The sequence below is a fragment of the uncultured Altibacter sp. genome, assembly GCF_963972995.1.
Lineage (GTDB): Bacteria > Bacteroidota > Bacteroidia > Flavobacteriales > Flavobacteriaceae > Altibacter.
On the sequence record NZ_CAXAXI010000010.1, the window covers coordinates 1 to 108,780 of the forward strand.

Here is a 108,780-nt window from a genome sequence, read left to right on the forward strand (position 1 = left end):
CGGAAGCTACCTCAATTCCGCCACCGGCTCTCATGGAAGTGTTTCCACTCAATTCAGTGTCGGTTACCGTTAAGGTTCCCATGTCATTGAGTATACCACCACCGGAACCTGCAGCTCCGTTAGCTATGTTATTGGTGATCGTAGCGTTCGTCACCGTGAGTGTTCCTCCGGCGTTAAAGATTCCTCCACCACCTTCATTGGCAGCAGCGCCACTGGCGGTGTTTCCATCAATAGTTGTATTGTTAACGGTCATTGATCCGCTACCGTTCCACAGTCCGCCACCTTCAAGTGCCGCACTGTTCCCATTAACGGTACCGTTGGTTATTGTAGATGTACCAGGTCCCGTCATATGCAATCCTCCACCGTTACCCGGTGCAGAAGCTGTTGCGTTATTGTCTAAATTTACATTGAACAACGTGATACTTCCGACCGCAACAGAAGAATTGTCTTCAATTCCACCACCGGCTCTCTTGGCCGAGTTGTTTTCGATTGTTGTATTATTGACAACTACAGTTCCTCCATCTACATTTAGGATTCCTCCTCCGGAACCTGCAAGACCGGTAGCAACGTTGTTGGAAATGGTTGTGAAATTTTGGACCATGAGCACTCCTCCATTGTTGAAGATGCCTCCTCCTCCATTAGTTGGGTCATCTCCTCCGGCAGTGTTGCCATCTAAGATAGAGCTGTCAACTGTCATTGTACTTCCAGACTGATTCCATAATCCGCCACCTTCACTCGCAGCATCATTACCTGAAATAGTAGCTCCCGCAATATTAATCGTTGCTGTACCTGTAACGTGCATTCCTCCTCCGTTCCCCGGAGCGGGTGTTCCCGCAGAACCATCTACGCTGTTGGTAATAAGGGATGTATTGAACATATCTAATGTACCATCTACAATCTCAATTCCTCCTCCTGCACGGTTTGCAGCATTGTTATCGATCATTCCGCCAATGATAGCTACTGTTCCAGCTGTGGAGAAAAGACCTCCTCCAGATCCTGAAGTTCCGTTCGCTATGTTATTCTGAACTGTTCCGTTGACGATTCCAAGATTTCCACCGTTATTGAAGATACCGCCACCGCCATCGTCAGCAGCCGATCCGCTTGCACTGTTGATGTTGACCATGGTATCAAAAACATTCATGGTGCTTCCGGCTTGGTTCCAAAGCCCACCACCTTCACGAGCAGCTTGATTTGCAGAAATAACGGCGTTGTTAATGTTTGTGGTCGTTATTCCTGAAATATGGATTCCACCTCCATTACCGGGAGCAGGTGTTCCCGCTGTTCCGTTTACATCATTAAATGCGACCACGGTTCCGTTAAGATTTAACGCTCCATCGATCACTTCAATCGCCCCTCCGGCACGATTCGCATAATTTGAGAAAATAGTTATATCAGCAATTGTTACCGTTCCATTGGTGGAGAAAATACCACCTCCCGAACCTGCGGTTCCATTTGCGAAATTATTATTAATTGTTGTGCCACTAAGAACATCGAGTGTTCCTCCGTTGTTGAAAATTCCTCCACCACCATTATCAGCGGCAGCACCACTGGCAATGTTGTTGGTCACCGGCACGGCATCCACTGTCATTGTTCCAGTACCGTTCCATAGTCCACCACCTTCAGAAGCAGCGACATTGCTGTCTACTGTTCCGCCGGTAATGGTTGCATTGGCAGTACCAGTAATGTGTAAGCCACCACCGTTTCCAGGAGCAGCAGTCGCAGGAGCAACTCCGGCGTTGTTTGTATCTAAGGTTGTTCCTGACATAATCAGAGAACCTTCTATCAATTCAATACCCCCACCTGCTCTATTGGCAGTGTTGTTGGTTATGGTTGCGTCCGTAACGGTAACGGCTCCATTAGTAGAGAAGATTCCTCCACCCGATCCGGCCGCACCATCGGCAACGTTATCGGTAATCGACGTTCCTGCAAGGACATCCAAAGTTCCTCCATTGTTAAAGATCCCACCACCGCCATTATCGGCAGCAGCACCACTGGCAGTGTTGTTAGTCACCGGCACGGCATCCACTGTCATTGTTCCGGTACCGTTCCATAGTCCACCACCTTCAGAAGCAGCGACATTGCTGTCTACTGTTCCGCCGGTAATGGTTGCATTGGCAGTACCAGTAATGTGTAAGCCACCACCGTTTCCAGGAGCAGCAGTCGCAGGAGCAACTCCGGCGTTATTGTTATCAAGGGTTACATCGGTTAGATCAAGGTCACCATTAATAATTTCGATACCTCCTCCGGCTCTGTTGGCACGGTTTCCAGTAATAACCGTTGACGCACCAATAGTTACTGCACCATCCGTTGAAAATAAACCTCCACCAGATCCTGCAGTACCGGTAGCTCTGTTATTTATTAATGTACTTGGACCAGCACCCGTTGATATGTTCAACGTTCCTCCATTGTTAAAGATACCTCCTCCACCATTATCGGCAGCAGCACCTAATGCCTCGTTATTTACAATTTGCGTTGCGATGACATTCATAGTAGTACCAGCTTGGTTCCAAAGACCCCCTCCTTCAGAGGCAGCATCATTACCCGATACTATAGAATTGTTAAATGTAATTGTAGCAACACCCGTTACATGGAAACCACCACCATTACCCGGATTAGGTATTCCCGCGCCACCATTTACATCATTATTGCGTAATCGTGTTCCTGTTCCATTTAGGGTTCCATTTATTAGTTCAATACCACCTCCGGCTCTGTTTGCCGAATTGTCTTCAATAATCGCTTGCCCCATAGTAACCGTTCCGTCTGTACTAAAAATTCCACCACCACTTCCGGAAGTACCCGAAGCAGTATTATTGGATATCAATACAGAATTTCCAACAAGTGTTAAGGTTCCACCATTATTAAAGATACCTCCACCACCATCATCCGCAGCATCACCTTGGGCTGTGTTTCCAGAAACTGTGGTTGAAGAAACAACCATTGTCCCAGCGTTGTTCCAAAGACCACCGCCTTCAAGTGCAGCTTGGTTGTTTGATATTGTACTTCCTGTGATGTTTGCATTTGTGGTTCCCGATAGGTGAAGAGCTCCTCCATTACCCGGATTGGCCATCGTTCCTAAGCCGATATCCACTCCTGCAGTGTTGCCGCTCATTGTGATACCATTCAAGGTCAAAATTCCATTGGAAGCATCCTCAATCGCTCCACCGGCTCTACTGGCATAATTTCCAGTAATGGAAAGTCCCGAAGCCAATGCAAGAACACCGTTGGTGTTATTGAAGATTGCTCCTCCACGTCCGCCCGGAGTTGCCCCCATAGCGATATTCGTTGATAAGGTTGTAGCCGCATCGACATCTACCGTTCCGTTTCCATTGTTAAAGATTCCACCACCTCCGGTGTTTGAACCTAAGGCACTGTTGTCCGTAATCGTTGTTCCATTAATATCCATCAGTCCACTTCCGTTCCAAAGTCCCCCGCCTTCATTGGCGATATTATTGGTAACCGATCCTCCGTTCAATGTGACGTTTCCTGGACCTGTGATGTGAAGTCCACCTCCATTACCAGGACTTGTTCCTGCATTGTTTCCGTCCAATGTAATGTTCGTAAAGGTTGAAGTAGTTGTTGCAGCCACATTAATTTCAATTCCTCCACCGGCACGGTTCGATGTATTGCCCGTGACGGAAATTCCATCAAGGTTAAGCGTTCCGTTCAGGTTCAATATTCCTCCTCCAGAGCCCAATGTGGATCCTGAAGCTGTATTGTTCGTGATGGTACTTCCACCATCTACGGTAACGGTTCCGCCATTATTGAAGATTCCTCCCCCACCATCGTCGGCAGCGGCACCACCTTGGGCATCGTTCGCATCAATTTGAGTTCCAGTTACGGTCATTAAACCCGTATTGTTCCACAATCCACCTCCTTCTCTTCCGGCAATATTATTTTGTATAAGTCCACCGATAAAGGTTGAATTGGCCGTTCCTGAAATATGAACTGCACCTCCGTTACCTGGATTTGCGCCGGCATTGTTCTGACTTAAATTATAATTTCCGTCTACTGTCAGGGTACCGTCAATAAGCTCGATAGCACCTCCGGCACGATTTGAGGTATTGAAAGCCATTACCACATCAGTAATGGTAACAGCTCCATCAACACTCATAATGGCCCCACCAGAACCTGAGATTCCGTCGGCTACATTATTGGAATAAGCACCCCCATTTACATCTAGCGTACCTCCATTATTGAAGATTGCGCCACCACCGTTAGTAGCATCGTCGCCACTTGCTATGTTACCATCCATAATAGGAAGGTTTACGGTAAGCGTACCTAAATTGTTCCATAAACCACCTCCTTCAGAAGCAGCTAAATTATTTGAGATGTTACTGAAAAGATCTACGGTAGCACTAGTGGTTCCAGAAAGGTGTAAAGCCCCTCCATTTCCTGGATTAGCCGTTATGGTATTTCCTAGACCAATATCTACTCCGGCAGCGTTTCCTTGCATTGTCACTCCGTTAAGAAGCAATAATCCCCCTGAAGTATCTTCAATAGCTCCACCGGCTCTACTGGCATAGTTTCCATTGATTGTTAGTCCTGAAGCCAGTACAAGGCTACCGTTTGTGTTGTTGAAGATGGCACCACCTCGGCCTCCTGGAGTTGCCCCAGAAGCTATATTTCCTGTTAAAGTCGTAGCGGCATCGATATCTACGGTACCTCCACCAAGGTTAAAGATCCCTCCACCGCCGGTATTGGGCCCTAACGCACTATTTCCTGTTATGATCGTTCCGTTAATATCCATCAATCCACTACCGTTCCATAATCCGCCTCCTTCATTCGCACTATTGTTAATGATTGAACCACCGTTAAAGGTTGTATTAGCTGGCCCGGTAATGTGCAATCCACCTCCGTTACCCGGATTTGGAGTTGTTATTGAGTTTGTATTCAGTACTAGATTATTAAATGTATAGCTTGTTCCACCATTAATCTCTATACCCCCACCGGCACGATTGGCCGAATTGCCCGAAATAGAAATATTATCGACTGTTAAGCTTCCACCAAGTGTGAAGATTCCACCACCAGAACCAGCTGCTCCTGAGGCTATGTTTCCAACAATGGTACTTGTACCGTCAACAATGAGTGTTCCTCCATTATTGAAGATACCACCACCACCATCATCGGCACCGGCTCCTTGAGCGTCGTTCCCATTAATGCTCACATCTGTAACCGTCATGGTTCCTGTACCGTTCCATAAACCTCCACCTTCACGTGCAGCTAAATTTCCATTAACGGTACCACCGGTAATGCTTGCATCTCCAGCTCCGGTTATGTGAAGACCTCCACCATTGCCAGGGTTGGCTACGGCAGGTGCAACACCGGTATTGTTGTTATTAAGGGTTACATTAATTAAAGTAAGGTTTAACCCTGCTCCTGAATTGTCTTCTATTCCACCTCCCGCACGATTGGCTCTATTTCCATTAATTATAGTTCCGGTAGCACTTAAGGATGCACCAGTACTCATAAAAATACCTCCACCACTTCCAGAAGTACCGTTAGCTATATTGTTCGTTATGTTTACTGAATTATCCAAGGTTAACGTTCGACCTGAGTTTAGGTAGATACCACCACCCCCTTCTGTAGCTCCAGATCCACTGGCCGTATTACCATCAATCGATGTATTAGTAAGAGAGAGTGTACCTAGATCAAAAAAGATTCCCCCTCCATTTGACCCCGCTGAGTTACCAGAAATTGTGGCATCACTAATGGTCAAGCTTCCACCTCCGAAATTCACAGCCCCTCCATTTACTGAAGCTAAGTTACCTGTAAATGAGGTATTATTAGAAACAGTTACTGTCGCACCAGCTTCAATCTGTAGACCGCCCCCTACGAAACCAGCTTGGTTTCCAGATAGGGTAGCACCATCAATAGTTAGGGTTCCTCCTTGTGAAAGAACGCCCCCTCCTGAACCGGTAGCGATATTACCGCTAATTGTTCCGAAGACATTTAATGTTCCCCCGAAATTTTCAATGCCACCACTCCTAAAAGAAGCCGCATTAGATATAATTGAGGTAGATGCTCCAATATTCATAATACCTCCATTATTTAAGATCCCACCTCCTCTTGAAGCCGTATTGTTGGATATTATTGTACCAGAAATTGTGGTCGTTGTAGCTATACCACTGGTGCTATTATCGACTAGAATTCCACCGCCTATTGTAGCCGTGTTATTCGTTATTGTTCCCCCGGATATATTTAGCGTTTCTGTTTCGGTTACATATAGACCACGTCCTGTATTTCCTGAATCGATGTCTACGTCCGTCAGTTGTACACTATCAGTCGTTGCTAATCCTCCGTTAATAATTAGAGAAGCTGCATATGCTGCATCCAAGGTATTTACGTTTAGGATATCACCCGAGTCTCCCAAGTTTATCGTTAAGGTGCTTGTAGGGTTAGGGATAACTGTATCCTCAAAAGTAGCACCATTATCAACAATTTCAATTTCACCAGCATTTGCACTGTTTTGCAAAGTGGCATTATTCGCAACTGCAGAAGGCAGGTTTAATATTGTGTTAGCTGCATCTCCAGCATTAATAGGTTCTAATCCCGTATAGGTAATTGTCGAACCATCCAAATCTATATTTCCATTATTTCCATCCGCTCCTGGAACGTCGTAATTAAGTGTTTGAGTTGTAAAAGTAGCTCCCGTTACGGTCAATACATCACCAGGAGCACCGCTTTGAGAACCTCCATTGAAAATAATCGGGAAACCGAAAGTACCTCCGGAATAATCTGTAGTTGCCGAATCATTTCCACCAGCTCCATTCAGTGTTAGTGATGAAGTACTCGCAGATGGTTGTCTAAGTAGCTCCATCCCCCCATTAATAACTACAACATCGGCTCCGTCTAAAACTATCGTAAAAGTATCATCAGCCCCCGTACCCGGCACCATAGGATTTGAGTCGAACTGAACGGAAATGGTCACAATACAACTTGTTATTTGACCATTCCCATCGTCTACCGACCAAGTAATTACTGTATCTCCAACAGGGAATGATTCCCCGGCTAAAGTTGTGGTTCCATTCACATTGTTGGTAATAGTTATCGGAGGGCAATTATCTGAAGACGCCGTAGGGTCAAATTCATTTCCAACAACTGTATACATGTTTGATCCCGAATCCACATTTCGCGTACCGTTTGAAGCACACGTAATGGAGGGGGCTATATTATCCTGTACGGTTACCGTTGCAGTACACGTATCCATATTGCCTGCAGCATCCATCACGGTAAGAGTTACTGTATTACCTCCAATGTTTGAACAGGTAAATGACGAGGGTGAAACAGAACGACTTGTAATTCCTGTATCGTCAGTTGAGCCCCCATCTACCTGAGCTGCAGTAACTGAAGCATTCCCAGATGCATTCAATTGTACAGTCACATTTTGGCACACTGCGTTTGGAGGTGTTGTGTCCCCAACTACACCTGCACCAGAAATTTCTACCGGCCAATCTTCAGTTTCACCATCAAATCCGGTTTCGCATGGGCCCGCAACGGGTGTAGTACCGTTTTTTACAATAAACCGCATTCTGGTAATACCGTTTGTAGCCGACATAGGAATCATTGGAGTAGCATTCAAAGAGCCACCTCCTCCAGTTGGAAAATTAATATTACCCGAACCGGAATTCACCAATTCATTGGGATCATTAAAATCACCATCTATATTTAAATCAATGTAAAACGCATATGTGTAATTTTGGAGTCCCCCGGCATTGGTATTATATCCGACCGATAACTGATCGTTTGTTGTACTGTTTGGGGTAAAAATTGTAATAGGTGCTCGTCCGGTTTCATCTGTATAAGAACCAGGAATCGCACAACAGTTTTCACAATTTGGAAAATTTGATTGCAAGCAAGTTTGGCCTATGTAGAATGTGCTTCCTGCGCTTCCACTAGAAGCACAATATGTTTGTGCATGTCCATTGAAAGTCAAGGCAACCAGTGCTATCAACATAATTAAAATTCGAGTAGTTTTGTTTTTCATGATTGGTTTATTGAAGATTAATATTTTCCTTGGAAACAGAAATAAAAAAAGTATCACAAAGCGTCAATAGCCTATAATACTTCTTTACAATAACATTCTATTTTTGATTCCATAGTTTGCAGGGTATTTTTTTTATATAGTTATTTTTAATTTTAAGATGACCGTGTAAAAATTGTCCTTACCGCTGAAGCACTTCCACGTACTAATACGCATCTTTTCATATAGTAAGTCACATTAATTGTTATTATTTCAGTTTTAAATACCTACTTATTTTTTTACCTATTCTTTACATGTACGCAAAAAAAGATGTTTCGGTTTTATAAAATTTCAATTTTATTGCAATAGTTGTTGCTATATGATAATTAAAAGTAAATTTTATTGAAATATGCTTAGAAAATAGCAACACTTATTGAAAAAAAAACTACGTGGAAACACGTAGTTAAGGTCAAGCAAGAATATAGTTTATTGTTTTTCAGTTATTTATACCGGGACGTAAATACTGAAAATCCATAATATTAACAATAGATTGTGAGAAATGAAAGAAAGCGACTACAGCGTTAAAAGTAGGAATTATCGCTGTTCCAAATAATTCAAGACATTGGTTTTAATGCGATTATGCAGGTCTGAAAGATCCCCCTTTACAAACGGTTCGCCGGTAATATTCTCATACAATTCAATATAGCGCTCGGAAACACTGTTGATATAAGCATCGCTCATTTCCGGAACGCGTTGCCCTTCCAAGCCCTGAAAGCCGTTCTGAATAAGCCATTGACGTACGAATTCTTTTGACAGTTGCTTCTGCGGTTCTCCTTTTTGTTGTCTTTCTGAATAGCCTTCCGCATAAAAATAACGCGAAGAATCGGGTGTGTGGATCTCATCGATTAAAACGATCTTCCCCGCTTTCGTTTTTCCGAATTCATATTTGGTATCAACAAGGATCAATCCGCGTTTGGCTGCGATCTCGGTTCCACGCTGAAACAATTTTCTCGTGTAGTCTTCCAACTGAAGGTATTCCGTTTCAGAAACGATCCCTCGTGCCAAAATGTCTTCCCGAGAAATGTCTTCATCGTGATCCCCTGCATCGGCTTTGGTAGCCGGGGTAATGATAGGTTCCGGAAATTTATCATTCTCCTGCATCCCTTCGCGCATTGCTACACCACAGAGCATGCGTTTTCCTGCTTTGTATTCACGGGCTGCATGACCGCTCAAGTACCCGCGGATTACCATTTCTACTTTATACGGTTCACAGGCTGCCCCAACCGCAACATTCGGGTCGGGCGTGGCGATCAACCAATTGGGTACCAGATCTTCGGTATCCCGCATCATCTTCGTAGCGATCTGGTTTAGGATCTGCCCCTTATAAGGTATTCCCTTTGGCATGACGACGTCGAAAGCACTAAGCCTATCGGTCGCAACCATGACCAAGAGGTCGTCTTCTAAGGTATACACTTCGCGTACTTTTCCGCGATATACTGCTTTTTGTCCCGGAAACTGAAAATCTGTTACTGTTAGCGTTTGCGCCATTTCTTAATCTATGTTTTCGATATTCTTGTATGCGGCGATCACTTCTTTCACCAAACGGTGACGGATCACGTCCTTGTCGTCCAAATAGATCATCCCTACGCCATTAACATCCTTTAGCACCAATAAGGCCTCTTTTAGCCCGGAAATCACACGTCTGGGCAGATCAATTTGCCCCGGGTCTCCGGTGATCATGAATTTGGCATTCTTACCCATACGGGTTAAGAACATCTTCATTTGTGCATGGGTGGTGTTCTGTGCCTCGTCAAGGATAACAAAGGCGTTGTCCAAAGTACGACCGCGCATGAAGGCTAAAGGTGCGATCTGAATGGTTCCATTCTCAATGAACATCTCCAATTTCTCATGCGGAATCATATCGCGAAGGGCATCATACAAGGGTTGCATATACGGATCCAGTTTCTCTTTGAGATCTCCGGGAAGGAAACCCAGATTTTCACCCGCTTCCACCGCCGGACGGGTAAGAATAATACGCTTCACTTGTTTTTCTTTCAAAGCTTTAACTGCCAGCGCCACTCCCGTATACGTTTTTCCTGTTCCCGCAGGACCCACGGCAAAGACCATGTCGTTCTTTTGCATTTTCTCCACCAACTTACGCTGATTGGCCGTTTGAGCCTTGACCAGTTTTCCGTTCACGCCATGCACCAATACTTCATTACTGCTTGGCGAGGTCTCGTATTCTTCGGGACCGGCACTCTGAAGGATTCGCTCGATGCTGTTCTCGTCGATCTTATTGTATTTGGCAAAATGATCCAACAACATAGAGATACGCGAGTCGAACTCTTCGAGAACCTCTTCGTCCCCGTAGACCTTGATCTTGCTACCGCGAGCAACTATTTTTAATTTAGGAAAGTATTTTTTAAGCAGATCGATATTAGCGTTTTGGAGGCCGAAGAAATCACGTGGGCTAATCTCTGTCAATTCGATAATAAGTTCGTTCAAAAGCGGTGTGATTAAATTTATGAATACAATATGCAAAATAGTTTTGCTACTCACAAAAGTAACCTATTTTTGTGGTACTTGTGTAAACAAAATATCAACAATTAGCCCATGCCCATCATTACGTTAACGACCGATTTTGGAGAGAAGGATCACTTTGCAGGTGCGGTTAAAGGGGCTATCTACAGCGAACTGGATACGGTTCGTATTGTTGATATCTCGCACTCGGTTTCACCCTTTCACATCACCGAGGCTGCCTACATCATTCAAAATGCGTATCGCAGTTTTCCGGAAGGTAGTATCCATATCATAGGCATCGACAGTGAACTGAATCCGGAGAATACACATATAGCCGTATATCTGGACGGGCACTATTTTCTATGTGCCAACAATGGTATCATTTCGATGTTAGCTTCGGAAATAAAGCCGGAGAAGATCGTAGAGATCAACATTCACGATCGCATTACCAGTAACTTTCCTGTGTTGGACGTATTTGTGAAGGTTGCATGCCATCTTGCTCGTGGCGGTACCTTAGAAGTAATCGGTAAAACCATTTCAGAAATAAAAGAGCTCACGGGAATCCGGCCGGTGGTGAATTCAGATTCCAACCAGATCATTGGAAACGTGATCTACATTGATAACTACGGAAATGTGATCTGCAATATTACTAAGAACCTATTTGACGATGTAGGGAAAGGGCGTGATTTTAGTATTGCGGCACGCGGCGCCACCTTTACGAAAATTCATACGCATTACAGCGATGCCATTAATTTTGACGTTCCCCCGGAACGCCGAGAAGAGGATGGTAAGAAACTTGCTTTGTGGAACTCGTCCAATTATTTAGAATTGGCCATTTATAAAAGTAATCCATCGACCGTGGGGAGTGCGTCGACCTTATTCGGATTGGGTTTTCGAGACACCATTACCGTAAATTTTAGCTAGCATGTTCACAAGAATTGTAAAAATGGAATTTCAAGAGGCGAAGGTGCCGGCCTTTTTAGATAATTTTGAATCTGTAAAGGATAAGATCCGAAACTTTCCGGGATGTGAATTTTTGGAATTGTACCGTGATAAGGATGATGATACTATCTTCTTTACCTATAGTAAATGGAAAGCCACAGCGGATCTGGATGCTTATCGCAACAGTTCACTTTTTAAGAAAGTATGGGCAACAACCAAACCGATGTTCCGTTCTAAACCAGTTGCCTGGAGTGTGGATACGGTATGGGTGAGTTAGGAATTGGGAGTTAGGAGTTGGAAGTTGGGAGTTGGGAGTTGGGAGTTGGGAGTTTGGAGTTGGAAGTTGGAAGTTGGGAGTTTGGAATTTGGAGTTAGGGGTTGGGAGTTGGAAGTTGGGAGTTAGGAGTTAGGAGTTAGGAGTTAGGAGTTAGGAGTTAGGAGATAAAAATAAGAATGACAGCTATTATTAAAAGAGAGATCAATGCATTTTTTGCCGGCCCGGTCGGGTATTTGGTGATCGCAACCTTTTTGTTAATCAATGGGTTGTTCCTTTGGGTCTTTGCCGGAACCTTCAATATACTAGACGCCGGGTTTGCCGATCTTTCTGCATTTTTTGAACTGGCTCCCTGGGTGCTGTTGTTCCTTATTCCAGCTGTCACCATGCGTGCCTTCAGTGAAGAAATGAAGATGGGTACACTGGAGCTGTTACTAACCAAGCCTATTTCCTTACGCAACATTGTTCTTGGCAAATACTTTGGCGCTGTAATCCTTATCGTGATCGCAATCCTACCTACTTTGTTGTATATCCTAACCATTTCCAATCTTGGGAATCCGCCGGGAAATTGGGACGTTGGGAGTACCTTGGGATCTTATATCGGATTGCTGTTCTTGGTGCTTGCCTATACCGCCATTGGCGTGTTTGCCTCCACCCTTTCCCAAAACCAAATCGTAGCCTTCCTTATCGCTATGTTTCTCTGTTTTGGCTTGTATTACGGTTTTGAAGCTATGGCCGAACTAACAAATGCTGCCGTGGTTCAAGGATTTGGTATGAAAGCACACTTTAACAGTGTGGCACGGGGTGTCCTTGATACGCGAGATATTATCTATTTTTTAAGTGTCGCGGGGCTGTTTCTTGCGGCAACCGTTTTAAAAATAAGTAAAGAGTAGTGATACATACCAACAAAAAACATATCACCTCCTTTGCGGTCCTTGTTCTGGGACTTATCCTTTTGAACGTGCTCTCGCAGCATGTGTACCATCGTTTCGACCTTACCCAAGATCAACGGTACACGCTTTCGCAAGCTGCCAAAGAAACCATTGCGACGGTCGACTCCCCCATGATCGTGGATGTCTTTCTCACAGGAACATTTCCTCCTGAATTTCGGCGATTACAGCTAGAAACACGCCAATTATTAGAAGAGTTTGCCGCCTATAATCCAAATATTACCTACGAATTCATCGATCCGTTGGAAGGGGAAGAAGATCCGGCTGCCATTAGACAGCAATTAGCCAACTTCGGACTCAAGGCGGCACAGATCGAAGTGCGGGAGGATGGTAAAATAAGCACAGAACTCATCTATCCCTGGGCGCTGGCGTATTACAAGGACAAGACCGTCAAGATCCCCTTGCTCAAGAATCAGTTAGGGGCCACTTCGGAAGAGCGGGTGAACAGTTCCATTCAAAATCTGGAATACGCCTTTGCCGATGGGTTCAACAAGCTGGTATTTCCGAAGAAACGAAAAGTAGCCGTACTCAAAGGAAACGGTCAGCTCGATGAACGATACATTGCCGATTTTTTTACCACCTTACGTGAGTATTACTTCATCGCGCCCTTTACACTAGATTCTGCTGCGGTGAATCCTAAAAGGACCTTAGAACAGCTCAACGGATTCGATCTAATTGTATCTGCCAAACCACAGCAAGCCTTTACAGATTCAGAAAAGTACATCCTCGATCAATACACCATGAACGGCGGTGCCTCCCTTTGGCTCATCGATGCGACCGAACTCCAAACCGATACCATTTCCGGAAAGACCATAGTCTTTGGGACCGATCTCAACCTCACCGATCTCTTCTTCAAATACGGGTTGCGGATTAACCCCAACTTGGTGAAAGATGTCTATTCGGCTCCCATTGTCTTGGCTACGGGTTCCGAAAACGAGGCACAGTACAACCGGTATCCCTGGTTCTACAATCCGTTGAGCGCCAGTGGCAGCGACCACCCCATCACCAGCAATATCGAAGCCGTAAAGTTCTCGTATGCCAGTGCCATCGATACGTTACCAAGCCGTTTGGAAAAGACCGTACTACTCTCCTCGTCCCCTATCACCAAGATCGTAGGATTGCCTGCGGAAATCGATTATGACAAGGAGATCCCGAAGAACCTTCAGGTAGTGAACGAAGGCCCGGACCCTTCAGAATATACCGCAGGTGAAACCCCGCTGGCGGTACTACTTGAAGGCAGCTTTCCTTCGGCATTTACGAACAGAATAAAACCTTTTCAACTTTCCGAAGATAAGACGCAAAGCGTCCCTGCCAAGATGGTGGTGATAAGTGACGGTGACGTGATTGTGAATCAGCTGGACCGCAATCGGCCGCTGGAACTAGGCTTCGACAAAATGACGAATGCCTTCTACGGAAATAAAGAATTCTTGCTCAATACGGTGAATTATTTGCTGGATGACAGCGGACTTATAAACATTCGAACCAAGGAAATTGCGGTACCCTTCCTCGATCCGCAACGCACCGCCGAGCAGCGCGGCCAATGGCAACTCGTTAATGTCTTGCTACCATTGGTTTTGCTGGCACTATTCGGTGTGGTATTCTCCTATCTTCGGAAGCGAAAATACGCCCGTTAGTTGTTAATAAGTTAGTTTTCTTATACGTCCCAATTGAAATATATTTGTAGGGATGCATCACGGCCAGTGCGCTAAGAACAGCGGCGCAAGATGACACACGGAAACTAACAGATAGAAATTTAACGTAGATGAAATTTATTGTATCGAGTTCGTATTTATTAAAGCAATTACAAGTATTAGGGGGCATTATCAACAATAACAACACGCTGCCTATTTTAGATAACTTCCTGTTCGATCTGGACGGAAGCACCTTAGTGGTATCGGCATCGGATCTGGAGACGACCATTTCCTCCAAACTGGATGTAGAAAGCAACGAGAAAGGCAAGGTATGTATCCCTGCCCGGCTCTTATTGGATACGCTAAAAACCTTTCCGGAGCAACCACTCACCTTTACCATAGAAGACAACAGCACCGTGGAAATAAGTTCCAACCACGGGAAATACGCATTGGCCTATGCCAATGGCGAAGAATTCCCGAATGCGGTGGCCTTAAAGGACCCCTCTAGCACTGTGGTACAAGGCGATATACTGGCCACGGCCATCAGCAAGACCATCTTTGCCAGCGGAAACGACGATCTGCGTCCGGTGATGAGCGGGGTGTTCTTTCAGTTCTCTACGGAAGGGCTCACCTTTGTTGCAACCGACGCACACAAATTGGTAAAATATACACGCGAAGATGTTTCGGCCTCACAAACTGCCGAATTCATCATGCCGAAGAAGCCACTTAACCTTTTAAAAGGCATCTTAGCCGGAAGCGAGGACGAAGTGGTGATCGAATACAACGAGAGCAACGCCAAGTTCTCTTTTGACGGCACCCAGATGATCTGCCGCCTTATAGACGGGAAATATCCTAACTACGAAGCGGTGATCCCTAAGGAGAACCCGAACAGACTCACCATAGACCGCAACCAATTCCTTAACTCGGTACGGCGGGTGTCCATCTTCTCGAACAAGACCACGCACCAAATACGTTTAAAGATCGCAGGCGCCGAACTGAACATCTCTGCCGAAGATATCGATTACAGCAACAAGGCCGAAGAGCGCCTCACCTGTGACTATCAAGGAGACGATATGCAAATAGGGTTCAACTCCCGTTTCCTTACCGAAATGCTCAACAACCTTACCAGTGACGAAGTCTCACTGGCCATGTCGCTGCCCAACCGGGCGGGGATCCTCACCCCTGTGGACGGCCTGGACGAAGGCGAGCAGGTGACCATGCTGGTGATGCCGGTGATGTTAAACAATTAAACAGAAAAGGTTGCGAAAGCAGCCTTTTTTGGTTTAGGAAAAAAATTAATGATAGCCGGTGTTGCCAGTAATACCGACCTTGAATGCGAAGAAATTTAAAAAAGGAATTAGAATACTTTAAAATGCGAAGTCCATCTCGGATTTACGTAAGCAAATCATTTCCTTATTTGAAATTTAGAAGCATTTTTACCAATGAAAAACGATTCGTAAAGAAAGTTTTCAAAAAGGAAACCATCAATGAGTTTGCTGAAGTAAAAGGAGAAATTGTACTACGAGAAACTGGAATTTTTGAAGACAAATATCAAGTCAGTGCAATTGTTTACTCAATAAAAGACACCAACCTATTAGAATTTACTTTACAAAAGTTTACGGAAAATCAAGAAACAGGAATAACAACACCTATTCAAGAAACAGCTTTTTCATTTAGTCAAGAAGAATTTACTGCTTTATTAAAATTTTTAAGCGACTTAAAGTTTTTAGATTTTTCAAACAAAGAACGTTTTGTAATTGAAGAAGGAACATTACCAAACAGAAAAATACTTCTAAACTTAACAAAACCAGATCCAAGTAAAGTTCTTGTTGATAAAGAATTGGCTGATATAGTTGACAAATTATCAGATTTAGAAAAAGAAAAAAGAGAATCTGTTTTAGAGACTTTACGTAATAATGTTTTGACAAAAGAAGACTTGAATATTCTATCTGGACGAAAAGAAGGTTTGGAGTTATTTAGTGAACTTCTTGAAAAGGACGTTACTGAACCAGAATGGCAATTATTCTTCAAACAAAATTCTTGGATTTTCGGATATGGACTTGACTACAGATTTTTGAGCATCCTTCAAAGAGAAGCTTCGGTTTCATCAACTGACCTCGATGGAAAAAATGAAGTGAAATCGGACTATCTACTTGCCGATAAAAATTTCACTGTTTTGGTTGAGTTAAAAAGGCCAGATACAGCTCTATTCGAAAAAGACAAAAATCGTTCTGAATCTTGGAGATTGTCAAAGGATTTGACCTATGCTGTTTCACAAATCCTTGCTCAAAAAGCAGAATGGAAAATAAAATCACAAACAGAACAGTTTGACGGAGAAGGAAATAAAATTGAACAAAAGACATTTGACCCAAAAACAATTTTAATAATTGGTAATTCTAATCAATTTTCAGGTTCTACAAAAACTGACTTAATAAAGAAAAAGACATTTGAACTTTACAGACGAAATTCAAGGAATATTGAAATCCTGACTTATGATGAGCTTTTTGCAAGAGCAACGTTTATTGTCAATGACGGAAAAAATAATGAAGAATCTGAACTGAATAATGTATCGGATGAAGAATATGATGATTTACCATTTTAAAAAAGTACTACTGGCAACAAAGAACTGAGGTAAAAACCAACTCTTTTCTGCATTAAATTTGAAACATATTGTGCCTGGGCCAATACGCTATAATTTAGATTTTGGCCATTAAATTTATCCTTGTTTTGTCTCATCCCCTTGCCAAAACAGACACATAATTTTCATCGTACGGCAATCCTGATGTAGCTATAGCAAAAGCTTGTTTTAAAAGTTTATTGGCCACAGCGATCAATGCTAATTTCTTGCTCTTTCCCTTTGCTACAATGCGCTCATAAAGCATTCTACATCCCCGGTTGTGCTTGCAGGCATTGAATGCACATAGGAATAAAAGGTTTCGTAGCTTTTTATTACCTACTTTGCTGATCCTGCTTCTGCCCCTTACACTACTGCCAGATTCCCGTATCGTTGGTGTGATCCCTACATAGCTGCACAGTTGTGAAGCTTTCTCGAATTTAGAGAACCCATCAGTTATAACAACCAAGAACAATGCAGTCTTGATACCTATGCCTGGTATGCCGGTCAATAAGGTTAATTGTTGTTGTTGCTCCTGTTTTACAAGCTCCAGCAGGCGATCTTCAATACCTTTCACTTCCATATTCAAATGTTTAAGGTCGCGCTTTAGGGATCTGTAAGCGTACCTGGAGGGGATCCCCAAGGCTTCTTCGCCGTGAAGCTTGTTCTTGGTGGCCGTACGCTTCTTTAGATAACTATCCATTAATCTAAAGAGCTGTAAGCACTCTGCCTGTACATCGGTAAGGGCATTGTAGAGTGGAGGTTGGTTTGACAGAGCATAATCACAGATAGCTTGGGCATCACTCTTATCTGTCTTTACCTTGGCCAGTTTCATCTGAACAAAACGCTTGACAGATAATGGGTTTACTACCGATACGCTAATACCGTTCTTGTAAAGGAACTGTGCAAGTCGATAGTGGTAATAGCCCGTAGCTTCCATAACAACAAGACTGTTTTGCGACAGTGACTTTAGAAATTGCTTAAACCCCGAAGCTTCATTCTTGAATTGGGAATGACCGCAAACGCTGCCATAGACATCAAAGACATCCTTGCTGATATCAACTCCAAAAGTTTCTTTATATTTATTCATAAGAACTGATTTATGAAAGAACATACTACCTTAAGCACAACAACTTGAAAACGAGGTCCGGCCTCATAGAACTGAACGTGGTTGAAGTAGTAAAAGAGAGGGGATTATCATTGTTGACGAAGTACAGAGCTTCTACGTATATCTTAATCCTCTCTTTTGTTCTTTCTGATTACAATATTAATTTAGTGAGATTCAAACTTAAGACGTATATAGCTCATAGCTGTGCAGTTTATTAATCGTAGTTAAGGCATATTTGCAAGTCCGCCAAATTTTTTAATTTGGCTTATTGAGAAAAAAAAGGTAATAAGAAAATTAAAAAATTCGGCTCGTGCTTAACCGAAAAATAATCGCTAATTAACACGCTACGAGCCATATACAAGACCGTTAACTCCTATATTTACAATGGAACTTATCTGTCTTTCTCACCACCATCACTACAGATTCCACTTTCAATTCCCTTTTCCCTGTCCTAAGAAATTCGTATTTTGAAATCCGAAAAAGAAAAACGCTTCCTAATTTATAAAACACACACCTTCATGACGCAAAACGCATACCCTACTCTCTTAAAAAGAATCTTTCTATTTCCTGTACTTTGCCTCTTATGTTATACGCAAACCCATGCCCAAGGTCCCGATGAGGATCAGTTGGGTGCTTGGTATATGTATTTTTTCAATACTTCTTTCGGGGAATCTGATTGGGGGCTTCAGGGCGACTTTCAATACCGGGACTGGCGCGGATTGGGTGACAGAGAGCAGTTATTATTGCGTTCCGGTGTTACCTATACTCCTAAGGATCTGGGCGTCAAATTTACACTGGGCTATGGGAACATCAGTTCCGGTGCCTATGGCACAGACAGCGATGCGCTCGTGATCGAACATCGTGTGTATCAAGAAGCGCTCCTTTCCAATACCATTTTGAAACGATTGCTCGTGACCCACCGCTTTCGTTATGAACAGCGCTGGGTGGAGGATCAGGATTTCAGAACCCGCTATCGGTACAATTTGTTTGTGAACATACCATTCAACGCCAACGAACTGGTGAAAAACACCTACTATTTTGCCTTTTACAATGAGCTTTTTATCAACGGAGAGCGCCAAATTGGGGACGGGCGCAGTGTGGGTTATTTTGACCGAAACCGAACCTACTTGGGATTAGGGTATGTACTCAAACCCAACCTCCGATTTCAGTTGGGCTGGATGCAACAGACCACCACCAACTGGCAAAAAGGTCAGTTGCAAATTAGCGCACACCACAGCTTCTAACCCGATATTAAAATTGCACTGACCTTACCAACGCACAAGGGAAATCCGTATCTTGTTATATCCTTATCTTGAGCGTCATGGTGAAGCACAGACTCTTTACAACTCCCTTTTCCAGCGTGTATCCGCATTACATCTATAAGGCCGAAAGCAAGGGCTACACCAAAGAAGAGGTCGATACCATTATCAAGTGGTTGACAGGTTATAGCCAAAAAGGGTTGCAACACCAATTGGATGCCCGTACCGACTTTGAGACGTTCTTCGAGGAAGCACCGGAGATCAACCCTAATGTTGTAAAGATCACCGGAGTGATCTGCGGACAGCGCGTAGAAGACATTGAAGACGAACTCATGCAAAAGATCCGTTATCTGGATAAACTAGTGGATGAACTGGCACGCGGTAAGCCCATCGAGAAAATCCTGCGTAGGTAGCCGTTACTGCAGTCTCTAACTGTTATTAAGTTTATTATGTATCTTAGCCCCTACCAAGGACAGACGATCCCATGCTAAAATTCTTCCGAAACATTCGCAGGAATCTCCTTACCGAACACCGCTTCGGAAAGTATATGTTGTATGCCGTTGGTGAGATCGTCCTAGTGGTGATTGGTATTCTTATTGCATTAAGCATCAACAATGCCAATGAACGACGCAGTATTCGTGAAAAAGAACAAACCTATCTCAAGGGTTTGGAAAGCGAATTTGAAGCCAGTAAGCTGAAGCTTCAGACTCTTATCGAGGTTAACAGACGCAGTTATGAAAGTGCCAAGACACTGCTGGTGTTGCTTGAGGATACCACACAAACCCCCCAAGAAGCCCGAATATCAAAACTTCTCTATGATGCTTTTGCCTTTGAGATCGCTTACAATCCGAACAATTCCCTGCTTGATGAGATCATCAATTCGGGGAGTTTGAATGTCATCTCCAATGACGAACTCCGGTTACATCTTACCTCGTGGGAATCGGTGCTGGAAACCCTGCGTATTCAGGAAGCAGACCTTCGGCAACAACGTGAAAGCGTACGGCAGTTGCTTGGCAGCGAGCAAGGGAGTATCCGAACCATTTTCGATCAGACTGATGTAACTGCGACCTATTTAAAAATGCCTTCAGAAAAAGAACCCTTCAGCAATTTGCCGCTACTACAAAGTCGGCTGTTTGAGAATAAAGCCTATTCTTTTATACTTACCGGGATCAGTGCCGAGTCCTCACATTACCTGCCGCTACTTACAGAATTGGACATTCTACTGGCGCTGATCGCTTCGGAACGGACTGACTAGCAGTTTACCCTTGGTGAATATGGCTGCACCGAAGGGCGTTCGTTGAATATGTGTTTGGAAGCTTATGATGAGGCAGGAGTCTTCGACAGGCTCAGACCAGATTATTCAACGAGCTCCCATTACTGAACTTAGTAACGAATGTGTACCTTTACTGCTTACGAATCTATAAAAGAAACCATATGACCTTAGGTGCTTTTTCCATTAGTTTGAGTGTGAAGGACCTCAAGATATCCAAAGAATTTTATGAAGGTCTGGGCTTTGCCGTCTTTGCAGGCGGTCTTGAGCAAAATTACCTTATCATGAAACAAGGCACTTCCCTTATCGGGTTGTTTGAGGGAATGTTTGAAGGCAACCTTCTTACCTTTAATCCGGGTTGGGACACCAACGCACAGCCATTGCCGGAGTTCGATGATGTTCGTGACATTCAAAAACACATGCAAGCGCAAGGAATTTCGCTGGAGCGTGAAGTAGACACCTCTACATCAGGGCCGGGGAGTATTGTTTTTAAAGATCCCGACGGTAACATCATACTAGTAGACCAACATCGTTAGGAGACTGATTTTGTAGCGAATTTTCACTTTTTTAACATTATATCATTGGTTTGTTGTATTTTTAATAGACCTAACAACAAACCTCATGACGTACCAACCAACAACTGATCTCATTCGGCGATTCAACATTCATACCGGTGGCAAGGGTTCACAGCCCATGCTTTTCGCACACGGATATGGCTGTGATCAGAATATGTGGCGTTTTGTTTCTCCACATTTTGAAAAAGGTTATAAGACCGTACTTTTTGATTATATAGGTGCGGGAAAATCGGATGTTTCGGTTTACGATCCTAACAAGTACAGTTCTCTTGAGGCCTATGCGGATGATGTGATCGCCATCTGTGAAGGATTAAAATTGACTGAAGTGGTCTTTGTAGGGCATTCTGTAAGCAGTATGATAGGCGTACTGGCTGCCAATAAGCGCCCGGACCTCTTTGCCCGTTTGGTATTGGTGGGGCCTTCTCCCCGCTACATTAATGATGACAACTATGTAGGAGGCTTTGATGAAGACGCCATAGAGGAGCTGTTGGATACCTTAGATACTAATTATTTAGGGTGGTCAACCACCATGGCGCCTGTGATCATGGGAAATCCGGAGCGACCCGAGCTTGGAAAAGAATTAAGCAATAGCTTCTGTCAAACCGATCCTGAGATCGCCAAGAACTTTGCTCGTGCTACTTTCTTATCCGATAACCGAAAGGACCTAAAAAGACTGCAAATTCCTACGCTTGTACTACAATGCTCACAGGATGTGATCGCTCCCGTGGAAGTGGGTACATACGTGGCAGAAGCCATCCCTAACAGTTCTTTAAAAATTCTTAGTGCCACGGGACACTGTCCCAATCTTAGCGCCCCGGAAGAAACCGTGGACGCAATAAAGGAGTTTTTGGAAAACTGAGCCTATGGAAGAAGATGAGCCACAAAATGCAACCTTTTCCGAAGCACACATTATCGCTTTGGAGCTCTATGATAATGCGCCCTGTGGTTCGATTACGTTCTTTAAAGATGGTACCATCTATGCCATCAATCAAACCATGCTTACTTGGTTGGGATATAAGCGAGAAGAGCTCTTACAGAAGCAAACTTTAACAAGTCTTTTTAGAATAGGAGGGCAAATCTTCTTTGAAACCCACTTCTTTCCCCTTATCAAAATGCAGGGGTTTATCAACGAAGTGTACTTCGATGTGGTTCGGAAGGACAAGAGTATCTTTCACGCTTTAATCAATGCCCGAGAGCTCCCATCTAAGGAAGGTGAGCCTGCCAAGTATCAGGCGACTGTTCTGGACATTTCCGATCGTTGGAGGTATGAGCAGGAGCTACTTCACGCCAAACGCGCGGCTGAAGCCGATATAAAAGCAAAAGCCGAGTTCCTGGCTACCATAAGTCATGAGATCCGCACGCCGCTTAATACCATATTGGGAATAGGTCATCTTTTGCATGAAACACCGTTAAATGAGAACCAAAAAGAATATGCCCGATTACTGCTGCATTCATCAGAAAACTTATTAAGTCTGGTTAATAATCTTCTCGATCTAAGTAAAATTGAAGCAAAGAAAGTACAGCTGGAACAGATACCTTTCAATTTGGAAGAACGATTGGCGATCTTACATGAAACTTTTTCAGTTAAAGCACGCGCCAAAGGCATTCAGCTGGAGGTCACCATTGCCAAAGGGGTGCCAAAATATTTGTTGGGTGATCCTGTAAAACTGAATCAGATACTCACCAACCTAATAGGAAATGCCATAAAGTTTACTAAAACAGGTAAGATAACCTTGGAAGTAACGACCGTGAAACGACGAGGAGAAGAGCGACAGCTGCATTTTTCGGTCACCGATACCGGTATGGGAATCCCTCCCGAAAAGTTGGAAGCTATTTTTCAAGAATTCTCCCAAGCGAGTTATGATGTAAGTGTAGAATTTGGAGGTACGGGATTGGGTCTCACCATAAGTCAGAAATTATTAGAACTCCACGGCAGTACGATGGAAGTAAAAAGCACCTTAGGTGAAGGTTCCTGTTTTCATTTTTCTATCTGGTATACCGAGAGTAAGAAAACCTCCTTACCTCAGAAGAAGGATATCACCAAGATCGATAAACGCGCATTGAAAGGCATACATGTTTTGGTTGTGGATGATAACCCCGACAATATCTTTATCGCTTCCCAATACCTCTCACAATGGAATGTACCGTTTAAAAAAGCACACAGTGGAACGAAAGCGTTGGAGTTGCTAAGCGAGGATTCCTTTGATCTTGTATTGCTGGATCTTCAAATGCCGAAAATGGACGGGTATCAAGTGGCTACCACCCTTCGCTCCGATCCCTCAAAAAAGCAGCCCGTGATCATTGCATTCTCGGCATCGTCCGTGGGTGAGGTTTCCGATCGATTGGCAGAAGCAGGTATTGATGATTATCTTCCTAAACCTTTTGAACCAAATGAACTCTTGGAGAAATTGTTACAATATAGTGTGCAACGAACACCACATTCTAAGAAGAAGAAATCAAAAGCTGTACTTTCCAAGCGTCCTACACAGCCAAAAAAGAAATCCGATGCTCCCCGAATCGCTGACCACCCTTCGGATACCCCTAGTTTTACCATAGACAAGTATGTAAAGATGGCAAATAACCGACCCGAATATATCAAGAAGTTCGTGTTAAGCACGTTGGATGCATTCGAGACGTATCACCAAGATTTCGAGAAAAGCGTTGCCGCCAAGGATGCGGAAGGTCTTTCGGGGCTTATTCACAAAAGCACCATGTCTTTTTTCTATATTGAAGCCAACCGTTTAGGAACCTTGCTAAACGCCTGTAAAGAATCCTTATCCAATCTCCCGGAATCGGAAGCAGATTTCAATGGCCTTGTTGCGCAGTGCCGGGAGGAGTTCACGATCATACAACACGGACTCACGGAAATTGGCACTAAACAACAGTAAAAAGCTATACCTAAGTTACTTACAACAATATTAATTTGATGCAAAGCGTTACACTGTAACGGTACTTATCCACATATTATGAAATACTACTCCTTCCTGCTCCTCCTATGTTGTTGTTTTGGCTGTGCAGAAAGCGGCAGCAAAGCCCAAACGGATTCGACCCCAACCGTGTCACAATCCCGGTCTGCCCTACCCGATTGTGAATGGTGTGGTGCCATGGATGCTCCCAAGGACCTAAGTTGGTCTACCCGGATCGCCGATGCATCGGAGCCCGGGGAACCGCTGGTGCTGAGCGGGACCGTGTACTTGCCGGACGGGAAGACGCCTGCTTCTAACGTATTAGTCTATGCCTATCATACCAATGCCGAGGGTATCTATCCGAAACGCGGAGATGAGACCGGAAATGGACAACGACACGGGTATTTGCGCGCTTGGGTACGCACTAATGCAGAAGGAGCGTATCGGTTTGAAACCATTCGTCCGGAGGCTTATCCTTCCCGTTCGGAGCCGGCACATATGCATCTTACCGTCGCCCATGATAGCATCCCGGAATATTGGTTGAATGCTACACAATTTCAGGGCGATCCCTTACTGCCAAAAACGCTACCCCCTCTTACCGAACGTGACGGAGGTTACCCTTCAACTATCAAGCTCATTAAGGATGCGCAAGGGGTTTGGCAGGGCACCCGTGATATCATCTTACGATCCGCTACCGATTGATTATGCGTTGTCTTAAAAGGGGTCTGTTCGCATTTCAAGCGCTTTCTCCCATAGTACACGCACCGGAATGATAGGTTCACTGCATACATAGACCGTGGTACCAAATTCACGCGCATTCACATTGGTAATTCTTCCGGCCACTTCGATCTTGTCGAATGCAGCTTCCACGTCGGTTCCCAGCTCGTCATTTATATATATGAAGTATTCAACGTCCTTAGAAAGGACATCCGGTTTCCAATAAAAAAAACTTTCGTGAAAGCTAATAGGTTCGGGTAACCCATATCGCTTACCAATGACAGCGATGGCTCCGGCCTGACCGTAATTTTCAGCATAGATCACCACCTTATCTTTGTCCGGCAATGCATGATACGCCTTAGAAGTAATCGCTGTAAGTTCCTCCCACCCAAGCTGGTCTGCATAATCTTGTGGTAAGGCGTGCACAGTGCCATCTTCAAAACGCCGACCGATCTCCAGTCCATATTCGGTCTCGAGTCGTTTAAAATATGCGATTAGACCATCCTCTTTGTAAACAGGTACCCCGATAGGTAAAGCAGGCAGTGTCAGTCCGACGACGACCAACGGTATCATCACCCGGAATAGTACGTTGTAAACGGTGCGGGCTACCGCTACACTGCCGGCGGCTACAAGGAAAGGATACACACCTATCGTATAATAGCTTTTGCCTTGAAGTGCCAAAAGTACCAAGAAGACCAAGGTTGCAGTGATGGCAAGAAAGCGATATTGCCGTTGCTTTGCTAGAAATACCCACCCTGCCACTACTAGAAAACACACCGAAAATGTGAGCAACAACTGCTCCATTACGAAACCTATGCGATCTACATATACCAGTTGATTTTCCTGTAAGGCAGCCATATGTCCCAACACCGGAAAATCATGATCCCATTGCCACAACATATTGGGCAGTATGAGCAAGAACGTAATCCCAGCACTTAGATACAACGCTTTTCTTTTAAACACGATTCGGTGAGGCGAACACAGTAGTCCGATACTGAGCGCCAGAAGTAGTAGGAGGATTAAGTATTTGTTTAGCAATGCAATGCCTGTAACCAAACCGGCGAGATACAAATAGCGGTCTTTCGTTGTTTCTACATATCGAATGACCATGTAGCATAGAAGTGTCCATAGGAACAGATCGATGGGTACAGGCTGAAATAGATGAAAGGCCCGTAATCCAACAGGTAGGCACAAAATGGCAACTGCCGTAAGTACCCGCGCGTATCCTTTGCCCCCAAACGAGATCGTTATACGGTCGGTCACCAGAATTAGTGCCCCGCTCAGCAGTGCCGGAAATAATTTTACGGCAAAGAGGCCATGGCCAAAGAAACTTTGCATAACCCATGCGATCCAGCCAATTAAAGGAGGTACAGTAGCATAACCGAAGGCCGGGTGATTTCCCAAAGCGAAATAAAGCAACTCATCCCTGTGGTATTCCAGATTCGCATGCACGGCAAGATGAATGAGAACGTTCATGAGGGCGACCCCCCACACGATATATCTGACAGAATTGAAACGAGATGACCCCATACAATGGTAGTTCCGATCTTAACGACCCTAGTGTTCAATACCGAATGTACGAATAATTAATCATACGAATTACGCGCAGGATACCTATATCGTTAAGTCTGAACCTATGACAGTACCCTCAATTAAGAAATAAACCGAATGGTCATAAAGTAGCTGGGTGCTTGGCCGTTACTGGCTTTGATTGCGTTCACAATAGGCAGTACAAACCCTATGATAGCGATACCAATAAGCATTAAGATACCAAGTCCCAATAAGAGAATAGCCGGAATGCTGATGATGATATACAATAATATACTTAGTTGGAAGTTCACGACGGATTTTCCGTGCAGGTCCATGCCTTCCACCTTGTCTTTAGAAGAGAGCCAGATAATAAGCGGGACGATCAAGCTTCCGAAACCGATAAGGTAGCCCAAAAGCTGAGAAAGGTGGGTGATGACCAGAAGGTTGGTATCGGTTCGTTTGTGGGTGTGGTTGATGACTTCCATTTTGATTGGTATTTAAGGTGATTAAAATAAACTAATGACCCATGTCGTGAGGAAAAATGCAGCAACGGCCACCCCTACAAATATCAGTAAGGGGATCCAAAGATGTTTCATTCCGTTATCGGGTTTTTGCTCTTCCATGGTCTTGTTTATTGTATTGGTAGCAGAAATTTACAAATTGTTACAGAATCCGGCAAGGTGCCGCTTTTAGAAAAAGGTAGCACCAACTAAAAGATACTTTGTACTTTTGCCAAAAACAATCCCTTTGCGGGACATGCCCATGACGTACTCAGATACCATTGTTGCCTTAGCCACGCCTTCGGGTGCGGGTGCCATCGCCGTGATTCGGTTATCGGGAGCACAAGCCATTGCTATTGCTTCCGAGGTATTCCATTCGGTTTCAGACAAAGTGCTGTCCAAGCAGAAAACCCATACCGTGCATCTCGGACACATTAAAGACGGGGAACGTATGATCGACGAGGTGCTGGCCACCCTCTTTAAAAACCCCAATAGTTACACCGGTGAAGATGTGGTAGAATTCTCCTGTCACGGAAGTCATTACATTCAGCAAGAGATCCTGCAATTATGTCTTCGGAAGGGTTGTCGGATGGCTACAGCGGGCGAATTCACCTTACGAGCCTTTTTACACGGAAAGATGGACCTGAGTCAGGCGGAAGCCGTTGCCGATCTTATCGCCAGTGATTCTGAAGCCTCCCACCAACTCGCCATTTCCCAAATGCGAGGCGGTTTTTCGAACGAGATACTAAAGCTTCGGGAAGAACTGCTCAATTTTGCGTCGCTCATCGAGCTGGAGTTGGATTTTGCCGAAGAAGACGTAGAATTTGCCAACCGAGAAGCCTTTCAGCAACTCATAAGCAAGATCACTCACGTCCTTAAGCGCCTTATTGATTCGTTTGCGACAGGGAATGTATTAAAGAACGGGATCCCTGTAGCTATTGTAGGCGAACCCAATGTGGGCAAATCGACCCTACTCAATGCCCTACTGAACGAAGAGCGCGCCATCGTAAGTGACATTGCCGGTACCACTCGAGACACCATAGAAGATGAGATAAACATTGGCGGTATCGGGTTTCGGTTCATTGATACGGCCGGAATACGCGAGACCCAAGATGTCATTGAAGGGTTGGGGATCCAAAAGACCTTTCAGAAAATGGAACAAGCCCATGTCGTCGTGTACTTGTTTGATGCGTCTCACCTGCAACTTGGTTTGTCAGCTTCGGATGCTACCCGACAAGCCGCACATCCGGAAGCACTGCGTGACCTTGGTGCCATTCAGCAAGAACTGGAAAAAGTAAAAAACCGGTTTCCGCAGAAGCCCTTAGTGGTGATAGCGAACAAAACAGATACCCTCACCGAAACTGAAAAAGCACACCTACAGGACCGTTTGAGCGCTGTGGAAGGGACGCACCCCCTCCTCCTTTCTGCAAAAACAGGTGAAGGCGTAGAGGAATTGAAGCATCGCTTACTTGCGTTTGTGAATTCAGGCGTCTTGCGGAACAATGAGACCATAGTCACCAATACCCGCCACTACGATGCCCTGCTGAAAGCCTTGGAAGAGATCCTGAAAGTACAAGAAGGACTGAACAGTAATCTAAGCGGGGACCTGCTTGCCATCGACATCAGGCAGGCGTTGTATCACTTTGGGGAGATCACGGGCGAGATCACCAATGACGATCTGTTGGGGAATATCTTTGCAAATTTCTGTATCGGGAAGTAATACCCACGAGGATCCTGCCATCATACTGCCGGTATACTGCCCGTATACAAGAGTTGTAGTGCGCTCCTCGTTAGGATATCCATGAAGTAACTACGCTATGACTACGCTATAAGAACGCTATAGGTACGCTATAGGTATGCTATAACGTAGCCGTATTCCTACTTTATACTAAACCTAACTTACTAGCGTTTATATACATACCTCGAAGTTGATCGGTTGCCCCTCTAAAAACGAGATCATGGCACGACAAAAAGGAATTATCACATTGGTAGGTACCCTAGGGGGTATTAATTTTTATGTTGACAAGATCAACACGAAAAAAGGGAACGAGGCGCCGGCACGAATAAAAGGGGGCGGCTTCACCAGCGAACGCATCAAGAATGACCCCAAGATGAAGCGGGTGCTTGAAAACTCCAGTGAATTTGGACACTGTTCTGCGTTGCTGAAGGCCTTCCGTCGCGGATTGGAGGGATTCTTTCCCGAACATCATTTCAAATACTTGCACCGACGGCTTATGACGCTCTTCAGTGCGTTAAAAAAACTCGACACCGTACACAGACGCGGCGAACGGCGTGTGGGTGAAGGATTGCAGGATCCCTACGGAAAACATCTCTTACATACGCATACCTTTACACCCCAATGCGATGTCTATACCGTACTTCCCTTCGACATTCAATACGATCCCGAGAGCTTTTGTACACAGATCACGCAGATGGATGTTGGGGTCATCCCCTTTCCGTCCGGCGCGACCCATGTACAGCTGCGTTACGGAATTTTGGAATTTGATTTTGACAGCACGGCATGGGTGCGGCATATCGCAGCCCCCATACAGCTATCGCGTGAGGATACTGTAAGCAGTCTGCAACTCACCCCTACTACCCTTCCGCAAGGGATCGGTGAGCCATTGGCTGTGTTGGGCGTTGATTTTTTACAGGAAATAAACGGTACCTTTTACACCCTGCGATCGGAACAAAGTGCCGGATTCTGTTTGCTTCCCTGTCAATAGGGTGCCCTGCGGAAGCGTTGGAAGATGCACCTATTGTAATTAGCTTGTATTTAGTTGTTTACGATGTCTAAAATATTTTTTCACAAAATGTTTTTCGTGTCAAAAAATAATCTACATTCGCGCTCAATTTAACATCTAATTTTTTCAACAAATGAAAAACGTAATTTTAAGTGCTTTCGCATTAATGGTATTAGTAGCATTTTCTTCATGTCGTGAGACTACTGAAGAGAAAGCAGAAGACGCAGTAGAAGAAGTAACTACTACTGAGGTTATGGAAACTCCTGCAGCAGAAACTGCAGAAGCTACCGAAACTGCTGTTGAGACTACTACTGAAGTAACTGATTCAGTTGCTACCGAGAAAGTAGAGATCAAGTAAGAAGCACTTTAGACATAGTATGCTGTTGAGCATACCGTACGAAAGCCTCCGCCATTGCGGGGGCTTTTTTGTTTTCAAATCAGGAACTTAGTCTGTGGTGTATTTCTTGGCGATCGCATCCACACAGTTAATACCGTCGATAGCGGCGGAAATGATCCCGCCTGCATATCCTGCTCCCTCCCCGCAGGGATAGAATCCACGTACGGCAATATGCTCCAAGGTCTCGGGGTCTCGCGGAATGCTTACAGGAGACGAGGTGCGGCTTTCCGGGGCATGCAGCACTGCTTCGTTGGTGTAATACCCTTTCATCTTCTTACCGAAAGCTCTAAAAGCCTTCTTTAATCGTTTGGTCAAAAGCGCGGGAAGTACCTCATTAAGGTCTACCGACGTAATCCCGGGCTGATAGGAAGTCTTCGGAAAATCCTTAGATACACGTCCTTCTATAAAGTCGATCATGCGTTGGGCAGGCACATGTTGCGTACGCCCTGCCGCCTCCCAGCAGCTACGCTCTACGAATTTCTGGAAATCTAGGCATACAAAAGGATCTTCGGGCGTGTAGTTTGGAAGGTCTTTGGGTTCCACACTCACCACGATACCCGAATTGGCATAGGGGTTGTTGCGTTTGCTGGGGCTCCATCCATTGGTCACTACTTCCTCCTGCCGGGTCGCACAAGGCGCAATGATACCGCCGGGGCACATACAGAAGGAGTATACGCCCAGACCGTCTACCTGTTCCACCAAGGCATACGAAGCCGGTGGCAGATACGGGTTATCGGATTCTCCGTGGTATTGGATTGTATCAATAAGTTCCTGACTGTGCTCCACGCGTACCCCAATCGCAAAGGGTTTGGCTTCCAATGTGATCTTCTTATCGTGAAGCAGGTAAAAGATATCCCGGGCCGAATGGCCTGTCGCCAATATGAGATCGGTGCAAGGTATGTGTTGCGCATCGTTGATCTGAATCGCCGTAACGGCTCCGTCTTTGATCTCAAGATCGGTGAGTTTGCTTTCGAAGTGTACCTCTCCCCCTGCTGCGATGATGGCTTCCCGCATGTTGGTAATGATCTTGGGCAATTTGTTGGTTCCAATATGCGGATGCGCATCCACCAGTATATCAGGGTCGGCACCAAAGTGCACGAACCATTCCATTGCTTTAAGCACATTCCCCCTTTTCTTAGACCGCGTGTACAGCTTTCCATCGGAATAGGTTCCCGCGCCCCCTTCGCCAAAACAATAATTGGATTCGGGGTTTACGATCTCGTCCTTATTGATGGCAGCCAGGTCACGTCTACGGGCACGCACATCCTTTCCGCGTTCGAAGACAACAGGTTTCAAACCAGCCTCGATCGCTCGTAGCGCAGCATAGAGCCCGGCAGGTCCTGCACCAATAATGTGAATGCTTCGAGCGTTGTGTACCTGCTTCGGAAGAAAGGCAGGCATGACATCACGAGTTTCGTTCTGCAACCAGAATTCGAGTTGGAGATTGACCTTAATAGGTTTTCGGCGGGCGTCGATAGAACGTTTCCGAATGCGCCAATCGGAGATATCTCCTTTCCGAAGCTGTGCCTTTTCAAGGCCTACTTCCAAAACGTAGGCCGTATCGGCTGCCTGTTGCGGCGTCACTAAGAGCTGAACCAGTTTGCTCATGGCTTTTGGGAGCTAAAACGATACCGGTATGTGAGTCCGCCTCCTACTACCGTGGGAAGTGTATTGCTTCTATCTAAACCGCCTTGAAGGATGAAAGACCCAAACCTTTGTGTATTATACGTAAGTGTAATACTGTTGTACCAATTCTTTACCGGCGGATCGATAGGTGCCCGATAGTTTCCCAGAAGCGTAGCGTATGATGACTTGATCATCCAATCAAAGTTTTTATAAGCTCCCGCCACCCCCAAGTGATGTACTTTTACCCTGTTGTTGCGCAAAGGCGACGTTGTTTCGGTAACAGGGATGGTGGGGTCATAGATAATAAAAGGGAAACCGATCGTGGTTTGATCATAGCTCCAGCCACTTCGGTATAAATTATTCGTAAAATAATTGTCAACCGCACTATCGCCGGTATCCCCACTTTGATCGGATGTATCCACATATTCATAGAGTATCGAAGAAATCCATCCCTGTGCTTTGGTAGTATACATCACTCCCCAAATACCGTCCGGAAAATTGGCCCATCGTGTTCCCGAACCATCTTCAAAGGGATGCTCATGGTACACCGTAAACGTACCCCTATCTAAACTACGTTCGAATTCTAAGTAATAGGTTCCTAAATGATTGCCCACTGCGTTGTTAAGTTGGGTACCGTTGACCGTAATGGTTCTTTTTTTGGCTATGAACACATCGAAAAAAGTATCTAATCCATCTGGAAAGTCTCCATAGACGGGGGAAGTGCCACCCCACTGAGCGACATGCTGGATACGTGCCGTGATCGTGTTGCGTTCGGTAATCGAGGTGATCAATCCCAGCCGTTTGTAATGAACTCGTGTATCCTGTACGTAGCGATCGTCGTTCAATTGATAGTGTGCAATGCCCCAATCCAAAGCAAAGGTATTCGACAAACGTATAGGGTCGTTAGCCTCCAGACGTATTCCCGGCAGCGGACGTGCATTCTGAGACCAAAGAAAGTTCTCATGAGTTGTTGACAATCCGTTGCGAGCGGCCTCTCTCTTTTTCGCACCCAGCGTGGCTTTTAAAAAGGAGTTTTCAAAAGAAACATACATGTCACGTCGCTGAAACGCGTCTGAAACGCCATCCCGGTAGAATGCGGCTACGCCTGCTCCTATGGATGAATTCTCGAAGGAATACACCGCTTGAAAGCTCGCTGTCCCTGAAATATTGGTTTCAGCGTTTAGTGCTGTATTCGTATTGGTGTAAAACCAGAATGGAAGTTCCTCTTCGTTCGAAAAAGCGCCGGTCGCTTCGATGCTTCCGTTGTAATCAAGTTCCTGAGCAATTCCTATACCACCCAAAAGTAGAAAAAGCACGATAAGGTGAGACTTCATGAGTGGGGTTGTTTTAGATCCATAGTGTTTATACTACCTTCGCAACATACGATCGCGCAGGGATCTTTTTTCGTTGGAATACGTATACCCGTATTTGTTTCCGTAGCCAAAATTGCTCATGGTCACATTGTTAAGGACCACGGCCATGTTGGACAGGCGACCATCGTTCATGGCATCCTTAGGGAACTCCAGCAGTCGTTTGTCTGTATAGCCCGCCCGCACCACATATAGCATGATATCGGCCATCTTATTGATAAGAATGGTATCCGTTACCAACATGGAAGGTGCCGTATCGACAATAATATAGTCGAAATCGGCACTCAGTTCATCAAATATCTTTGTGGTACGTTCCTGCATAAGCAATTCGGCAGGATTGGGAGGGATCACCCCCGATAGCACGATACTGAGGTTTGGATTGTATTCACTTTGCGACGCCAATTCTTTGGCCGTAAGTGATGGGTCTATAATGTATTCGGTAAGTCCTTTGTTCTTTCGAAATGCTTCAGGAAGGTATCGGTGTAGCTGCGGATTTCTGATATCGGCCCCTAACAATACTACTTTCTTCCCGGTAAGGGCAAGCGTAAGCGCCAAGTTAAAAGCAACAAAGGTCTTTCCCTCTCCTTTAATGGTTGACGTAACAAAAACGGTCTTGGTCTCCGCAGTACCCTTCTCCTTACTCACAAACAAATATTGCAGGTTGGTACGCAGAATGCGGAAAGATTCGGCCAGAATACTACGGTCGTTGTGCTGAATGAGTTCGTCATCGCTCTTTTTCAGCTTAGGGATCTCCCCGATCAAAGGCGTATCTTTAAGTGCCCGTTCCACATCGCGACGGTTCGCCACCTTTGTGTTCAGCAAGAAGCTTCCGTAGACTCCTATAAAAGGAACCAACAAGCCTGCCAATAAGGCGCCCATATAAATAAGCGGTCGGTTAGGAGCGACCGGGGCCTTACTGCTGTATGCCAGGTCCACGATCTTGGCCTTGGGAGCCGTGACTGCCAAGGATATAGAAGCCTCTTCCCGTTGCTGCAGTAAAAAGAGGTATAATTGTTCTTTAATGGTTTGCTGACGCTCGATGCCTCTGTACAGTTTTTCCTTTGTAGGCACTTGTGCAATCTTAGAATTGAGCGCAGCTTCCTGATAATTGAGGTCGCGCATGGACACCTTTAGCGCATTGCTGGTATTCTTCAAACTGCTAAGTATGCTCTCGCGTATCTGCTCGATCTGGTTGTTCACATTCACCACAATAGGGTTCTTGGCGGTGGAAGTCTTTAACAATTTGTTTCGTTGCAGGATCAACTGATTGTAGTTGTTGACTGCCTCCCCTACTTCTTGTCCGTCCAACCCAATATTGGAAGGCAAAAGATCGTTGGTGGAAGAGCTTTCCATATAGTCGATCATGGTGTTCGCCAGTTCGAGTTGGGTAGCGATCCCCGACTGGCGGTTGTTGTATTCGCTGGCATTTTGCAGAATGATCTGTGCTTCGGTCTCGATATCGGTCAAGCGATTGCTACTCTTAAATTGTTCTTTGTTTCGTTCTACGGAATCCAGTTCGCGGGTGATGATCTCGAGACGGGAATCGATAAAATTGGAAGTCTTTTGTGCTACCTGATTCTGGTCGTTGATCGCGTCCTTGTTGTACTGAAAAATAAGCTCGTTGATAAAATCCTCGGCCTTTTCAGGAACCGGTGATTGCAAGCGCACATTCACCACATTGCTGTTCTTGATATCGTTGGCGACCGTGATACGCTGCTGGTACGCCAAAGCCACTGCTTCAACGGGGCGATAGGTTACAGATATCTGCTTATCGATAAAGCTTTCAAAAATAGAAACATTCTCTAAATTAGGAAGTACGGTAATGTCTCCGAAGGGTAACGAGACCCGCTCCCCAAACGTATGGGTTCCCTGCATAGCCCCAGATTGCGTTTCGACAGCATATTGGGTACTGGACTTAATTTCGAAAATAAGTGTAGGCACCGGATTTGTACGGGTACTGTCTGAGAAAGATAAATACTGCACCGTAAAGGGTTTGTATTTGTAGAGTTCGGAAGCCTTCACGGTTCCCAAAGACTGATAGGTAATATTGAGGTCCAGTTCCCGAACCACATCGGATATGATGCGTTTTGAATTGAAGATCGCCAATTCATTCTCGATCTTACTGTTATTGAACTTTGAGAAGAATCCGCCAAGATCGGCAAAGGCCGCCAATTCCGAAGGACCGCCACCGCTGCGTTCGTCTTTGATAATCACCGTCGCATGCGTTGCATACGAAGGCGTTGTGTATCGCAAGTAGATAAACGCCAACGCCAAGGCTATGATCACTCCTAATACAAACCAATACCAGTGTCGCAGGTACTTTTCGACCAGCTCTCTAAGGGATGTTTCTTTTGCTTCGGAATTGTTCATGGGTGTGTTCATATAGCTTCCTTATCGAGTTAAGATGATCACGGTGCTCAACACCACAGTTACCAGCGACAACAAGGCCGGAATGTCCGGCAGAAATCCGGATTTCTTTACTCCTTTTAAAGAGGGCTCCACATAGACCACATCATTCTGTTTTAGAAAATAGAAGCGGCTGTTAAAAAAGTCGGTTTGGGTAAAGTCCACGCGTCCTACAATGCGTTTTCCGTCGTTCTCACGAATGATCACCACTTCATTTCTATTGCCGTCCAAGGTAAAATCACCCGCCAATCCAATCGCTTCCGGCAAGGTGATTCGTTCATCCTTTACCGCATAGACCCCCGGATTGTTCACTTGGCCCAGTACGGTGATCTTAAAATTCATGATACGAACATCCACAACCACGTCCTTTATATATTCTGAAAGCTTTTCCTTTAAAATTGTTTGCACTTCTCCCCGAGTCTTCCCTGCCACCGAAACATCTCCCAAGACCGGAAACCGGATCATCCCTTCGGCATCCACCAAATACCCCTGTAATCCCGGATTGCTGTTCCCTACATTGTTCTCAAGACCCGTAACACGCTCGAACGGTTTTACTACCTCATTGTCGATAGAAGAGATGGAAATATGTAAAATATCGTTGGGTTCAATAATCGGTTCAAATGTCTCTTGGATCGCTGCCTGATCCATGGTTTCGGCATCCTGAAAATAAAGAATTTGCTTCTTGGTAGCGCAAGACATGAGACTTGCCAAGGAAAGAATGAGTAAAACTACTTTTTTCATGCGGTATCTTAATGATGCAAATATAAGGTAATAAATAGAACGTACTTTAGAAACCTTCACCCTGTTACGGTACTTTATGCAATTGAACATCTTTAGGACCATCCAAGGATTCAAATTGGGAATTTTCACTCTTAAATTCCGGTACCATTTCCTTTAAGAGTTTTACCACCTTTTCATCTTTACGTTTAGTAGCGGTTTTGACAATTTGTTTTACCTGGGCCTTAAATTCTTCGAAGCGAACCACGGGTACCTTTGTGATCATGATCTTTGGGTGGTGTGTAGGCATGGAGGTAGATGTATCGTTCAACAATTCTTCGAACAATTTTTCACCCGGTCGCAATCCCGTGATCTTGATATCGATATCCACATACGGCTCAAGACCCGATAAACGAATCATACGTTCTGCCAGGTCCAGGATCTTCACCGGTTTCCCCATATCGAACACATAGATCTCCCCGCCGTTGCCCATGGTACCCGCCTGCAATACCAACTGACAGGCTTCGGGGATGGTCATAAAATAACGAATAATATCGCGATGGGTTACGGTAACCGGCCCTCCTTGTGAAATCTGTTTTCTGAAATGCGGAATGACCGATCCGCTTGAGCCCAGCACATTGCCGAAACGGGTCGTGATAAAACGTGTACGGACCCCTTTCTCATTCTGGAGGGATTGTACATACATCTCTGCCGCTCTTTTGGAAGCCCCCATCACATTGGTTGGGTTGACCGCTTTATCTGTAGAGACCATCACAAACTTATCGATATCGTGGTTTAACGCCAAAATGGAAAGGTTTACAGTCCCTAGGATATTTACATAGATCGCCTCATGCGGGTTTCGTTCTATAAGCGGCACATGTTTGTAGGCTGCTGCATGATAGATGATGTTAAAACTGTATTTAGAGAACAGCAGTCCCATGCGATACATATTGCTAATGTCTGCCAATTCGGTAATAAAATTAAGCTTCGGATAATTGAGTTGCAGGTAGATCTCCAATTCATGCAATGCCGATTCGGCCTGATCCAATATGATGATCTGTTCCGGTTCGAATTCGGCTACTTGCTTTACGATCTCGCTTCCAATAGAACCTGCTCCGCCTGTGACCAGGATCGTCTTTCCGAAGAGATCGTTCCTAATGAGCTCATTATCGATCTCGATGGGTGTACGTTCCAAGAGATCTTCGATCTCAATGGGGCGAATTTGATTTTGAATATCCTCTTTCTTATTCCACGTTTCCATATTAGGCACGTTAAATACCTGTTTGTTATGAGCAATACACACTTCAATGATCTCATTCTTTATTTTACCCGGAAGGGCACCACTGATAATAATCACACCATCCAGATCAAGTTGTGTAAGCGTTTCGGCAAAACTATTCTTAATAGGAATGATTGGTTTCCCCAGAATTTTAAGACGTTTTGAATCTCGCTTCTCGGTAATGAACCCCATTAATTGAAACGGCAGATGCGATTCGGTGGTGATGGCTTTCCCCAGCGAGATGGTATGATCGTCTAATCCGATAATCGCCACCCGCTTTTTAAGGCTTCCGCTGGCAGAGCTTCGCAGGAACTGATAGCTTTCCTTTACAGCGACCCGAAAGAGCAGCATTAATGTAAAAGAAAGCAATCCGTATAACAAGACAGAAGTTGTCAAGAATACCTTACCTTCTTCTGAAACCAAGGCATGCATGCCGTTAAAAATAAGCACTGACAGCATGGTAGAGAAAGATGAGAACGCCAATTTCAAAATGTCGGTAAAGGTCGAGTGCCGAATGATCCCCGAATAGGTCTTATAGACAAAAAAGAATAACACATTGACTGCCAGGATGGCCCCGGCTTGCCATGGTACGGGGATCACTTCCAAAAATTGTATGGGTGTTCCCAGAAGAATAAAGAAGGTTAAAAACAATGAAAGTATCCCAATACAAGTATCGATCGCTATAACGATCCAGCGGGGTAAATACCGTTGATCGAGGAGTTTTATTTTATTGTCCCCAATATAAAATTGTTTGAAAATTTGTTTCATAGGTTTTAATAAGACTGGGAGTCAGACAAATATAACTATAATCTACTTACATTTTTCTAAAACAGCACATATCCTTTCACGGTCCGTATCTGTAAGATTCGAGCCCGAAGGAAGACATAGTCCCTGTTGGAAAAGAGTTTCAGAAATCTTTGCACCATAATAGGGTGCGTCCCAATATACAGGTTGCAGGTGCATAGGTTTCCAAAGCGTGCGGGATTCGATATTATCTTGAGCCAAGGCTTCCCGGATCGCTTCGGAAGAAATCCCGGCACGAGTAGCGTCTACTGTGATGCAACTAAGCCAATGATTAGAAAACAGCATATCTGAAGGTTCAGAAAAAACTGAAATACCCTCCCGGTCCTCGAATACTAATTTATAGAAGTCATGCATCTTTCGGCGTAACTGCACATGCTCGTCCAACACTTCCATTTGTCCGCGACCGATCCCCGCCGAAATATTACTAAGTCGGTAATTATAGCCTATCTCGCTGTGTTGGTAGTGCGGTGCTTCATCCCTCGCCTGTGTGGCCAAAAAGATCGCTTTTTCCTTTATTTTTTCGTTCTTTGAGACCAATGCCCCACCCCCGGAGGTCGTGATGATCTTATTACCATTGAAGGAAAGGATTCCAATAGCACCGAATGTCCCGCATTTTTGTCCGTTATAGCTACTTCCCAACGCTTCGGCACTATCCTCGATCACGGGGATCTCATACCTTTCGGCCACTGCCATCACTTCATTCACTTTAAAAGGCATACCGTAGAGATGTACTGCTATGATCGCTTTGGGTTTCTTGCCTTTTGCGATTCGATCCTTGATTGCCGTTTCCAGATGACTTGGGCAGATGTTCCAGGTATCCGGTTCACTATCTATAAAAACGGGCGTTGCACCCTGATAGACGATCGGGTTCGCTGAAGCCGAGAAGGTCAAGCTTTGACACAGCACTTCGTCGCCCCGCTCCACACCTAAAAGAATAAGCGCCAAGTGGATCGCGGCTGTACCGGAACTCAGGGCTGCAATATGACTGCCTTGGCCGAGATACGCTTCAAGGGATGCTTCAAATCCGTTCACATTGGGACCCAAGGGAGCCACCCAGTTGGATGCAAACGCTTCTTGCACATATTCGAATTCCTTGCCCCCCATATGCGGAGACGAAAGCCATATTTTTTCAGGTTTCATTCTTCTGTTTCTTGAATAACTATTTGCACTTTGTATTTTTTGCCGTCCTTTTTAAAATAAGCTGCTTCTTCCCAAGTATTGGTAGTAAGAGCCCGTAGTCTATCAATAAGGTCTCCTGCGGTGGTAGGTTCGTCCAGCTCCAGTTCCTGTTTTGCTTTCAGGTCCTTTTTTGTATGCGCCGAACCCTTTTCGGTTTGACCTTCACGATTCGGGCGCAAAGATTCCAGCTCCGGTAATGCCTTTTGGAATACTTTTTCTTCTAGTAAAAGAACCTTTTCATACAGTGAGTTGGCCGTATCATTAGGCAGCACTTCCAACTTTTCTTGATAAATAATATCCCCTTTGTCCAATGCAACGGACATGAAATGCAGTGTTGCACCATAGGGTGTGCCGTCCAAAATGGCCCAGGAAGGCGTATGCCATCCTTTGTTGTACGGCAGATATGCAGGATGTAGGTTTAAAAACCCAATACGCGGTATTGTTAGTACTTCAGAAGGAATAATATATGGAAAATGAATTCCGAAAATATAGTCAAGCGCAAGCGCTTTGAGCTTCTCAATATTCTCTGAATTGGTAAAATCCTTTCCTTCAAAAACCATTTCTTTATCAAGCCCGGCAAGGGAACACAGCTCCTGTTTATGTGTGGCGTGTATTCCGTTGGTCACTAAAAGAGCCTTGGGTCTATGTCCTTTTGCAAGTAACAAGTTTAAAATGTTCACGGCGATCTGTCGATCCCCTGCAAATGCATATCTCATGCGTTTCTTTTTAAATTTGAAACAAAGTCTTTTGGGTAGGCTATTGCCCCTTCGATCCTTTCGAACACAAAGTGGTCTTCAGGAGCCGGATTCCTTGATGACACCTCGAAATCAAATCTGCCAAACCAGTCATCTAAATGAAAAAGGTATTGAAAGATATGCTCCTTTTCATGAGGCGCCTCGAACATATAGGATTCCAACAAGCCATAGACCATCAGGTTGGCGCTGTATATACGCTGTGCTTTAAAGAAACTCCGATCCACAAGGTAATATCCGTAAGCAGTCTCGGACCTGTCTACAGCCATAATAAGTCTATTCTTTATTGTCATTTCCTGTAAAATAAGTTACTGTTTGCGTTCTTCCATCGCTAATACCTTCAGAAGCCATGACTTTAAATAGAGTTTGAAAAAGGATCTTTAAGTCTAAGGCAAAACTTTGATTTTGCACATAGTACACGTCCAACTTAAATTTATCGTGCCAACCTATCGCATTCCTGCCATTGACTTGAGCGTACCCAGTAATTCCCGGTTTTACGTTGTGACGTAATCGTTGAAAATCGTTGTACAATGGAATGTATTGAGGCAACAAGGGTCTAGGTCCTACCAGACTCATATCACCTTTTATAACGTTGATTAATTGCGGGATCTCGTCGAGAGAGGTCTTTCTTACTATTTTCCCAATAGCGGTTATTCGCTTCTCATCGGGTAATAATTGGCCATTTGAGTCCATTTTATCATTCATGGTCTTGAATTTCACAATTGTAAAAAGACGTTCATGCAATCCGGGTCGTTTTTGCAGAAAGAATGGACTCCCTGCATTTACGAATGCCAAAAGCACCGTAAGCAAAAGAAACACAGGAGTTAACACTAAAAATAGTGCCAATGCCACTACCCAATCCAATATTACTTTAACAAGGTTCTTATACACGTTGCAAAGGTATTAAAGCTTTGCTTGAAGAGCACGATATTCTGTTAATAAAGCGTTACGAATTTCATTTCGGTCGTATTTCTCAACAATCTCGTTACGAGCGTGTAAGGTTAGTTGATCGTACAGTACTTTATCGTTTTTAAGCTTTTTCATGGCATGATACACACTGTCTGTATCTTTCACCGGAATTATGATTCCGTTATACCCGTGTGTAATGATCTCATTACAACCGTTGATATTAGTCACAATAGCCGGCAATCTCATTGCATTAGCCTGCAGTACTACATTAGGAAACCCTTCACGGTAGCTAGGGAATACCAAGAGATCACTAATAGCAAAATAAGGACGCACATCCTGCTGATAGCCCACCGATACAATATTGGGGTGGTTCTCTATATACCGGGATGTTTGCATCGGCAATGGGTCTAACTCTGCTTCGAGCGGTCCTACAAGCAATAATGTACAACTGTTATGCTCTTTATGTAACCGTATGAACGCATCTATCAATTCGGTAATACCTTTGTCTTTAACGACTCGCCCCACGAAAAGGAAAACGGTGTTCGTTTCCGGGATGCCCAACTGTTCCTTACATAGTAGGTTCGATTGCTTCGGAAAGAGGTTCGGATCGAAATACGAAAGGTCAATACCATTGGAGCTACCGTTTCCAAGTACCTTCAGCTTGTATGGCCTTGTAAACCTTTCAGAAAGAATAAAATCATACAGTCCATGCGAATTAGGGTACACATGTGTCGCCCAAGCATAGGTCCATTTTTCTACGGTGTTGAGCACAAAACGTTTAAAACCCGAAGCTTCCATTAGAGGTAGACCGGCTACCGTATGAAGTCGCAGCGGAACTTTGGCCAACCATGCAGCCAACATACCCACGGTACCAGCTTTGGGCGTGTGTGTATGCACAATGAGCGGTTTCTCTTTTTTTAAAAACCTATAAAGTTTATACACCGCACGCAGATCCTTGAAAGGTGTGATCTTTCGTGTAAGCTCCAAGTGGAACACCGCCACGCCTTCTTTTTTACCATACCGTTCCAATCGTTCCTTATCGGATGAAACAGCGATCACCTGGAAATGTTCGCTCATGAAAGCAAGTTGGCCTTCTAATAGTTTCTCCAGCGACAATGGCACTGTGGTGATACGAATTAGCTTTTGCTTTGGCATAATTGATTGTACACGTTTCTATGTTTTTCGATCATTTTTTCTTGTGAGTAATGCTTTGCCCTTTCAAAACCAAGATTCGCAATTCTGTCATAATGCTTCGAATCTGAAAGCAACTGTTCTATTTCTCTGGCGAGTTGCACTGCGTCTCCTGTGGGAAAGAGGACGCCTGCGCCTTCCACCACCCCGCCCAGGCCCGGAGCATTTGAAGCTACAAACGGTTTTCCCGATGCCAAGGCTTCCATGCTTGAAAGAGAAAGACCTTCATAATGGGTAGACAGTACGATAATATCGGCCATTTTTAAGAGTGCCGGCACATCCATTCGCTGCCCAAGAAATTGAACCTTTTCCTGCAGCTTCAGTTTCTTGACCAAATCTTTGCATTCGGTTTGTAAAGGTCCTTGTCCGACCAAAAGTAACTTCACCGGCGTCTTGAGGAGTCGCAGTGCCTCAATAAGTGTTTTCTGGTCCTTTTGAGGGGTAAAACTGGCCACTTGTACTAAAATGCGAGTTGAAAGTGCCGCGGTAAACTCATTTCGATTGGCAGGTTCTGTTCTATGAATCTTTTCAACATCCACGCCATTAGGGATTAGATGAAATTTTGAATCAAGTCCACCAAGATATGCCTTAAGCAATCGATCTACCTCTGGAGCAATGGTAATTATTTTGGTGTATTTGCGGTATATTACTTTGTCAATATGTTTGAGTAAAAAATGGCTACGTCGTTTGTTTGTTGTATTGTGTTCTGTAAAGATAAGCGGAGTTTGAGACCGAGTTACTATTTTCGCTAAAGCCACCCAATACAATGCCGGAAATAAATGAACATGTATTACATCATAGTTCTTTAGATAGCGTTTCAGTTTCAGAATTAAACAAGGATTGTACACAGATCCCATTCCCAGCAGAATTACCTTTGCATCACAAACTTTTCTAAACTCTTGCAAGAAAGGATGGGGTGCTCCATTGAGCAAAAGCAAGTCCATGGTTATCCCCTTATTGCGATATTTAGGAATGGTTTCCAGCAATAACTTCTCTGCCCCGCCCGTATCTAAACTATTGATCACCTGTAGCACTCTCATACACTTTGAAGCTTATGTAATTTACGATAATAAAGCACCCAGATTCCGAAGAGAAGAAACCCCGGAATAAACATATTCTTTTGGCGAAGCATAATGCCCAGATTTCCAAGGATTAATGAAAAAGAGACCGATCCCATGATAAAAAAAATGATGGCCCCTTTGAGAATATAGCTCCCCTTTCTGAAGGCAATGATAGGTTTGTTTACCAAAACAGTCACAGTAAAAAGAAGCAGTATTACATTTTCGAACGAAGACAAGATGGCAAAAACTCCAATAATATCGAAGAACAATGGGCGGTATAGAAAAGTAAACACCTTCAATGGGAAGGGGTAGGCAGAGATATCTACCCCAGACTCCGTGCGTTGTTCACTAAGATTAGAAACCCGAGTACTTGCGAATTCCTCCACACTGCTTACCTCCAGGCTTTCCAGTTGGATAAATTGTACTACATAGTTAAAAATAGAGGCAAATCCAATAGCCAAAACCAAGAATACCGCTATTTTCTGGTACACTTTCAATCTTCCGTCGATCAAATACCCCAAACTAAAGGCCAATAATAGAAACAGTGTGATGTGCGGCCTTATGAGGAGTGACAACAGTATACTCACCCCCATTAGTCCCAAGCGTTTTTTAATATCCAATAATGCGTACAGAAAGATACTGATGCAGAAAAAAAGAATAGCGTCTTTTCCAATTCCCGATGACCAGAAATGTAAATTAGGAAGGAACAACAATAGGGGGAATAAAGGCACCCTGAACAAAGTCAGACCGTTTAAAATAACACCGTTGGGAAATAACGATTTAAATATCTTGAACCAATATATAAAAGCCGTGTAGCCCACCAATGCATATAACATATTTCCTGTGAACATACTAAGGTCCAGTACATTCGATGGGAAGTAATTGAAAAAGTAGATAAAACTGGAAGCACGCTGATTCACGACCAAAAACCACACGTCGTCGAACGTACCGTTCTTGGGTAGCATCCAGTATTTAATGGCATCCCCACCATTGGTCGCAATGTAAAAGTGAAATACTACAGCAATAAAAAAATGGAAGAAGAACAAGCCGGTGAGCCATCGCTTTTCGATGTTTGAAAACCCGGAAAAGAAATTCTTAAGGTTTACACCCACCAGGAATATAATGGTGCAAATACAAATATCTAAGAGGACCATTGTTGTGATTCTTTTTTAAATACTTCCACTAACCTCAATGTAGTAGTTTCTGTTAAAACCATTTCTTGCTTTTTATTCTTAGTCACCTTGCGAAACAACCATTGTCTAAAGGTAGCACTAAAAATCTTGGAGAAATAATCCTTTAATCCAAATTGCTTCAGCACATAAAAAAGTTTTTGAAACCGCAACGCCTTACTTTCATTCTTATGTTCTGTTGCAATTCTAGTAAACGGTGCAATGCCTAAGAAGTTTTCCAAGGCACTGAAGACGCTTTCAGGGTGTTTCATAAGATCCTCAAAACGGATGATATGAATATGACTGAAATACTTCTCGAACCGTTTCACAGCATGGTCGTAGCAACTCATTCCCAGATAACTATGCCAATGTAATGTGTCATTGTCATATTTCTCAAGATCATTTTGCATTGCTTTTTCGAAGGTTCTTTTTTCCTTTCCAAGACTAAGGTTCATCTTGTAATGTGAAAAAGCACGTTTAAGCGGATCTCTCAATATCATAATAATGCGTGCCTCTGCATTGTATGCATGAATTAATCGGGCAGCTTCCGGCGCATGCAGATAGGCGGTACTGGCTTCGGCTTTGTAAGTTTCTTTTTGAGCCAACGAAAACAGTCGCGCGTATTGTGCTTCGGTTTTGATCTTGGTAATGTGAAGGGGTTCGGGGAATTGATGGTCCAAATATTTGTCAAGGTCAAAAAAGCGAGAGTCTTGGTACAGTTCCCGCGGCAATTCCTTTACAAAATAGTGCGGTTCTTTTACCGGTGACACGTAGATCTCCGGATGCGTTGATAGCGTCTCGATAAAGGAGGTTGTACCCGCTTTCATAGCGCCAACAATAAATAAATTCGCCTTATTTTCCATGGCGCTTTTTAAAAAGTTTAAAGAATGGATAAGTTCTTTTGTAGGGGACTAGAAACAACATCCACAACAGTTGCTTTTGCCACCCCGTTACCAATTTCTTAGCCACTTTATACACTTCGCGATCTTGGGCTCTGGTATAGGAGCCGTAATTCTTAATATAGGTAAGCAGCACGAAACGATTACAATACTTCACAAAATACGTCTTTTCTTTTGCTGAAAGTTCTTGCTTTGTATTCAGTAAGGTCTTTAAGAACAATTTGAAATCGGAAGGATGATAATACGCCTTTGATGCTCCGCCACTTCCGGAATTTCTATAGAAAGACAGATTTCTATTACTGAAGACCACATCTTCTCCTTTGCTAAGACGAATCCAAAGATCGTGATCCTCATGCTTCTTTTGTTGCTCTTTGAAGCATCCGCAGGCGAGCAAGTGCGTTTTTGAAATCACCGCATTAGAAGAGTTGATAAGCGGCAGGTACTTACTAATCACCTTAAAGTAATTAAGGATCGCTACCTCACCGTCTTCAGGAAGATACGGATTGTCATAGCGCATAACGTGATCGCTAAAAACGTGGCTTCTGCCTGATGCGAACAGTTTGTGCTGCGGATATGCTTCAATGCACTTCACTATTTCTTTCAGAAAATCGGGTGCCCACCAATCATCTGCATCGAGAAAGGCAATCCATTCAAAAGATGCTGCTCCGATACCTTTGTTTCTTGCTACAGAAACGCCTTGATTCGGTATGGAGATCAATGTAAGTCGGTTGTCTAAAAAACCCGAAGCGACCTCCAACGATCTATCTGTGCTTCCGTCATCGATGACAATAAGTTGGAAGTCCCTGTACGATTGCTGCAATACCGACGTGATCGCTTCTGCGATATAGGCCTCTTTATTGTATAATGGAATGACTACCGATATCATTTCGTACGCTTATGATCCAATGAATGTAATAGAAAGTCTTTGGACGCTTCCCGCCATGTTGCAAGCTTCGTATCCACTGTCGCATAATCGATAGCTCTAGCACATATCCCCGAATCAATGTCTGCGGGACTTTTGACCAGTCGTTCCTCGAGACCCAGTTCCTTTAGTAAGGAAATGAAGCGTTCAGCTCCTCGTTTCTTATTTGCAATGGCAATAAACTGCTTCTTAAATATAATGGAAAATAACATGCCGTGATAGGAATCGGTAATAACGAAGTTGGCGTTATACAAATGCTTCAGCCATTCGCCCGGGGTGGGTTTAAGTACACCGGCATCTTTTTCTCTGTTAGCGGTATATCCCCGCATCCTATACACACTTTCCTTACGTTCCTTTTCTACCTTAGAAAGTAAGGTAACCCAATCATTTTCATCGTCCAACACATACGTGAAGATCCCTTTGTTGGGTGTTACTTCAGTATCCCTATCAAAGAATTGGAAATAGTATGTTTCATCCACGAGCATGGTTGGATCTAAAACGTGGGTTGCAGTGCTACATTTAAAATTTTCGGAACACATACGAATACCGCTCGATTCCCGAACCGAGACCGCCGAAAAGGAACCTAACAATTTTGTGATCTCTTTTGAATGTTGAGGATGCTCCCATTGTGCCGTACCGAAGGAAGCTGCGTAAGCAATCTTCCTAACCGAAGGATCATCAATGAAATTTAAAAACGCATTCCTCCATATCGTCTGCATGTATTCCATGCGCCACACTTGATCACTGCCAACGATAACCGCATGTAAAAGCACCTTATCGACAACTCTTTGCAATTGGGCTTCAGTATAGATTGGTCGCGTTCTTTGAGGGATGAATTCTTTCAGGAATCGCTCGATGGCAAGTGCCGCTTTTTTGCGGGCTCCCACACCTTTATAATCAAAAAAGGCTGTCCGTTCCAACGCAGTTTTCAGAAGGCGAAGCCCTATAGAACTTGGATACCTCCTATCCAGGAGTAACGGATCGTATCCCTGCGCCTTTAAGAACTCCATAAGCGCCATTGCCTGAAGAATTCCGCCATAGTTGGTCCCTAATGGCATCGTAAATATCCCTATTTTTCTTGTTTGCGGCACTATATCGATCTTGGTTTTGCGATTATATCATGGATCAATTTTCTGTATGCCTTTTCACTGCGTTCCATACTGAAATGCTTAGCCCGTTCTTTTCCGTTCTCTGAAAGACGCTGCCATACCTCTTCTTTCGAAAAAAGCATATCCAATTGTCTTGGCAAGGTATCGCTCGTCCATTCGTTAGGTTTAGGTATAAGGACTCCGTTTTCATTTTGAAAGGGAAGTATCACTTCTTGTTTCCTATTCGGCAAGAGTATTTCTCTAGGTCCGCCACAGTCGGTTGCAATCACAGGAACACCTAATGCCATCGATTCAACCACCACTAAGCTGAATGATTCGGAAGAAGAGACCATCAGGGAGGCTTTAGCGTTAGCGATCACAGGATACGGATTCGTTAGATTGCCCATTAACACTACGTGGGAAGTGAGTCCCCTACTTCTAATCAGCGTCTCGATCTCGGGGCGTAGCGGACCATCACCCACAAGGACCAGATGTTTATGGTTAGATTTCAGGTATTCTTCCAGGTGTGTAATGAGTTGGAGGTGATTCTTTACCGGGCGGAATCCTGCCACATATACCACATAGGTTTCAGGAAGTCCAAGAGGTTTTGGCTCCAAGGTCTTTTGTATCACCGAGCCAATGTCGATACCGGCATAAATGACATGATGCCGATTGGGTAGCTTGTATTGCGCATCGAACATCTCTTTTATATAATGCGAAACAGAAACAATACAATCTGCTTTCCTATACGATCTCCCTACCAACAGATCGAGCCATCTTGATCTCCCCGTTCTCACACTCCACTCACCGTGAAGTACACAAAGGGTTACTTCCTTGTTTTGGCTCCATACATTGAGCATGTTGGGCATAAGTAAATGACTTATAGATACGTCGGGTCGTGTTTGACGCTTTAGTTTTTTAAACGCCTGTAATAGTTGCCACTGTCTGCGTAGCTTTCCAAAAATATCTTGTCGTTCGGGAATATTAAGATCGATAACGCAACCCGCATGATCATATTCGTGTTCGCTGGAATTGTAACAGGCAAAACTATGATCGAATTCTTTGGAGAGTCCGAAGCTAAGGTCGGCCGCAAACTTTTGAGCACCGCCTTCATACAGTGTAGGAATAATGGATACTATTGCCGGTTTTCTCATTCCAATAGTGGTTCTAGGTTTGAGACAATTCTTTTTCCATATTCTGAAACAGGTTCGGAGCGCTGTATATATGCTTCATTAAACGAACGAAGTTTTTGTGAAATTAAAAAAGGCTGTACTTCACAGTGTTCCTTTATTCCCAAAATAAGAGCATGCATGCGAGCAGAATAGACATGCGATGCGCTTTCTAAATACCGTTTTAAATCTTGTAAGGAAGCTATAGACGCTATTGAGAGTTGCACATTATATTCTTTCTTTACAAAGGTTTGAAATTCTCTACATTCGGAAGCATCAGTTAATGTAGTGTAAAAGAGTAACACTTCCAATGATTTGGCGCGATACTCTTTAGAAACCTTATACAAAGCTTCAAAGTAATCTGCTTTAGTGAAAGATGCATCATCGTTATATTTTTTGAACACTTCAGTAAAATTAGTAATCCCTATTAAGGCTAGGTCTTTTTTTACTTTATTTGGAGCTGTTACCTTTTCCGAAGTATAAAATGCAACATCCGGAATCACAATGGAATCTCGTTTAAAAATTTCTTTGCAGATCTTTTTAGAAAAAGAGTCACGCACATAGATGCTGTCCACGCGATCCATTCCTTTTTGATATAACGTTCGCTCCAATTTATTGTAATTTCCTGAGAACCCTACACCAATTAAGTGGATGGGCGCCTTGGTGTGTTTTTTGATGAGATACGACACTGCATTAATTGCGATAGCAAATCCGCTGGGGGCCCTCGTCCCTGCGCTATTTATAAGTTGTCCACCTCCAATTACAATGAGATCGAAAGAGTGCTTTGTAAGAATGGATTGAATTTGTTTTTTATGTTTTATAGACCAATATTGAACATACAACACCCCTTTAATCTGACTCCATAACGAGTTTCGTTTTCTTTTTTTAACGATAGCTTTTGAGTAAGCGTATGAAGGCAAAGATCGTACGGAAGGTTTGGATAGGTAAAGGAATTCGGTCTCGAAATCACGGTCTGATAACATGGCGATCATCGCCTCTCTAATTGCTTGATCCCCCAAATTATCACTAAAACCTTCATTGATCACTAGCGCCTTTTTCTGTTTCATCCATTATTATTTTTAAGGTTTGTCAACTGCTTCTTTGTAAGATAGAACAGATCGTGGAACAGCTTTTTGTTCAGGAATATCAATCCAAACAAAGAACTCCCGATTAAAAAGAGATCAAGATAAAAATTTGTGAGCTGCGTTAAAAAGGCAAATACGATCGCTACACAAGTTAGCGAAACGAGTTTTATGTTATTAACTTCAATTTTAAAGAAGTGATCGGTTTGTACCTTTCGTAATATATACATCACTAAAAAACTGAAAAATGTTCCCACTGCCGGCGCATAAAGACCGATATGCTTTAAGAGTAACAAACTAATTGCAATGTTTACGATCCCACCGGCCAACGATGTTGTGAAAATATGCTTGGTACGTTTGGCGCGTTGATATCCCACGCCTACGTAAGATGCAAATGCTTGAAAAGCCACACCAATGAATAGAAATGGCAAATATTTCCATGCTTCCAAGTAGACCGGGTCGATAAGATACCGAACCAAATAATACGAAATAGAGATCAAGAAAATGACCAGCGTAAGTTCTAAGGTGATGAACTTATCGAAAAGTTTCGAAAAAAAAGCGGTATTCTCTTTATCCTCCTTCACACTTATGCCGTGATCCTGCCACGCTAACAGAAAGATAGAATTCACCAGGGTTACCACGGCCGGAAATCTGGTAGATACGGCGTAGATACCGTTGGCTTGGATATTTAAGATGAGGACGATCAAATATTTATCTGCAGCGTTAATGAGCCACCAACTCACCGCATTTGGCACTAACGGTAGCGAGTAGCCTATCATTTCGCGCATTTCGGACTTATTGAAGCGATTGTTAGAAAACACCCCTTTCCACGAAAGATTATATATAACAAAGGTGATGGTCACCAATCCCGAGATAATAGATGCTAGGAGCAAACTCTCCAATCCCATTTTCAATACAGCTAGAAAAAGGATCGTACACCCTAGAAATGATACGGTATATAGAATTCCCGAAGCTGCAAACACCTTTGTTTTCCCCAACCCTCTTAAAATCTTTTGAAGGAAGGGCAAGTAGCAGCTTAGTAGGAGCATGCCTGCAAAATACCCGGTGTATCGGAAGTCGATGAAAAAGGTAAGTACATAATAGACCACAAAGAAGACTGCTGCAATCGCTGTTATTATGGTCAAACCGTGGAAAATAATCCTTGCTTGCTTACCGGTATCATCTTTAGCCTCCAACAGCCAGCGATAGATTGCTTCTGAGGTTTGCAAGGTAATGATGGGAGCAAGGAGATTTATAGAAACGATGATAAGATCGTAGGTTCCAAATTCATCTTTGGTAAGATAGAAGGAGTATAACGGAAGCAATAAAAATGTAAGAGCCTTGGAACCAAAGTTCCCTATAGCATAGATCAATGTGTTCTTTAGAATGCTCTTTCCTTGTCCCATGTACAATTTTAAACGGTCTCGATAGCTATACTATCGCTATTCTATTCTGAAACTCTTACAGTATCATTCCTGCGGCGACGGTTTCATGCGTGGCATCATCTATCAGGATAAAGCTACCTGTTATCCTGTTGTCTCTGTACTCGTCGATCATGAGAGGTCTGGTGGTACGAACCTTGATACGCGCAATGTCGTTCATGCCCAATTCCTTATTCTCTTCTTCACGCGAATAGGTATTGATATCAATCTTGTAAAGAACTTCTTTGATCATGGCTTTTTGTTCGTTCGAGGTATGTAAGATGGTGTATTTGGCGCGAGGTCTTGCCGCATCATTATGAAGCCAACACAACATGGCATCGAACTCTTGCGTAGGTGTTGGTTTGTTATTGGTCTTGACGATCATGTCACCTCTGCTTACGTCAATATCATCTTCTAAGGTTATGGCGGCAGACATAGGGGCGAAAGCTTCCTCCAGAGTGCCCTCCAGTGTATCGATGGATTTGATTTTTGAAGTGAAGCCTGAAGGTAGTACGGTGATCGCATCCCCGGGTCTAAATATACCGCTGGCTACCCTACCGGCGTATCCTCTGTAATCTATAAATTCGTCGCGTTGTGGTCTAATTACCGTTTGCACCGGAAAGCGCGCATCAATTTTGTTGATATCACTGCTTATATGCATGTGTTCCAATGTATGAAGCAGCGGTGCCCCTTGGTACCAGTCCATACGTGTAGAGCGATTTACCACATTATCGCCATCTAAAGCACTAATGGGCAGGAATTGAATATCCTTGGTATAGAGTTTTGATGAAAATTCCTCGAACTGAATAATAATATCATTGTATACTTGCTCTGAATAATCAACGAGATCCATTTTATTGATACACACAATAAGGTGAGGTATTTGAAGTAAGGAAGCAATAAATGCATGTCGCTTTGTTTGTTCGATCACTCCGTTCCTTGCATCAATCAAAATGAGGGCGGCGTTGGCAGTAGATGCACCGGTAACCATATTCCGGGTATATTGAATGTGCCCGGGTGTGTCTGCGATAATGAATTTTCGCTTTGGCGTGGTAAAATAGCGGTAGGCAACATCTATTGTAATCCCTTGTTCTCTTTCATCTCTAAGTCCGTCTGTAAAAAGTGCCAGGTCTACTCCGGCGTGTCCTTTTTTCTTGCTAGTCGTTTCTACAGCGGCCAACTGATCCTCAAAAATGGCTTTACTATCGTAAAGTAGTCGACCAATGAGTGTGCTCTTACCGTCGTCCACACTTCCGGCCGTCGTAAATCGTAGTAGCTGATTATTATCAATTTTCATATTGGGTTCTTTACTAATTATCTTAAAAATAACCTTGTCGCTTTCTGTCTTCCATGGCAGTTTCACTGCGCTTATCGTCACTTCGGTTACCTCGTTCGGTTTGCTTCATAGCAGCCACTTCTGTAACGATCTTTTCCAGTGTGTCTGCTTCACTTTCAATGCCCCCTGTTATGGTGATGTCACCCAAAGTTCTAAAACGAATCTTCTTTGTGAGAACCTTTTCTCCATCCTCTAGTTTCAAATGCTCGGATACGGGTATCCAAGAATTGCTTCGCCATACTACCTCGCGCTCATGTGCAAAGTACAACGATGGAATCTTGATGTTTTCTCTAAGAATGTAGTTCCACACGTCCATCTCGGTCCAGTTGCTTATTGGAAATGCTCTGAAGTGCTCTCCTTCAAAATGTTTTCCGTTGAGCAGGTTCCATAATTCGGGTCGTTGGTTCTTAGGATCCCATTGTCCAAAATCATCACGATGCGAAAAAAAGCGTTCTTTAGCTCTTGCTTTTTCTTCATCACGTCTTCCGCCCCCTATGGCACAATCTACCTTGTGCATCTCTATAGCATCTAACAAGGTTGTGATCTGTAAGGCATTCCTGGTAGCGTTCTTACCCCGTTCTTCCGCTACCCGTCCCTGATCGATAGATTCCTGTACGGAACCTACAATCAATTGAGCCTCAAGTTCATTGATGAGATCATCCCGAAACCGAATGGTTTCAGGAAAATTATGCCCGGTATCCACGTGCATAAGTGGGAATGGAATACGTGACGGATAAAAGGCTTTCTTAGCCAAGTGGGTAACTACAATGGAATCCTTCCCTCCGGAGAATAGAATCACCGGATTTTGAAATTGAGCCCATACTTCGCGTAATATAAAAATTGCTTCAGACTCCAATTCGTCCAAATAGTTCAAATAATACCTGCTCATTATATGTTAAGTTTACTTTCTATCGCTTTTAAAATTTGTTCTACGGCATTCGCCACCGTAACCTTCATGGTGTCTATCTGCACATGGGGTGCTACCGGAGCTTCGTATGGCGCATCTATCCCTGTAAAATTCTTTATCTCGCCGGCCCGCGCTTTGGCATATAAACCCTTTACATCCCGGCGCTCACACTCTTCTAAGGGTGTATTGACAAATACTTCAATGTAATTGGTATATCCTACGATCTTTTGGATTGCTTCTCGATCCTTTGCATAGGGCGATACAAACGCCGCCAATACTACCAATCCGGCATCGATCATCAGGTGCGAAACCTCTGCTATTCTTCGAATATTTTCGGTACGGTCTTCGGGTGTAAAGGATAGGTTGGTATTGAGTCCTTTTCGCACATTATCGCCATCCAAGGTATAGGTATGAATGCCCCGTTCTAGAAGTTGTGCTTCTACGGCATTGGCTATTGTAGATTTTCCGGAACCGGACAAGCCTGTAAACCATATCAAGAAGCTTCCGTGACCGTTAAGGCGGTTTCTTTGTTCTTTTTTTACTGAAAAATCATGCGGGACGATATGCTTCATTGCTGTTAGTATTTGCGTGCTTTTAATCCGTAATCCGTTCGATACCAAACTCTTTCGTGAAGATAATATAAAATCATCTTTGTGATCAACTCTGCGAATCCAATTTTCAGTCCGGTAAACGGATTCCCCGAAATGATCCACGATATGATCATTGTATCCAAAGTCCCCAGACCGCGCCATGTGAATGTCTTGGCTATGTGTCGTTTTCTACTTTCCAGTACCTTACCATTCTTCGATAGGTTCACTCTAAACCAAACCCGTTCATGGATAAAGTAGAGGATCATTTTGGTGATGACCTCAGCTAGACCAATTTGCAACCCCAATAAAGGATCTCCCGTGATCAACCAAGAAAGCAGAATAGTATCAACGGTTCCAACAATACGCCAAGTGATGGTCTTGGCGATGTGCCTTTTATAGGATGTGTCTTTCATTAGGCAGTTACCAAAAAGTAAGGATTCAATAAATTCTCCTTGTTATAGCGCAACGGTTTTTGAGTATCGTTATCCAGAACCTTGATCTTCACTGCTTCACAAATAGCCTGACCTGCAGCCGTATCCCATTCCATGGTAGGTGCAAACCGCGGGTACACATGGGCAGCCCCTTCAGCCACCAAACAAAATTTTAAAGAACTTCCTTTAGAAACGATTTCAACCAAATTCTCTTTCTCTATTTCTGAAATAAATGCCTTGGTATCCTCATTTAAATGAGAACGACTCCCTGCGATCCTTACCGGAGACCCCCCTTTTGTATCGGGTTGTATTTCCGAAGCATTTGCGAAGATATCATCTACGGAAACCGTTTCCGAAGCTAATTCGATCTTATATGCCTTGGTACCGTCCTGTGACGTAAAATAAAGTATTTTGCTTACCGGGACATAAATAACACCCAATAGGGGTGCATTATCCTCAATTAAGGCAATGTTCACCGTAAATTCGCCATTCCGTTTAATAAACTCTTTCGTTCCGTCCAGCGGATCCACGATCCAGCAGCGTGTCCAGTTTTTTCGTTCTGAATAAGCAATGCGTTTGTTCTCTTCACTTATAATGGGTATATCCGTTTGCCTGAGGTAGCGCATAATGGCATCGTTGGCCAATGTATCGGCGGTAGTTAGTGGTGAATTGTCGTCCTTGGTCTCGATGTCAAAACCGGTTTCATACACACTTAAGATCTTTTCACCTGCGTCCAATGCAGCCTGTATGGCCAAGGTTAAATAGGGTTTCATAGATTGGGAGCTATTTGAAGCGCCAAAGGTACAATAATTACAAGAAAGATACTTGGCGATTACCGGATAACCCTCATTAAAATGTATTCTTTACAATTTCTTAAAATGCAGAATTTCAGCGTTAAAAAAACATTAAACAGCGCTCAAAAATTGGCACTCCCTTGCTTTGCTCGTACTTTTGAAAGAACCAAAAAATTAAAATCTATGAATTACTTGAACCTGGATAAGACTAAAATCACCAAAACGGCACAAGAACTCAATATCTTATTAGCCGATTACCACGTGTACTATCAAAAATTGCGAAATTTTCATTGGAACGTTGTTGGAAAAAACTTTTTTGATCTTCATATAAAGTTTGAAGAAATGTACGACGATGCTAAACTCAAGATCGATGAGATCGCAGAACGTATTCTTACCTTACGGTTTCAGCCTGTGAGTAATTTTTCAGACTATTTAGAAAAATCCAATTTAAAAGAATCTTCTTCTACCATCGACGATGTGCAAATGGTGAAGACCCTTCTTAATGACCATGGCACCATAATTCAGCAAATGCGAAAGGTGATCGAAAAGGCAGACGCTGCGGGCGATGAGGGAACCATAGACCTCATTGGATCGTATATTGCCGATCTGGAAAAGACTAGTTGGATGCTAGATGCTTGGTCTATGAAAACAAACGATACGCATCCCACAGCATAACCTTTACTAAAACCACAAAGTCTGCCTTCGGGCAGACTTTTTATTATGAAAAAGTTTCTGCTCTTTTGTTTTATTTGTGTTTCGATAAGCTGTCAAGACTTTGGAAAGCTAAAAATCCTTGCCTCCTTACCCCTAGCGTTGGATGAAGTGAGCGGAATTGAATATCTTCCCGATAGTGAGCTAGTCTGGATGGTGGCCGATGCAGGAAATGCGCGTGCCGTTTTTGGTGTCGACCCCGCTACAGAAGCCGTTAAGAGAACCATCAAGATCGAAAATGCCAAGAATCATGACTGGGAAGATCTTGCGGCTGATGAAAAAGGAACGCTTTATATAGGTGATTTTGGCAATAACAATAATGCGCGCCAAAACCTAGCTATCTACACGGTACCAAATGTTGTTGCTATCCAAGACGACAGAACCACTGCCACAAGGACGGCATTCTCCTTGGAAGATCAAACTGAATTTCCTCCAAAGAAGAGCGAGCGCAACTTCGACATAGAGGCTTTTATCTATTTTAATGCGCATTTTTACTTGTTTACCAGAAACCGTAGTGCTAGTTTTGATGGCACGACAAAGTTGTATAAACTTCCTGCGCAGGCCGGTACTTTTGAAGCCAAATTAATCAGTTCTTTCCAAACTTGTAAGGATCCTTCAGATTGTGATGTGACTGGTGCAGCTATCGATCATAAAAACGGTACTATAGCACTTCTTACCTATAACAAAGTGTTTATCTTCAAGGACTACCCTGAAGATCGCTTCTTTGAAGGAACTGTGGAGAAGATAAAAATAGGTCATAAATCACAAAAGGAAAGCGTGAGTTTTAAGGATGCCAATACTTTGTATATAGCCGATGAACGCAATGGATATGAGGGAGGAAATCTCTACGAATTATCTCTTAAAAACTAAGCCCGAAACCATAGGCTATACGTAAACCTTCAGCCCCATGGAATGCACTTACATTACCCAAGATCGCATCGGTCCATTTCAGTAGCACTCCGCCGCCATACGACTGGTGCCATTGTTGGGAATCTTCACCTGAGACCCAAACCCTGCCTATGTCGTATCCCGCAAAAACATTGATCGCCAATGGAAAGAGAAAGGTCTTAAGTTCTTCAAAACTGTAATAGAGATCTGCACTTCCCAATAGGTCTTTATCACCCGTAAACCTTTGATTGCGATACGATCGCAATCCGCGTGCAGCCCCTAATTGAGCGGATTGATAGAACTCAGGGCGATCTCCAAAAGTGATATAGCTCTTTGCTTCGGTCTTTAACACCAACCTATTATTACTTAACAGTGAATTGTAAAACGTGATGCCGGTATCTACAAAAGCGCTTATAGTTTCTGAATCCAATGCTTCAATGGCACCCCCTTCAATTTGAAACAGCATTCCTTTAGTTGGAAAATAGAGATCGTTAAAGTTCTTATAGCGATACGTCAATGAGGGTTTCAAGAAATAAGAGCGTGCACCAAATGCTTCGGAAAAGTTCTGGTCGAAGAAATTAACCCCATTACGAATTTCATCTACCGCTTGAAGGTTCAAACCAATTTGAAAAAAACTTCCGTACTCTGAAGCAGTCTCGAGACCAATTCCTCCTTCGTACCAACTAAGGTTTACCCTGTTGAAATCAATTCCTAAAGTTTCTTCATCATTGCGGGTCTCATTTCCGAAGCCAAAGAAGTTTTGAGTATAATTTTTGGATGTTGCACGTCCTTGTAGCAGCATGTTGAATGAACCCACTGCCGCAGCATACCGCTTGGCGAATTTAATATCTAATCCTTGGGTCAAAAAGTGGTATTCGGCGCTTAGGTTGAATTTTCGACCGTACGGATTTGCAATAAATTGATTTACGGTCTTCTCGAATTGGGCTGTTACAGAGAGCCCGGTATCGGGATTGTAGCCTGTAAATAAGCCTATGCTGCCCCCTGATGATGGTTTCTTTTGGTAATCGTACAAATTCGCTTCATAAAAGTTTGTAAACCGAAATTGCGCTCCTCCTTTATTCACGATCTCATGGTCCATAGACCGGCGATCGTATACCTTGATTCTTTTTCCGTTCTGTATGTTGTAGCGATCCTTTTCCTGCCCGCCGATAATGCGAAGCAATACCGGATGATCTCCCTCTCCGGTGACCGTAAATACGTCGTCATCATCCAAACCGTAAAGCCAAATTTCTTCAGTCTCCCGACTATTAAAAGTTCTATCGAACAACAAATCTCCTTTCTCCCCATCTTTGATCCTGTATCCTACAATACGGGTCACCCCATTCGGGAGTCGGGTAATTTCAAAGTAATCGTCTTTGTCGGTTCCGGTGATCATTTGAAACCTAATGAAAGCAGAATAATAACGATCAACGATGGAGACCAAATTGTCCTTACGTGCCAGCAGATGGGATTTGATCTCGACGACGGTACTGTCTTGCACCTCTTTAGGAAGTGCGTTAAAGGCTTGATCGACAATCTGTTCGTTGATGGCGGCCTGCAGGATTTTAGCCTGCTCTAGCCATACTTCTCTGGCGCTGCGTTTTACCAAAGCTCTGTCAAGTTTGGAGCCCGCCACATTAAACCATTTCACATCGTGAATGTCCGGTCCATAAACCCCAAGCTGATTGACACCTCCCATGAGTTTGCGCAGTACATTCAAAAAACTTCCATCAAAATTGGCAAATACCTGATCTCGATCCCGAGGGATTGGAACGAAAGCGGTCTTGCCTCCTTCATTTTCAAAAACGGCCCATCGCCACTGGTCGCTATGACGGTCCCAGTCGCCTATAAGCATGTCGAAGATACGTGCCCGAATGTAGGCCTCTTCATCTAAAATATAATCTTCGTCTTCTCTAAGTTTATTTAAGAGATCATCGGTACTTTCAACATCATCCGGATAGCCAAAATTCTTCTTGTCAGTGTACTCATCAGAGGGTTTTTCAACGATCATGTATAGTTGGTCGCCGTATTCCTCATTGTATTTGCCTAGCGCTTTTTGTTGCGGTACATAAAATAATTCAGGCGTAGTGTAGTACACTCCGGCCGCCTTAGCGAGCGTTGGGATGGCAAATGCCGCATAGGGGTGTGCCGCTGTATAGAAATCCAAGATCAGTTCTTCGGTAACGGTTTCAGAAAAATACTTCTCTCCGTCTATCCCCTTAAACGTAGTACTCTTTAGAAATTGAGTGGCACTTTTCTTCAAGGCACGCATATTGTACTCTTTCCCTTCTTTGGTCAACAGTCGTAACGACTTTGTTTGGTGTCCGCCTCCGGGTCGCTCGATAGTAAGCCCTCCGTAAAGCGTATCCAATACCGCGACCTTGGCTTCAACCTTGGTTCCATACACCGCGCGATAGTGATTGCCCCAAAACGACTTAAAGAAATCGGAACGATCTACCAGATCCAGATCGTAGACCGAAGCTTTCATTGTTTTAGGAAAATTTGTGGGGAGATGATCCAGCTTTGGAGGGATAGGTGCTGTAATGACCTTCTTCTGAAAGAGTTCACTAACTTTCCCTTCGGCATTTACACCAAAGAAGGTAGCCCAAGCACTACCATCTTCAAAAATTGCCACTTCGGTGAACCCTTGTCCTCCGTGAGAAAATAATCCGTTATCACTAATCCCAACAGGTCTGGTATCATTTCCGGCACCTGAAATAATTTGGCGTATGGCTCCTTTTTCTATATACTGGAGGTTTTTCTCGTGTCCCGAAAACACTAAGATACGTTGATCGTTTTCCGTGAGCAATGGAAGCAAGGCATCAACCATCTCCCTATACCGAAGGTTAAACCGATCCTGCATAGAGGGTCCGCCTTGCGATCTAATTTGTGCTACTAAAGTACCCACACCCGGAAGCGGGATATTTCCTTGAAACGGAAACAGATGATCGCGAGCCGAAAACCGTCCCCCATAAAAACCATTAGTATACAACGGATGATGGATCGCAAACAGCACCAGTTTATTGGCATGATCCTTTAATTCTCCTTCAATCTCTAAAAGCAGCTTCTCCCGTGTTTTGATCTCACACTTATCATTCATACCCGGATGCTTGTCCCAATTTTCCAGATACCACTGACTGTCCATGACGAGAAGTTGAATGGACTCTGATATCTCGATACTTTCCAGCGGACAACCATTATTGGGTGTTAGGACCTCATCGGTTTCAAGGGCTTTTTCCAAATAATCCTCCATAACCTCCAAGCCTTTCGTTCCATCGAATTCCCATTCGTATTTACCGGGAACAAAGAAAGCTTTGGCTTTGCTGGCTTTTGATACGGCAATTTGCTTATCCAGATTCTCTTTAATTTTAGCTTCGCTATCCCCACGTATATTGTCTCCCACAAACAGGATGTAACGCTTTTCTGAAGGCGTTGCAACAATCGTTTCTTTTATGGCTGATAATACTTTATCACTATTAAAGCCGGACGCGTTTCCGGTTATAATGAATGTCGCCTTTACCGATACGGTATCCTTATCGTCTTGCCACACTTCTGAAGCATTCCTATCGATCACCGTACCTGAAGTGGTACAGGAAGCGATAAGAATCATACTAAAAAGTAAAAGGATACAACATCGCATCATAGCTATACATTATTTATTAAAAGGTAAGGCCGAAGCCAAACACGTAGCGCGTCCCTTCCACCGAATGAAAAGCACTGAAAGATCCATTGAGGCCACCCGAACCATTGATCCATAACCCGCCGCCTAAGGAATTGTGCCATTTATCGGATTCATGGCCCGGTACCCAGACCTTCCCAAGGTCGGCTCCTCCATAGACCCCCACCTGAATGGGGATGAGTTCTATTTTAAATTCGTTGAAACTATACCGCACATCGGCACTTCCAACTAAAGATGATTTTCCGGTAAACCGTTCCTCCCGGTACCCCCGTAAGCCGTTATTAGCGCCTAAGGTCACACCTTGATAAAATTCAAAATTGTTATCGAAGTTAAATCCTGCCTGAATATTCGTTTTAAGAACAACCTTCTTGTTTCTCGTTAAAGCATTATAAAAACCCAGTCGGGTTTTAAGAAATCCGAATATCCTGTCTAAATCCTTTAAATTGTCGGTAGCTCCCGCCGAAAGATCGAACATCATTCCTTTAGTTGGGTTCAACGGATTGTCGTAGCTGCGATAGTTATAAAGTCCTTCCAGCGTTCCGAAATAGGAAGTTTCGTCTTGTATCAAAGTCGCATTTGGTGAAAGTGAGGCGGGCAACGGACTGTGAAGCCGTATGGCTTCCACTTTTGTTTGAAGTTTAAAGAAACTACCAAAATTAGAGTTTCGAAGCAAACCAATGTTGGCAGCAATAGTCTGTAATTCGACCCTATTGTTCTCGATCCCTAATTCCTCTTCAGGATTAAGCGTCTCATTTCCGTAGCCGAAATAGTTTACCGTATAGTTTGGACTGGTAAAATAGAGGCCAAAACTAAGATTTCTATCGTTCTGAATATTAGCATATTCTGCATTGTATTCTACATCAAAACTTGAAGTGTCAAAATAGTAAGATGCTCGGGCCGTGTGTTTTTGGGAGAACGGATTTCGTTGATAATTATTTACCAGATATGTGAATTGTATACCCGCATTCATGCCGTCATCCGGATTGTAGCCAAAGACTGAAGCATAATCGTTGGAGCGCGTGATCTGTTTCCGGTAATCGTACACATTCAGATTGTACACATCGGTAAATCGAAGACTGCCCCCTTTTCGCACTTCCACATTACTTTCTCTGCTTTCATGATCGTACACCTTAGCATTTTCGCCTTCTATGAGTTTATAAGTGTCGATCCCTTGTCCTCCAATCAATCGGACAAAGATCAGATCTCCGTCTGTGTCGCCATGTATTTCGAACGTATCTTTACCATCCAAACCATAGATCCAAATCTCACGTGTCTCCTTGGCCCTGAACGTGCGATCGATGGCCGGTTCCTTCCGTGCATCCTTATAATTAGCATATACTTTAACATTGGTCATCCCTTCCGGCAGTCTTGTGATCTCAAAATAGTCGTTATAATTACTTCCTTCTATGGTTTGCTGCGTAGCCAAATAGGAATAGTAACGATCTGCTATGTCCACTAAGTTCTCTCTTCGAGCTTTCAAGGTTTCAATAATCTCTTTTAAGGATTCTTCACGTACCTCTTCAGGAACCCTCATAAAGGCCGCATCAATGAGCGAATCGGTTAACGTTTTCTGCATTGTTTCGGCCAAAAAGATCCATTGGGCTCTCCCCGAGCGCTTCAGAAGCGCTCTGTCCAGAATGATCCCTTCTTCATTAAAGTATTGCAAATCCCGTATGTCTTCACTATAGATATGCTTCTGGTTATTGCTTCCGAAGATAGACTTTGCCACATCGAGGATGCTCCCTTCAAAGCTGGAAAAAGCATCGTCTTGATTCTTCGGGATGGGTACAAATACATTAAGGCTGTCCCTGTTGTAGTACTCGGCCCAACGCCAGTGATCGCTTTCACGATCCCAATCGCCAATAAGCATATTGAATAATCTTGATTTTATATAATTTTGCTCATCCACTCGGAGATCGGCACGGGCGCGCATTTTAATAAGGATATCATCCGTGGTCTCGATATCGTCCGGATATTCGAAGGTGCGTTGGCCCTCGCTATCCTCATTGGGTTGTATTGAAATATAGTACAGGTCATTTCCAAAATTCTCGTTGTAATTACCTAGACGCTCCTGCTTGGGAATATAATACAACCTGGGTTTTGTATTAAAGATCTCGATCGCATCTGCCAAAACAGGAATCGCCATTTGGGCGTATGGGTGGGTAGCGGTATAGAAGTTACTATCAAAATTATCGGGAAACGATATCTCTTCCTTTGCATCGGTCTCTTGTGAGGCTTCTACGTTTTGAGGGTCTAAGGAAACATCTATTTTTGTTAGAAAATTTAGCGCATTTTTCTTTAGGGTACGCATTCGGTATTCGTTCCCATCCTTATCTTCTAATCGCAAGGCTTTAAAATTCTTATTACTGCTTTCACCAATTACGGTAACACCTCCAAAGAGGGTATCCAAGTAACCAATGGGAGCTTCAACGGGGAGAGCGTACACATCCTTATATTTTTTTCCCCACACGGTTTTAAAGAATAGCGCCTCATTGATAGAGTCTTGCTTGTAGATAGGTACGCTTATTGTTTTTAGATCTTTTGGCAATTTTGGCAAACTGCTGATGTCATAAGGTTTTGGAGGAGCGATGATCTCCTTTTGGAACAATAGCTCAGGGGTGTAATTATCTCCAACACCATAGTATTTTACCCACGACGATCCGTCCTCAAACACATCCATAACCGCAAATCCTTGTCCGCCGTAGCTAAATTCACCAAATTGTCCAAGATCTGCAAAACTCGATTTAGCACCGTTGCCTGTTTGGATCTGAATTAACCCATCTTGCTCAATGTGATGCATGCTGTGTTCGTGACCCGATGCAAAGACAAGGCGCTTGCTCTTTTTTGAAATGGTCGCCAAGCGCGTCATTAATTTGTTATACAATTCGTTATAACGGTCTTGCACCGAAACGCCTCCCTGCGACCGTATTTGCGCCACCAATGAAGCGAGAATAGGCATTGGTATCTTTTTTTGCAATGGATACAAATGTTTTTTTAAAGCGAAGTGTCCGCCATGGGCACCGTAGGTAAACATAGGATGATGCATTGCAAAAAGAATGGTCTTACCTTGATTCTTTTCCAATTCGGTCTCCACTTCTATAAAGAACTTTTCTCGCGTCTTTATCTCACAATTCTCATTGATACTAGGGTCTGTGTTCCAGTCCTCCAAATACCACTGTGTATCTATTACGATCAACTGAATGTTCTCGCCCAGATCAATGCTTTCAAGAGGGCAGCCCCCTGAGGGTCGTAATAGATTTTTACCCGACGCGAATTCTAAATAGAGTTCTTCACGGCGTAACCCTGCGAGACCATCGTTATACCAGTCGTGATTTCCCGGTATAAAAACAATCTCACCCTTAAAATCTTCGAGTGCTCTAAGTTGTGCATCCAAATGGTTCTCGGCCCACTTACGCCCTATGGGTTGATCTTGTGGAGGCATTCCGTCGGGATAGATATTATCACCTAAATATATCGCAAAATCGCCTTCGGTGTCCTTATCCTTTATGAGGTTTTGAAGTGTTTTAAGGGCGTCGCTCATACCGTCCATTGGGGAAAGTCCTGCGTCACCAATGAGATAGAAAGTTTTTTCCACCTTCTTTTCTGAAGGATAAACCACTTGCCTATCGGGTTCACGATAGAGCGCATCATAGGAGGCGCACGAACCGAATAGTACCATGACTAATAGAACGAATACACTTTTTTTGATCATAAAATAATTACATTGAAACGGCCAGTCCAAAGGTTAAACGTATCCCTTCATCTCCGGCAAATACATTGAGGGTCCCACTTAAGATATCGGCTGCATTTACCCAGAAACCACCGCCAACATCTGTGTGCCATACATCTGAATCCTCATTGGGAAGCCATACACGACCTGCATCAGCGCCTCCAAAGATACCTATTTGAACCGGTGTCAATCCGGTCTTGAACCTGTTAAAACTATACCGTAGGTCTACACTTCCCGCTGCTGCTGTTTTACCTGTAAAGCGCTCATCGCGATAGCCCCGGAGCCCCGTGTCGCTGCCTAATTGTGCTGCTTGATAGAATTCAAAATCATCTCCCAAACGTACTTGTCCTTGTGCAACGGTCTTTAGTACCAACTTTCGGTCTTGGGTGATGGCGTTATAGAACGCAACATACGGATTCACGTATCCAAACAGATCGTTGGATCCCTCGACATCTTGTGTCCCTCCTACTGTGAGGTCAAATTTCATTCCTCGGGACGGATTCACTTTATTGTCATAGCTCTCATAACCATACGTAGCTTCCAGAGTAGCAAAATATTTAGTCTCGTCCAATTCGGTTACAGGGAACATGCTTATAAAGCGGCCGGGGGTATCCTCTACTTCATAGCCATCGAAGCGTGCTGTAAACCGATACAGACTGCCGTAAGGAGAATCCTTCTGAATACCGAAGTGTCCTCCGTACCCTCCAAGACGTACCCTATTATAATCCAGATCGAACATATCTTCATCTTCATACTCGGGATTGATGGTCTCATTTCCGAAGCCGAAGAAATTCACTGCGTAGTTCGGATTCCTGTAATGAGCGCCTATCAAGAAGTTATAGCTTCCGAAGATATTTGCAAACTCACCTTCATAACTCACGTCAAAACTTTGCGTAGCGACATAATAACCGGCAGCAAAGCGGTGCTGTTGTGCAAAAGGATTCTGCTGAAAACCATTCACCGTGTATACATTGCTAATCCCCACCTTAAAACCGTCGTCCGGATTGGCGCCTATGGAAGGTAAGAATAAGTTGGTGGATTGGATCTGCTTGGTATATTCATAGGTATTAAAGTTATAATTGTCGGTAAGACGAAAACCGGCACCTCCTTTTTCTTCAATGGTATTTTTCTGACTTTTATGATCGTATACCTTTATCGCCCGCCCGTTCTTTATCTTATAGGTGTCATTATTTTGACCGCCTATAATTCGCATAAAAATAGGTTTATTACCGTTTCCGGATACTTCAAACACATCATCATCATCTAGTCCGTAGATCCATAGTTCTTTAGTGTCCTGTGCGGTATACGTCCTGTCTACGATCTTTTCTCCTTTTTCACCATCCTTTATTCTAAAAACCTTTACGTTGGTTTCTCCATTGGGTAAGCGCGTGATCTCAAAGTGATCATCTTTGTCGGTTCCCGTTACAATTTGAAGTTCTGAAAAGTAATCGTAGTACTCTCCGGCAATTTTTACAATGTTATCCCTCCGACCCTTTAATTTATTCTTTATATCCTCGGCCGTTTCATCCATCGCTTCCTTCGGAAGGTCGTTGAAGGCCTTATCGATGACAGCATCGGTAACATTCTGCTGTACGTAGGTTGCTTGGGCCAACCACTCTTCTCTTCCGTAGTTCTCCACCAAGGCTCTATCCAGTTTAATTCCGGCCGCATTAAACCATTTGGTATGCTTCAGTTCGGAACCATACACTTGAAACTGACGAGAGGTACTGAATAAGGCACGCACCACATCCAACAGTCCGCCATCGAAGTTTGCATAGACCTGATCCCGGTCCCTTGGGATAGGAACAAATACATCTTTCCCATCCTGATCTTTAAACTCTGCCCAGCGCCATTGGTCATTGTGACGATCCCAATCTCCAATTAGCATATCGAATACCCGCGCTCGAATATAGGTCTTCTCATCGACTACATTCTCTTCATCGCTTCTAATCTTGTCTAAGAGGTCGTCTGTGCTCTCTATGTCATCGGGATAATTAAAGATTGCACCATCGTAAGGTTCGTCCGGTCGTTCCACGATCATGTAAAGTTCATCCCCGTAGGCATCGTTGAATTCCCCTAAGGCTTTTTGTTTTGGAACATAGTACAACTTCGGGTTGGTATGAAACACGTTGGCAGCTGCTGCGAGCTTTGGGATCGTGAATGCCCCGTACGGATGTGCTGCTGTATAAAAATCCAGAATAAGATCTTCGGGCAGCGTATCTTTAAAATCGTCTTCCACTTCTTTATCTTTCACAATAACAGTTTGAAGGAATTGTACGGCACTCTTCTTCAAGGCTCGCATATTATAATCTCTTCCTTCCTTATCCTGAAGCCGAAGAGAACGTGTTTGGTGTCCTCCTCCTGCCCGGATCACTTTCAATCCGCCATATAAAGTGTCTATTTCTACAACCTTAGCTGTCACTTCGGTGCCGTATACTTTTCGGTAATGATCTCCCCAGACAGTCTTAAAAAACCCGGTTCGCTCTACCAGCGCATCGTCATAGACCGAAGCTTTCACAGTTGCCGGAAACGAATCCGGCAGTCCGGATGTATCGTATTTTTTAGGTGCTTTAATGATCTCCTTCTGAAAGAGAACCGTCGCGCCGCCGTCTTCTTCTGCTTTGTAAAATGTTGCCTGAGAAGAACCGTCCTTAAATACGGTCACAACCGCAAATCCTTGTCCGCCAAAACTAAACAATCCATGAGGTCCCAGCGCTGCCGCTGTTGCATCGCCCGCTGCTCCCGACACGATCTGTTTTGTGTTCTTATCTTCGGAATACTGAAGCGACTGGTCGTGTCCTGAAATAAAGACCAATTGATCGTGGTCTTTGGCCATTACATTCAGCCGACTCATAAGATCGTTGTACCTTTCATTATAACGGTCTTGTCTTGAGATTGCTCCTTGGCTTCGCACTTGGGTGATCACCGTAGCAAGACCGGGAATTGGTACTACTTGGTTTAAAGCTGTGTAGCGACCGCCATGCTTTCCGTTGGTAATGAGTGGATGGTGGGTTGCAAAAAGGATGGTCTTTCCTTTATTCTTTTTTAGTTCCCCTTCAATTTCTATGAAGAATTTTCGGCGAGTCTTGATCTCACACTTATCATTCATCTTCGGGTGATCGTCCCAGCTTTCGATATACCATTGCGAATCTATGACGATCAATTGTATATCGTCACCGATCTCGATACTCTCTAAAGGACAACCGTTATTGGGTTGCAGAATATCCTTCCCGTCATAACGCGCTTTCAGGTAATCTTCTTCATATTCAAGACCATCGACACTGGAGCGCCAGTCCAATTCTCCCGGAAGGATCATCACGTTCCCTTCGTGCCCCTCTATAGCCTTTAACTGAGCGTCAATATTAGAAGCTTTTGGAGGTGTTTCAGAAGACATCCCCGATGGATAAAAGCTATTCCCTAAAAAGATCACATGACTATTTTTTGAAGTATTTTCTTTGAGATGCTCCTGAAAGGAACGCAATGCCATAGAACCCGAAGGATCTTCGGCAAAGCCCGCATCACCCAATAAAAAAAAGGTGTGATCCACTTCTTTTTTTGCCGTGGGAAGTTCGTGATTGGTATTTGTGTTGCGATATTGAGGTGCATAGGAAGCGCATCCAAAAAAGAAGGAAACTCCTATAAAAGTTATAATGATGTTAATTTTCTTCATGTAATTTATGAGCGATTTATTTTTTAGTAATTTGGATGATTAATTCAACACTATGAGCGATATCGTCGAGGCAGCAGATCAATTTGTCCTTAACCTATTTAAGGAGAAATTACCTAACACATTTGTATATCACAACTACACCCATTCCAAACGTGTTTATAAAAGTATAAACGAAATTATTGAAGATTCACAAATTAATGTTAAAGATGCCACAGTGCTTAGATTGGCAGCATTACTGCACGATACGGGCTATACGGTGACTCGTGAAGGTCATGAAGAAGAGAGTGTAAAGATCGCTACAGAATTTTTGGAATCGCAGGGTGCAGATCCCGAAATTATAGAAGGCGTAAATAAATGCATCATGGCGACCAAATTTAAAGGAACACCGGACGGACCTTTGGAGGAAATGATACGCGATGCTGATTCTTCGCACTTTGGAAAGGATTATTTTGAGGAAGCCAGCGAGTTCCTTCGACAGGAATACAAATCTCAAGGAATTCAAAAATTCTCACCACGCGAGTGGCGCGATGAAAATATCAAGGTACTTATTGAAAAGCATCAATTTTACAGTGATTATGCCCTTCGAAATTGGCAGAAACAAAAAGAGGATAATCTCGCAAACCTTATAAAAAGCAGGAAAAAAGACAAAAAACGGCTAAAGCGTGAGGACCTCAAGGCACAACTCAAAATGAAATACAAAGATGCGAGTCCGGATCGGGGTATTCAAACCTTTTATAGGACGGCGCTTCGAAACCATATTAAACTAAGTGACATCGCAGATACGAAGGCTAACATTCTCTTGTCGGTAAACGCCATTGTAATCTCGGTGATCCTAGCAAATCTCTTCTCTAAATTCGACACCAATCCCTACTTAATATGGCCCACAGCGGTCTTTGTGGTATCCAGTGCCGTCACCATGATCCTAGCGGTAATCGCCACCCGACCTAATGTGACCAGAGGTGAATTTACCAAAGAGGACGTGGAAAACAAGAGTGTAAATCTTACCTTCTTTGGAAATTTTCACAAGATGGAGTTAAAGCAATACCAATGGGCCATCGGAGAATTACTAAATGACCGAGATTACATCTATTCGTCCCTCACAAAGGATCTTTACTTCTTAGGAAAAGTGCTGGATAGGAAATATAGAATCCTCCGTCTCACGTATACGATTTTTGTAGTGGGAACGATCATTTCCATTATTGCTTTTGGTGTCTCCTTTGGCGTGGCAGATATTCCTATTGAAGAAGTAAAAGAGATCGTCGACCCGAATGCTTAAGAACTGATCTGGGACATAAGGTCGTCGTAGGTATAATATTCCTTTTGTTGATCACTGGTCTCATTTACATAGAGGACACTAACGCGTATGGCTTTGAGCCCGGTCACACCTTGCAAGTCCTCCAATTCCAAAATCTCCACATCGGTATCTAATTTCTTTTGATCCTGGAGAAAACTGATGTATTTCAAATATTCTTCTTCATCTTCCTTTTGCGAATAAACGATAGTGATCTTACCGGCTTGCGTGATGCGCTCCTCGGTTCCTTTAATGAACGCTTTGTCGACACGCTTTTTAACCACTTCATAGCGGGCATTGTAGGTGCCGTCTACATCAAAACGTTTTTCATCCATACGGAAACGAAGCGATAACGAGCTGTTGAAAGACAATATCATGGAAGCCACATCCATCGCAACGGGTAAGCGTTCTTTGAGCTTATAGTAGTTATTTTCCATTTCACACATGACCTGTAATTGCCACAGTCTCAAATTATACAGATAAACCTTATTAAAACTCTTGGTCTTAGTAATGGCTTCACCAATATATAAGTTGTGTTCTACGCCGTCTGTTTTGAAACGTTCAAAATAATGCGGATACATTTGCTGGGCTTCAATCTGTTTTTTGTCAAGAATAGAAGCCATTCGTTTGTTGATGAGCATGACAGAATCATCATAATCCTTGCGGTGTTTATAGATCAACCCTGTTGCAGTATCGATAAGATCTTGGTATTTCTGTATAAGCTCTTTGAGCGTTTCGCTTTTCTTGCTTAAATGTGTAAATAATGGGATGATCTCTTTCCGAAGGAACGTAAGTACCTGTCGTTCACTATCTACTTGCAGTTCTTCATTTAGATCTTCCAAATATTTATTAATTCTGAAGGCGATATGTTCATAGATGGGAAGTTTCTCAATAGCATGAATCTTCTCAATGATCTTTTGGACATGATTTAGCTGAAGCACTAAATCCTTTTTGGTAGCATCGTTTCTCGCGGTGGAAGAACCCTTAACATCTATTTGTCCGTAGAGCGGATAGACGTCGTTAAAAACGATTTCTCTGAAATAAGAAGGTTCCCCTTTGGCCAAACTACTTAGATAACGCTTCGCTTCTCGTTTAAATTTCCAATGGACGCTACTGTGAATTGATGTACATTCCTCTTGGATCACCAGCTCCAGCTCGTTCTCTGCCTGCTCCTTAGAACGCACTACCGAATCGATTAAGAAGGGCATAACATCCTTAAGCTTATTCGCATTAATGGTATTCAAACCGTTTACGGTGGGAGACACCAATTCCAGCACGCCCAGCACCTTGCCTTCATCTACGATGGCGGCGAACAATGCGCTTTTGATATTTTGATCCAACAATTTTTTATAGAGCACATTGTTTGGATACAGTGTATGGTATTTTTGGGTGTTGGTTACACAGTACAATTCGTGTTTCTTGAATAGCGTATAGAAAGATGCATCGCACAAAGCGTCGGAACATACTTCGCTATCCTTATCGTCCAATATGTAACTATTCACATTCTTATAGAGAATCCGTTCGAAGGTACCGTCTTCTTCATTGAAATCTGAAAAGCCCATTTTAAGGTCTTTCAGATTAAAAATGGTTCTAAATATAGTCTCCATATCCTTGCCCAGATCACCGGCTTCCGATTCGTGTCGTAACAAATGCGATTTAAAATCGGATATGGAAACATCGGTCGTAACGTCAAACAGATTGGCGATCACAAACCCTTTGAATATCCAGCCTTCTTCGGGAAATTTTTCCTTCCAGATTTCGATATTCTCAAAGTTCTCCATGAGTTCATCCACATCTTCCTGGGTGATCTCTACAGCCTTATCGGTCTTTTCCACATCCATAAAGTCACCGTTGTATATCACACGATAGTTACGAACCGTCCCACCGGCATCGGGAATATTGTAGTAAAAGGGTCTTTTAAAATCGATCTTATAGCCGTAATACGCATTTAGGATAATGCTACATCCCATGATGTAGAAATATTTCTCATCGAAATTAACAAGCTCGGGTGTAAAGTCTTTTCCTGCTTGCTTTAGTATGTTCTTATACCTTTGGGTGGCTTTAAAGACCACTGTTTGAAATGGCGTAGTAGCCACCTTGATCTCGTTCAAGGTGAGTGCCTCGTTAAAGATATCGGCCAATAAGAAATCGATCTGCTCGGTATACCCGGCCAGATCAGCTTCTTCGTCGAAACCTTCGGACAATTCAGGATACTCTTTTTCCAGCTTTAAAACTTCACGTGCACGATCCTTTCCAAATTTGGAATCAGATTCCAAAACACTACGGTAGTGGTCGAAAAGCTTTTTAAAACTAATTTTAATATGTAGCGGAAATGCTTCCTGCTTTGCCTTCATCTTCAATTTGTTGAACGTATAAAATTACACAATTATCCCCAATCCATTATTGGATTAACAATAATTTGAGGATTCGGTTTTTTTTCAGAATAATTTGTCGCTATTTTTGTGCGAAACTTTCTTAAAATTATGAGACGACTTACTGTATTACTTGTTACACTGATTTTAATTTCTTGTGCTTCAGACTCCAACACCTTTTCTTTGGAAGGAACTGCCGAAGGATTTGCAGACGGGACCAAAATCTATGTATATGAAGTCGATCGCAACCAGCCAAAAGTGATCGATACGCTTACGATCACCGACGGAAATTTTTCGGCGAGCTATCCTAAAAGTGAAGCCATTACGGTAAACTATCTTCGTGTAGATAACACCAATGCTTCCGTTGTTTATTTTCCTGAAAATGAAGACATGAAGGCAACGATCTATAAGGACAGTATTAATTCTTCTTACATTTCGGGAGGAAAGCAAAACGAGGCGTACCGTTCATTTGCCCAACAGATTCGAAGTTTTAACAAACGAAAGCAGTCTAGTATGGAGCGTTTTAAACAGGCGCGCAATGAACAGGACAATGTTGCGATAGCATCCATTCAGCAAGAGAATGCCGCGTTACTGAATGAAGAGGGCGAGTATAAAAAACAATTCGCGCAAGAGAACAGCAATTCATTGTTTGCAGTGATGTTAATTTCTGAAATGCTTACCCGAAAAGAGATCTCTGCAGCCGAAGCAGCCGAATTTGTCGACAACCTGTCCCCGAAGATCGCTGCATTGCCTGTCACCAAGGACCTGAAGGCAGTAATTGCCAATGCCAAAAAGGCCGACATAGGTTCGAAGGCTCCCGATTTTTCGGCTCCTACACCTTCCGGTGAGACCATGGCGCTGCAAGATGCCTTAGGGAAATACACTATTATCGATTTCTGGGCCTCTTGGTGCAAACCATGCCGTATGGAAAACCCGAATGTGGTAAAAGTATACAACAAATACCACGATAAAGGGCTTAATATCATTAGTGTATCCCTCGATAAAGACAGTCAGAAAGATCGTTGGATACAAGCGATTAAAGATGACAACATGGACTGGTATCACGTATCCAATCTTATGTTTTGGAATGACCCTATCGCGCGAACCTATAATGTACGCTCAATACCCGCCACCTTCTTATTAGATGAGAACGGAGTGATCATTGATAAGAACCTTCGCGGGCCCGCATTGGAAGCAAAGATTGCTTCGCTCTTAGGCCAGGAATAGCATTATTCTAACAGAAAACTTACGTTTACCGTAGTTCTAATTTCCATCTCCCCGGGTGCCATGGTCTGTTGACCCCCAGCTTCGGCGTCCATAGCCATGGCCTTATACATGGGTGAAGGCGAGTTAACCATGCGATATTCGCTTATAGACACGGCCTTCCCAATTGTCTGATTTAGAACGCTGGCGTATTCTTCAGCTTTTTGTTTTGCGTTTGTCACGGCTTTTTTGCGCGCTTGCGATTCCAAAGAATCGCGATTAGAGGCATCAAAGGATATATTATCAATGTTATTGATTCCGCTAGAAAGCAGGGCATCCATCAACGATTCGTATTTAGAAAGATCGCGTAAAGTAACGGCAATCGATTGATTGGCCGCATAGTTATAAGTCTTCGTATTGTATTCGTAGTTCTTGTTCAATCGAATGTATTGTGTTCGAACATCCTTTTCGGGGATACCTAGCTTCTGTAAAGAGGATAGCACCTCATTGACGATCCGGTCATTCTCCCTCTTTACATCCTGTGCGACCTTTCCCGTGTTCTCTACGCGTACCGAAATGGTCACTTGATCCGGGACCACGCGCACGATACCTTCTCCTGTTACATCGACGGTTGGAGGCAAAGATGGGTTTTGTGCTGTTGTCATAATACTTGTAATTAATAGTGCTAAGGTGATGATCTTTTTCATAAAAGTAATATTTAAATTTTTCCGAGTTTATGTAACACAAAGAGCAATACTATGGGAACTGCCAGAACGATCACGATCCACAAACTGGTTTGCACTAAAGTGGGCACAAAGGCCAACGTGAGAGCGTATCCGGCAATGGCGCCGCCAAAATGAGCATCATGCCCTATGTTCCCTCTCCTGCTTTTCATGCCGTAGATTGAATATAATAAATAAAGCAATCCGAATATCCATGCAGGGATCGCTATGGGTATAAAGAACAAATACAATCCCATGTCGGGATAGAACAATATCGCGGCGTATAAGATGCCTGTAACGGCACCGCTTGCTCCTACCGCACTGTAATGGTATTCGTCCTTGTGAAAATACAGCGACAATAGGTTACCTACCAATAAGCTTGCCAAATAGATAAGCACAAACTTAGTTACGCCCAACGCCCCGATCACAACACTTGCAAAAAAATACAAGGTGATCATGTTAAATAACAGATGTGTAAAATCCACATGAAGAAAACCCGATGTAAACATTCTAATTTGTTCTCCGCGCCGAATGCCGGCAATGTTGAACTTGTATTTCTCAAAAAACGTAAAATCATTGAACCCCTTGATGGATATAGCAACATTGGCTGCAATAATGATCAAGGTAGCGATATGTATATCTTGCATAAAGTTTCAGATTGACAGGTGGTTTGTAATGCAATAAATTTAGTTAGTTTTGCGGTAACTATAGCTATGCAACGCGTACTTTATATTCTTTCGTATTCCTTACTTTGGTTGCTCTCTATCCTTCCTATGTGGATATTGTACATCCTATCAAACGGCTTGTATCTTGTTGCGTATTATCTTATAGGATACCGAAAAAAAACGGTTCGGGAAAATCTTTCTCTTGTTCTTTCTGAAAAGACCGAAGCCGAAAGAAAAACGATCGAAAAACAATTCTACAAACACCTTTGCGATCTTATTGTTGAGACAGTAAAGACTATTTCTATTTCTGAAGCTGAAATGAAAGAACGCTACACTGTGAGCAATCCTGAACTTTTGGAGCGCTATTTTAAAGCAGGACGCAGCACCCTTGTATTTTGCGGTCATTATGCAAACTGGGAGTGGAGTTCCATTATCAATAGACTCATGCCGCACAAAGGGTATGGCGTGTATAAAAGTTTGGACAATCCCTCCTTTAATACTTTGGTGAAGAACATTAGAAGTAGGTTTGGAGCGACCATCATTACAAACAAGCAAGTAGTGAAAGTCCTTTTCCGGAAGGCCAAAGAAGGGGTTAAGACCACCACGCTCATTGTGGCAGACCAAACCCCGCGGCCCGGTAACTTTAAGCATCGAGATACATTTATGGGTATCAAGGTTCCTGTATTCACGGGAACGGAAGAACTTTCCAAACGACTTGATTTTGTGGCGTTATATCTGAAGACAGAAAAGGTAAAACGAGGGTATTACAAAGCGACCTTCATTCCCTTAGCCGAAGATCCCGCGGCTCACCCCAACTTCGAGCTTACACGAATGTTTCTCAGCGAAATTGAAAAGCAGATACATGAAGCTCCCCAATTCTATCTGTGGTCACACAAACGATGGAAACATCGCGAAAAGTAGTTAGTTGGTCACCAAAGATCGTATTTCTCCAATAAAACGATCTGCCAGCGCATCGGCTTCAGCTTGTGTTTTAGCTTCGGTATAGATACGTATAATGGGTTCGGTGTTGGATTTTCTTAGATGCACCCAATTGTCCCGGAAGTCGATCTTCACACCATCTATGGTATTGATCTCTTCGGAAGCATAGGTGGACGCCATCTGCTTCAGAATAGCATCAACATCCAATTGAGGGGTCAGCTCGATCTTTTTCTTACTCATAAAATACGAAGTGTACTCTTTCCGAAGCGCACTCACGGAAAGTTGCTTTTCAGCCAAATGACTTAAGAACAAGGCAATGCCCACGAGGCTGTCTCGACCGTAATGTAATTCAGGATAAATAATACCACCATTGCCCTCTCCGCCAATCACCGCCTTGGTCTCCTTCATCTTTTCAACAACATTTACTTCGCCAACGGCACTTGCAGTATACTGACCTCCGTATTTTTGGGTAACATCCCTCAGGGCCCTCGATGAGGACATATTGGAAACGGTATTGCCCGGTGTATGACGCAACACATAATCGGCCACAGCCACCAAAGTATATTCTTCCCCAAACATCCCTCCTTGTTCATCCACAAATGCAAGTCGGTCTACATCCGGGTCCACGACGATACCAAGATCTGCTTTCTCTTCTACTACTTTTTCCATCAAGTCTGTTAAATGTTCTTTTAACGGTTCCGGATTATGTGGAAAATGTCCGGTTGGGTCGCAATACAATTTTACCGGATGCACATCCAAGGCATTGAGTAAAAGTGGAACGGCAATACCTCCGGTAGAGTTGACACCGTCAACCACCACTTTAAACTTTGCTTTCTTGATCGCATCGGTGTTGACTAAGGGTAATTCGAGGATCTCATCGATATGTAGATCGATATATGCGTCATTTCTGGTAATCTTGCCTAATGCATCTACTTCAGAAAAACGGATGGCATCCCCTTCGGCTAAGTCAAGGATCTCTTGCCCTGCGGCCGCATTCAAAAATTCGCCTTTATTGTTAAGCAACTTTAACGCATTCCATTGTTTAGGATTATGACTGGCAGTAAGGATGATTCCACCATCGGCATGCTCCATTGCTACCGCCATTTCAACTGTAGGAGTCGTTGATAAACCCAGATCGATCACATGGATACCCAGTCCTACCAAGGTTTGCATTACTAATTCTTGGATCATGGCTCCTGAGATACGCGCGTCTCGTCCTACCACGATTCGGTGATCGTTCTTGTTACGCTGCTGTTTGACCCAATGACCATAGGCCGATGCGTATTTCACAGCGTCTATGGGAGTAAGATTCTCTCCCGGAGCGCCCCCAATGGTACCACGAATTCCTGAAATAGATTTGATCAATGTCATAGTGCGTATTTTTCAGCAAAGATACTTTTTTAAAAACAGAATTCTTTACGGGGTTTTTGTAAATTGTACCGAATGAATTTTCTCGCCCATATATATCTTTCAGGGGATGACGAAGGGGTTGTCATAGGTAATTTTATTGCCGATGGCATTAAAGGAAAACGGTACATGAAATACCCGCCGCCCATTCAAAAAGGCATTCTCCTCCATAGGGCGATCGACAGTTATACCGACGCCCACCCAACCGTACGCGAGAGTACCGCTAGATTACACGAGAACTACGGCCACTACAGCGGCGTGATCGTGGATATACTGTATGACCATTTCTTAGCAAAGAACTGGGAAACCTATCACGATGTACCTTTAGCCAAGTTTGTGGAAAATTTTTATAACATGTTGCGGCACAATTTTTCGATACTTCCCGCACGCATACAACGCATGATGCCGTACATGATCGCAGATAATTGGTTAGTGAGTTATGCGACTATTCCAGGAATTGGAAAGATCCTTTCCCAGATGAACATACGTACCAAACGCGTATCCAAAATGGATCTTGCCGTAATCGAACTGGAACAGCATTACGATGCGTTTGAAGAAGAATTTACCCGGTTCTTCCATGATCTTATTTTATATTCGGAAAATAAACTGAGAGAACTATGAGGACAGTCCTTTTAGCATGTTTAACCCTTGCATTTTTTTCCTGCAAACAAGAAACGCAACAATCCCTTGTAGAAGCATCCTCCAAGCAGGCTGTTCATGCTCGGAATGCCATGGTCGTTTCGGCGCGGGAAGAAGCCTCCAAAATAGGTATTGAGATCTTACAGAAAGGTGGCAATGCTTTCGATGCAATGGTCGCAGTAGAAATGGCTTTGGCCGTCACGTATCCCTATGCAGGCAATCTGGGTGGTGGCGGTTTTATGGTCTATAGAACACAGTACGGTGAATTGGGAAGTTTCGACTACAGAGAAAAAGCCCCTTTGGCAGCAACTCAAAATATGTATCTGGATGCAGAGGGAAATTACCTTTCTGAAAAAAGCAAGACGGGTGCCCTTGCCATTGGGGTACCGGGAACGGTGGCGGGTATCTTTGCCGTTCGGGAAAAATTAGGAACCCTCCCCATGGAAGTCCTGTTGGAGCCTGTGATACGATTGGCCAAGAAAGGATATGTGATCACCGAAAAGCAAGCCATTCGATTGAACGAATACCGTCCCGCGTTCGATTCGGTCAATAAAAGCCCTTCCCTTTTTTCTAAAGTATATGTGGCGGGCGACACCTTGAAGAATACCGCGTTAGCATCTACGTTGGAACGTATTGCACAAAATGGACGCGCCGAGTTCTATTTGGGAGAAACCGCCAAGAAACTTGTGGGCTTTATTCAACAGAACGATGGCATTATTACACTTGAAGACCTTGAAGCTTACGAAGCCGAATGGCGGGAACCGCTCACCTTTAACTACAAGGATCTAAGGGTTATTTCCATGGGACCGCCGTCCAGCGGAGGTGTTTGCTTAGGGCAGATCCTCAAGATGGTCGCTCCGTATCCGCTCCAAACTTATGGCCATAATACCGTTCCTTACATTCAGGTTTTGGCAGAGGCCGAAAGAAGGGCGTACGCCGACCGAAGTTATTATTTAGGGGATCCCGATTTTGTTAAGAACCCTATTGATTCCCTTTTGAATGATTCTTATTTAAAAGCGCGCATGGATTCCTTCAGTTTTGAAACCGCCACACCTTCTAATTCGATTGCTCATGGCACTATTTCAGGATATGAAAGTACCGAAACCACACACTATTCCATTGTAGATCAGTTTGGGAATGCCGTAGCGGTTACGACTACCTTGAACTCGGCATATGGTTCTAAAATGTACGTTGACGAGCTAGGTTTCTTCCTCAATAATCAGATGGACGACTTTAGTGCAAAGCCGGGGGAGCCTAATATTTACGGACTAATTGGGGGTGCTGCCAATGCGATCGCTCCCCAAAAAAGAATGCTAAGTGCGATGACACCTACTATCGTAGAAAAAGATGGAGCCCTATGGATGGTGGTTGGAACTCCGGGTGGTGCCACTATCATTACCTCTGTCGCGCAAACTATCTTAAATGTCTACGAGTTTGACATGGACATGCAAGCTGCAGTGGATGCGGCACGTTTCCATCACCAATGGTTACCAGACGCTTTAAGATACGAATTAGGGCGATTCCCCGACTCACTCGTGAATGCGTTAGATCGAAAAGGTTATCCTAGAAATACCCAAGTGGACCCTATCATTGGAAAAGTAGATGCTATTCTTATTCTACCCGATGGCAGATTGGAAGGTGGTGCCGATTTTAGAGGAGATGATACGGCCGTGGGATTTTAATCGGTTTTTTAGCCGTTAATCGGAATTGTGATACCACATATCGAATTGTAAGTTTTTTACTACAAATTGAGCCTAAAAAGGCTAAATTTGATGATAATAACTATAAATTGTAGGAATTATCAGTAGTGAAGCTAGGGTGAATATTTGCCTTTGGGGAGCTCAACGAATCCATTCAAAAATACTATAATTAAGAACAAATGATGCTATACCAATTAAAAAAGCATCATGTTTTTTTTATGAGTTGGGGATACGCCGCTTCTTTTCATTGCTTTCATCAGGAAGGCCCATTTTATGAGAAATAAATCTTTCTTAAAGGATTTGTATGCCCTCATCCCACTCGTATTTAGTGGGCTTCTTTGTATTGCTTTAATCTTTCTACTTTGGCAAAAGAATACTGCATCACCAGAATTTGTAACTACGCTTTCCGGTCTTTCTTCTCTTTTTATTGCCATTAGCGGATTCCTGAGTGCCGTGATCATGGTGTATCTGGCGTTGGCTGCCATGAATCTTAAGAATACGCGCGCACATGTTATTGACAATTTGGGTAAGGTGACAGAAAAAATGCATCATTTTCGTACCATTGTAGATATACTCTACCGCTCAAAGATGTGGTTGCCGGGATTAAGGGAGTATATAGATGACGAATTTGCGGGACTGAACTTCTTTGAAGTTAAAGAGTTCTACAAGGGAAAATCCAAGATCGCCATTGAATTCCTTCAGGAGAACCACAATTACGCCGACACTGAAAACCTCTATCTGGAACTTAAATCGCTTTTAATGACGAGTCCGAAGGATAAAACCATCCCGGAGAATATTACCTACCCAAAGATTTACAATCAGGATATTGTGGCTAAGTGGTTGGAACACAAATGCGGCTCCGGATTGTGGTTCTATTTTGGGTATAAATATGCGGTCTACAAGGAAGCCTTAGACCTGAATGCAGTTTTTGAAAGACATCAAGAAAAGATCATGAAATTGGCGAACACCATAGACAGTGAAGCTTTTGAAGATTCTTCTTTCAATGAAGTCTTCCTTTCGAAGTTGGGTGAATATATGACTAAGGAAGTATTGCCAAAACTCTTCCAGTTTCAGTTCAACTCCACCAAGAGCATGCCTAACCTCATCAAATACCTGTACGGTATTTTCCTCTCCTTAGTATTCTTTGGTGTGTTGTTACCGCTTTGTTTTCTGCTGTTCGGCCTTTCGATCGTGGTACTATTTATAAGTTACTCTTTTGTAATCAGTCTTATCTTCTTTATTGCAACTACCTTCTATCAGTTCCTTTCCAAAGAGGCTAATTCGTAAAGGAGCTATTTATTATGAATTTCTTCTGAAAATTAACACCTTCACATGGGCATGGCTTCTAAATTTTCATATCAAATGAGTACCTTTGCAAACTATGATAAAAAATGAAGATTTTATTGAGGTTCTCGGGGCGCGAGTTCACAATTTAAAGAACATTGATGTGCGCATTCCCCGGGAAAAGTTGGTTGTAATTACAGGGCTTTCGGGCAGCGGAAAATCTTCATTGGCCTTCGATACGATCTATGCGGAAGGCCAGCGGCGGTATATCGAGACCTTCTCGGCCTATGCACGCCAATTCCTTGGTAGTTTGGAACGCCCGGATGTTGATAAAATCGACGGCTTGTCCCCCGTTATTGCCATTGAACAAAAAACCACCAGTAAAAGTCCGCGTTCTACCGTAGGCACCATTACCGAAATCTACGACTTTCTTAGATTGTTCTTTGCCCGTGCCAGTGATGCTTACAGTTATAATACAGGGGAAAAAATGGTAAGCTATAACGATGAACAGATCAAGCAGCTTATTATTGAAGAATTTAAAGGAAAGAAAGTAAGTGTTCTGGCACCTGTGGTTCGTTCTCGAAAAGGTCACTACAGAGAATTGTTCGAGCAGATCGCCAAGCAAGGATTCTTAAAGGTTCGTGTGGACGGAGAAGTACTGGATATCATAAAAGGTATGAAGATCGACCGTTACAAGACACACGACATTGAGATCGTCGTGGACCGATTAAAAATCGCTGAGGATATTGAAAACGACAAGCGTTTGTCCGAAACGATCGTTACTGCCATGTATCATGGAGATGATGTACTCATGGTACTGGATAACGACACGAATGCGGTGCGGTATTTTAGCCGATCGCTCATGTGTCCTAGCAGTGGGGTTTCCTACCCCAACCCCGAACCCAACAATTTTTCTTTTAATTCGCCCAAAGGAATGTGCCCGAATTGTAAGGGGCTTGGTAAGTTATACGAAGTGAATCTCGATAAAATCGTTCCCAACAAGCAGTTGTCCATAAAACAGGGTGCTTTGGCACCTCATGGTCCGCAAAAGAGTAATTGGGTGTTCAAACAATTGGAATTGATCGCAGAACGCTATAACTTCAAGTTGAGCGATCCTTTTGAAAGTATCCCAGAAGCAGCTCAACAAATGATCTTTTACGGGGGCAATGAAAAATTTGATATCGAGTCTAAGACGCTTGGAATCACACGAAACTATAAAATCGATTTTGAAGGTGTTGCCACCTTCCTTCAGAACACCTATGAAGCAAATGAATCCAAATCCCTGAAGCGATGGGCCAAAGAATACATGAATAAAATCGCTTGTCCGGAGTGTGAAGGTACAAGGCTTCGTAAGGAATCGCTCTATTTTAAAGTGAATGGAAAGAATATCGCCCAACTAGCCCACATGGACGTGGTGGAATTGGCCGAGTGGTTTGCATCCTTAGAATCTAAACTCTCTGAAACACAACGCAAGATCGCTTCAGAGATCATAAAGGAGGTACGCTCACGCTTGCAATTCTTGGTAGACGTGGGGCTCACCTACCTCGCATTGGACCGAAGTTCTAAATCTCTCTCGGGGGGTGAAGCACAGCGTATTCGGCTTGCCACGCAAATTGGTTCGCAATTGGTTGGCGTACTCTATATTTTAGATGAACCCAGCATTGGTCTGCATCAAAGAGATAATGAGAAATTAATCCACTCATTGCTACAGCTTCGGGACATTGGCAATTCGGTACTGGTGGTAGAGCATGATAAAGACATGATAGAACATGCCGATTATGTCATCGATATCGGTCCGGCTGCAGGTCGTCATGGCGGGGAAATTGTTTCGGAAGGAACGCCTTCAGAAATAAAAAAACAGCACACCCTTACAGCCGATTATCTCAATGGAACAAAGGAAATTGAAATTCCGAAGAAACGAAGAGTAGGCAACGGAAAGACCCTAAGCCTTACCGGAGCGACAGGAAATAATTTAAAGAATGTGAGTGTTAGCTTTCCCTTGGGAACCATGATCGGCGTTACAGGTGTTTCGGGCAGCGGGAAATCCACCCTAATCAATGAGACCCTCTACCCTATTCTCAATGCACATTTCTTTAATGGTGTAAAAAAACCGATGCCGTTTAAAAAAATTGACGGACTTAAACATATTGATAAGGTTATTGACATCAATCAATCACCCATTGGCAGAACTCCCCGTTCCAATCCGGCAACGTATACCGGAGTATTTTCAGAAATAAGGAATTTGTTCGCAAAAGTACCGGAGGCCATGATACGGGGGTACAAACCGGGTCGCTTCAGTTTTAATGTCGCCGGCGGACGATGTGAAACCTGTAAGGGCGGCGGATTGCGAGTGATCGAGATGAATTTTCTCCCCGATGTCTATGTCGAGTGCGAGACTTGCCAAGGAAAACGATTTAACAGAGAGACCCTGGAGATTCGTTATAAAGGGAAATCCATACATGATGTACTGGAAATGACTATCAATGAAGCCTGTACCTTTTTTGAACCCATCCCAAAGATCTACCGGAAATTAAAGACCATACAAGACGTTGGTTTGGGTTATATAACCTTGGGGCAACAATCCACGACCCTTTCCGGTGGAGAAGCACAGCGTATTAAATTAGCTACTGAGCTTTCAAAAAGAGATACCGGTAATACTTTCTACATCTTGGATGAACCCACTACGGGTCTGCATTTCGAGGACATTAGAGTGTTATTGTTGGTCTTGAACAAATTAGTGGACAAAGGGAATACGGTAGTGATTATTGAACACAATCTGGATGTCATCAAAACCGTTGATTATATTATAGACATCGGGCCTGAAGGAGGCAAAAAGGGCGGTGAGATCATGGCCCTTGGAACTCCGGAGGAATTGATACAAGATAAAAAAAGCTATACGGCACGTTTCCTTAAAAAAGAATTACATTAGCAACCCAGCTGTGCTTAGGGAAAACTAACGACAAACTGTTTATAAGTAGATGATCTGTCATTTTTGATCACAACGGAAGAAAGAAAACGAATTCATGAGACACGAGAACACTCCGAAAAACTGGAACGAAGTTAAGACGAACGACTCTTGGGCGATCTTTAAGATCATGGGAGAGTTTGTGAATGGTTACGAAAAAATGAGTCGCATTGGCCCTTGTGTATCGATCTTCGGGTCGGCACGTACCAAACCGGATCACAAATATTACAAGCTGGCTGAAAGTATTGCCAAAAAGATTACAGAGCATGGATACGGAGTTATTACCGGCGGTGGCCCCGGAATCATGGAAGCAGGTAATAAGGGTGCACATCTGGCGGGAGGAACGTCGGTTGGACTCAACATCACTCTTCCCTTTGAGCAACATGACAATCCGTATATAGATAGTGACAAGAGCATTGACTTTGACTATTTCTTTGTTCGTAAGGTAATGTTCGTGAAATACTCTCAAGGGTTTGTGGTCATGCCCGGCGGATTTGGTACTTTGGACGAATTCTTTGAAGCATTTACACTCATTCAAACACATAAGATCGACAAGTTTCCGCTTATACTGGTAGGTACCGAATTCTGGAGTGGCCTCATGGATTGGATTCGAAGTACTGTGCTGGAAATGAATAACAATATTAGCCCGGAAGACATGGACCTGGTCCATGTTGTGGATACTGAAGAAGAGGTGCTGGACATCCTTAACAGCTTCTACGATAAATATAATTTAAGTCCGAATTTCTAATTTACAACGCCCCACATTAATGCTTAGAAAAGTCCTCTATATTACCTTGATGTTCTTCGGATTTACGCTTTCTGCCCAGGAAGTGATCAAAACCATGTTCTACAATTTACTGGAGTTCCCTTCTGCACTTCCGGGTAGTCGTGCTGAGATCCTTCGGAATGTCTTGAATGAGTACGAACCCGACATCTTTATGGTGTGTGAACTTGAAAACGAAGTTGGCGCAGACCTGATCTTGAATATCTCCTTAAATGACGGTGACGGCCTTTACTCTCGCGCACCCTTCGTTCTTAACCAGTCGGGGTCCTCCAATTTGCAGCAATTGCTTTATTTCAGGACCGGCATGTTTACCTTGGAGTCTTCGGAAGTGATCACCACCAATATTCGTGATATCAATCGCTACAGACTAAAGCTTAGTACTGCAGATGGAACTACTAACCCGGTTTTTTTAGAAGTGTTCGTAACTCACTTAAAATCCAGTCAAGGCAGTAGTAATGAAGCACAACGCTTAGATATGGTTACAGCCTTCACAGATTTTTTAAGCACCATCGACCCAAATACCTATGTGATCTTTGCGGGCGATCTTAATTTGTACGACGCCAACGAACCCGCATATCAGGAGCTTTTGGACAGCTCGAATAACATCACCATGGCAGATCCTATCGATCGTCCCGGTGACTGGAACAACAATATCGACTTCCAAGACATCCACACCCAGAGTACCCGTATAAGCTCGGGTACATTTGGTGCAGGTGCCGGCGGCGGTTTGGACGACCGATTTGATTTTATTATGATATCACAGAACATGACCTCAGATCCTACCCTGCGCTACGTGCCGGATTCGTACAATGCTTTCGGAAATAACGGGAACTGTTACAATAACGATATTAGTGATGCCTCCTGTGATGGAGTGTACGGTCAGCTGTTGCGAAATTCATTGTTCAGTATGAGCGATCACCTTCCGGTAGTAATGGAATTGGAAACCGACAGGCAGATCGTGCTTAGTGTGGCAGATATGAATACCTCTGAAAGCGGTTTTCAACTGCAGCAGACCATGGCTTCGGAAACACTAACGCTGCTTATTGATGCGCTTTTGGAACCTATGACCCTTGACATCTATAATGTATTGGGACAACGATTGATGACTGTGGACGGCACTGCTTCCGAAGCGATCACCATACCGGTAGCACATCTTGCCAATGGCATTTACTATATAAAAAGCAGGGTTACCGGCAGTAAACCTCTCAAATTTCTTAAGACTTCTTGATTCTGAAACACCTTCTAATACTTGTTTTTTATTGCTGGACAGTAAGCCTGTTTGCGCAGCATGACATTGTTATTGATGCTACTTTGGATCCCGAGAAGAAAGAACTAAACATCAAACAAGCGGTAACTTTCAGAAATACATCCACGACCCCGCTTTCAACAATTTATTTCAATGACTGGGCAAACAGTTTTTCAAATAAAACAACACCATTAGCGAAACGATTTGCCGAAAACTACGACAGTTCCTTCCATTTTGAAAAGAAGGAGGATCGCGGAAGCACCACCCTGTATAGCATTGCCAATGCCGAAGGGCTTCCGTTGGACTGGCAACGTGGTGAAGAAGTAGACATTTTAGAGGTATCCTTATTGGAACCGCTGCTCCCGGGCCAAGAAGTTGTCGTGAAGCTTCTTTACACCATTAAACTGCCCAGTGATAAATTTACACGATACGGCGTCACTAGGAACAATGATTACAGGTTACAGCATTGGTACATTTCTCCGGCTGTGTACAATGGTGAATGGCATGCGTACAGCAATAAAAATACAGACGACCTGTTCTTACTGCCATCGCAATTTACCATCACGCTCCATACACCTCCGCGGTATCAGGTGATATCAGATCTTTCGGTTGTTTCTGAAACCATTTCAGAAAAAACAAAAACTACAATACTTGAAGGAGCAGATCGCGTCAAGGCGATCGTTCACTTGGAACAACAATCGAATTTTAAAAGTGTGGTGACAGATCGTGTTGAAGTGATCACTAATCTTGAAGATAAAAAGGTTTCACCGCCTATCAAAGCCTTATTAATCGATAGGATCACTTATTTCCTAGACAATAAATTAGGGGAATATCCATTTGAAAAGATGGTGATTAGTGAGTCTGACTACAAGAACAATCCTGTCTATGGGCTAAATCAGCTTCCCGATTTTATTAGTCCGTTCCCTGATGGCTTCGAGTACGACATGGAACAACTTAAAACCATCACCCGAAACTATATAGAGAACACCCTTCCGTTGCATCCCCGAAAAGATTATTGGCTCACGGGAGCGCTACAGATCTATTTAATGATGGAGTATGTAGAAACCTATTACCCCAAGATGAAGATCATTGGAAATCTTAGCAACTTTTGGGTGATACGCTGGTCACATGCTTCGAAGTTGGAGTTTAATGATCAATATCCGCTTCTTTACCTCAACATGGCACGTAATAATTTGAATCAGGCGCTTATAACCCCTAAGGATTCGTTGGTGAAATTCAATAAGAATATAGCCGGAGACTATTACGGCGGGGACGGTTTGGATTATGTTGCCGATTATTTAGGGCGTGATCAATTGAACCATGCGATCAAGGAATTCTATACGAAGTACCGTCTGAAACCGGTAACCTCTCAACAATTTAGAAAAACACTTGCTGCAAATACTACATTGCCAATTGATTGGTTCTTCGAGGATTATGTGGGCACAGATACGACCATTGATTTTAAAATAAAGAAAGTGCGCAAACGAGGCGATTCATTAAACGTCTTGGTGAAGAACCTACGAGATAATGCCATGCCTGTTTCATTATATGGAATCAACAAGGACAGCATCATTTTCAAACAATGGCTTTTACCTATCGACTCTACCGCAACGGTTACGGTTCCTGCCAAAGATGTTCGAAAATTGGTCCTCAACTACGAAGAGATCATCCCCGAATATAATCAGCGGAATAACTATCATAATGTCAGAGGCTTGCTCAACCGACCTATTCAATTCCGTCTCTTTCAGGATGTAGGTGACTCGAGGTACAATCAGTTGTTCTTTATGCCTGAATTCGATTACAACCTATACGACGGTTTGATCCTTGGAGCGAAACTCTACAATAAAACGGTGCTTCCCAAGGCATTTCATTATAACTTCACGCCAAAGCTGGGGCTGCGCTCCAATACGTTGTTGGGGAGTGGATCCCTTATATACACACAGCAATTTAAGAACCAACCGCTGTATGCGATGCGGTATGGTCTCGCAGGTAGCTATTTGTCGTACGACGAAGACCTCTTTTTCAGAAAGTTCACACCTTTTATGACCTTTGCTTTCAGAAATGAGGACTTACGGGATAATGAAAAACAGTTCATCAATCTTAGAAGTGTCAATATCTTTCGTGACGACAATCCTATGGACCCCGATCAAGATCCCAATTACAGTGTATTCGATCTTCAATATGTGTATTCGAACCCTAACCTTATTAATTATTTCAGGGGGGTCGTTGATTATCAGATCTCAGCCAAATTCAGTAAAATTTCTACCACTTTAGAATATCGAAAATTATTCTTGAACAATCGTCAACTAAACTTGCGCTTCTTCGCCGGTATCTTTGTTTTTAATGACACGCGTGAAGATGAAGATTTTTTCAGTTTTGCTTTGGACAGACCTACAGATTATCTCTTGGATTATAATTATTACGGAAGAAGCGAGGATTCCGGTTTATTCAGTCAGCAACTCATTATCGCCGAAGGTGGTTTTAAATCCCAGTTGGAACCTGCTTTCGCCAACAGCTGGATCACCACAGTAAATGCCAGTACCAATATTTGGAAATGGATCTATGCATATGGCGATGTAGGTTTGGTGCACAATAAAGGCCGAGGCACCAACGCGGTTTTTGATACCGGAATTAGAGCAAGTCTTGTTGCCGATTATTTTGAGCTGTATTTTCCCCTGTATTCTAATTTAGGATGGGAACCGGGATTACCCAACTACGATCAAAAAGTTCGATTTATTGTTACTCTGGATATAAAAACACTACTAAGTCTCTTCACGAGAGAATGGTATTGAGAATTGTTTCCGCAAAAATAATTTGTACACACATCTTTAATTTCCTCATTTATGAGCTTCTTTAACGACTGGCGTATCATTATTCTTTTATGTTTAACTTTGGGCTTAGCTCCATTCTTCCCCGAACCACATCTTTGGGGAAAAATCAAATGGATCGCCGGGGGTGCCAATGGCATGACACTCACAGATTGGTTTGATGTGGCCATGCATGGTCTCCCCTTTCTTCTATTGGCGAGATTGCTTATTCTGAAGCTATTACCGAAATCTAAAACCTAAGCCCGAAAAATTGCCTCATTTTCGCTACTTTTGTAATCCCTAATTTTTTGAAGATGCAAACAAATCCGGAGACGAACAGCGAACTATCTTTTGACGATTTTAAAGCCGAGGTCCTAAACGACTACAAAATTGCAGTAACCAGCAGAGAATGTAGTTTGCTGGGCCGTCGGGAAGTCCTCACCGGTAAAGCAAAGTTTGGGATCTTTGGAGATGGTAAGGAAGTCCCTCAACTCGCCTGGGCTAAGGCATTTAAGAATGGAGATTGGCGAAGCGGTTATTATCGCGACCAAACTTTTATGATGGCGATTGGTGAACTTACAATTCAGCAGTTCTTTGCCGGATTGTATGCGCATACCGATCTTGAGGCAGACCCCATGAGTGCCGGTCGGCAAATGGGTGGCCATTTTGCCACACATAGTTTGGATGCCAAGGGACAATGGAAGAACTTGACAGCGCAGAAGAACAGCAGTGCCGATATTTCACCTACCGCAGGACAAATGCCACGGCTTTTGGGGCTGGCACAAGCCTCTAAGATCTTCCGACATGTAAAGGGCATCAATAACAAAACAACTTTTTCTATCAATGGGAACGAAGTAGCTTGGGGAACGATTGGAAACGCGAGTACCAGCGAAGGGCTATTTTGGGAAACTATCAATGCAGCGGGTGTCTTACAAGTTCCTATGGTCATGAGTGTGTGGGATGACGCCTACGGAATTTCTGTACATGCAAAGCATCAGACCACCAAAGAAAATATTTCCGAGATCCTGAAAGGGTTTCAGCGTACAGACGAAGAACAGGGCTATGAGATCATGCGTGTACAAGGTTGGGATTACCCTACCCTCGTTGAAACCTATCAAAAAGCGAGCGCATTGGCACGTGAAGAACATGTGCCGGTATTGATCCATGTACTCGAACTTACACAACCGCAAGGACACTCTACCAGTGGATCCCATGAACGTTATAAAAGTGAAGAACGTCTTCAGTGGGAGCGTGAGTACGATTGTAATTTAAAGATGCGCGAGTGGATGATCACTAACAATATCGCTACGGAAGCATCCCTGGACGAGATCGAAAAATCGATTAAAAAAGAAGTTCGTGATGGAAAGAAAGCCGCCTGGGAAGCGTTCCTGGAACCGCAACGTAAAGAACAGCAGGAAGCGATTACCTTACTGACGAATCTGGCTGAAAGCTCTTCTAATAAGAACTTCATAGAAAAAATAAAGAATGAGTTGGCTTCAGAAAAAGAACCGCTTCGCAGAACCATCGCTGCTGCCACGCGAAAGGCATTGCGCTATGTGGTGAACGAAGATTCTTCGGAAAAAAGACAACTACTGGACTGGATCGAGAATTATTTTGAGACCATTCAGCCTAAGTACAGCTCGGACCTATATTCCGAAGCAGAACAGAACGCTACTACTATCGAAGAGGTGCTGCCCATCTATGCAGACGATGCCGAAGATGTGGACGGTCGCTTGATCCTTAGAGATAATTTTGATGCGATCTTCTCAAAACACCCGGAAGTACTTATTTTTGGTGAAGACGCCGGAAAGATCGGTGATGTGAATCAAGGGTTGGAAGGCATGCAGGATAAGTATGGCGAGCATCGCGTAAGCGACGCCGGGATCCGGGAAGCTACTATTTTGGGTCAAGGCATTGGAATGGCCATGCGAGGCTTGCGCCCTATTGCCGAGATCCAATATTTGGACTATATCTTGTATTGTCTTCAGATCATGAGCGACGATCTTGTCACCTTGCGTTATCGCACCAAAGGACGCCAAAAAGCACCCCTTATTGTGCGCACAAGAGGACATCGTTTGGAAGGTATATGGCACAGCGGATCACAAATGGGCGGATTGATCCACTTACTTAGAGGGATGTATATTTTGGTGCCGCGAAACATGACAAAAGCGGCCGGATTCTATAATACCTTGTTGGAAACCGATGAGCCTGCTTTGATCGTAGAATGTCTCAACGGATATCGTTTAAAAGAAAAGATGCCAAACAATCTGGGTGAATTACGTACCCCTATTGGTGTCGTGGAAACCGTTAAGGAAGGAACTGATATTACACTTGTTTCCTACGGAAGCACCCTTCGCATCGTAGAAGAGGCTGCAAAGGAATTACAACAGGTAGGGATCGATGCCGAGGTGATCGACGTACAGTCGTTGTTACCGCTTGATCTCAATCAAGATCTTGTAAAGAGTGTCCGAAAGACCAATAGGCTATTGGTGATCGACGAAGATGTCCCGGGCGGGGCTTCGGCATATATCATGAATGAAATTGTCGATGTTCAAAACGGGTATCAGTACTTGGACAGCAAACCGCAAACCTTAGCTGCAAAACCGCATCGCCCTGCCTATGGAACCGACGGTGATTATTTCTCGAAACCTTCAGCAGAGGACATTTTTGAAACTGTTTATAGCATGATGCATGAGGCAGATCCTAAGAACTTTCCAAAGTTAAGGTAGTCTTAAAGTGCTATGATTCTGAAACTTAATAGTGTATCTTAAGGAAAAATGCTAAGAAATCACTATTATGAAAAAAATTACGATACTCTTTTATACGCTGTGCGTAGCGGGTCTTCTGAACGCACAAGAAACTCCGCTAAACAATGCTCCCGTCCCGGAAGCTGAAGTGCCTCAGGTAGTGCGCACCTCACAGAAAGCCAATTTCCCCGATGGTTATGTAAGTAGTTGGTTTATCGACCGCGGACTCACCGCCGGCGATGATGCCCCCGTACGGTATATCTCACAATTTGGCGACAGTTTTAGTACGAATACGCATTTTGCTACCTATTTGCCTAATGGAATGCTGTTCTACGACGCAAAATTTCTGGAAGCAGCAATTATCCCGTCCGATATTATGTTACAAGTACGAAAAGCCTATGACGACTACGAGGTTGTACATGCTAAACTATTCACCCTCTACGAACCGAAACGGCAGATCTATCAAGTGAAGCTAAGAAATCAGGCATACATTCAAATGGCATATTATACCATAGACGGCAGACCGATCCCCAAAAAAGAACTTCCTGAAGCCCTTCTTGTTTTTAAGTATTAATGACTTTTTTTTGGAAAGCTGAAAAAATTGTCTAATATTTGATATTCAAGATAAAATGAAACAAGCGATGTTTTCGATCCTAGTAAATAATAATAATAATAACGCCCGGACGTAACAGAAACTTGTACCCTATACTTAAGACCCGTCAAGTTTCAAACCTGACGGGTTTTTTTGTGTCGTAGCGTATTATTTTTAACGTATATAGACCACGGGTAACATTGTAACTAACCAAATAAAATATAGAAATTATGTGTGGAATTGTATGTGCTTTCGACCTGAAGCAACCTTCCGAAAAATTACGGCCCCAACTATTGGAAATGGCCAAATGTATTCGTCATCGCGGACCCGACTGGAGCGGTATCTTCGATACTGACAAAGCGATCTTGGCTCACGAACGGCTGGCCATTGTAGATCCTACTTCCGGAAAACAACCTTTGTTCTCGCCGGATAAGAATCTCGTGTTGGCAGCCAATGGAGAGATCTATAATCATCAAAGTCTTCGGAAGCAGTTTGAAGGGCGTTACGACTTTCAAACAAAGAGCGACTGCGAAGTGATCTTGGCATTATATAAAGAAAAAGGCAACACCTTTCTGGACGAATTGAACGGGATCTTTGGCTTCGCGATCTATGATGTTGAACGAAACGCATATCTGGTAGCACGTGATCACATGGGGATCATTCCGCTATACATGGGCTGGGACAAAGATGGAACTTTCTATGTCGCTTCCGAATTGAAGGCATTGGAAGGGGTATGTACTAAGATCGAACTTTTCCCTCCGGGACATTATCTGGATAGCACCGAGGGCATCCTAAAACGCTGGTACCAACGCGACTGGATGGAATATGAGGCTGTTAAGGATAATGAGACTACTATTGCAACGCTCCGAAAAGCTCTGGAAGACGCTGTGCATCGTCAATTGATGAGTGACGTTCCTTATGGCGTTTTACTGTCCGGCGGACTAGACTCCTCCATCACGTCGGCTATTGCAAAAAAATATGCCGAAAAACGTATCGAAAGTGATGACCAAGACAAAGCATGGTGGCCACAGCTACATTCTTTTGCGATTGGGTTGGAAGGTTCTCCGGATCTCGCTGCCGCTCAAAAGGTGGCCGATCATCTGGAAACGGTCCATCATGAGATCAAATTCGCCATACAAGAGGGTATCGATGCCTTGAGAGATGTGATCTATCATTTGGAAACTTACGACATTACTACGATTCGTGCTTCTACTCCAATGTACCTCATGGCACGGGCTATTAAAGCAATGGGGATCAAGATGGTATTATCGGGAGAGGGAAGTGATGAGATCTTTGGTGGCTACCTTTACTTTCACAAAGCACCAAATGCCGAGGAATTCCATAAAGAAACGGTTCGGAAATTAGAGAAGCTTCACATGTACGATTGCTTGAGGGCAAACAAATCACTAGCTTCTTGGGGAATCGAAGGCCGCGTGCCCTTTTTGGACAAAGAGTTTATGGATGTTGCGATGCGAATCAACCCTCATGATAAGATGATTAACGGGGAGCGTATGGAGAAATGGATACTTCGGAAAGCATTTGAAGATATGCTACCTGCCAGTGTTGCCTGGAGACAGAAAGAGCAGTTTAGTGATGGTGTGGGCTACAGCTGGATCGACACCCTGAAGGAAATGGTCAACGAACACGTAACCGATGAGCAAATGGCGAATGCACAATACCGATTCCCTTTACAAACGCCTACAAGCAAAGAGGAGTTTTATTACCGTTCTATTTTTGAAGAACATTTTCCTAGTGATGCCGCTGCATTATGCGTGCCCTCTGTTCCATCGGTCGCCTGCAGTAGTCCAATAGCATTGGAATGGGACGAAAGTTTTAAAAATATGAACGACCCCAGCGGACGGGCAGTAGCTAAAGTACATTCGGATGCGTATCAAAAATAAGTTTGTACGAACCCGCTGTATGGGAAGCTGTTAATTTCCATTAAAAAGCTACTAAAACCACGTTAAACAGGGTGTCTGGATCATTCAATCTGGCAGATAGTTCGTATCTTAAAGGTATGGAAAAGATATTAGTAGCCGGTGCGACAGGCACCACAGGAAAAAAAATAGTAGCGCTTTTAAAGGATTCTGAACAGTTCACACCCGTGGCCATGGTACGGAAGAAGGAACAACAAAAGGAATTTGAATCACAGCAGGTAGCAACTGTACTTGCCGATCTCACTGAAGATGTTTCTCATACCACCCAAGGCATCGATCGTGTGATCTTTGCAGCCGGTTCCGGAGGGAAGGATGTAGTGAATGTGGATCAGGAAGGTGCTAAGAAGCTTATTGATGCTGCCAAAAAAGAACGGGTCAAAAAATTTGTGATGCTCAGTTCGATGGGTGCCGATCATCCGGAAGCAGCCACCGAATTAAAAGAATATTTACAAGCAAAACACAACGCCGATCAATACTTGGATATAAGCGGACTTACTTTCACGATTGTGCGCCCGGGAGCCTTAACCAACAACGAAGGATTGGGTAAGATCAAGTTGGAGCACAAGCTCAATGAACGCGGCGAGATCCCACGATGGGATGTTGCGAGAACGCTTGTTAAGAGTTTGGATACAGACGTGGCAAAAAATCAGGCATTCGAGATCCTTACCGGAGAAACCAAGATCGAAAAGGCCGTGGAAGATTTTCAAGTACTTTCATAAGATAAGTGATAAATACTCACAAAAAAAGCAGGACTCCTCCCGCTTTTTTTTTACTTCATTTTGTGGAATGTTACCTTAAGGCAACCATTTCTTATCAAAATTGGGCTTTCGTTTTTCTAAGAATGCATCCCGCCCTTCCTTGGCCTCATCGGTCATGTACGCAAGGCGTGTGGCTTCTCCTGCAAATACCTGCTGCCCCACCATTCCGTCGTCGGTAAGATTCATGGCGAATTTCAACATTTTTATTGAGGTAGGCGATTTCGCTAAGATCTCCTGCGCCCATTCAAAGGCGGTTTGTTCAAGATTTTCATGCGGGATCACGGCATTTACCATCCCCATTTCATACGCTTCTTGTGCGCTGTAATTCCTGCCGAGGAAAAAGATCTCCCGTGCACGCTTTTGCCCTACCATCTTGGCCAGATAGGCACTTCCGTAGCCCCCGTCAAAACTCGTCACATCGGCATCGGTTTGTTTGAAGATGGCGTGTTCCTCACTGGCAAGGGTGAGGTCGCACACTACATGAAGGCTGTGTCCCCCACCTACTGCCCAACCGGGTACCACGCAGATCACCGCTTTGGGCATAAACCGAATTAATCGCTGTACGTCCAGAATATTCAGTCTGTGATATCCATCATCCCCGACATAACCCTGGTGTCCCCTAGCCTTTTGATCACCACCACTGCAAAAACTGTAGACCCCATCCTTTGGTGACGGACCTTCTGCCGACAGCAACACAACACCAATACTTGTATCCTCCTGCGCATCGTGGAAAGCATCTAATAGCTCGGAAGTGGTTTTGGGACGAAACGCATTACGCACTTCGGGGCGGTTAAAGGCGATGCGAGCTACTCCATCGCACTTTTTGTACGTGATATCTGAATATTCTTTCGCCGTTTTCCAATTCGGTCTATGCATAATTCTTATTTTTACGTCAAAGATAAGACTTCTGGGCACATTTGCCTATGACAGTTTTAGGAAGTACTAAAACAAACACCATGCGAATTTTATTTTTTTTCTTCGGAATTTTTCTCCTTTCTATTCCGCTTTCAGCGCAAGCACCGTATCAGTTTACCGAAATCATAGACTTGGAAACCACGCCGGTAATCAGTCAGGGTCGCACCGGTACCTGCTGGAGCTTTTCAACCTCTTCGTTTTTAGAGTCGGAGATCATGCGACGCACCGGGAAGCAGATCGATCTTTCTGAAATGTACACGGTGCGTAACACGTACCCTTTAAAGGCGGAGAATTTTGTGATGCGACAAGGCAAAGCACAATTTAGTGAAGGCGGATTAGCGCATGATGTGATCAATTCGGTGGCAATGTATGGCTTGGTCCCTAACGAAGCTTACAGTGGTTTGTTCCCTTCCGAAGAAAATCACAACCATGCCGAACTAGTCGCAGTCCTTGAAGCTATGGTCAAGACCTATGTGGACAATCCGGGTCGCTCTCTTAGCCCAAATTGGAAGAAAGCTGTTGCCTCTGTCCTCGATGTTTACTTAGGAAAGAATCCCGAAACTTTTACCTACGAAGGGAAACAATACACCCCGAAGAGCTTCTTGGCGATGACAACATTAGAGCCTAAGGAGTATGTGACCATTACCTCATTTACGCACGCACCTTTCTATACTGAATTTGTGTTGAACATTCCCGACAACTGGAGCAATGGCACTATGTATAATGTACCGCTGGATGAAATGATGGCAACGATAGACAACGCACTGGAAGAGGGTTTTTCAGTGGAGTTGGATTGTGATGTGAGCGAACGTACGTTCTCATCAAAAGATGGTGTGGCGGTCATGCCGAAGGATTCGGAAAACAACATAAAAGCACTGCAAGGAATTTATCCCGAAGCCTTTGTGAATCAGGAGTTTCGGCAACAGGAATTTGAGAATTACAGTACGACCGACGATCATTTAATGCATATCACAGGCATGCTCCGTGACCAAAACGGAACAAAGTATTACAAAGTAAAGAATAGCTGGGGCACGGACGAAAGTCGGAACGCCAATGGCGGGTATGTATATTTTAGTGAAGCGTATATGCGCTTAAAGGCCATAAGTATCATGGTGCATAAAGATGCCGTTCCAAAGAACACGTCAAAAAAGTTAAACTTTTAGTGGTTTTAAAAAATAGGAATCATTTTTGATACATTTGTCAGCATGAGAAACGTCCTGTATCTTCTTTTTTTACTTCCGTTCTTGGCGAGTGCTCAATACGATTTTGAGACGCGTTATTTCACGATCACGGCCGAATCGCTCCCGGAGATAGAGGATTTGACCACTGCGTCGTTTTCATTGGATAATGCTCCTGTGCTGAGTACGAAGCTTAAGACTTTCCAAATGAATACCGAAAACTACCGTCAACCGGTAGATATGATCACAGCAATTGCAGAGAATGAAAATTTTGTACAACGTAAAGTAGATACCGCACCGCTTTTGCAAAAGGAATTTGGTTTTACTGTCACAGGCCAAGGTGTATATCCGGCCGATGCGGCTTCGGGTGTGAAGAACATTGCCTATAAGGAAGTTCGTGGTCTCGACCTGTTAGACCCTTGCCCTCCGGTGGGCATCTGTTCCCGATGTGCTCCCTATCGCGTAGGTAGAGGATACTAAGACAAGATTTCAAATACTAAAACCTCCTTACGCCCCTGTATCAAATGTATCGATCAGTTCGATACCATCCTCTTTGATCGTTATCTGTTTTTCTTTGTAAAGCGTACCGATTGCCTTTTTAAAACTTTTCTTACTCATTCCCAATTCATTCTTAATGGTATCCGGGTCGGTCTTATCATGAAGAGGTAAAAATCCGCCGGCTGCTTTAAGTTCATCCAAAATAAAATTTGCATTGGGTTCAATGCTTCGGTAGCCTGGAGGTTGCAGCACTACGTCTATCTTATTGTCTTCACGCACTTTTTTTACATAAGCCGTAAGTCGGTCGCCACTGCGGATATCCTCAAAGATGTCATCGATATAGATCAACCCTTTGTGCTTACCGTTTACAATCACATTGGCTCCTTTTTCAGTAAGGTGTGTCACGAGTACGTCCACGGCATCAAATTTCTCAACAGAAACGGTTGTGTTATCTACAAAGCGATTGGTCTTGCTGGACCCTACAAGCCGATTCGTTACTTCATCCAAATAGAGGTAAACAATGTACCAACTCCCTACTTTCATAGGGCGTGCCTGTTCTTTGAAAGGTACAAACAATTGTTTTTCCAAGCCCCAATCCATAAAGGCTCCGTATTCGTTCACATCACTGCAATGCAGATAACCAAAATTGTGTAAGGTCACAAAAGGTTCCAGAGTGGTCGCAATAGGTCGCTCTTCATTGTCGAGATATAAAAACACCTTGATTTCGTCACCAATTTCGAAGGATTCCGGTTTGTATTTATGAGGTAACAGCACTTCATTTCCTTCTCCATCGCCTAAATACAGGCCGGGATCGGTCTCTCGAAGTATGCTAAGTGTATTATATTCACCAAGTTGAATCATAGGTGCAAAGATACAATTTCCGAAGGGATAAAAAGGACAAAAAAATGAAGGGAAATTCGATCCTATTTGTTAATTTCACGTTCACATGAATGCGACCTCTCCCCACAATTTTCCCGCATCGGTTCCATTGCGTCACGTTATGGAAACGGAGTTGGGCATGGTGTATTTTTACGATAATATTGTGGTGGTAGAAGCGTACGAGGGTGTTACAGTTTCCTACAGCACCGGTTTCTCCATTCTAATTAAAGGCCTTCAAAAATTAGGAACGCGCCCTTGGGTGTACATTGCCAACCGCATCAATTCGTATTCGGTGAATCCTAATGACTACAAATACTTAGAAAAGATCCCTACGCTACAGGGGTTGGTCATCATTACCCCCGATGAGCTTGGCAAAAAGAATGCGGCCTTAGAAGCTAATTTCTTCAACAAGCCCTTTACCGTAGTTGATGATCTGGCTTCGGCCTATAATTTTGCTCAAGGGTTGCTTAACGGAAACATCTCTACTTGATGTACTTGAAGTAATCCAGCAGGACGCTATCATTCACTTCGGAAGGTGTAAAAATCTCTAGTAATCCCGGCCTTTCGGAAGCTTTAAAGAAACTACCCATTGTCCCTTCTAAATCGGCGGGGTCTTTCACGGCCGTATATTCAAATCCGAAGAGTTCGCACAAAGGTTTTGCGGTAAGCGTGTGCTTTGTCTCAAAGAAGGTCCCAAAATTCTCGGCATCCTTGGCGCCGGGCAAAATTCTAAAGATCCCGCCACCACCGTTATTTACAACTATTATTTTGAAGTCCTTCGGAATGTATTGATTCCACAGCGCATTGCTGTCATAAAAGAAACTTAGATCGCCTGTAACATAGACCGTAGCTACTCCCGAAACCATAGCAGCGCCAATGGCTGTGCTCGTACTACCATCGATACCGCTGGTACCCCTGTTACAATAGACCTCGATAGAAGAATGGATGTCAAACAACTGGGCATATCGAATGGTGGCACTGTTACTTAATTGAAGGTGTATGTCTTTTGGAAGCAGTCGAAACAGTGTCGAAAACACTTTAAAGTCTGAAAATGGTACCGAATCCGTGTATTCGGCATGTTTTGCTAATCGGTGTTGTTGTATGCTGTGCCAATGCGTGCGATAGTCGCTCGTGACCGGCTGTGTTTTCGGCAAGAATGCCGGAAAGAAACTGTTGGCAGTCGTCTTAAAATGGTGGTCGAGCGTAAAATAAGTATCGTAGGCCCTTTTGGGGTCAACATGCCAATGGTGATCGGGTTGGTAATTTCGTAGGAATGCCTTTACTTTCTTAGAAACGATCATGCCTCCAAACGTAAGGAGCACGTCGGGTCGCAATGCTTCAAATCCTTTGGCATCCAAAGGAGCGATCAATTGGTCGATGGACGGAAAGAATGCGGGGTGCTGTGCATTGGAGGTCGCTTCGGTGAAGACAACTACGCTGGGATCGTTCGCCAGTGCATCCAGCCACTTGTGCTCCACGCTATGCGGCGGCAAGGCACCCAACAGAACCATTTTTCGCTCGGCCTTGTTCCAACGCTTCAGATATGCCGATAGGTCTTCGGTAACAGGGCGCTTAGGGTTTCGCGCAGGAACATGCTGCGGTCGCACCGAAGGAACTTCTGAAGTGTGGTACAGTGGTTCAGAGAAGGGAACGTTGATATGAACAGGGCCTTGCAATTCAATGGCCGTATTTAAGGCGACGTTAATCAGTGTCTCATTGGCAATTTGATGTTCTGTACCTTCCTCACAATTCGCACTGTACAGAATGTGATTGGCAAATACATTTTCCTGACGAATCGTTTGTCCGTCCCCTATTTCAAGCAAGGCTGCGGGCCTATCGGCCGAAAGGACCACCAACGGGATATCACTGTAGAACGCTTCGGCAATTGCGGGATAGTAGTTCAGCAAGGCAGAGCCTGAGGTACACACTACCGCCACGGGACGTTTTAATTGCTGTGCCATGCCTAAGGCTACAAAGGCTGCACAGCGTTCGTCTACAATACTGTAACACGTAAATCCGGGGTGCTCTGTAAAGCCAAGGGTAAGCGGTGCATTTCTGGAACCGGGAGATATCACGATGTGATCGATGCCTTTGGCAAGACACAATTGTGTCACCGTTTGGGATAGAGGCTTATCTGAAAATTTCATCGGCCACAAAGGTACGAAGTCGGATAGAATTTTTAAAGTATCGGCTGTAATACCTGCAACATTGTTTGTAACTTAAATTGCGTCTCCTGCCACTCGGCATAAGGCACCGAACCCTTTGTGATCCCGCCGCCAGCATAAAGTGTTGCGGTAGTTCCCGCGATCTTCATCGCACGCAGATTGACATACAGCACCGAGCACTTATCATCCCCACAGATAGGGCCTAGAAAACCGGTGTAGAATTCGCGATCGTATTGTTCGTGTTCCTTTATAAAGTCCCTTGCGAACTGCTTTGGCGTACCGCATACCGCAGGAGTGGGATGCAAGGCTTTCGTGATGGTCTGCAAGGTCGCCTTTCCACCTTTTAGGATGCCTGTAACGTCCGACCGTAAATGGGCCAGAGTACCGGCGGCATGGGTATAGGCCTTAGAAACCTTAAGTACGTCGGTTACCTTCTGCAGGCTATTGGTAATGGCATCGGTGACGATCTGCTGTTCCTCGATCTCCTTCTCATTCCAGTAAATAGGGGTCTTTGCTGAATATTTCTGGGTACCCGCCAGCGCCATGGTGGTAAAGGAGTTTTTTTCGGTCTTTACGAGGATCTCCGGAGTGGCCCCGCACCACAATTCGGTTTCGGGGTGATACCACAGATACCGAAACGCCTTCGGATACAGTGAAAAAAGTCTTTTAAATACTTCCGAAGCATTGAAACCGGAAAGAGCGATCACCTTTTTACGTGAAACTACGATCTTTTCGGCCTTATGATTTCGTATCGCCTGCAGTGCTTTTTCCACGAGTTGTTCGTGCCTGTTCATTTCTTCAGCTGTATCGGGCACTGAAATATCTTTTAGAGCAGCATGCTCTCGGGGCATTGGTGTTTCAAATCGTTCCGACTCCGATTCGGGGATGCAGCAGTTTCTGTCTTTGAAATCGAAAGGTGCCATAACGAAACTTTTCTCCGTAAAATTCTCGGTGTGATGTAGCTGTGCATCCCTCTGAAAATACGCCACCACCGTCTCACTGTCGGGTAAGGCATACAGAACAAAGGGAAGTTTTTTACGATACTGTTCTTCTAGTTTTTCAGCGAGTAATGTTAGTTCCATACATCTTATGTACGTAAAGTGAGCGTCGTTAGTTTTACCATGGAGATCAATTCGTTTTTATCGTTTGTAATCGGGATTTGCCACAATTGTGTGGTCCTTCCTTTATGCAGGATCTTGGCAGTTGCATATACAAATCCGTCGCGTACACTTTTCACATGATTGGCTGATATTTCGATGCCTCTAATTTGCAGGTCCGTACTCCCCAGAAAAACAAAGGAACCGGCACTGCCCACACTTTCGGCCAAAGCAACCGAAGCACCACCGTGCAAGATCCCATCGGGTTGATGCACTCTTGAGGTGACCGGCATTCTGGCCACGATCGTATCTTCGGTGACATCGATGAATTCGATCTGCAAGGTCTCCAATAGGTTATTCTTGCACAACTCGTTGCATCGGTTCAAAATGTCTTGTTTCTTTTTCTCCATAGCTTTACGTTACCTTTGTAAAATTACAAAATCGACTGCAACTATGACTTCAGAAAAACAGGTTTCTTTTCAAGCCACCAATACCTATTCTACCCGCAATGTTTTTTCAGAAAAAACCAAGAATGTGTGGTTCGTTTTTCACGGCATGGGATACCTAAGCAGGTATTTTTTAAAGTACTTTGAAGCACTCGATCCCGAATTCAACTACATTATCGCACCCCAAGCGCCTTCCAAGTACTACATGGGCAAAGCATTTAAGCATGTGGGTGCCTCATGGCTTACCCGCGAACAAACGGTTGCAGAGACACATAATGTACTCACCTATATCGATGCTGTGGCTCAGGCAGAGCAAGAAGCATTGGCCAAAGCACCTCGCACGCTGTTCCTTGGCTATTCGCAAGGGGTGTCTGTTGTTACCCGGTGGATGGCCTTCCGGCAGGTATCGTGTAATGAACTAGTGCTTCATTCCGGGGGTATCCCCAAAGAACTCACTGCTGCCGATTTTGCCTTTCTATCTGAAAAAACGAATGTCACCTATCTTTACGGAAACAAGGATCAATACATTACCGAAGCCCGAAAAACGGAAGAGCAGCTTAAGGGGTCTCAATTGTTCGGTTCGCGATTAAAAGTTCAGGTTTTTGAGGGCATACACGAGGTTCATACGCCATTTCTTACAAGTTTAGAGTAACATCAGTATTGAAAATTTTGTGCATTTCATCGATTTTTTTTGCATTATAACTTTTAATATCATTAATTTACTACATAATGTAAGAATAATCAACCCCCGAATCATGAAAAAATTCCTACGAAACCTTAGCCTTATGTTGCTCACGGTACCTCTTTTTGCGCAGGTGCCGGCAAAAGAGAAACAAGCATTATTGGATCTGTATGTTGCTACCCATGGGGAGCAGTGGATCAAATCTTGGGACACGAACAAGCCGGTACAAGAATGGCAAGGTGTGACCGTAGAGAACGATCATGTAGTGAGTTTAAGTTTGCTGTTTAATAATTTGCAAGGTAGTATTCCTGCCTCTATTGCAGACCTTGAAAAACTGCGTACCTTAGAATTGTCATTCAATAACATTTCGGGATCCTTACCTGAAAGTATAGGAGATCTAACCCAATTAGAAGTACTAGCTTTTAACGGCAACAAACTAACCGGAACGATCCCGGTATCCATCGCCATGCTTACCAATTTGAAGCAATTACATTTAAGCAGCAATGCGTTGAGCGGAAGCATTCCCGAAGCCATTGGAAATTTAGCTGAATTAGAGATCTTTAACGTATTTGATAATAAATTAGAAGGGAACGTTCCTTCAGGTTTGGCGACCAACAGAAACTTAAAGGAATTGATGTTAGCCGAAAACAGGTTGACCAGCACTACGGATTTTTCAGCGGTGCTGTTGACAAATTCAGGTTCAAAATTAAATTTAAAAGAAACCTTATTAAACCCTCCGGCTCAGTCGGTTATAGCAATTGAAACCCCGGAAGACGGTAATTAGTAAGAAAAGTAATACAGTCAGCCTCAACAATTTAACATGTATCGGCAAATGATGTTAGAGATAGGTTAAGAATTTAGCTGTATTCGATAAAAACCCTATATTGCCAACGATATTACAGTTTATTTAGATATAAGGATTAATATTGGTTAATTAATGGTCTTATATTCTGATGCAGCGGCTCCTTCGAGGAGCCGCTTTTTTTGCTGTGCATCCTGGGGCTTTTCCATACACCTTTCTTATTATTTTCTTATCTTACGATACGTTCCGTTTAATGATCCTCTCATGAGAACACAGGTGTTTTGGTTTTTTCTATTGCTTTCACTGTCCTTGACAACAGCGGCGCAGTCCTTCACAGGCAGCTTCGACCTTGTTGTTGTGCAAGAATATGCCAACGGTAACGTACGAACCGATACGGTCTCCTATACTTTCACTCCAGAACGTACCGCCATGATCCTACACGGGCGTGGAAATGAACCCGATATGCGTATGCTCTTCGATACCGGTAAAAAAGAGATCGTTGCCCTTTTCCTGTTGGATGGCAAGAAACTGGGGTATACCCTGCCCATGGATGAATCCCACTGGCCGGGCATGCCACATGCATTGAAAACCCCACCCAAGTCCCTACCGCTCGCTACTTCGGCACCCGAAAAGGTGATCGATGACCGGAAGACTCGCGAAGTACGTTCGGAAAATGATGAATACATTGCCACTTTGTGGATTGATGAAACGATCCCGTTATCCATGGCCCAAGTGCTGAGCTATCAGAGTGTAGGGAAAGGTAAATCTAAGAAAGAGATCGAACTTTTCAATCAGTTGGGAGTTTCAGGTTTTCCGCTGGAAGTCCTTCTGAAAAGCAAAAAAGGAAAAGCCGATGTGCAACTCAAGGTCATCCATCTTAGCAAGGAGGTAAATCCTGCCATGTTCTCTTCCGAAGGATATAGCGTGCGTACGATAGAATAATGCAGTCGCATTGCATATTCACCAAACCTTCTTTCAAAAAAAATAGGTACATTTAACTCAAACTTATTTTTATGAAATTCCATTACCTCCTCCTGTGTTCGTTGATTTCCCTGAACGCACTATCCCAAAGCTATTTTCAGAAGAAACCCACGCCCACGCACATTGCGAATCGCAGCGTGGTCACACCCATTGTCGCCACTATCGGGTATCAAGGCTATGATGAGTCTCAGGCTTATTTTGGCGAAGGGGAATATGAGATCTTCCTCGATCTGGTGGATGGAACGCTAGACAAACCCATCATTGTTCTGGACGGCTTCGACCCCGGGGACAGTCGGGATATCACTGGGCTATATAACAGTTTGAATTTTGACGGACAAAACCTGGCTGATATTGTACGTAATGAGGGTTTTGATATCGTTGTACTGAATGCACCTACTTATATCACAGACGGGAAAACAATTGACGGCGGTGCGGATTACATTCAGCGAAACGCCATGGTCCTCATAGAGCTTATCGATCTGCTTAATGCGCAAAAGGTAGGCAACGAAGAACTTGTGGTGTTGGGACCCAGTATGGGCGGACTCATCGCTAGGTACGCACTGGCTTATATGGAACAAAACAGCTTAGATGCCGAAACACGACTTTATATTTCTTTCGATTCGCCCCACCGCGGTGCGAACATTCCTATTAGCTTGCAGTACCTTATCAATTATCTGGCGCAGCAGACCGGAGACGCCGATGCGCAAGCCATAGTCGATACTGTACTCAATTCGCCGGCAGCCAAGGAAATGCTGTACGACCATTTGTTGGGTCATTTACAGGCAGGCTCAGATTACCTGCAAGACCCAACTAAATTACTTCCCATAGGTGCTCCAAATTTCAGGGATGCCTTTCAGTCGGAACTGGACGCGTTGGGCTTTCCGCAGAACGTTCGCAATGTCACCATGGTGAATGGCAGCGGACAAGGTACTGCTACCGGTATGGCGGGCATGCAGGTGGTAGACACGACGCTGGACCTGGGCGGTGGTGCGACGGCCGATGTATTGTTACATTTCACTCCTGAAGCAGGTATTACTAACAATGTGACTGACTTTCAGTCGTTCTTTTTCGGGATCCCGGTAGACACCTTTTTAGCAGATGCACAGGCCTTCGGGTTTACAGATGGTATTGACAGTGCCCCCGGCGGGACATCCAATATCTCTAACGCCTTGGGCGACGGCAGTGGGAATCCGGTAATTGCCGATTTCATTGCGGCGCTGGATCAAGACGAATTCTCTTTTATTCCTGTGATCTCTGCGTTGGCCATCGAGAACGAAGACGACTGGTATGCTGTACCCGACATAGGCGGCACGCACACGTCCCCCTTTGTGAACAGCTACATCCCTTCTACCAATGAATCGCATGTGATGGTGACAGCCGCCAGCGCACAATTCGCATTAAACGAAATACGGCAAACATTAGGTATCGAAGACCACACTTCCCTAAAACGATATACCTTGGTGCAGAACCCCATAGGTGATTACCTGCAATTACAAGTGCCACAAGACCTTCAAAGTACCGTCACACTTACAGCTTATGCGATAACGGGTGTGCGGCTCTTTGAAAAAACGTTCCGCAATCCTTCCGGAACCATCACGCTGGATCTGCCATTGGTTACCGGAAGTTACTTGCTTACCGTTTCAGACGCCGTAGGCAGTGAGACCCTTCGATTCATTGTAAACAACTAACAATGCCTATCATTAAAACGCATACCATACGATTCACTATGTGTTTACTGTGTAGTCTGTTGGTGAGTATTCTAACAGCTCAGAAAACAGAGACGGATGCAGCAGAAAGTATCATTGCGCAGGTTTGGCAACCCTTTAAGACTGCCTATGAAGCACGGGACAGTGAAACCTTTAAAGCCTTGCATACCGAGGACATGCTGCGCATTACAGACGAGCACCTGCTTACCGGAGCCGAATACAAAGCGTCTATAGACCGATGGCAACCTTTGCCGGACGGAAGTAGCATGACGATTGATCTTGCGTTGGAAAGTTCTAACGTTACGGGTACAAACGCCTATCAAGTGGGGTATTACCGGGTGCTGTTTTCCGAAAAGGGCAAGGAACCTGAAGCGTATTACGGTCAGTTTCATGTGGTATTGAAACAAGAGAACGGTGTGTGGAAGATCGCACAGGATTTTGATACCGGCACTGTGAATGGTGTGGCTGTGGATGCTGTATTCTTTGACAAGGCCCGTTTATTGAAGTTAGAGTAAGGCTTCTTTTTCTTCCTTTTCTTTTTTCCATTAATGAATTATTCTCAACTTTTTTTTATTCATACTTTCGTATTGTTTTTTAAGGAATTCATGAATGCTTCGCATTTGCTGGTAAGAAAGAATTTGTATTTATAGTGTGATTCGTGGGTTGCTTTCTGAGGCCGGTTTGGATTCTAAATAACTTTATCAATACCCATTCACCACTCACGCTTTACCATTCACCATTTACGATTCCCTTTACCCACTTACCTTTCAGGTTATTTCGTTTTACAATGTGGGGAAATTGTGTTATTTTTAGGGTGATTTACTCCCCGGTTTACACGTTGTCTTGTTGTAAACAAATTACTATGAAGGTGGTATTGGAACCTATACGGCACCGCGGTGCTGTTCGAATCGCGATCCGTTTTCCGTTTGAGGTGGCGCTAAAAGGCTATGTGCAACGTTTTGAAGGGGTGACCTTCAGTAAAACACATAGATGCTTTTATGTAAGCTATTCGGCTTCAGTGTTGGAACGTCTTTTGATCTATCTTAGAATGGAAGGCTATTCGGTAGATGCGACTGCTTTCCGAAGTGCTTCGGAACAGACTTTGCGTTCGCAACGTGCTTCGGAACGACGGCTTGTGCCCCTCTCGCCGGAACGAAACGCCTTATTCGACACGTTCATCAAATTTCTGAAAGGGAAGCGATACAGCAAGAACACCATAAAGGTCTATGGCGGATTTGTGCAAGAATTCCTTCAGTATACAACCCCTAAGCCCCCAGAATCCCTTACTAAAGACGATGTGCGACTCTATACCGAATGGGCCGTACAGACGCTGGATTACTCCATAAGTACGCACCGGCAGTTGGTGGGTGCCTTGAAACAGTTTGCCTATTTTTATCCGGTGTGTGCCATTGATCCCGAAACTATTGAACGGCCGCGTCGTGACCGGAAATTACCTACGGTACTAAGCAAAGAGGAGGTACTGAACCTTCTACGGGTGACCAAGAATTTAAAGCACCGAGCCGTGCTCGCCCTACTGTATTCTTCGGGTTTACGTATTGGGGAAGTGATCGCTTTGGAACTTAATTGTTTTGATATTGAGCGAAAGCAGTTGCATATCAAGAACGCGAAAGGTCGGGTGGATCGTGTGGTCATCCTAGCGGAGAGTTTTATTCCGTTATTCCGAAATTATTATTACAGCTATCAGCCAAAACGATACTTTGTAGAAAATCCGAATGGGGGTATGTACACGGCAGGTACGATACGTGCGGTATTGCGAAAGAGCTGTAGGCTGGCCCATATTAAAAAGCGAGTGACGCCTCATACATTGCGGCATAGTTATGCAACACATTTGCTAGAGAACGGTGTCGATCTTCGATATATTCAAGTGCTGTTGGGGCATAGCAGACCGGAAACAACCATGTTGTACACACATGTAGCGACTCGTGATCTGCAGTCGATACAGAGTCCTCTGGATGTTGCCCTACGGGCACTAGCTTCTCGAGAGCAAGCGCCGGGAAGTTCGAAATTGGGGGATGGTCTTTCCGGGGTTCCGGGATTAGAGGGGTAAGGTTGCATGTTTTGGTGCTTTTGTTATTTTGTATGAAGTGAGCTGTTTCTTTTTTTTCTTTCTTTTTTCCATTAATGAAACTATTCCAACTTTCTTTTATTCATATTTTCGTATTGTTTTTTAAGGAATTCATGAATACTTCGCATTTGCTGGTAAGAAAGAATTTGCATTTATAGTGTGATTCGTGGGTTGCATTCTGAGGCCGGTTTGGATTCTAAATAACTTTATCAATACCCATTCACCATTCACGCTTCACTGTTCACCATCTCCTGCTCACTGCTCACTGCTCACTCCTCCGGAGCATGGTTGGGTTATGGTGGGGTTATCGTGGGGTTATCGTGGGGTTATCGTGGGGTTATCCCGGAAATTATGCAGGTGTTCCTTTTTATGTTCGTATTTTGTGGAGCAGCCCCTTGAATGAGCATAGGGTTTTTCCTGTTTTTGGAATGGTTTGCGGTTTTGTTTGTGGGGGTATTACAAATTTTACTATTTTGTGAGGGTGTATGATACCGGCGTCGTTGCTAGGGCTATCGGGCATTGCGATTGTTGTTTTAACCGTGTGATCTCCGGGCTATCGTGCATAAAATACAAGATATAACACGTTATACACAGGCGAATGAAAATTAAAATTTGGGATTTGACAATGATTGCATTTGCGCTAATAATTGTTGGAATTTCAATTAGCGGGCATATTGTAGGACAAAATGCATATGATTTCAATTGGTGGATTGCTCTTCTGATTTATGCGATTCCAGCATTTTTTTTATCAGCTTTAAATGGAATATTACTTCTAGGTGCTCAAAAATTAGTTAAACATAATTATTTCCGAATTTGTATTGGATTGATTCCTTCAATTGTTTTACTCGGATTTTTATTTACTCTTAATGGAAGTTTGGAAGATATAGATGGACCGATGGAATTTATTGCCATTTCCTCCATAATACCGATTTTCATAACATATCTGATTTGGATTCGAAAATTTCTAAAATCTGATGAGAGCGCCAGTGTATAACATCGCATATAATACAGCGGTCACACCCGGCTTCAATTAAATTTTTCTAACTTTATCAAAAATTTGTTAAGGCTGATAAATACGTAACAGCGGCGCCACTGCCCACGGCTGATTCGCACGCTGCGCTTCCAACGCTCAGCCGATGCAGCCGCTCAAAGCCCGCCGTATCATATGCAAACCGTTACCGTAAAATGGCTTCGACAGAATTTCAACTGATTGAATTTCTAAGATCTTTATCAATTCCGATAGTTTTGTAGTCCTTCTGACAAAACTCTGATTGGACCAACACTCTGATTGCTCGGAATGGTTTCTGATTTTCAGTGAAAGTCTGTCCCGGCCGAAAGATCCGGCTCGCCACTTAAGGTAACATTGTATACCGTCCATTGCTGCCGATTTTCCTACTCGGAAAATCTTTGCAAGCAGTTAATGAGGAATTTTTAACTATTTTAGTCAAAACGTTCCGCAACGGAACGTTATACAAGACCGTTGGGCACAATTAGAGAAAATGATTCCAAACAAAACTTTGATAATTTTTATCCTCTGCATTTCGAACTTTGTTTTTTCACAGAATTTATCTGATAAAATAAGTGATTCCGTATGCACTTGTTTGTCTAGT

At 43.8% G+C, this 108,780-nt stretch carries 84 protein-coding genes; 43 read left to right on the top strand and 41 right to left on the bottom strand.

Annotated elements, in window-relative coordinates; all coding sequences use genetic code 11:
- The 3 genes from AACZ11_RS05845 to AACZ11_RS05855 all read right to left on the bottom strand — a co-directional run.
- A partial coding sequence (locus AACZ11_RS05845; protein ID WP_339831771.1) for a GEVED domain-containing protein occupies positions 1 to 7,984 on the bottom strand: 7,984 nt, incomplete at its 3' end.
- Between the two features lie 570 nt (positions 7,985 to 8,554).
- On the bottom strand, positions 8,555 to 9,508 hold the full coding sequence (locus AACZ11_RS05850; protein WP_290628681.1) for a phosphoribosylaminoimidazolesuccinocarboxamide synthase: 954 nt from the start codon (positions 9,506 to 9,508) through the stop codon (positions 8,555 to 8,557).
- Positions 9,509 to 9,511: 3 nt separating this feature from the next.
- Positions 9,512 to 10,465: a PhoH family protein gene (locus AACZ11_RS05855; protein ID WP_290628680.1), complete on the bottom strand. Its 954-nt coding sequence runs from the start codon at positions 10,463 to 10,465 to the stop codon at positions 9,512 to 9,514.
- A 108-nt stretch (positions 10,466 to 10,573) separates the two neighbouring features.
- Here AACZ11_RS05855 and AACZ11_RS05860 point away from each other — a divergent pair, with 108 nt between their 5' ends.
- The 6 genes from AACZ11_RS05860 (at position 10,574) to AACZ11_RS05885 (ending at position 16,879) form a co-directional block, all read left to right on the top strand.
- Positions 10,574 to 11,404 carry an SAM-dependent chlorinase/fluorinase gene (locus tag AACZ11_RS05860; protein ID WP_290628679.1) on the top strand — a complete coding sequence of 277 codons (831 nt, stop codon included), beginning with the start codon at positions 10,574 to 10,576 and terminating at the stop codon, positions 11,402 to 11,404.
- A gap of 1 nt (position 11,405) precedes the next feature.
- The gene (locus AACZ11_RS05865) at positions 11,406 to 11,699 is read left to right on the top strand and encodes an antibiotic biosynthesis monooxygenase family protein (RefSeq protein WP_290628678.1); all 294 of its coding nucleotides are present in this window, start codon (positions 11,406 to 11,408) and stop codon (positions 11,697 to 11,699) included.
- 176 nt (positions 11,700 to 11,875) lie between these two features.
- Positions 11,876 to 12,589, top strand: coding sequence for a gliding motility-associated ABC transporter permease subunit GldF (gldF, locus tag AACZ11_RS05870; RefSeq protein ID WP_290628677.1), 714 nt, complete (start codon positions 11,876 to 11,878; stop codon positions 12,587 to 12,589).
- Positions 12,589 to 14,280, top strand: a complete 1,692-nt coding sequence (gldG, locus tag AACZ11_RS05875; protein ID WP_339831776.1) for a gliding motility-associated ABC transporter substrate-binding protein GldG — start codon at positions 12,589 to 12,591, stop codon at positions 14,278 to 14,280. The genes gldF and gldG overlap by 1 nt, the downstream gene beginning before the upstream one ends.
- Positions 14,281 to 14,408: 128 nt before the next feature.
- On the top strand, positions 14,409 to 15,527 hold the full coding sequence (gene dnaN / locus AACZ11_RS05880) for a DNA polymerase III subunit beta (RefSeq protein ID WP_290628675.1): 1,119 nt from the start codon (positions 14,409 to 14,411) through the stop codon (positions 15,525 to 15,527).
- An 83-nt stretch (positions 15,528 to 15,610) separates the two neighbouring features.
- The gene (locus AACZ11_RS05885; RefSeq protein ID WP_339831780.1) at positions 15,611 to 16,879 is read left to right on the top strand and encodes a Shedu immune nuclease family protein; all 1,269 of its coding nucleotides are present in this window, start codon (positions 15,611 to 15,613) and stop codon (positions 16,877 to 16,879) included.
- 130 nt (positions 16,880 to 17,009) lie between these two features.
- On the opposite strand, the gene AACZ11_RS05890 is transcribed toward AACZ11_RS05885, so the two are convergent.
- Positions 17,010 to 17,981, bottom strand: a complete 972-nt coding sequence (locus AACZ11_RS05890) for an IS110 family transposase (RefSeq protein ID WP_290628673.1) — start codon at positions 17,979 to 17,981, stop codon at positions 17,010 to 17,012.
- Positions 17,982 to 18,517: 536 nt separating this feature from the next.
- On the opposite strand from AACZ11_RS05890, the gene AACZ11_RS05895 reads away from it, so the two are divergent.
- The 7 genes from AACZ11_RS05895 to AACZ11_RS05925 all read left to right on the top strand — a co-directional run bounded on the left by AACZ11_RS05895 (position 18,518) and on the right by AACZ11_RS05925 (position 24,711).
- A complete protein-coding gene (locus AACZ11_RS05895; RefSeq protein ID WP_290628672.1) occupies positions 18,518 to 19,243 on the top strand; it encodes a DUF2490 domain-containing protein in 726 nt (241 codons plus the stop codon).
- 77 nt (positions 19,244 to 19,320) lie between these two features.
- The gene (locus tag AACZ11_RS05900; protein ID WP_290628671.1) at positions 19,321 to 19,671 is read left to right on the top strand and encodes a DUF2200 domain-containing protein; all 351 of its coding nucleotides are present in this window, start codon (positions 19,321 to 19,323) and stop codon (positions 19,669 to 19,671) included.
- A 71-nt stretch (positions 19,672 to 19,742) separates the two neighbouring features.
- Positions 19,743 to 20,513, top strand: coding sequence for a DUF6090 family protein (locus AACZ11_RS05905; protein ID WP_290628670.1), 771 nt, complete (start codon positions 19,743 to 19,745; stop codon positions 20,511 to 20,513).
- 179 nt (positions 20,514 to 20,692) lie between these two features.
- Entirely contained in the window at positions 20,693 to 21,064 is a 372-nt protein-coding gene (locus AACZ11_RS05910; RefSeq protein ID WP_290628669.1) for a VOC family protein, read from the top strand.
- A gap of 85 nt (positions 21,065 to 21,149) precedes the next feature.
- Positions 21,150 to 21,962 (top strand): alpha/beta hydrolase, encoded by an 813-nt coding sequence (locus tag AACZ11_RS05915; RefSeq protein WP_290628668.1) that lies wholly within the window; start codon positions 21,150 to 21,152, stop codon positions 21,960 to 21,962.
- 4 nt (positions 21,963 to 21,966) lie between these two features.
- The gene (locus AACZ11_RS05920; RefSeq protein WP_290628667.1) at positions 21,967 to 23,991 is read left to right on the top strand and encodes a PAS domain-containing hybrid sensor histidine kinase/response regulator; all 2,025 of its coding nucleotides are present in this window, start codon (positions 21,967 to 21,969) and stop codon (positions 23,989 to 23,991) included.
- A 78-nt stretch (positions 23,992 to 24,069) separates the two neighbouring features.
- Complete coding sequence (locus tag AACZ11_RS05925; RefSeq protein ID WP_290628666.1) at positions 24,070 to 24,711, top strand: hypothetical protein; 642 nt, start codon at positions 24,070 to 24,072, stop codon at positions 24,709 to 24,711.
- A gap of 12 nt (positions 24,712 to 24,723) precedes the next feature.
- On the opposite strand, the gene AACZ11_RS05930 is transcribed toward AACZ11_RS05925, so the two are convergent.
- Both AACZ11_RS05930 and AACZ11_RS05935 read right to left on the bottom strand, forming a co-directional pair.
- Positions 24,724 to 26,202 (bottom strand): glycosyltransferase family 39 protein, encoded by a 1,479-nt coding sequence (locus AACZ11_RS05930; protein ID WP_290628665.1) that lies wholly within the window; start codon positions 26,200 to 26,202, stop codon positions 24,724 to 24,726.
- Between the two features lie 176 nt (positions 26,203 to 26,378).
- The gene (locus tag AACZ11_RS05935) at positions 26,379 to 26,741 is read right to left on the bottom strand and encodes a DUF4870 domain-containing protein (RefSeq protein ID WP_290628664.1); all 363 of its coding nucleotides are present in this window, start codon (positions 26,739 to 26,741) and stop codon (positions 26,379 to 26,381) included.
- A 277-nt stretch (positions 26,742 to 27,018) separates the two neighbouring features.
- Between AACZ11_RS05935 and mnmE the strand changes: the two genes are divergently transcribed.
- From mnmE to AACZ11_RS05950, 3 genes are all read left to right on the top strand, one after another.
- Positions 27,019 to 28,476, top strand: coding sequence for a tRNA uridine-5-carboxymethylaminomethyl(34) synthesis GTPase MnmE (gene mnmE / locus AACZ11_RS05940; RefSeq protein ID WP_290628683.1), 1,458 nt, complete (start codon positions 27,019 to 27,021; stop codon positions 28,474 to 28,476).
- 238 nt (positions 28,477 to 28,714) lie between these two features.
- Positions 28,715 to 29,482 carry a hypothetical protein gene (locus AACZ11_RS05945; protein ID WP_290628663.1) on the top strand — a complete coding sequence of 256 codons (768 nt, stop codon included), beginning with the start codon at positions 28,715 to 28,717 and terminating at the stop codon, positions 29,480 to 29,482.
- 184 nt (positions 29,483 to 29,666) lie between these two features.
- A complete protein-coding gene (locus AACZ11_RS05950) occupies positions 29,667 to 29,858 on the top strand; it encodes a hypothetical protein (protein ID WP_290628662.1) in 192 nt (63 codons plus the stop codon).
- 87 nt (positions 29,859 to 29,945) lie between these two features.
- On the opposite strand, the gene AACZ11_RS05955 is transcribed toward AACZ11_RS05950, so the two are convergent.
- The 23 genes from AACZ11_RS05955 to cysQ all read right to left on the bottom strand — a co-directional run bounded on the left by AACZ11_RS05955 (position 29,946) and on the right by cysQ (position 54,978).
- Positions 29,946 to 31,505, bottom strand: a complete 1,560-nt coding sequence (locus tag AACZ11_RS05955) for an FAD-dependent protein (protein WP_290628661.1) — start codon at positions 31,503 to 31,505, stop codon at positions 29,946 to 29,948.
- Positions 31,502 to 32,857: a capsule assembly Wzi family protein gene (locus tag AACZ11_RS05960; protein ID WP_290628660.1), complete on the bottom strand. Its 1,356-nt coding sequence runs from the start codon at positions 32,855 to 32,857 to the stop codon at positions 31,502 to 31,504. Before AACZ11_RS05960 ends, AACZ11_RS05955 begins: the two co-directional genes overlap by 4 nt.
- 33 nt (positions 32,858 to 32,890) lie before the next feature.
- Complete coding sequence (locus tag AACZ11_RS05965; RefSeq protein ID WP_290628659.1) at positions 32,891 to 35,275, bottom strand: polysaccharide biosynthesis tyrosine autokinase; 2,385 nt, start codon at positions 35,273 to 35,275, stop codon at positions 32,891 to 32,893.
- Between the two features lie 9 nt (positions 35,276 to 35,284).
- Complete coding sequence (locus AACZ11_RS05970) at positions 35,285 to 36,040, bottom strand: polysaccharide biosynthesis/export family protein (RefSeq protein WP_290628658.1); 756 nt, start codon at positions 36,038 to 36,040, stop codon at positions 35,285 to 35,287.
- A 64-nt stretch (positions 36,041 to 36,104) separates the two neighbouring features.
- Positions 36,105 to 38,063 (bottom strand): nucleoside-diphosphate sugar epimerase/dehydratase, encoded by a 1,959-nt coding sequence (locus AACZ11_RS05975; protein ID WP_290628657.1) that lies wholly within the window; start codon positions 38,061 to 38,063, stop codon positions 36,105 to 36,107.
- Between the two features lie 42 nt (positions 38,064 to 38,105).
- Positions 38,106 to 39,239, bottom strand: a complete 1,134-nt coding sequence (locus AACZ11_RS05980) for an aminotransferase class I/II-fold pyridoxal phosphate-dependent enzyme (RefSeq protein ID WP_290628656.1) — start codon at positions 39,237 to 39,239, stop codon at positions 38,106 to 38,108.
- A complete protein-coding gene (locus AACZ11_RS05985; protein WP_290628655.1) occupies positions 39,236 to 39,994 on the bottom strand; it encodes a formyltransferase family protein in 759 nt (252 codons plus the stop codon). The genes AACZ11_RS05980 and AACZ11_RS05985 overlap by 4 nt, the downstream gene beginning before the upstream one ends.
- The gene (locus AACZ11_RS05990) at positions 39,991 to 40,299 is read right to left on the bottom strand and encodes a hypothetical protein (protein WP_290628654.1); all 309 of its coding nucleotides are present in this window, start codon (positions 40,297 to 40,299) and stop codon (positions 39,991 to 39,993) included. Before AACZ11_RS05990 ends, AACZ11_RS05985 begins: the two co-directional genes overlap by 4 nt.
- Positions 40,300 to 40,306: 7 nt before the next feature.
- A complete protein-coding gene (locus tag AACZ11_RS05995) occupies positions 40,307 to 40,921 on the bottom strand; it encodes a sugar transferase (RefSeq protein ID WP_290628653.1) in 615 nt (204 codons plus the stop codon).
- Between the two features lie 12 nt (positions 40,922 to 40,933).
- Positions 40,934 to 42,094 (bottom strand): glycosyltransferase family 4 protein, encoded by a 1,161-nt coding sequence (locus AACZ11_RS06000; protein ID WP_290628652.1) that lies wholly within the window; start codon positions 42,092 to 42,094, stop codon positions 40,934 to 40,936.
- The gene (locus tag AACZ11_RS06005) at positions 42,076 to 43,170 is read right to left on the bottom strand and encodes a glycosyltransferase (protein WP_290628651.1); all 1,095 of its coding nucleotides are present in this window, start codon (positions 43,168 to 43,170) and stop codon (positions 42,076 to 42,078) included. Before AACZ11_RS06005 ends, AACZ11_RS06000 begins: the two co-directional genes overlap by 19 nt.
- On the bottom strand, positions 43,167 to 44,345 hold the full coding sequence (locus AACZ11_RS06010; protein WP_290628650.1) for a hypothetical protein: 1,179 nt from the start codon (positions 44,343 to 44,345) through the stop codon (positions 43,167 to 43,169). The genes AACZ11_RS06005 and AACZ11_RS06010 overlap by 4 nt, the downstream gene beginning before the upstream one ends.
- Complete coding sequence (locus AACZ11_RS06015) at positions 44,333 to 45,223, bottom strand: sulfotransferase (RefSeq protein WP_290628649.1); 891 nt, start codon at positions 45,221 to 45,223, stop codon at positions 44,333 to 44,335. Before AACZ11_RS06015 ends, AACZ11_RS06010 begins: the two co-directional genes overlap by 13 nt.
- Positions 45,213 to 46,145 carry a glycosyltransferase family 2 protein gene (locus tag AACZ11_RS06020; protein WP_290628648.1) on the bottom strand — a complete coding sequence of 311 codons (933 nt, stop codon included), beginning with the start codon at positions 46,143 to 46,145 and terminating at the stop codon, positions 45,213 to 45,215. Before AACZ11_RS06020 ends, AACZ11_RS06015 begins: the two co-directional genes overlap by 11 nt.
- Positions 46,142 to 47,239, bottom strand: a complete 1,098-nt coding sequence (locus tag AACZ11_RS06025) for a polysaccharide pyruvyl transferase family protein (protein WP_290628647.1) — start codon at positions 47,237 to 47,239, stop codon at positions 46,142 to 46,144. The genes AACZ11_RS06020 and AACZ11_RS06025 overlap by 4 nt, the downstream gene beginning before the upstream one ends.
- A gap of 32 nt (positions 47,240 to 47,271) precedes the next feature.
- Positions 47,272 to 48,423: a glycosyltransferase gene (locus AACZ11_RS06030; RefSeq protein WP_290628646.1), complete on the bottom strand. Its 1,152-nt coding sequence runs from the start codon at positions 48,421 to 48,423 to the stop codon at positions 47,272 to 47,274.
- Positions 48,420 to 49,505, bottom strand: coding sequence for a polysaccharide pyruvyl transferase family protein (locus AACZ11_RS06035; protein WP_290628645.1), 1,086 nt, complete (start codon positions 49,503 to 49,505; stop codon positions 48,420 to 48,422). The genes AACZ11_RS06030 and AACZ11_RS06035 overlap by 4 nt, the downstream gene beginning before the upstream one ends.
- The gene (locus AACZ11_RS06040) at positions 49,502 to 50,926 is read right to left on the bottom strand and encodes an oligosaccharide flippase family protein (protein WP_290628644.1); all 1,425 of its coding nucleotides are present in this window, start codon (positions 50,924 to 50,926) and stop codon (positions 49,502 to 49,504) included. Before AACZ11_RS06040 ends, AACZ11_RS06035 begins: the two co-directional genes overlap by 4 nt.
- 55 nt (positions 50,927 to 50,981) lie before the next feature.
- Entirely contained in the window at positions 50,982 to 52,238 is a 1,257-nt protein-coding gene (locus tag AACZ11_RS06045; RefSeq protein WP_290628643.1) for a GTP-binding protein, read from the bottom strand.
- Between the two features lie 22 nt (positions 52,239 to 52,260).
- Positions 52,261 to 53,166: a sulfate adenylyltransferase subunit CysD gene (cysD, locus tag AACZ11_RS06050; protein WP_290628642.1), complete on the bottom strand. Its 906-nt coding sequence runs from the start codon at positions 53,164 to 53,166 to the stop codon at positions 52,261 to 52,263.
- Positions 53,166 to 53,756, bottom strand: a complete 591-nt coding sequence (gene cysC, locus AACZ11_RS06055) for an adenylyl-sulfate kinase (RefSeq protein WP_290628641.1) — start codon at positions 53,754 to 53,756, stop codon at positions 53,166 to 53,168. Before cysC ends, cysD begins: the two co-directional genes overlap by 1 nt.
- A gap of 5 nt (positions 53,757 to 53,761) precedes the next feature.
- Positions 53,762 to 54,187: a DUF2061 domain-containing protein gene (locus tag AACZ11_RS06060; protein ID WP_290628640.1), complete on the bottom strand. Its 426-nt coding sequence runs from the start codon at positions 54,185 to 54,187 to the stop codon at positions 53,762 to 53,764.
- Positions 54,187 to 54,978 carry a 3'(2'),5'-bisphosphate nucleotidase CysQ gene (gene cysQ, locus AACZ11_RS06065; RefSeq protein ID WP_290628639.1) on the bottom strand — a complete coding sequence of 264 codons (792 nt, stop codon included), beginning with the start codon at positions 54,976 to 54,978 and terminating at the stop codon, positions 54,187 to 54,189. Before cysQ ends, AACZ11_RS06060 begins: the two co-directional genes overlap by 1 nt.
- Positions 54,979 to 55,182: 204 nt before the next feature.
- Here cysQ and AACZ11_RS06070 point away from each other — a divergent pair, with 204 nt between their 5' ends.
- Both AACZ11_RS06070 and AACZ11_RS06075 read left to right on the top strand, forming a co-directional pair.
- Positions 55,183 to 55,674, top strand: coding sequence for a DNA starvation/stationary phase protection protein (locus tag AACZ11_RS06070; RefSeq protein WP_290628638.1), 492 nt, complete (start codon positions 55,183 to 55,185; stop codon positions 55,672 to 55,674).
- Positions 55,675 to 55,719: 45 nt separating this feature from the next.
- A complete protein-coding gene (locus AACZ11_RS06075; RefSeq protein ID WP_290628637.1) occupies positions 55,720 to 56,580 on the top strand; it encodes a hypothetical protein in 861 nt (286 codons plus the stop codon).
- Here AACZ11_RS06075 and AACZ11_RS06080 read toward each other — a convergent pair.
- The 3 genes from AACZ11_RS06080 to AACZ11_RS06090 are packed head-to-tail and all read right to left on the bottom strand — an operon-like array spanning position 56,570 to position 67,677.
- Complete coding sequence (locus tag AACZ11_RS06080; RefSeq protein WP_290628636.1) at positions 56,570 to 60,241, bottom strand: phosphoesterase; 3,672 nt, start codon at positions 60,239 to 60,241, stop codon at positions 56,570 to 56,572. The two genes, AACZ11_RS06075 and AACZ11_RS06080, sit on opposite strands and share 11 nt — an antisense overlap.
- A gap of 16 nt (positions 60,242 to 60,257) precedes the next feature.
- The gene (locus AACZ11_RS06085; RefSeq protein WP_290628635.1) at positions 60,258 to 63,989 is read right to left on the bottom strand and encodes a metallophosphoesterase; all 3,732 of its coding nucleotides are present in this window, start codon (positions 63,987 to 63,989) and stop codon (positions 60,258 to 60,260) included.
- 7 nt (positions 63,990 to 63,996) lie between these two features.
- Complete coding sequence (locus AACZ11_RS06090) at positions 63,997 to 67,677, bottom strand: BamA/TamA family outer membrane protein (RefSeq protein ID WP_290628634.1); 3,681 nt, start codon at positions 67,675 to 67,677, stop codon at positions 63,997 to 63,999.
- Between the two features lie 52 nt (positions 67,678 to 67,729).
- On the opposite strand from AACZ11_RS06090, the gene AACZ11_RS06095 reads away from it, so the two are divergent.
- A complete protein-coding gene (locus AACZ11_RS06095) occupies positions 67,730 to 68,953 on the top strand; it encodes a Pycsar system effector family protein (protein WP_290628633.1) in 1,224 nt (407 codons plus the stop codon).
- Here the strand turns inward: AACZ11_RS06095 and AACZ11_RS06100 are convergent.
- Positions 68,950 to 71,322 carry a GAF domain-containing protein gene (locus AACZ11_RS06100; RefSeq protein WP_290628632.1) on the bottom strand — a complete coding sequence of 791 codons (2,373 nt, stop codon included), beginning with the start codon at positions 71,320 to 71,322 and terminating at the stop codon, positions 68,950 to 68,952. The two genes, AACZ11_RS06095 and AACZ11_RS06100, sit on opposite strands and share 4 nt — an antisense overlap.
- A 129-nt stretch (positions 71,323 to 71,451) precedes the next feature.
- On the opposite strand from AACZ11_RS06100, the gene AACZ11_RS06105 reads away from it, so the two are divergent.
- Entirely contained in the window at positions 71,452 to 72,567 is a 1,116-nt protein-coding gene (locus AACZ11_RS06105; RefSeq protein ID WP_290628631.1) for a TlpA disulfide reductase family protein, read from the top strand.
- A gap of 2 nt (positions 72,568 to 72,569) precedes the next feature.
- Here the strand turns inward: AACZ11_RS06105 and AACZ11_RS06110 are convergent, their stop codons facing one another.
- Both AACZ11_RS06110 and AACZ11_RS06115 read right to left on the bottom strand, forming a co-directional pair.
- Positions 72,570 to 73,250 carry an SIMPL domain-containing protein gene (locus tag AACZ11_RS06110; RefSeq protein WP_290628630.1) on the bottom strand — a complete coding sequence of 227 codons (681 nt, stop codon included), beginning with the start codon at positions 73,248 to 73,250 and terminating at the stop codon, positions 72,570 to 72,572.
- 11 nt (positions 73,251 to 73,261) lie between these two features.
- Positions 73,262 to 73,912 carry a rhomboid family intramembrane serine protease gene (locus AACZ11_RS06115; protein ID WP_290628629.1) on the bottom strand — a complete coding sequence of 217 codons (651 nt, stop codon included), beginning with the start codon at positions 73,910 to 73,912 and terminating at the stop codon, positions 73,262 to 73,264.
- A gap of 66 nt (positions 73,913 to 73,978) precedes the next feature.
- Between AACZ11_RS06115 and AACZ11_RS06120 the strand changes: the two genes are divergently transcribed.
- On the top strand, positions 73,979 to 74,851 hold the full coding sequence (locus AACZ11_RS06120; protein ID WP_290628628.1) for a lysophospholipid acyltransferase family protein: 873 nt from the start codon (positions 73,979 to 73,981) through the stop codon (positions 74,849 to 74,851).
- On the opposite strand, the gene glmM is transcribed toward AACZ11_RS06120, so the two are convergent.
- On the bottom strand, positions 74,852 to 76,240 hold the full coding sequence (gene glmM, locus AACZ11_RS06125) for a phosphoglucosamine mutase (protein WP_290628627.1): 1,389 nt from the start codon (positions 76,238 to 76,240) through the stop codon (positions 74,852 to 74,854).
- A gap of 72 nt (positions 76,241 to 76,312) precedes the next feature.
- Here glmM and AACZ11_RS06130 point away from each other — a divergent pair, with 72 nt between their 5' ends.
- The 12 genes from AACZ11_RS06130 (at position 76,313) to AACZ11_RS06185 (ending at position 93,696) form a co-directional block, all read left to right on the top strand.
- On the top strand, positions 76,313 to 76,897 hold the full coding sequence (locus AACZ11_RS06130; protein ID WP_290628626.1) for an acyl carrier protein phosphodiesterase: 585 nt from the start codon (positions 76,313 to 76,315) through the stop codon (positions 76,895 to 76,897).
- A complete protein-coding gene (gene ggt, locus AACZ11_RS06135) occupies positions 76,894 to 78,597 on the top strand; it encodes a gamma-glutamyltransferase (protein WP_290628625.1) in 1,704 nt (567 codons plus the stop codon). The genes AACZ11_RS06130 and ggt overlap by 4 nt, the downstream gene beginning before the upstream one ends.
- A 291-nt stretch (positions 78,598 to 78,888) precedes the next feature.
- Positions 78,889 to 79,902 (top strand): hypothetical protein, encoded by a 1,014-nt coding sequence (locus tag AACZ11_RS06140; protein ID WP_290628624.1) that lies wholly within the window; start codon positions 78,889 to 78,891, stop codon positions 79,900 to 79,902.
- Positions 79,903 to 79,996: 94 nt separating this feature from the next.
- Positions 79,997 to 82,828, top strand: coding sequence for an excinuclease ABC subunit UvrA (uvrA, locus tag AACZ11_RS06145; RefSeq protein ID WP_290628623.1), 2,832 nt, complete (start codon positions 79,997 to 79,999; stop codon positions 82,826 to 82,828).
- A gap of 94 nt (positions 82,829 to 82,922) precedes the next feature.
- Positions 82,923 to 83,612 (top strand): TIGR00730 family Rossman fold protein, encoded by a 690-nt coding sequence (locus AACZ11_RS06150; RefSeq protein ID WP_290628622.1) that lies wholly within the window; start codon positions 82,923 to 82,925, stop codon positions 83,610 to 83,612.
- Between the two features lie 19 nt (positions 83,613 to 83,631).
- Entirely contained in the window at positions 83,632 to 84,876 is a 1,245-nt protein-coding gene (locus tag AACZ11_RS06155; RefSeq protein ID WP_290628621.1) for a hypothetical protein, read from the top strand.
- The gene (locus AACZ11_RS06160; protein ID WP_339831816.1) at positions 84,873 to 87,686 is read left to right on the top strand and encodes a metalloprotease; all 2,814 of its coding nucleotides are present in this window, start codon (positions 84,873 to 84,875) and stop codon (positions 87,684 to 87,686) included. The genes AACZ11_RS06155 and AACZ11_RS06160 overlap by 4 nt, the downstream gene beginning before the upstream one ends.
- A 51-nt stretch (positions 87,687 to 87,737) precedes the next feature.
- Positions 87,738 to 87,962, top strand: a complete 225-nt coding sequence (locus AACZ11_RS06165) for a hypothetical protein (protein WP_339831818.1) — start codon at positions 87,738 to 87,740, stop codon at positions 87,960 to 87,962.
- Positions 87,963 to 88,015: 53 nt separating this feature from the next.
- Positions 88,016 to 90,430: a thiamine pyrophosphate-dependent enzyme gene (locus tag AACZ11_RS06170; protein WP_339831850.1), complete on the top strand. Its 2,415-nt coding sequence runs from the start codon at positions 88,016 to 88,018 to the stop codon at positions 90,428 to 90,430.
- A 67-nt stretch (positions 90,431 to 90,497) separates the two neighbouring features.
- Entirely contained in the window at positions 90,498 to 91,022 is a 525-nt protein-coding gene (locus AACZ11_RS06175) for a hypothetical protein (RefSeq protein WP_339831821.1), read from the top strand.
- 248 nt (positions 91,023 to 91,270) lie between these two features.
- Complete coding sequence (gene asnB, locus AACZ11_RS06180) at positions 91,271 to 92,941, top strand: asparagine synthase B (protein ID WP_339831823.1); 1,671 nt, start codon at positions 91,271 to 91,273, stop codon at positions 92,939 to 92,941.
- A 116-nt stretch (positions 92,942 to 93,057) separates the two neighbouring features.
- A complete protein-coding gene (locus tag AACZ11_RS06185; RefSeq protein WP_339831852.1) occupies positions 93,058 to 93,696 on the top strand; it encodes an SDR family oxidoreductase in 639 nt (212 codons plus the stop codon).
- Positions 93,697 to 93,771: 75 nt separating this feature from the next.
- Here AACZ11_RS06185 and AACZ11_RS06190 read toward each other — a convergent pair whose 3' ends face one another.
- Positions 93,772 to 94,611 (bottom strand): 1,4-dihydroxy-2-naphthoyl-CoA synthase, encoded by an 840-nt coding sequence (locus tag AACZ11_RS06190; RefSeq protein ID WP_339831826.1) that lies wholly within the window; start codon positions 94,609 to 94,611, stop codon positions 93,772 to 93,774.
- 80 nt (positions 94,612 to 94,691) lie between these two features.
- Between AACZ11_RS06190 and AACZ11_RS06195 the strand changes: the two genes are divergently transcribed.
- Together AACZ11_RS06195 and AACZ11_RS06200 are read left to right on the top strand one after the other, a co-directional pair.
- Positions 94,692 to 95,813: a C1 family peptidase gene (locus AACZ11_RS06195; protein WP_339831829.1), complete on the top strand. Its 1,122-nt coding sequence runs from the start codon at positions 94,692 to 94,694 to the stop codon at positions 95,811 to 95,813.
- A gap of 42 nt (positions 95,814 to 95,855) precedes the next feature.
- Positions 95,856 to 96,308 carry a hypothetical protein gene (locus AACZ11_RS06200; RefSeq protein WP_339831832.1) on the top strand — a complete coding sequence of 151 codons (453 nt, stop codon included), beginning with the start codon at positions 95,856 to 95,858 and terminating at the stop codon, positions 96,306 to 96,308.
- A gap of 27 nt (positions 96,309 to 96,335) precedes the next feature.
- Here AACZ11_RS06200 and AACZ11_RS06205 read toward each other — a convergent pair whose 3' ends face one another.
- A complete protein-coding gene (locus AACZ11_RS06205) occupies positions 96,336 to 97,187 on the bottom strand; it encodes a S1-like domain-containing RNA-binding protein (RefSeq protein WP_339831835.1) in 852 nt (283 codons plus the stop codon).
- 85 nt (positions 97,188 to 97,272) lie between these two features.
- On the opposite strand from AACZ11_RS06205, the gene AACZ11_RS06210 reads away from it, so the two are divergent.
- On the top strand, positions 97,273 to 97,695 hold the full coding sequence (locus AACZ11_RS06210) for a hypothetical protein (RefSeq protein ID WP_339831837.1): 423 nt from the start codon (positions 97,273 to 97,275) through the stop codon (positions 97,693 to 97,695).
- Here the strand turns inward: AACZ11_RS06210 and menD are convergent.
- From menD to AACZ11_RS06225, 3 genes are read right to left on the bottom strand one after another with little or no spacing between them, the layout of a single operon-like run.
- Positions 97,688 to 99,352: a 2-succinyl-5-enolpyruvyl-6-hydroxy-3-cyclohexene-1-carboxylic-acid synthase gene (menD, locus tag AACZ11_RS06215; protein ID WP_339831839.1), complete on the bottom strand. Its 1,665-nt coding sequence runs from the start codon at positions 99,350 to 99,352 to the stop codon at positions 97,688 to 97,690. The two genes, AACZ11_RS06210 and menD, sit on opposite strands and share 8 nt — an antisense overlap.
- A 32-nt stretch (positions 99,353 to 99,384) precedes the next feature.
- Positions 99,385 to 100,452, bottom strand: a complete 1,068-nt coding sequence (locus AACZ11_RS06220) for an isochorismate synthase (RefSeq protein WP_290625607.1) — start codon at positions 100,450 to 100,452, stop codon at positions 99,385 to 99,387.
- 5 nt (positions 100,453 to 100,457) lie between these two features.
- Positions 100,458 to 100,877, bottom strand: a complete 420-nt coding sequence (locus tag AACZ11_RS06225; RefSeq protein WP_290625609.1) for a PaaI family thioesterase — start codon at positions 100,875 to 100,877, stop codon at positions 100,458 to 100,460.
- Between the two features lie 43 nt (positions 100,878 to 100,920).
- Between AACZ11_RS06225 and AACZ11_RS06230 the strand changes: the two genes are divergently transcribed.
- The 7 genes from AACZ11_RS06230 (at position 100,921) to AACZ11_RS06260 (ending at position 108,164) form a co-directional block, all read left to right on the top strand.
- Positions 100,921 to 101,565: an esterase gene (locus tag AACZ11_RS06230; RefSeq protein WP_290625611.1), complete on the top strand. Its 645-nt coding sequence runs from the start codon at positions 100,921 to 100,923 to the stop codon at positions 101,563 to 101,565.
- Between the two features lie 103 nt (positions 101,566 to 101,668).
- On the top strand, positions 101,669 to 102,379 hold the full coding sequence (locus AACZ11_RS06235) for a Two component regulator three Y domain protein (RefSeq protein WP_290625613.1): 711 nt from the start codon (positions 101,669 to 101,671) through the stop codon (positions 102,377 to 102,379).
- 282 nt (positions 102,380 to 102,661) lie between these two features.
- A complete protein-coding gene (locus tag AACZ11_RS06240; protein ID WP_290625615.1) occupies positions 102,662 to 103,339 on the top strand; it encodes a hypothetical protein in 678 nt (225 codons plus the stop codon).
- 71 nt (positions 103,340 to 103,410) lie between these two features.
- The gene (locus AACZ11_RS06245; RefSeq protein ID WP_290625617.1) at positions 103,411 to 105,066 is read left to right on the top strand and encodes a T9SS type A sorting domain-containing protein; all 1,656 of its coding nucleotides are present in this window, start codon (positions 103,411 to 103,413) and stop codon (positions 105,064 to 105,066) included.
- A gap of 2 nt (positions 105,067 to 105,068) precedes the next feature.
- Positions 105,069 to 105,599 carry a nuclear transport factor 2 family protein gene (locus AACZ11_RS06250; RefSeq protein ID WP_290625619.1) on the top strand — a complete coding sequence of 177 codons (531 nt, stop codon included), beginning with the start codon at positions 105,069 to 105,071 and terminating at the stop codon, positions 105,597 to 105,599.
- Between the two features lie 347 nt (positions 105,600 to 105,946).
- Complete coding sequence (locus AACZ11_RS06255; RefSeq protein WP_290625621.1) at positions 105,947 to 107,152, top strand: tyrosine-type recombinase/integrase; 1,206 nt, start codon at positions 105,947 to 105,949, stop codon at positions 107,150 to 107,152.
- A 616-nt stretch (positions 107,153 to 107,768) separates the two neighbouring features.
- Positions 107,769 to 108,164, top strand: coding sequence for a hypothetical protein (locus AACZ11_RS06260; protein ID WP_290625623.1), 396 nt, complete (start codon positions 107,769 to 107,771; stop codon positions 108,162 to 108,164).
- Positions 108,165 to 108,780 lie beyond the last annotated feature (616 nt).

Coding starts and splice junctions, on each gene's coding strand:
- AACZ11_RS05850 (WP_290628681.1), bottom strand. CDS start 9,508: ATGGCGCAAACGCTAACAGTAACAGATTTTCAGTTTCCGGGACAAAAA.
- AACZ11_RS05860 (WP_290628679.1), top strand. CDS start 10,574: ATGCCCATCATTACGTTAACGACCGATTTTGGAGAGAAGGATCACTTT.
- AACZ11_RS05865 (WP_290628678.1), top strand. CDS start 11,406: ATGTTCACAAGAATTGTAAAAATGGAATTTCAAGAGGCGAAGGTGCCG.
- gldF (WP_290628677.1), top strand. CDS start 11,876: ATGACAGCTATTATTAAAAGAGAGATCAATGCATTTTTTGCCGGCCCG.
- dnaN (WP_290628675.1), top strand. CDS start 14,409: ATGAAATTTATTGTATCGAGTTCGTATTTATTAAAGCAATTACAAGTA.
- AACZ11_RS05885 (WP_339831780.1), top strand. CDS start 15,611: ATGCGAAGAAATTTAAAAAAGGAATTAGAATACTTTAAAATGCGAAGT.
- AACZ11_RS05890 (WP_290628673.1), bottom strand. CDS start 17,981: ATGAATAAATATAAAGAAACTTTTGGAGTTGATATCAGCAAGGATGTC.
- AACZ11_RS05895 (WP_290628672.1), top strand. CDS start 18,518: ATGACGCAAAACGCATACCCTACTCTCTTAAAAAGAATCTTTCTATTT.
- AACZ11_RS05900 (WP_290628671.1), top strand. CDS start 19,321: ATGGTGAAGCACAGACTCTTTACAACTCCCTTTTCCAGCGTGTATCCG.
- AACZ11_RS05905 (WP_290628670.1), top strand. CDS start 19,743: ATGCTAAAATTCTTCCGAAACATTCGCAGGAATCTCCTTACCGAACAC.
- AACZ11_RS05910 (WP_290628669.1), top strand. CDS start 20,693: ATGACCTTAGGTGCTTTTTCCATTAGTTTGAGTGTGAAGGACCTCAAG.
- AACZ11_RS05915 (WP_290628668.1), top strand. CDS start 21,150: ATGACGTACCAACCAACAACTGATCTCATTCGGCGATTCAACATTCAT.
- AACZ11_RS05920 (WP_290628667.1), top strand. CDS start 21,967: ATGGAAGAAGATGAGCCACAAAATGCAACCTTTTCCGAAGCACACATT.
- AACZ11_RS05925 (WP_290628666.1), top strand. CDS start 24,070: ATGAAATACTACTCCTTCCTGCTCCTCCTATGTTGTTGTTTTGGCTGT.
- AACZ11_RS05930 (WP_290628665.1), bottom strand. CDS start 26,202: ATGAACGTTCTCATTCATCTTGCCGTGCATGCGAATCTGGAATACCAC.
- AACZ11_RS05935 (WP_290628664.1), bottom strand. CDS start 26,741: ATGGAAGTCATCAACCACACCCACAAACGAACCGATACCAACCTTCTG.
- mnmE (WP_290628683.1), top strand. CDS start 27,019: ATGACGTACTCAGATACCATTGTTGCCTTAGCCACGCCTTCGGGTGCG.
- AACZ11_RS05945 (WP_290628663.1), top strand. CDS start 28,715: ATGGCACGACAAAAAGGAATTATCACATTGGTAGGTACCCTAGGGGGT.
- AACZ11_RS05950 (WP_290628662.1), top strand. CDS start 29,667: ATGGTATTAGTAGCATTTTCTTCATGTCGTGAGACTACTGAAGAGAAA.
- AACZ11_RS05955 (WP_290628661.1), bottom strand. CDS start 31,505: ATGAGCAAACTGGTTCAGCTCTTAGTGACGCCGCAACAGGCAGCCGAT.
- AACZ11_RS05960 (WP_290628660.1), bottom strand. CDS start 32,857: ATGAAGTCTCACCTTATCGTGCTTTTTCTACTTTTGGGTGGTATAGGA.
- AACZ11_RS05965 (WP_290628659.1), bottom strand. CDS start 35,275: ATGAACACACCCATGAACAATTCCGAAGCAAAAGAAACATCCCTTAGA.
- AACZ11_RS05970 (WP_290628658.1), bottom strand. CDS start 36,040: ATGAAAAAAGTAGTTTTACTCATTCTTTCCTTGGCAAGTCTCATGTCT.
- AACZ11_RS05975 (WP_290628657.1), bottom strand. CDS start 38,063: ATGAAACAAATTTTCAAACAATTTTATATTGGGGACAATAAAATAAAA.
- AACZ11_RS05980 (WP_290628656.1), bottom strand. CDS start 39,239: ATGAAACCTGAAAAAATATGGCTTTCGTCTCCGCATATGGGGGGCAAG.
- AACZ11_RS05985 (WP_290628655.1), bottom strand. CDS start 39,994: ATGAGATATGCATTTGCAGGGGATCGACAGATCGCCGTGAACATTTTA.
- AACZ11_RS05990 (WP_290628654.1), bottom strand. CDS start 40,299: ATGGCTGTAGACAGGTCCGAGACTGCTTACGGATATTACCTTGTGGAT.
- AACZ11_RS06000 (WP_290628652.1), bottom strand. CDS start 42,094: ATGCCAAAGCAAAAGCTAATTCGTATCACCACAGTGCCATTGTCGCTG.
- AACZ11_RS06005 (WP_290628651.1), bottom strand. CDS start 43,170: ATGAGAGTGCTACAGGTGATCAATAGTTTAGATACGGGCGGGGCAGAG.
- AACZ11_RS06010 (WP_290628650.1), bottom strand. CDS start 44,345: ATGGTCCTCTTAGATATTTGTATTTGCACCATTATATTCCTGGTGGGT.
- AACZ11_RS06015 (WP_290628649.1), bottom strand. CDS start 45,223: ATGGAAAATAAGGCGAATTTATTTATTGTTGGCGCTATGAAAGCGGGT.
- AACZ11_RS06020 (WP_290628648.1), bottom strand. CDS start 46,145: ATGATATCGGTAGTCATTCCATTATACAATAAAGAGGCCTATATCGCA.
- AACZ11_RS06025 (WP_290628647.1), bottom strand. CDS start 47,239: ATGCCATTAGGGACCAACTATGGCGGAATTCTTCAGGCAATGGCGCTT.
- AACZ11_RS06030 (WP_290628646.1), bottom strand. CDS start 48,423: ATGAGAAAACCGGCAATAGTATCCATTATTCCTACACTGTATGAAGGC.
- AACZ11_RS06035 (WP_290628645.1), bottom strand. CDS start 49,505: ATGAAACAGAAAAAGGCGCTAGTGATCAATGAAGGTTTTAGTGATAAT.
- AACZ11_RS06040 (WP_290628644.1), bottom strand. CDS start 50,926: ATGGGACAAGGAAAGAGCATTCTAAAGAACACATTGATCTATGCTATA.
- AACZ11_RS06045 (WP_290628643.1), bottom strand. CDS start 52,238: ATGAAAATTGATAATAATCAGCTACTACGATTTACGACGGCCGGAAGT.
- cysD (WP_290628642.1), bottom strand. CDS start 53,166: ATGAGCAGGTATTATTTGAACTATTTGGACGAATTGGAGTCTGAAGCA.
- cysC (WP_290628641.1), bottom strand. CDS start 53,756: ATGAAGCATATCGTCCCGCATGATTTTTCAGTAAAAAAAGAACAAAGA.
- AACZ11_RS06060 (WP_290628640.1), bottom strand. CDS start 54,187: ATGAAAGACACATCCTATAAAAGGCACATCGCCAAGACCATCACTTGG.
- cysQ (WP_290628639.1), bottom strand. CDS start 54,978: ATGAAACCCTATTTAACCTTGGCCATACAGGCTGCATTGGACGCAGGT.
- AACZ11_RS06070 (WP_290628638.1), top strand. CDS start 55,183: ATGAATTACTTGAACCTGGATAAGACTAAAATCACCAAAACGGCACAA.
- AACZ11_RS06075 (WP_290628637.1), top strand. CDS start 55,720: ATGAAAAAGTTTCTGCTCTTTTGTTTTATTTGTGTTTCGATAAGCTGT.
- AACZ11_RS06080 (WP_290628636.1), bottom strand. CDS start 60,241: ATGATGCGATGTTGTATCCTTTTACTTTTTAGTATGATTCTTATCGCT.
- AACZ11_RS06085 (WP_290628635.1), bottom strand. CDS start 63,989: ATGATCAAAAAAAGTGTATTCGTTCTATTAGTCATGGTACTATTCGGT.
- AACZ11_RS06090 (WP_290628634.1), bottom strand. CDS start 67,677: ATGAAGAAAATTAACATCATTATAACTTTTATAGGAGTTTCCTTCTTT.
- AACZ11_RS06095 (WP_290628633.1), top strand. CDS start 67,730: ATGAGCGATATCGTCGAGGCAGCAGATCAATTTGTCCTTAACCTATTT.
- AACZ11_RS06100 (WP_290628632.1), bottom strand. CDS start 71,322: ATGAAGGCAAAGCAGGAAGCATTTCCGCTACATATTAAAATTAGTTTT.
- AACZ11_RS06105 (WP_290628631.1), top strand. CDS start 71,452: ATGAGACGACTTACTGTATTACTTGTTACACTGATTTTAATTTCTTGT.
- AACZ11_RS06110 (WP_290628630.1), bottom strand. CDS start 73,250: ATGAAAAAGATCATCACCTTAGCACTATTAATTACAAGTATTATGACA.
- AACZ11_RS06115 (WP_290628629.1), bottom strand. CDS start 73,912: ATGCAAGATATACATATCGCTACCTTGATCATTATTGCAGCCAATGTT.
- AACZ11_RS06120 (WP_290628628.1), top strand. CDS start 73,979: ATGCAACGCGTACTTTATATTCTTTCGTATTCCTTACTTTGGTTGCTC.
- glmM (WP_290628627.1), bottom strand. CDS start 76,240: ATGACATTGATCAAATCTATTTCAGGAATTCGTGGTACCATTGGGGGC.
- AACZ11_RS06130 (WP_290628626.1), top strand. CDS start 76,313: ATGAATTTTCTCGCCCATATATATCTTTCAGGGGATGACGAAGGGGTT.
- ggt (WP_290628625.1), top strand. CDS start 76,894: ATGAGGACAGTCCTTTTAGCATGTTTAACCCTTGCATTTTTTTCCTGC.
- AACZ11_RS06140 (WP_290628624.1), top strand. CDS start 78,889: ATGAGAAATAAATCTTTCTTAAAGGATTTGTATGCCCTCATCCCACTC.
- uvrA (WP_290628623.1), top strand. CDS start 79,997: ATGATAAAAAATGAAGATTTTATTGAGGTTCTCGGGGCGCGAGTTCAC.
- AACZ11_RS06150 (WP_290628622.1), top strand. CDS start 82,923: ATGAGACACGAGAACACTCCGAAAAACTGGAACGAAGTTAAGACGAAC.
- AACZ11_RS06155 (WP_290628621.1), top strand. CDS start 83,632: ATGCTTAGAAAAGTCCTCTATATTACCTTGATGTTCTTCGGATTTACG.
- AACZ11_RS06165 (WP_339831818.1), top strand. CDS start 87,738: ATGAGCTTCTTTAACGACTGGCGTATCATTATTCTTTTATGTTTAACT.
- AACZ11_RS06170 (WP_339831850.1), top strand. CDS start 88,016: ATGCAAACAAATCCGGAGACGAACAGCGAACTATCTTTTGACGATTTT.
- AACZ11_RS06175 (WP_339831821.1), top strand. CDS start 90,498: ATGAAAAAAATTACGATACTCTTTTATACGCTGTGCGTAGCGGGTCTT.
- asnB (WP_339831823.1), top strand. CDS start 91,271: ATGTGTGGAATTGTATGTGCTTTCGACCTGAAGCAACCTTCCGAAAAA.
- AACZ11_RS06185 (WP_339831852.1), top strand. CDS start 93,058: ATGGAAAAGATATTAGTAGCCGGTGCGACAGGCACCACAGGAAAAAAA.
- AACZ11_RS06190 (WP_339831826.1), bottom strand. CDS start 94,611: ATGCATAGACCGAATTGGAAAACGGCGAAAGAATATTCAGATATCACG.
- AACZ11_RS06195 (WP_339831829.1), top strand. CDS start 94,692: ATGCGAATTTTATTTTTTTTCTTCGGAATTTTTCTCCTTTCTATTCCG.
- AACZ11_RS06200 (WP_339831832.1), top strand. CDS start 95,856: ATGAGAAACGTCCTGTATCTTCTTTTTTTACTTCCGTTCTTGGCGAGT.
- AACZ11_RS06205 (WP_339831835.1), bottom strand. CDS start 97,187: ATGATTCAACTTGGTGAATATAATACACTTAGCATACTTCGAGAGACC.
- AACZ11_RS06210 (WP_339831837.1), top strand. CDS start 97,273: ATGAATGCGACCTCTCCCCACAATTTTCCCGCATCGGTTCCATTGCGT.
- menD (WP_339831839.1), bottom strand. CDS start 99,352: ATGAAATTTTCAGATAAGCCTCTATCCCAAACGGTGACACAATTGTGT.
- AACZ11_RS06220 (WP_290625607.1), bottom strand. CDS start 100,452: ATGGAACTAACATTACTCGCTGAAAAACTAGAAGAACAGTATCGTAAA.
- AACZ11_RS06225 (WP_290625609.1), bottom strand. CDS start 100,877: ATGGAGAAAAAGAAACAAGACATTTTGAACCGATGCAACGAGTTGTGC.
- AACZ11_RS06230 (WP_290625611.1), top strand. CDS start 100,921: ATGACTTCAGAAAAACAGGTTTCTTTTCAAGCCACCAATACCTATTCT.
- AACZ11_RS06235 (WP_290625613.1), top strand. CDS start 101,669: ATGAAAAAATTCCTACGAAACCTTAGCCTTATGTTGCTCACGGTACCT.
- AACZ11_RS06240 (WP_290625615.1), top strand. CDS start 102,662: ATGAGAACACAGGTGTTTTGGTTTTTTCTATTGCTTTCACTGTCCTTG.
- AACZ11_RS06245 (WP_290625617.1), top strand. CDS start 103,411: ATGAAATTCCATTACCTCCTCCTGTGTTCGTTGATTTCCCTGAACGCA.
- AACZ11_RS06250 (WP_290625619.1), top strand. CDS start 105,069: ATGCCTATCATTAAAACGCATACCATACGATTCACTATGTGTTTACTG.
- AACZ11_RS06255 (WP_290625621.1), top strand. CDS start 105,947: ATGAAGGTGGTATTGGAACCTATACGGCACCGCGGTGCTGTTCGAATC.
- AACZ11_RS06260 (WP_290625623.1), top strand. CDS start 107,769: ATGAAAATTAAAATTTGGGATTTGACAATGATTGCATTTGCGCTAATA.